General features: G+C 44.7%; 100 protein-coding genes, 2 pseudogenes and 1 riboswitch (1 of these 103 running past the window's edge). Of the genes and pseudogenes, 64 read left to right on the plus strand and 38 right to left on the minus strand.

Going from position 1 to position 115343, the window contains the following annotated elements; all coding sequences use genetic code 11:
- Positions 1–152: 152 nt before the first annotated feature.
- Positions 153–959: an exodeoxyribonuclease III gene (xthA, locus tag HC752_RS14830; RefSeq protein WP_190335955.1), complete on the minus strand. Its 807-nt coding sequence runs from the start codon at positions 957–959 to the stop codon at positions 153–155.
- A 421-nt stretch (positions 960–1380) separates the two neighbouring features.
- On the opposite strand from xthA, the gene HC752_RS14835 reads away from it, so the two are divergent.
- Positions 1381–1881: an SLATT domain-containing protein gene (locus HC752_RS14835; RefSeq protein ID WP_190335956.1), complete on the plus strand. Its 501-nt coding sequence runs from the start codon at positions 1381–1383 to the stop codon at positions 1879–1881.
- A 111-nt stretch (positions 1882–1992) separates the two neighbouring features.
- On the opposite strand, the gene HC752_RS14840 is transcribed toward HC752_RS14835, so the two are convergent.
- Positions 1993–2289, minus strand: coding sequence for a metalloregulator ArsR/SmtB family transcription factor (locus HC752_RS14840; RefSeq protein ID WP_190335957.1), 297 nt, complete (start codon positions 2287–2289; stop codon positions 1993–1995).
- Between the two features lie 106 nt (positions 2290–2395).
- On the opposite strand from HC752_RS14840, the gene HC752_RS14845 reads away from it, so the two are divergent.
- A complete protein-coding gene (locus HC752_RS14845) occupies positions 2396–3313 on the plus strand; it encodes a permease (RefSeq protein ID WP_190336104.1) in 918 nt (305 codons plus the stop codon).
- A gap of 63 nt (positions 3314–3376) precedes the next feature.
- Complete coding sequence (locus HC752_RS14850; protein ID WP_190335958.1) at positions 3377–3835, plus strand: GNAT family N-acetyltransferase; 459 nt, start codon at positions 3377–3379, stop codon at positions 3833–3835.
- A 24-nt stretch (positions 3836–3859) separates the two neighbouring features.
- Here the strand turns inward: HC752_RS14850 and HC752_RS14855 are convergent, their stop codons facing one another.
- Positions 3860–4615, minus strand: a complete 756-nt coding sequence (locus HC752_RS14855; RefSeq protein ID WP_190335959.1) for a 3-hydroxybutyrate dehydrogenase — start codon at positions 4613–4615, stop codon at positions 3860–3862.
- Between the two features lie 147 nt (positions 4616–4762).
- Between HC752_RS14855 and HC752_RS14860 the strand changes: the two genes are divergently transcribed.
- The 5 genes from HC752_RS14860 to HC752_RS14880 all read left to right on the plus strand — a co-directional run bounded on the left by HC752_RS14860 (position 4763) and on the right by HC752_RS14880 (position 7853).
- Complete coding sequence (locus HC752_RS14860; RefSeq protein WP_190335960.1) at positions 4763–4873, plus strand: Dabb family protein; 111 nt, start codon at positions 4763–4765, stop codon at positions 4871–4873.
- 269 nt (positions 4874–5142) lie between these two features.
- On the plus strand, positions 5143–5451 hold the full coding sequence (locus HC752_RS14865) for a hypothetical protein (protein ID WP_190335961.1): 309 nt from the start codon (positions 5143–5145) through the stop codon (positions 5449–5451).
- Between the two features lie 170 nt (positions 5452–5621).
- Entirely contained in the window at positions 5622–6083 is a 462-nt protein-coding gene (locus HC752_RS14870) for an OsmC family protein (RefSeq protein WP_190335962.1), read from the plus strand.
- 62 nt (positions 6084–6145) lie between these two features.
- Complete coding sequence (locus HC752_RS14875; protein ID WP_190335963.1) at positions 6146–6670, plus strand: lipocalin family protein; 525 nt, start codon at positions 6146–6148, stop codon at positions 6668–6670.
- A gap of 235 nt (positions 6671–6905) precedes the next feature.
- Positions 6906–7853, plus strand: a complete 948-nt coding sequence (locus tag HC752_RS14880) for a polysaccharide deacetylase family protein (RefSeq protein WP_190335964.1) — start codon at positions 6906–6908, stop codon at positions 7851–7853.
- 103 nt (positions 7854–7956) lie between these two features.
- On the opposite strand, the gene HC752_RS14885 is transcribed toward HC752_RS14880, so the two are convergent.
- The 3 genes from HC752_RS14885 to HC752_RS14895 all read right to left on the minus strand — a co-directional run bounded on the left by HC752_RS14885 (position 7957) and on the right by HC752_RS14895 (position 10753).
- Positions 7957–8421 carry a DUF302 domain-containing protein gene (locus HC752_RS14885; protein WP_190335965.1) on the minus strand — a complete coding sequence of 155 codons (465 nt, stop codon included), beginning with the start codon at positions 8419–8421 and terminating at the stop codon, positions 7957–7959.
- A 150-nt stretch (positions 8422–8571) separates the two neighbouring features.
- Positions 8572–9465 carry a DMT family transporter gene (locus HC752_RS14890; protein ID WP_190335966.1) on the minus strand — a complete coding sequence of 298 codons (894 nt, stop codon included), beginning with the start codon at positions 9463–9465 and terminating at the stop codon, positions 8572–8574.
- 115 nt (positions 9466–9580) lie between these two features.
- Positions 9581–10753, minus strand: coding sequence for a phytanoyl-CoA dioxygenase family protein (locus tag HC752_RS14895; protein ID WP_190335967.1), 1173 nt, complete (start codon positions 10751–10753; stop codon positions 9581–9583).
- 435 nt (positions 10754–11188) lie between these two features.
- On the opposite strand from HC752_RS14895, the gene iolB reads away from it, so the two are divergent.
- Together iolB and iolG are read left to right on the plus strand one after the other, a co-directional pair.
- Positions 11189–12013, plus strand: a complete 825-nt coding sequence (gene iolB / locus HC752_RS14900) for a 5-deoxy-glucuronate isomerase (RefSeq protein ID WP_190335968.1) — start codon at positions 11189–11191, stop codon at positions 12011–12013.
- Positions 12014–12016: 3 nt separating this feature from the next.
- Positions 12017–13003, plus strand: a complete 987-nt coding sequence (iolG, locus tag HC752_RS14905) for an inositol 2-dehydrogenase (RefSeq protein WP_190335969.1) — start codon at positions 12017–12019, stop codon at positions 13001–13003.
- A gap of 61 nt (positions 13004–13064) precedes the next feature.
- Here the strand turns inward: iolG and HC752_RS14910 are convergent, their stop codons facing one another.
- Positions 13065–13880 carry a MurR/RpiR family transcriptional regulator gene (locus HC752_RS14910; protein WP_190335970.1) on the minus strand — a complete coding sequence of 272 codons (816 nt, stop codon included), beginning with the start codon at positions 13878–13880 and terminating at the stop codon, positions 13065–13067.
- A 371-nt stretch (positions 13881–14251) separates the two neighbouring features.
- On the opposite strand from HC752_RS14910, the gene HC752_RS14915 reads away from it, so the two are divergent.
- A complete protein-coding gene (locus HC752_RS14915) occupies positions 14252–14866 on the plus strand; it encodes an HD-GYP domain-containing protein (protein ID WP_190335971.1) in 615 nt (204 codons plus the stop codon).
- A 28-nt stretch (positions 14867–14894) separates the two neighbouring features.
- Here the strand turns inward: HC752_RS14915 and HC752_RS14920 are convergent, their stop codons facing one another.
- Genes HC752_RS14920 through iolD form a run of 6 tightly spaced genes read right to left on the minus strand, consistent with a single transcriptional unit; the run spans position 14895 to position 21895 of the window.
- Positions 14895–16061: a Gfo/Idh/MocA family protein gene (locus HC752_RS14920; protein WP_238930529.1), complete on the minus strand. Its 1167-nt coding sequence runs from the start codon at positions 16059–16061 to the stop codon at positions 14895–14897.
- A 7-nt stretch (positions 16062–16068) separates the two neighbouring features.
- Positions 16069–16899, minus strand: a complete 831-nt coding sequence (locus HC752_RS14925) for a class II fructose-bisphosphate aldolase (protein ID WP_190335972.1) — start codon at positions 16897–16899, stop codon at positions 16069–16071.
- Positions 16900–16915: 16 nt separating this feature from the next.
- Complete coding sequence (locus HC752_RS14930) at positions 16916–17773, minus strand: 5-deoxy-glucuronate isomerase (RefSeq protein WP_190335973.1); 858 nt, start codon at positions 17771–17773, stop codon at positions 16916–16918.
- Positions 17766–18857, minus strand: a complete 1092-nt coding sequence (iolC, locus tag HC752_RS14935; RefSeq protein WP_190335974.1) for a 5-dehydro-2-deoxygluconokinase — start codon at positions 18855–18857, stop codon at positions 17766–17768. Before iolC ends, HC752_RS14930 begins: the two co-directional genes overlap by 8 nt.
- Positions 18847–20028 carry a Gfo/Idh/MocA family protein gene (locus HC752_RS14940; protein WP_190335975.1) on the minus strand — a complete coding sequence of 394 codons (1182 nt, stop codon included), beginning with the start codon at positions 20026–20028 and terminating at the stop codon, positions 18847–18849. Before HC752_RS14940 ends, iolC begins: the two co-directional genes overlap by 11 nt.
- A gap of 10 nt (positions 20029–20038) precedes the next feature.
- Positions 20039–21895, minus strand: a complete 1857-nt coding sequence (iolD, locus tag HC752_RS14945; protein WP_190335976.1) for a 3D-(3,5/4)-trihydroxycyclohexane-1,2-dione acylhydrolase (decyclizing) — start codon at positions 21893–21895, stop codon at positions 20039–20041.
- A 237-nt stretch (positions 21896–22132) separates the two neighbouring features.
- Here iolD and HC752_RS14950 point away from each other — a divergent pair, with 237 nt between their 5' ends.
- The 5 genes from HC752_RS14950 (at position 22133) to HC752_RS14970 (ending at position 27622) form a co-directional block, all read left to right on the plus strand.
- Positions 22133–23023, plus strand: a complete 891-nt coding sequence (locus HC752_RS14950) for a TIM barrel protein (RefSeq protein ID WP_190335977.1) — start codon at positions 22133–22135, stop codon at positions 23021–23023.
- A gap of 61 nt (positions 23024–23084) precedes the next feature.
- Positions 23085–24215 carry an ABC transporter permease gene (locus HC752_RS14955; RefSeq protein ID WP_190335978.1) on the plus strand — a complete coding sequence of 377 codons (1131 nt, stop codon included), beginning with the start codon at positions 23085–23087 and terminating at the stop codon, positions 24213–24215.
- A 21-nt stretch (positions 24216–24236) separates the two neighbouring features.
- Positions 24237–25043: an ATP-binding cassette domain-containing protein gene (locus tag HC752_RS14960; RefSeq protein ID WP_190335979.1), complete on the plus strand. Its 807-nt coding sequence runs from the start codon at positions 24237–24239 to the stop codon at positions 25041–25043.
- Positions 25044–25127: 84 nt separating this feature from the next.
- Positions 25128–26108, plus strand: coding sequence for a sugar ABC transporter substrate-binding protein (locus HC752_RS14965; RefSeq protein WP_238930530.1), 981 nt, complete (start codon positions 25128–25130; stop codon positions 26106–26108).
- Positions 26109–26587: 479 nt separating this feature from the next.
- Positions 26588–27622 carry a LacI family DNA-binding transcriptional regulator gene (locus HC752_RS14970; protein ID WP_190335980.1) on the plus strand — a complete coding sequence of 345 codons (1035 nt, stop codon included), beginning with the start codon at positions 26588–26590 and terminating at the stop codon, positions 27620–27622.
- 190 nt (positions 27623–27812) lie between these two features.
- Here HC752_RS14970 and HC752_RS14975 read toward each other — a convergent pair whose 3' ends face one another.
- Both HC752_RS14975 and HC752_RS14980 read right to left on the minus strand, forming a co-directional pair.
- Positions 27813–29324, minus strand: a complete 1512-nt coding sequence (locus HC752_RS14975; RefSeq protein WP_190335981.1) for a CoA-acylating methylmalonate-semialdehyde dehydrogenase — start codon at positions 29322–29324, stop codon at positions 27813–27815.
- A 29-nt stretch (positions 29325–29353) separates the two neighbouring features.
- A complete protein-coding gene (locus tag HC752_RS14980; RefSeq protein ID WP_190335982.1) occupies positions 29354–31297 on the minus strand; it encodes a bifunctional 5-dehydro-2-deoxygluconokinase/5-dehydro-2-deoxyphosphogluconate aldolase in 1944 nt (647 codons plus the stop codon).
- A gap of 626 nt (positions 31298–31923) precedes the next feature.
- Between HC752_RS14980 and HC752_RS14985 the strand changes: the two genes are divergently transcribed.
- Complete coding sequence (locus HC752_RS14985; RefSeq protein WP_190335983.1) at positions 31924–34044, plus strand: methyl-accepting chemotaxis protein; 2121 nt, start codon at positions 31924–31926, stop codon at positions 34042–34044.
- Between the two features lie 186 nt (positions 34045–34230).
- On the opposite strand, the gene HC752_RS14990 is transcribed toward HC752_RS14985, so the two are convergent.
- From HC752_RS14990 to HC752_RS15025, 8 genes are all read right to left on the minus strand, one after another.
- Complete coding sequence (locus HC752_RS14990) at positions 34231–35376, minus strand: cupin domain-containing protein (RefSeq protein WP_190335984.1); 1146 nt, start codon at positions 35374–35376, stop codon at positions 34231–34233.
- A gap of 164 nt (positions 35377–35540) precedes the next feature.
- Positions 35541–36509: a glycosyltransferase family 2 protein gene (locus HC752_RS14995; protein WP_194717385.1), complete on the minus strand. Its 969-nt coding sequence runs from the start codon at positions 36507–36509 to the stop codon at positions 35541–35543.
- A gap of 372 nt (positions 36510–36881) precedes the next feature.
- Positions 36882–38108: an alanine racemase gene (gene alr / locus HC752_RS15000; protein WP_190335985.1), complete on the minus strand. Its 1227-nt coding sequence runs from the start codon at positions 38106–38108 to the stop codon at positions 36882–36884.
- 134 nt (positions 38109–38242) lie between these two features.
- Positions 38243–39877 (minus strand): methyl-accepting chemotaxis protein, encoded by a 1635-nt coding sequence (locus tag HC752_RS15005; RefSeq protein ID WP_190335986.1) that lies wholly within the window; start codon positions 39875–39877, stop codon positions 38243–38245.
- Between the two features lie 405 nt (positions 39878–40282).
- The gene (purB, locus tag HC752_RS15010) at positions 40283–41653 is read right to left on the minus strand and encodes an adenylosuccinate lyase (RefSeq protein ID WP_190335987.1); all 1371 of its coding nucleotides are present in this window, start codon (positions 41651–41653) and stop codon (positions 40283–40285) included.
- 34 nt (positions 41654–41687) lie between these two features.
- Positions 41688–42305, minus strand: coding sequence for a high frequency lysogenization protein HflD (gene hflD / locus HC752_RS15015; protein WP_190335988.1), 618 nt, complete (start codon positions 42303–42305; stop codon positions 41688–41690).
- Between the two features lie 18 nt (positions 42306–42323).
- A complete protein-coding gene (gene mnmA, locus HC752_RS15020; protein ID WP_190335989.1) occupies positions 42324–43436 on the minus strand; it encodes a tRNA 2-thiouridine(34) synthase MnmA in 1113 nt (370 codons plus the stop codon).
- A 171-nt stretch (positions 43437–43607) separates the two neighbouring features.
- Positions 43608–44273 (minus strand): pseudouridine synthase, encoded by a 666-nt coding sequence (locus HC752_RS15025; RefSeq protein ID WP_190335990.1) that lies wholly within the window; start codon positions 44271–44273, stop codon positions 43608–43610.
- A gap of 431 nt (positions 44274–44704) precedes the next feature.
- Between HC752_RS15025 and HC752_RS15030 the strand changes: the two genes are divergently transcribed.
- The gene (locus tag HC752_RS15030) at positions 44705–46933 is read left to right on the plus strand and encodes an NADP-dependent isocitrate dehydrogenase (protein ID WP_190335991.1); all 2229 of its coding nucleotides are present in this window, start codon (positions 44705–44707) and stop codon (positions 46931–46933) included.
- Between the two features lie 162 nt (positions 46934–47095).
- Here the strand turns inward: HC752_RS15030 and cspD are convergent, their stop codons facing one another.
- Positions 47096–47317: a cold shock domain-containing protein CspD gene (gene cspD, locus HC752_RS15035; protein WP_190335992.1), complete on the minus strand. Its 222-nt coding sequence runs from the start codon at positions 47315–47317 to the stop codon at positions 47096–47098.
- 426 nt (positions 47318–47743) lie between these two features.
- Between cspD and clpS the strand changes: the two genes are divergently transcribed.
- The 3 genes from clpS to HC752_RS15050 all read left to right on the plus strand — a co-directional run bounded on the left by clpS (position 47744) and on the right by HC752_RS15050 (position 51632).
- The gene (gene clpS / locus HC752_RS15040; RefSeq protein WP_190335993.1) at positions 47744–48064 is read left to right on the plus strand and encodes an ATP-dependent Clp protease adapter ClpS; all 321 of its coding nucleotides are present in this window, start codon (positions 47744–47746) and stop codon (positions 48062–48064) included.
- A 42-nt stretch (positions 48065–48106) separates the two neighbouring features.
- Positions 48107–50383: an ATP-dependent Clp protease ATP-binding subunit ClpA gene (clpA, locus tag HC752_RS15045; RefSeq protein WP_190335994.1), complete on the plus strand. Its 2277-nt coding sequence runs from the start codon at positions 48107–48109 to the stop codon at positions 50381–50383.
- Between the two features lie 211 nt (positions 50384–50594).
- Positions 50595–51632, plus strand: a complete 1038-nt coding sequence (locus HC752_RS15050) for a serine hydrolase domain-containing protein (protein WP_190335995.1) — start codon at positions 50595–50597, stop codon at positions 51630–51632.
- 67 nt (positions 51633–51699) lie between these two features.
- On the opposite strand, the gene infA is transcribed toward HC752_RS15050, so the two are convergent.
- The 3 genes from infA to aat all read right to left on the minus strand — a co-directional run bounded on the left by infA (position 51700) and on the right by aat (position 53426).
- Positions 51700–51918, minus strand: coding sequence for a translation initiation factor IF-1 (gene infA / locus HC752_RS15055; RefSeq protein WP_001040192.1), 219 nt, complete (start codon positions 51916–51918; stop codon positions 51700–51702).
- Positions 51919–52002: 84 nt separating this feature from the next.
- On the minus strand, positions 52003–52704 hold the full coding sequence (locus HC752_RS15060) for an arginyltransferase (protein WP_190335996.1): 702 nt from the start codon (positions 52702–52704) through the stop codon (positions 52003–52005).
- Positions 52701–53426, minus strand: a complete 726-nt coding sequence (aat, locus tag HC752_RS15065; protein ID WP_190335997.1) for a leucyl/phenylalanyl-tRNA--protein transferase — start codon at positions 53424–53426, stop codon at positions 52701–52703. Before aat ends, HC752_RS15060 begins: the two co-directional genes overlap by 4 nt.
- A gap of 34 nt (positions 53427–53460) precedes the next feature.
- Between aat and HC752_RS15070 the strand changes: the two genes are divergently transcribed.
- Together HC752_RS15070 and aroA are read left to right on the plus strand one after the other, a co-directional pair.
- A complete protein-coding gene (locus HC752_RS15070) occupies positions 53461–53916 on the plus strand; it encodes a glycine zipper 2TM domain-containing protein (protein ID WP_190335998.1) in 456 nt (151 codons plus the stop codon).
- A 151-nt stretch (positions 53917–54067) separates the two neighbouring features.
- Positions 54068–55348 (plus strand): 3-phosphoshikimate 1-carboxyvinyltransferase, encoded by a 1281-nt coding sequence (gene aroA, locus HC752_RS15075; protein WP_190335999.1) that lies wholly within the window; start codon positions 54068–54070, stop codon positions 55346–55348.
- A gap of 50 nt (positions 55349–55398) precedes the next feature.
- Here the strand turns inward: aroA and HC752_RS15080 are convergent, their stop codons facing one another.
- A complete protein-coding gene (locus HC752_RS15080) occupies positions 55399–55644 on the minus strand; it encodes a YciN family protein (protein ID WP_190336000.1) in 246 nt (81 codons plus the stop codon).
- 393 nt (positions 55645–56037) lie between these two features.
- Here HC752_RS15080 and topA point away from each other — a divergent pair, with 393 nt between their 5' ends.
- From topA to HC752_RS15100, 4 genes are all read left to right on the plus strand, one after another.
- Positions 56038–58668 carry a type I DNA topoisomerase gene (topA, locus tag HC752_RS15085; protein WP_190336001.1) on the plus strand — a complete coding sequence of 877 codons (2631 nt, stop codon included), beginning with the start codon at positions 56038–56040 and terminating at the stop codon, positions 58666–58668.
- 988 nt (positions 58669–59656) lie between these two features.
- Positions 59657–60877, plus strand: a complete 1221-nt coding sequence (gene glgC, locus HC752_RS15090; protein ID WP_190336002.1) for a glucose-1-phosphate adenylyltransferase — start codon at positions 59657–59659, stop codon at positions 60875–60877.
- A 1-nt stretch (position 60878) separates the two neighbouring features.
- Entirely contained in the window at positions 60879–62330 is a 1452-nt protein-coding gene (glgA, locus tag HC752_RS15095; protein ID WP_190336108.1) for a glycogen synthase GlgA, read from the plus strand.
- A 180-nt stretch (positions 62331–62510) separates the two neighbouring features.
- Positions 62511–63311, plus strand: coding sequence for an alpha/beta fold hydrolase (locus HC752_RS15100; RefSeq protein ID WP_190336003.1), 801 nt, complete (start codon positions 62511–62513; stop codon positions 63309–63311).
- Here HC752_RS15100 and HC752_RS15105 read toward each other — a convergent pair.
- From HC752_RS15105 to purR, 3 genes are all read right to left on the minus strand, one after another.
- Positions 63289–63618, minus strand: a complete 330-nt coding sequence (locus HC752_RS15105; RefSeq protein ID WP_190336004.1) for a putative signal transducing protein — start codon at positions 63616–63618, stop codon at positions 63289–63291. The genes HC752_RS15100 and HC752_RS15105 overlap by 23 nt on opposite strands.
- Positions 63619–63752: 134 nt before the next feature.
- The gene (locus HC752_RS15110; protein WP_190336005.1) at positions 63753–64343 is read right to left on the minus strand and encodes a TfoX/Sxy family DNA transformation protein; all 591 of its coding nucleotides are present in this window, start codon (positions 64341–64343) and stop codon (positions 63753–63755) included.
- Between the two features lie 124 nt (positions 64344–64467).
- Positions 64468–64561, minus strand: a riboswitch (cyclic di-GMP riboswitch).
- Positions 64562–64723: 162 nt separating this feature from the next.
- Positions 64724–65728: an HTH-type transcriptional repressor PurR gene (gene purR, locus HC752_RS15115; RefSeq protein WP_190336006.1), complete on the minus strand. Its 1005-nt coding sequence runs from the start codon at positions 65726–65728 to the stop codon at positions 64724–64726.
- A 744-nt stretch (positions 65729–66472) separates the two neighbouring features.
- Here purR and torR point away from each other — a divergent pair.
- Positions 66473–67186: a two-component system response regulator TorR gene (gene torR / locus HC752_RS15120; protein WP_190336007.1), complete on the plus strand. Its 714-nt coding sequence runs from the start codon at positions 66473–66475 to the stop codon at positions 67184–67186.
- A gap of 121 nt (positions 67187–67307) precedes the next feature.
- Here torR and elyC read toward each other — a convergent pair.
- Positions 67308–68198, minus strand: a pseudogene (elyC, locus tag HC752_RS15125) (envelope biogenesis factor ElyC).
- Between the two features lie 16 nt (positions 68199–68214).
- On the opposite strand from elyC, the gene cmoM reads away from it, so the two are divergent.
- The 12 genes from cmoM to HC752_RS15185 all read left to right on the plus strand — a co-directional run bounded on the left by cmoM (position 68215) and on the right by HC752_RS15185 (position 85244).
- Positions 68215–69000 (plus strand): tRNA uridine 5-oxyacetic acid(34) methyltransferase CmoM, encoded by a 786-nt coding sequence (gene cmoM / locus HC752_RS15130; RefSeq protein ID WP_190336009.1) that lies wholly within the window; start codon positions 68215–68217, stop codon positions 68998–69000.
- Positions 69001–69012: 12 nt separating this feature from the next.
- On the plus strand, positions 69013–70350 hold the full coding sequence (mukF, locus tag HC752_RS15135) for a chromosome partition protein MukF (protein WP_190336010.1): 1338 nt from the start codon (positions 69013–69015) through the stop codon (positions 70348–70350).
- Entirely contained in the window at positions 70331–71041 is a 711-nt protein-coding gene (gene mukE / locus HC752_RS15140) for a chromosome partition protein MukE (protein WP_190336011.1), read from the plus strand. Before mukF ends, mukE begins: the two co-directional genes overlap by 20 nt.
- Complete coding sequence (mukB, locus tag HC752_RS15145) at positions 71038–75507, plus strand: chromosome partition protein MukB (RefSeq protein WP_190336012.1); 4470 nt, start codon at positions 71038–71040, stop codon at positions 75505–75507. The genes mukE and mukB overlap by 4 nt, the downstream gene beginning before the upstream one ends.
- A 186-nt stretch (positions 75508–75693) precedes the next feature.
- Positions 75694–76593, plus strand: coding sequence for a LysR family transcriptional regulator (locus HC752_RS15150; protein WP_190336013.1), 900 nt, complete (start codon positions 75694–75696; stop codon positions 76591–76593).
- A 95-nt stretch (positions 76594–76688) separates the two neighbouring features.
- Complete coding sequence (locus HC752_RS15155; protein ID WP_190336014.1) at positions 76689–77702, plus strand: helix-turn-helix domain-containing protein; 1014 nt, start codon at positions 76689–76691, stop codon at positions 77700–77702.
- Positions 77703–77841: 139 nt separating this feature from the next.
- A complete protein-coding gene (locus HC752_RS15160) occupies positions 77842–79005 on the plus strand; it encodes a DmpA family aminopeptidase (protein WP_190336015.1) in 1164 nt (387 codons plus the stop codon).
- A gap of 43 nt (positions 79006–79048) precedes the next feature.
- Positions 79049–80233 (plus strand): hypothetical protein, encoded by a 1185-nt coding sequence (locus HC752_RS15165; protein ID WP_190336016.1) that lies wholly within the window; start codon positions 79049–79051, stop codon positions 80231–80233.
- A gap of 234 nt (positions 80234–80467) precedes the next feature.
- A complete protein-coding gene (locus HC752_RS15170; protein WP_190336017.1) occupies positions 80468–81811 on the plus strand; it encodes an aspartate aminotransferase family protein in 1344 nt (447 codons plus the stop codon).
- Positions 81812–82020: 209 nt separating this feature from the next.
- A complete protein-coding gene (locus HC752_RS15175) occupies positions 82021–83118 on the plus strand; it encodes a YcjF family protein (RefSeq protein ID WP_190336018.1) in 1098 nt (365 codons plus the stop codon).
- Positions 83105–84643, plus strand: coding sequence for a GTPase family protein (locus tag HC752_RS15180; protein WP_190336019.1), 1539 nt, complete (start codon positions 83105–83107; stop codon positions 84641–84643). The genes HC752_RS15175 and HC752_RS15180 overlap by 14 nt, the downstream gene beginning before the upstream one ends.
- Before the next feature lie 232 nt (positions 84644–84875).
- The gene (locus HC752_RS15185) at positions 84876–85244 is read left to right on the plus strand and encodes a VOC family protein (protein ID WP_190336020.1); all 369 of its coding nucleotides are present in this window, start codon (positions 84876–84878) and stop codon (positions 85242–85244) included.
- 62 nt (positions 85245–85306) lie between these two features.
- Here HC752_RS15185 and arfB read toward each other — a convergent pair whose 3' ends face one another.
- The 3 genes from arfB to HC752_RS15200 form a co-directional block, all read right to left on the minus strand.
- Entirely contained in the window at positions 85307–85720 is a 414-nt protein-coding gene (gene arfB / locus HC752_RS15190) for an alternative ribosome rescue aminoacyl-tRNA hydrolase ArfB (protein WP_190336021.1), read from the minus strand.
- A gap of 66 nt (positions 85721–85786) precedes the next feature.
- The gene (locus tag HC752_RS15195) at positions 85787–88600 is read right to left on the minus strand and encodes an ATP-binding protein (RefSeq protein ID WP_190336022.1); all 2814 of its coding nucleotides are present in this window, start codon (positions 88598–88600) and stop codon (positions 85787–85789) included.
- Positions 88587–89510: a cytochrome-c peroxidase gene (locus HC752_RS15200; RefSeq protein ID WP_238930531.1), complete on the minus strand. Its 924-nt coding sequence runs from the start codon at positions 89508–89510 to the stop codon at positions 88587–88589. Before HC752_RS15200 ends, HC752_RS15195 begins: the two co-directional genes overlap by 14 nt.
- Before the next feature lie 294 nt (positions 89511–89804).
- On the opposite strand from HC752_RS15200, the gene HC752_RS15205 reads away from it, so the two are divergent.
- From HC752_RS15205 to rplT, 5 genes are all read left to right on the plus strand, one after another.
- Entirely contained in the window at positions 89805–90434 is a 630-nt protein-coding gene (locus HC752_RS15205; protein WP_190336024.1) for a beta-phosphoglucomutase family hydrolase, read from the plus strand.
- Between the two features lie 598 nt (positions 90435–91032).
- Positions 91033–92961, plus strand: coding sequence for a threonine--tRNA ligase (gene thrS / locus HC752_RS15210; RefSeq protein WP_190336025.1), 1929 nt, complete (start codon positions 91033–91035; stop codon positions 92959–92961).
- 3 nt (positions 92962–92964) lie between these two features.
- Positions 92965–93516, plus strand: coding sequence for a translation initiation factor IF-3 (infC, locus tag HC752_RS15215; protein ID WP_190336109.1), 552 nt, complete (start codon positions 92965–92967; stop codon positions 93514–93516).
- Between the two features lie 120 nt (positions 93517–93636).
- The gene (gene rpmI / locus HC752_RS15220) at positions 93637–93831 is read left to right on the plus strand and encodes a 50S ribosomal protein L35 (protein ID WP_190336026.1); all 195 of its coding nucleotides are present in this window, start codon (positions 93637–93639) and stop codon (positions 93829–93831) included.
- A 40-nt stretch (positions 93832–93871) separates the two neighbouring features.
- A complete protein-coding gene (gene rplT, locus HC752_RS15225) occupies positions 93872–94225 on the plus strand; it encodes a 50S ribosomal protein L20 (RefSeq protein WP_004401084.1) in 354 nt (117 codons plus the stop codon).
- A 114-nt stretch (positions 94226–94339) separates the two neighbouring features.
- Here the strand turns inward: rplT and HC752_RS15230 are convergent, their stop codons facing one another.
- Positions 94340–95302 (minus strand): integron integrase, encoded by a 963-nt coding sequence (locus HC752_RS15230; protein ID WP_190336027.1) that lies wholly within the window; start codon positions 95300–95302, stop codon positions 94340–94342.
- Between the two features lie 128 nt (positions 95303–95430).
- Here HC752_RS15230 and HC752_RS15235 point away from each other — a divergent pair.
- Positions 95431–95603, plus strand: a pseudogene (locus HC752_RS15235) (PhnA domain-containing protein); the annotation flags it as partial.
- Positions 95604–95756: 153 nt separating this feature from the next.
- A complete protein-coding gene (locus tag HC752_RS15240; RefSeq protein WP_190336028.1) occupies positions 95757–96182 on the plus strand; it encodes a hypothetical protein in 426 nt (141 codons plus the stop codon).
- 86 nt (positions 96183–96268) lie between these two features.
- On the opposite strand, the gene HC752_RS15245 is transcribed toward HC752_RS15240, so the two are convergent.
- Positions 96269–96457, minus strand: a complete 189-nt coding sequence (locus HC752_RS15245) for a hypothetical protein (RefSeq protein ID WP_145997889.1) — start codon at positions 96455–96457, stop codon at positions 96269–96271.
- Positions 96458–96683: 226 nt separating this feature from the next.
- Here HC752_RS15245 and HC752_RS15250 point away from each other — a divergent pair, with 226 nt between their 5' ends.
- The 17 genes from HC752_RS15250 to HC752_RS15330 all read left to right on the plus strand — a co-directional run bounded on the left by HC752_RS15250 (position 96684) and on the right by HC752_RS15330 (position 115037).
- Complete coding sequence (locus tag HC752_RS15250; protein WP_190336029.1) at positions 96684–96968, plus strand: hypothetical protein; 285 nt, start codon at positions 96684–96686, stop codon at positions 96966–96968.
- 101 nt (positions 96969–97069) lie between these two features.
- Positions 97070–98236, plus strand: coding sequence for an HD domain-containing phosphohydrolase (locus tag HC752_RS15255; RefSeq protein WP_190336030.1), 1167 nt, complete (start codon positions 97070–97072; stop codon positions 98234–98236).
- Between the two features lie 777 nt (positions 98237–99013).
- Positions 99014–101902, plus strand: coding sequence for a pyridoxal phosphate-dependent class III aminotransferase (locus tag HC752_RS15260; protein WP_190336031.1), 2889 nt, complete (start codon positions 99014–99016; stop codon positions 101900–101902).
- A gap of 13 nt (positions 101903–101915) precedes the next feature.
- On the plus strand, positions 101916–103169 hold the full coding sequence (locus tag HC752_RS15265; protein ID WP_190336032.1) for a carboxynorspermidine synthase: 1254 nt from the start codon (positions 101916–101918) through the stop codon (positions 103167–103169).
- Between the two features lie 104 nt (positions 103170–103273).
- On the plus strand, positions 103274–104407 hold the full coding sequence (nspC, locus tag HC752_RS15270; RefSeq protein ID WP_190336033.1) for a carboxynorspermidine decarboxylase: 1134 nt from the start codon (positions 103274–103276) through the stop codon (positions 104405–104407).
- 156 nt (positions 104408–104563) lie between these two features.
- Positions 104564–105583 carry a LacI family DNA-binding transcriptional regulator gene (locus HC752_RS15275; protein ID WP_190336034.1) on the plus strand — a complete coding sequence of 340 codons (1020 nt, stop codon included), beginning with the start codon at positions 104564–104566 and terminating at the stop codon, positions 105581–105583.
- 320 nt (positions 105584–105903) lie between these two features.
- Positions 105904–106881, plus strand: a complete 978-nt coding sequence (locus HC752_RS15280; protein ID WP_190336035.1) for an ABC transporter substrate-binding protein — start codon at positions 105904–105906, stop codon at positions 106879–106881.
- A gap of 318 nt (positions 106882–107199) precedes the next feature.
- Entirely contained in the window at positions 107200–108237 is a 1038-nt protein-coding gene (locus tag HC752_RS15285; protein ID WP_190336036.1) for an ABC transporter permease subunit, read from the plus strand.
- The gene (locus HC752_RS15290; RefSeq protein WP_194717386.1) at positions 108227–108991 is read left to right on the plus strand and encodes an ATP-binding cassette domain-containing protein; all 765 of its coding nucleotides are present in this window, start codon (positions 108227–108229) and stop codon (positions 108989–108991) included. The genes HC752_RS15285 and HC752_RS15290 overlap by 11 nt, the downstream gene beginning before the upstream one ends.
- 10 nt (positions 108992–109001) lie before the next feature.
- A complete protein-coding gene (locus tag HC752_RS15295; protein ID WP_190336037.1) occupies positions 109002–109838 on the plus strand; it encodes a class I fructose-bisphosphate aldolase in 837 nt (278 codons plus the stop codon).
- Positions 109835–110971, plus strand: coding sequence for a Gfo/Idh/MocA family protein (locus HC752_RS15300; RefSeq protein ID WP_194717387.1), 1137 nt, complete (start codon positions 109835–109837; stop codon positions 110969–110971). The genes HC752_RS15295 and HC752_RS15300 overlap by 4 nt, the downstream gene beginning before the upstream one ends.
- The gene (locus HC752_RS15305; RefSeq protein WP_190336038.1) at positions 110968–111636 is read left to right on the plus strand and encodes a D-lyxose/D-mannose family sugar isomerase; all 669 of its coding nucleotides are present in this window, start codon (positions 110968–110970) and stop codon (positions 111634–111636) included. Before HC752_RS15300 ends, HC752_RS15305 begins: the two co-directional genes overlap by 4 nt.
- A gap of 6 nt (positions 111637–111642) precedes the next feature.
- Positions 111643–112647, plus strand: coding sequence for a carbohydrate kinase family protein (locus HC752_RS15310; protein ID WP_190336039.1), 1005 nt, complete (start codon positions 111643–111645; stop codon positions 112645–112647).
- Positions 112648–112825: 178 nt separating this feature from the next.
- The gene (locus HC752_RS15315) at positions 112826–113089 is read left to right on the plus strand and encodes a PAAR domain-containing protein (RefSeq protein WP_190336040.1); all 264 of its coding nucleotides are present in this window, start codon (positions 112826–112828) and stop codon (positions 113087–113089) included.
- 5 nt (positions 113090–113094) lie between these two features.
- The gene (locus tag HC752_RS15320; protein ID WP_190336041.1) at positions 113095–113460 is read left to right on the plus strand and encodes a hypothetical protein; all 366 of its coding nucleotides are present in this window, start codon (positions 113095–113097) and stop codon (positions 113458–113460) included.
- 92 nt (positions 113461–113552) lie between these two features.
- Complete coding sequence (locus HC752_RS15325) at positions 113553–114056, plus strand: hypothetical protein (protein ID WP_190336042.1); 504 nt, start codon at positions 113553–113555, stop codon at positions 114054–114056.
- 9 nt (positions 114057–114065) lie between these two features.
- Entirely contained in the window at positions 114066–115037 is a 972-nt protein-coding gene (locus HC752_RS15330; RefSeq protein ID WP_190336043.1) for a hypothetical protein, read from the plus strand.
- Positions 115038–115112: 75 nt separating this feature from the next.
- On the opposite strand, the gene HC752_RS15335 is transcribed toward HC752_RS15330, so the two are convergent.
- A protein-coding gene (locus tag HC752_RS15335) for a glycine cleavage system protein R (RefSeq protein WP_190336044.1) crosses the window boundary here: on the minus strand, positions 115113–115343 show its 3' portion. It continues 282 nt past the right edge of the window; the window shows 231 of its 513 coding nt (coding positions 283–513); the start codon falls outside the window, past its right edge; it ends in the stop codon at positions 115113–115115.

Below are 115343 nucleotides of genomic sequence, written 5' to 3' on the forward strand. Positions count from 1 at the left end.
AAAGTGGTAAGCGACTCATTTTACCCAAGAAAAGAAAGAGGAAGCCTTTTCCTCGGGTTGTTCTGTATAAGGCTCCCCGGTATCCACATAAGAAAAGAGCCGCACGCTGTTAAGCGAGCGGCATTAGCAAGTGGCTGCGGGGTTTTTCGTTCTTATTTGAAAACAGACCAAATAGGCGCATGATCAGATGGTTTGTCTATTCCGCGCAATTCGTAATCAATATCCGCTTCAATACATTTTTTCGCTAGGTTAGGTGTGGCTAACACCACGTCAATTCTCAGACCTCGGTTGTCATCGAACCCACGAGAGCGATAGTCAAACCAAGAGTATTTACCCTCGACATCAGGGTGTAAGTTGCGGAATGTGTCTTCAAACCCCCAATCTAGCAACGTTTGCAGCCATTCACGTTCGATAGGTTGGAAAGAACACTTCCCTGTTTTTAGCCAGCGCTTACGATTCGGCTCGCCGATGCCGATATCCAAATCGATAGGGCTAATGTTGATGTCGCCCATCACAATGATTTGTTCTTCATTGGTATGGTGCTCGTTAAGGTAGGTCATCAAATCTTTATAAAACTGTTCTTTATAAGGAAACTTTGTTTCGTGTTCGATGTTATCACCTTGTGGGAAGTAGCCATTGAGTACCGTGACTTTCTCGCCATTTTCATCTTCAAACGTCGCCATGATCATGCGTTTCTGATGATCGTCATTATCGGTTGGAAAGCCTTTTCTGACGTCGAGCGGCTCTTGTTTACACAGCATCGCGACACCGTAATGCGCCTTTTGGCCATGGTAGTAAACTTTGTAGCCCATGGCTTCCACATCTTCCAAAGGAAACGCATCATCATGAACTTTAATTTCCTGAAGACCGATGACGTCCGGTTGGTGCTTGTCGATTAATGCTTGCAGTTGGTGAAGGCGAGCACGCAGACCATTTATGTTGAAGCTGATGACTTTCATTATTCTTGTATCCTCTGGTGAGACCTTGTGTGACATAAGGTATCTATTTTTTATAGGCTTCGCGATAACGAACCCTCATTTTGCACCAATTTAAACATGTTTGATTCGCCATCTCTACCTTAGCTCTCTCACCTCGATTCAAATGTCCTCTGTTTAGGCGTTAGGTGGCGTGAAATTGTGCTGCTTTCTGTACCTTGAAAATATTCACACGGAAGACAAGCAGTCAAAATCATTGGTGGAATACTGTTTTTATATACAGTATATTTCTTGTTAATAATATGGGATTGGATGAGTGATACTGGTGATCTATTTTCATAATTTGATGAAAAAACAAGAGCCTGGCTTTTAATCCCGCAACTCATCTCAATAGAGTTGCTGTTGGCAAGGAAGCTGAATGCTCAGAATGGTTCAGGTGGCGTTTATGGTTAAGAATTTAAATGATGGTCAAATGGCAACATTGATCAAATGGCGAGCGAGGTGCAAGAGGGCACAACTGGCCCATAGCTACACAGCCATTTCTTATGGGCGTTATCATTTGCTGCTTGGTGTTGTATTGATTGTATTAACGACGGCGTCGTCTGTTTTGATTTTCGCCAGCAATGTAAAGCCTATTTGGTTATCACCAGTCGTCGGAACATCCGCTGCTTTATTTGCTTACTTGCAAACGTTTTTACGTCTTTCGGAAAAAGCCGATACTCATCGGCAAGTGGCGCGGCGATACGGTGCACTAAAAAAACGGATTGAATACGTGGTCGATTTTCGTGCACCGATGAAAGATCTAAGTACACATATTGATGCCATTCGACAAAAAGAAGATGAGATTGCATCCGATGCCCCCCATGCTCTCAGCCATCGCTGGAGTAAAGCCAAAAAAGAAACACATACCGAGAACGAAGCAGCTAGACTCATGACGCGCTTGTAAAAAGCAGTGATGTGGAAGGAAGTGGTGATCTGGAAGAAAGCGGTGCAGCGATTTGGGTAGCTTACTTCTTAGATGCCTCGCGTTCTTCCTGTCCCCCGTTCTTGCCTAAAATCACTCCTCCTTTTCATCGGCACAGCATTCGTCGAGCAAGAAGCTGATCACGCCGCGAAGCTTTTCGTATTCAGCAACACAATAAAGCGTTCTGCCTTCTCGGCGTTGTGTGAGTAAACCGGCTGAAACCAAACCCGATATATGATGCGAAAGCGTAGAGCCGGGGATCGCGAGGCTTTCTTGCAGCCCTCCAACCGCAATGCCTTTATATCCTGCTTTTACAACACTTTTGTAAATGGTTAGCCTTGTTGGGTGTCCCAATTCTTTCAGAGACTTTGCGACGATTTCGATGTCCACTGAGTTTCCTCTCAAATTTTATATTTCGATATTACTAGAAATATCTTGATCATTCTATTGGCAAAGCATATATTTCGAATATTCTAGAAATATGGAGATTTAAATGATGTTTGGTATAAATTCGCTCGCTCTGCAAGACACGTTATCCATGTTTGTCTTTTTGATGGTTGAACTCACCATACTGTTTCTTGCTATTAGCTATTTGGTTGGGGTGATTCAAATGCACATCTCCCCAGAAAAGATCCGGAGTATATTGAGCAGCAAAAATGGTAAAGGTTATGTGGTAGCAGGGTTTTTAGGGGCCGTCACCCCTTTTTGTTCATGCTCCACGATCCCATTCTTAAAGGGGCTGCTAAGAGCCAAAGCTGGCTTTGGCACCATGATGGTATTTCTATTTGCTAGCCCGCTATTGAACCCCATTATTATTGGATTGTTTGCGATCACATTGGGTTATCAAGTGACAATATTGTATTTCTCAGTGGCCATGGGGGTGTCTGTGTTAGCGGGGTATTCCCTCGAAAAATTCGGATTTGAAAAGTACATCAAGCCGGAAGTCTATGATGCGCCAATTTCGAAAGGGTGTGGAACAACGTGTAGTGAGAGCAAGAAACCAGAAAGCAGATGGGTGCAAGTTTGGCATAGTACGTGGAACGATTTTAAAAAGGTATTTCCCTTCTTGATTGGTGGCATTGCCATTGGTTCAGTCCTATATGGTTTTATGCCGACAGAATTCATCGTGGGGGTGGCAAGTAAAGATAACCCGTTAGCCATTCCCGTTGCGGCTGTCATTGGCATTCCGCTCTACATTCGTGCTGAAGCGGTTATTCCCCTCAGTGCGGCATTGGCTGCCAAAGGCATGGGGCTTGGCGCGGTAATGGCATTGATCATCGGCAGTGCCGGAGCCAGCCTAACGGAAATCATTTTGCTAAAATCGATGTTTAAAAATACCCTAGTTGTCTCTTTTATCGCTGTGATTTTGGCTATGGCTATCGGTGCAGGACTGCTCCACAATGTTCTGTTTTAGTTTCAGTAAATCCTAAGAAAGACGAACTGTATACAATCGAGTATTTAAACGAATGGAAGCATAATGAATACTGGAACAACAAGACTTCGCTTCAAACATGTCGCGCCGGACGATCGTGATTTCCTATCATTAGTGAAGGAACTAAATAAGAGCCTAACTTCTATTACGAGTGACAGCGGCGAGAGTTCATTTCAGGCAGAAGCGTTTAACTCTGAAAAAGATGGGTATCTTGTGGGGTATTTAAATGGTGAACCCACTGTGTGCGGCGGATTTCGTTATCATTCAGAATCCGCCTGCGAAATAAAACGTATGTACTCCGCGAAACCGGGGCTAGGGTCACTACTGTTGAGTGAACTGGAGTCATGCGCACTCAGCAAAGGGTATCGTTCGACTTTGCTGTCTACGAGGCGAGTAAATACAAAAGCGGTTTCTTTCTACAAAAAACACGGATACCACAATATTCCAGCGTATGGGAAATATGTTGGGAGAGAGGTTTCCGTGTGCTTAGGAAAAACACTGTAGTCGTTATCCATTCACTCATTGCATTTATTGCGCTGTCCACCCTAAATCGATGGATAAACTGGAGCCTGTTATTGATCTGCCTGCATCGCTGACTAAGTATTTCACCATCGCTCCTATCTCTTCGGGGTCTATCATTCTTTTTATCGCGGCATTTTTCAGCATGATCTCTTGTACAACAGAATCGTAATCCAAATTATGATGAGCAGCTTGGTCGGCAATTTGTTTTTCGACCAGAGGCGTTTTGACATAGGCAGGGCAGATAGCGTTCGCGGTAATGCCACATTCACCGCCCTCTAGTGCGGAAGATTTGGTTAGTCCAACCAATCCATGTTTTGCGGTCACATAGGCGGCTTTATACGGCGAAGCAACGTGACCATGAATCGAAGCAATGTTGATGATTCTGCCCCAACCATTGGCCTTCATTGGTGCCCAACAGTACTTAGTGAGCAGAAAAGGGGAGGTGAGCATCACAGAGATCATCTTAGACAACACATTTTCAGGGAACGTTTCTATTGGGCTGACATGCTGAAACCCTGCATTGTTCACTAAAATGTCGATTCTGCCGAATGTGGACAGAACGTGATCGACAAGCGCTTTGTTGTTCGCTTCCCGAGAGAGGTCAACGCCGAAAAACTCGCCCCCAAGTTCAGAAGCCGCTTGTTTGCCTTCGCTCTCATTCCAATCCGCGATAGCCACTCGGATTCCCTCGGACGCTAAAGACTGTGCAATGGCGTATCCTATGCCGCTTGCTCCACCCGTCACGATGGCTACTTTGTCCATTCAAGTTCTCCTTTCTTGTGTAATAACCCAACTCTCTGTTGCCTAGAGCAAACATTAACCATAAATGACGTACAATTGGAATTCGCATGTCCGAGTTTGCTAGCGACACACGTTCCGCACGATAGGATTTGTTCGAAATAGTTTGGAATGACGTTTTCAGGTGAAGAAGGGCGTCAGAACTATTGGAAAAACCCAGAACACGACTCTCTAAAGGCACAATTCCACCCTATCTTAGAAGACATTATCGTGCTCGATTAAGTCCCGCAGTGTTCACCCATTCGCACTTGTGATAAACAAAGAGAGGAGCTTGATATCGTTACGTTGTTGGGGCAACCCTCAAATGTTCCTATACATGGGTACAAATATTGGTACAAAACCCTCATTCTACTTTCATTTTTGAACCACAAAGACAGTAACGTTAAAAAACATTGACCCAAGCGTTGTTATTTATAGAATGCAGTCTCTACGTTGTATTGATACTTTTAATTAAACAAATGAACCGAAATCTTTTTGCTGCTTTAATACTAATGATCAGCAGTCAAACGCCTTCACTCGCTCACGCTAATTCCATCCTTTATGATTCTTGTGCTCGAAACTCATATGCTTCTACCAGCGCCAATTGTTATAGAGAAAGGGAAGCAGGGGATAACCATGAAGGGGCAATATGGGAAAGTGAGGAATCGGAAGAGTCACGATTCACGTTTGTCGAGAAGGGGCACTCTTCAACTGACAATGAATGGAAAGCGATGGATAGTGAAGATAAAGTGCTGAGCGAAAAAGGAAACGATTGTGTATATCGTGGCACGAATGATTGCAACATTTACATGACAGATTAATCTATTTTGTGCCGCATTTAGGTCGCGATGCCCAGTTGCCCAAACTCCCAGTTGCCCAAACTACCGTTGTTGAGCGCACCGAAGACGACCATCAAAATTTTTAAGGTCAAACGAGAAACCGTCCATCAGTTTGAGTACACTTTGTTTTTTCTCAACGTGTACTCGACAGAATGACCATTCATCACGCAATAATTCGTTGGCAAAAACCGAACAATCAAACGTTTACAGATAGCCAATTCTGCCGTGTGCATACTTGGGAGTTTGATGGTGGAATATGCGTGCAAGCGTCTTCTTCTCCCTTGGTTATTCCACCCCCGTTATCCGAAGAATCGGCTGTTGACCCCGAAGAGGCGTATGTCGCCACGTTATCGAGTTGCCATATGATGGCTTTTTTAGCGATTGCCGCCAAACGGAGCTATGTGGTGGAGCATTACGAAGACAAAGCGTTTGGAACATTGTCGGAAGGTGTTAACGGGAAGCAGTGGATCAGTAATGTCTCATTAAACCCCGACGTGACTTTTTCCGGCGACAAAATCCCGAGCGCAGAGCAAATTCAAAAGCTGCACGCGGTAGCCCACAAAAACTGCTTCATTGCGAATTCAGTGAAATCCAAAATTGAAATTCATTCGTAGAAAGGTAAGTCTATTTTTATTCAGTCTATTTTTTTATTGGCTAGAGCAGTCTTAGGGGATCTATGAGAATCATCGGCACGGTGTTATCCATTTTGTTTTTGAGCGGTTGTTTAGGCATGCCAGATAAAGTTCAGCCTGTGCAAGAGTTTGCAGGGGAACGGTATTTAGGGAAATGGTATGAAATTGCGAGGTTGGATCACGCCTTTGAGCGTGGCTTGGAGCAGGTAACGGCGGAGTATTCTTGGCGCGAAGACGGCGGTATTCGTGTGATAAATCGAGGGTATTCCATTGAAGATAAAGAGTGGAGCCAAGCCGAGGGCAAAGCCTACTTTGTAGAGGGCGCAGACCAAGGCTATTTAAAGGTGTCATTCTTTGGTCCGTTTTACGGTTCTTACGTGGTATTTGAACTGGAAAAAAAAGGTTACGACTACGCTTTCGTTTCTGGGCCAGACAACTCCTACCTTTGGCTCTTGTCTCGTTCACCTGACGTTAGCCAAGAAGTTAAAGATAAATTTATCGAGATGTCCAAATCAAGAGGGTTTAACACAAACGAGCTGATATTCGTGAATCAACAGCCTAACCAATAGCCTGTTCTAATTAATAGCCCGTTCTAATCAATAACCCGTTGATCCCAAGATCAATTTTTTCTGCACAAGTATTTTTTGCCCAAGTATTTTGGGATTCCTTGGGTTCAAATGCGATGTGGCTCGGATGTTCTAATCAAGCTGCTCAATAAGTCCTTAGAATCAAAACTTAGGTCAAACCCCACATATTGAATTTGTGGCATATTTTGGTTTAAACCGGAATAGATATAGGTGGAAAATGGCTAAGTTATGGGGCAGTGTGATAGGAGCGGCGCTATTGCTGGGTGGGTGCTCCGATACCAGCAAAGTAAGCCAGTGCATAGGCTTCGATGCGCAAGACACGGTTTTTGTGATTAACGCTGACGATATTGGGATGCACCCAGATATGGATAAGGCCGTGTTTGACATGTATGAAAAGGACATTGTTCAGACCTTTTCTTTGATGGTGCCAACGCCAAATTTCAATTTCTCTGCACGTTATGCCATCAACAATAAAGCGCCAGTAGGGCTGCACCTCACGTTAACCAACGAGTGGCAAGAAGCCAATAGTTGGAGCCCCTTGCTCAGTAAAGAAGAAGTCCCCTCGTTATACAACAAAAAAGGCTTCATGTGGCCGACGGGAGAGGAGCTCGCCGAACACGCGAACATCAAAGAAGTCCGCAAGGAGTTGGAAGCGCAAATTGATCTTGCATTGGAGATGGGGCTCGACGTGACCCATCTCGATTTCCACATGCTGTATTGGGCGTATCGAGACGATTTTTGGGATGTCACCCTAAGCATTGCCAAGCACTACAAACTGCCCATTATTGTTCAGCATCACTGGATGAGTCAGCGTGAACAGCGGAGCCGAACGGCTACTTTACAATGGAAAGGGTATTTCTCTCCAGACGTCTTCTGGATGTACTACAACCCCACAGATAGGTTATTGGATGAGGGATTAAGCCAAGTTCAATACCAAGACATGTTTGACAAGGCCAAACCGGCTCTTCATCACGTTGCGATTCATCCTGCACGTCGTACCGATAGCGCAAAACAGCAATTCCGAGATGCAGAGCTTCGGTTTGATGAATATCGAGTCTGGACGGAGGGTTCGCTGGATAACGCGATTAAAGAGAACAACATTAAGTTTACGGACTATCGAGAACTAAAGCGGTTGATGACGAAAGGGAGTGACTGTTTAAAGTAGGTTCCTCACAGCTAGGTCAACATATCCTAATACATACACGCCCATTGAATAGAATCAATGGGCGTAGTGTTTTGTACCGATGACTGGGGTTTGTTTCTCGCGTCTATTGAGTGGCTGCCTTAGCAAAATTGGCTAATGCTTGCTTTACTTTGCCCATCACTTCTGCGCACTGTTCATCTGAATTCCGGTCTAATCCATGACGAGTGTTGAAGTAGTCGGGGTTGTTGTACGACAGCCAGTTGTCTCCCGCTTCGTCTTGCCAAATCAGCATTTTCTGCGGCAAGTCAATGGCAGCCGTTTGGCTACATTTCATCAGTGGGGTCCCGACTTTTGGATTACCAAAAATAACGAGGCGAGTGGGTCTGAGTGTCATGCCCACTTTTTCTGCCCCTTCATCATGCTTGATTTGGGTGAAGAGGGTCATGCCTTTTTTCTCAAGAACGGTAATGAGGTTCTGAGTTGTTTGATCGACATTGTAATTGCTTTTCATGGTAACAAGACCATTATCTGCAATGGCTGAGTAGGACAACAGGCATGACAACATGCCCATAGAGAGGGTTTTTTTCATGCGAAAACCTCGCGGGTCGTTATAAAAGTCATCACGACTATACGCTCAGTCTTTGGGTGATTAACTCACAGAAAACTCACAAATTTATCACAAATGATGCTCGTCCTGTCATTCTCAAGCACGAGCATAGTCACTTAATCGCGAGTACATTCAACGCATTGGCTCGTTCGATCTTTTGGTTTCCCAGTGAGTAATAAAGGCGACCGAACCAATGATAATGGCCGCGCCAAGCCATAACCGACCGGGAGGAACCCAGCCAAATACCATCCAACCAGCCAGCACATTTAAAGGCAGCTTAGCATGGTCAAACGGCTGTACAAACGACGCATCGGCAACCGCATAGGCTTTAACAATGCCCCATTGCGCCAGTGCTGTCATTGCGCCTGCGGCAATCAATACTGCCCATACATTTAATGTATTAGGCATGGCAAAGTCAGGAATAGCCAGTACGAGATTAAACGGGGTGATCAGTAAGAGAAGGTATACAACCATGGTGGAGGGGGGATCGTTCACCGACAGCTTTTTTACCATGATGGAATAGCATGCCCAAAAGAAGGCCGCTCCCACGGGTAATAACGTCGCCCAGCTAAAATCGTCTGCCCAGGGCTCAAGAATGATCATCGCCCCAACGAAGCCCGTTAACGTGGCAAACCAGCGAGCAGCGCCGACTTTTTCTTTGAGGAACAAGCCCGATCCCACCGTGGCGAAAAGTGGCGACGTCATAAGCAGTGCGATACCTTGCCAAATAGGGACGGGGTAAGCCAGTGCCCACAGCCAAAGTTGTATCCCAATAACGGAGAGGAAAACACGCATTGCATGCCAACCCAAATGTTGGGTTCTAAGCGATTGGCGAATGCCGAGTGTTCGTAAATAGGGAAGAATAACCAGTAGCGCAATGCCGTACTGGATCAGTGCAACGGTTGTGGAAGGCAAGCCAAAGTTGATGCTTGCCACTTGCGCGAGGCTATTCACGATAGCGAAAGCCATTCCGGCAATAAGCATCCAAGCCGCGCCATGTAAAGGATTATGGTGTTGAGTATTCATAAAAGTGGTGAATAAAAAAGTGTTGGCGGATCATACGTTTTATTCATCTTCAAGCCAACGTTTGTGACACGACAAATTGAGTCAAAAAACAAAATCGCAGTGACGCCATCTAACGTCATTTCTCAGGTTCGGCTTTGCGCCTTTTGGCGTGAGCAATCAATGCATCTTGGTAGTGTTGTTTTGACCCGTGATTATCTAATATCGATTTGAGCAACTGTTTCATGGTTTGTGGAGCCAATTCGCCAACTGGCGCGTCTGTATCTAAATTGGTTGGGAAGGCGTACCCATCCGCAGACGCCGTAAGAATGGCGTCTTTCTCCAATTCGGTCAGACTCCCTGATTGCCAAAGCGCATTAAGATTATCGAAGAGGGTAGACGATAGGGTGGCTAAATCTACCGTTTCCATCGGTTTTGCAAACGCCGAGGATATTTGCAGTAAGTTAGCGCAGCGCTGAATAGTTTGTGTCTCGTTTTGTCCTGCCGCATGCACGATAGCAGGGTTAAAAAAGAGGGCATCCCCCTTAGAGAGCGGCAGTTGCACACAGTGATCTTCAAAATACTGCTGAAATACGGGTTCTCTGCACGCGATATACCCTAAAGAATAATGTTGAGAGTAAGGTAATAACTTCGTTGGTCCACTTTCAAGCGGCATGTCACTGTGTGCGATCGCACCTTGCAGTGTGAGCAATGCGGACATTTGTTGGGCGTGCACTGGGTATTGGCTCAGCGCTTCTGCGTGTTGAAAACCTAGGTGGTAATCGCGGTGTGATTGCTGAGCGCGACCACCTGGGTGAACAATATTCACCTGAGCGGTGAGTTGGTAGTTTGCCCCAAGCCAAGACTCGGAAACCAACTTAAGTAATGGGTTTTTGTAGTAATGAATGAACACGTCTGGGTTAGCTAATGCACTTTTTTGAAACACATTCCAGATGCGTCCGTTCGCTGTGGCACCAGCTTGGGCGAAATGATCGCCTTCGCCAAACCCCAGCTCGGACGCCAAAATGTCATTAAAAACACAGCTCATTTTATCGACGATTTGAGTGTCTGAGAAAAAGTTCTTAATAACAGCGATGCCCCCACCCATAAGAAAGATACTTGCCAGCTCATTTCTAATCGACACCCAGTTTTCGGTATCAATGTGATGAGCATCGTAAATAACGATGCCTTGACGTAACTCAGAGGGCCATTTGAGTTCGAACTCTAAAGCGGGCATTCGACTGGCAATAAAATCATCTAGGCTGAGATTGTCTTTGCTCGCAAACATGGGAAGTTTAGAGTACGAGTACATTGGCTTTCTCCCTTTTCTCTAAGTTCTTAGTGTTGTGTCTTTATGTTAAAACGTTAGTGTGATTTTTAAGGTGAGAAGCCCATCAAAATTCGAGAAGGTTATTCGCGTGCGTCTTCCGATGGAGATCGATCATCCTTTGATTTTCCCTGTCGTGCACGGTGTGATTGTTCGTTCTTACGTACACATGCGGCTAAATTCTAGCCAATCATCACATTTTTATACACCACTTTTTGAATTGACTGTTTCATTTTGTGTTTATGTGAAATATTTATTTCTAGTGAGGGTGGTCCAGCACAGCATCATGGCTTAGGCTGTTATGGTTGAACTGAGCGGTAAGCCCTTGGTGACTGTCGACGCCTTTTGTACATGACAACGACGTAATCAATAACAAAAAGCTTACCCAAGAAGCTGTGCAGTTTTGTGGAGACGAAATGGATGCCTGATTTACTTTCTAAGCGGAGAAGTCGAGACGAACAGAACCGTATTCAGCACATTACGCCTAAATCGGCAGGTTGGACATACATTGGTTTTGACGTGGTCCAACTCAACGCGGGTCAAGCTCAATGTTTTGAAGCCGAGGAAGGACAAGAGCTTTGTGTTGTATTGGTTTCAGGCAAAGCCACCGCGATGTTAGCAGGAAAAAGCGTAGGAGAAATCGGCGAGAGAATGTCGCCTTTCGACAAGCTCAAACCTTATGCTGTCTACATTTCTAGCGGAGATAGGTGTGTGTTTGAAGCGCAAACCGATTTGGAGTTGGCAATATGCCGTGCACCCAGTAAGGGGACGTATCCATCTCGATTGATCTCGCCCGAGGATATCGGTTCAGAACATCGTGGTAATGGGCGTAATCAAAGGTTTGTGCACAACATTTTGCCCGATACCGAACCGGCTGACAGCCTGCTGGTTGTTGAAGTGTATACCGACGAGGGATGCACCAGCTCTTACCCCAGCCATAAGCACGATCAAGACAACCCACCAAATGAAACCTTGCTAGAAGAAACGTATTACCACCGGTTGAATCCGGAGCAAGGATTTTGCTTTCAGCGAGTGTACACCGATGATCGTTCTTTGGATGAATCCATGGCGGTTTATGATCGCGATGTTGTTCAGGTTCCTAAGGGGTATCACCCTGTCGCGACGGTGGCCGGCTACGACAGCTACTATTTAAATGTGATGGCGGGTCCTGTAAGACAATGGTTGTTTTCATGGGAAAAAGACCATCAGTGGGTTAATACAGACGAATATAAAAAGACGGATTAAAACATGTTTAACATTGCTCTATTTGGTGCCGGCCGCATTGGTCAGGTGCATGCCGCCAACATTTCATTGCACCCAAAGACGAACCTTACTGCGATCATCGATCCTTATGAAAAGGGCGCTCGCATGTTGGCAGAGAAATACGACGCGCAAGTGATGTCGATAAAAGAAGCGATGGAAAACCCCAGCATTCACGCGGTTTGCATTGGTTCTGCAACGGACACCCATGCGGACTTAATCGAGCTTGCAGCGAAATCGAATAAGGCGATTTTTTGTGAAAAACCCATAGATTTAAGCATCGAGCGAGTGCGTCAATGCCTTGCGATCGTATCGGCTCATCAAGTCCCTATGCTGGTGGGGTTTAATCGCCGCTATGACCCTCATTTTTCGGCACTGCAACAACAGTATTCTAAAGGTGTAATCGGTAAGGCTGAGTCGTTAGTGATCACCTCTCGCGATCCTGTGCCACCCCCCATTGAATATGTCAAAGTCTCTGGTGGTTTGTTCCGAGACATGGCGATACACGATTTTGATATGGCACGATTTATTCTCGGTGAAGATCCCATTTCGGTTATGGCTCACGGCAGTTGTATGGTGGATGAGGCGATAGGAAAAGCCGGCGATATCGATACGGCAGTAACGGTTTTGACATTTCCTTCTGGGGCAACCGCTACGATCATCAACAGTCGTCGGTCGGGATACAGCTACGATCAACGTGTCGAATTGCATGGAAGTGAAGGCGTATTAAACGTTGTAAACTTGCCCGAAAATCTCGTTCAGCAGTGGGATGAGTGTGGTGTGCAATCCGCGAAACCTCAGCCCTTTTTTCTAGAAAGGTACGAAAAAGCCTATCAAGTTGAATGGCAGCACTTTGTGGATGTGCTCGAAAGAAAGACAGCGCCTTTATGCAGTGGGTACGATGGCGAGATCGCATTGGTGATTGCGGAAGCTGCCAATGCGTCTAGGATATCTGGGCAGCCCGTTTCGCTGTGATAAGCGAGCGAGCTAAAAGGAAGCTACGAAGTTAATGAGAAGCTACGAAGTCAATGAGAAGCTACGAAGCCAATGAAACGGCAATGGTTTGTGCCAAACATAGCGTTGCAGATTGTGCTCTAAATCCGTCGACATTGGCTTCATTCACAACGAAACTCACATCAGAGAGCTCTGCAACGGGGCTGACTTGGCTGTCTGTGATCGTGATTTGTTTTGCCCCTTTATGCTTGGCCGATTTTACCCAATCATGCGTTTCCTGAGCATAAGGGGTGAAGCTTATCGAAATAACGGTATCCTTTTCCGTAACCATGGCAAGTTGCTCGTTATACATGCCGCCTAATCCATCAATCAGTATGACACGCTTACCCAAATGACGAAGGGCATACACAAAGTACGAAGCCACACTAAACGAGCGGCGCATTCCGACAACATAAATGCATTCCGCTTTATCCAACAGTTTGACCGCTGTATTCAAATCATTTTCTTCTATCTTGTTTGCCAGTTGCTCTAGTGCGTGGGCATTCGCGTGCGCGAAGGCATGCAAACGGGAAAGGGGTGTGCTTGGTTTGGTGTCATCGGGTGACATGGCTTTTACAAGCTTAACTCGATCCGAATAATTGCTGGTCTCTTCAACCATATTTTGGCGATACAGCTGCTTTATTTCATTAAACCCACTGAAGCCTAATGCACTTGCAAAGCGAATGAGCGTTGAAGGGGGAACATCGGCATTACGGGCGATGACCGCAACCGTATCAAATGCCACATTATCTGGGTTATCCAACAGATATTGCCCCACCTGCTGAAGGCGTTTGCTTAAATGATGGTATTCCTTTCTGATGCGCTCTTGTAACTCATTTAGTGTGGTGGCGGGTTTCATGTCGGTTCCAAATAGGTGAAATGAGAAGGAAAAGTTCCTCCTTATTTCGAGATTACTTCATTTGGAACAAACATTTCAACTCTGTAGATGAAAATCTTGAGAGTCGGCTCTCTGTTCGTACGGACACCCCATTAAAACCCCAGCGTATTACGAGAGCCTGTATTAATTTTGCGATTTTGAGCCAACAATACAACATCTATTCGATCATTTTTCGATAGAAAGATAAGCTAATTGATGAACAAGTCAAAAAGCAGCGACGGCTTAATGACCATCTTATGACGTTATTGAAGAGCTTGCTGCTTACGCTTCTTTTTATTAGCTGTTAACAATAGAAGCCCCACAAATGTTTAACATTCTTAGGGGGTCATTTTATGGGCTTAGAGAATGAAATTCTCGCTTCTTTGCAAGAGTGCACGAAGGCCTTATTGGTTTCTCTCAAATACCGTGATTTTTCAACCTACCAGCATTCAAATTGTGTTCAAAAATTGTCTTTAGAGCTTGGGCGTCAATGTGGTCTCAGTGGGAAAGAGCTCAATGTTTTGTGCATCGCCGCGACATGCCATGATATTGGGAAGATAGGCATTCCTGATGATGTGCTAATGAAAGCGGGAAAGTTTGAGAAAGAAGAGTGGGAGGTCATGAAAACTCACGCTGAGATTGGCGAGAGCATACTGGCTTCCACAGAGTTGGAAGGAGCCGAGTATGTCGCCAAACTTGTCCGTCACCATCACGAGCATGTTAATGGAAATGGTTACCCTGATGGGCTGGTAGGAGACGCTATCCCCATTCTCTCTCGAATTATCAGCATTGCGGATAGCTATGAAGCAATGTCGAATACAAGAGTCTACCATCATGCCCGAACGCATCGTGAAATTATGGGCATTTTACGTCAGGAAACGGGCTTAAAGTATGATCCTGATATCATGAAAATATTCACTGTCATGATCGAGAATAGTGAATGTAAGGCAGATAAACAGCGAACGTAATATGGCATTTTCTTAATTCTGTAGGCTGTCAGAGCAACCCTAACGTGACCCATTGGCTGTTTGCGTCTCTTGATTGCAATGCCGAAAACACAAACGCCATGCCTTCCGCGCCTTCTTCCACCGTAGGATACTCAAGGCTCATTGGGTTGGGATCTTCTCCTGACTCAATAGCCACAATGTGATGTGCCAAATCAAAATACAAATTCGCAAATGCTTCTCGGTAGCCTTCAGGATGACCGATGGCAACATGAGAAACCCTCTGTGCTTCAGGCAATAGCCCTGTTCCACCTTTGGTTAACACATACGCAGGTGCATCTAACGGTCTAACCAGTAATTCATTGGGCTGTTCTTGGTTCCACTCTATGCCTCCTTTTGTGCCATAAATTTTGAAACTCAAACCATGCACACCGCCTGCTGCGGCTTGGGTGACAAATAACTGCCCCCGAGCTTGATTTGAATATCGTAATTGAACTCCGCAATAATCGTCGGCTTGACGCCCATCGACCAAAGCGGTGACGTCGGCACTGACTTGCTCAGGGAGCATTCCGGAGACGTAACTCAGCAAGTGGTAACTGTGGGTAGCGATGTCACCGAGTATCAACGAAGGACCCGCTAGCTCAGGTTTCATGTGCCAGTTGGAGCCATCGAGTTCACTGGGTGTCAGCTCCGCCAAATGCCCTTGGATATAGTGACTTTGCAGCATTTTTATGTCGCCGAGCATGCCATTTTTTATCATGGCTCGGGCTTGACGAACCATCGGATAGCCAGTGTAGCCATAGGCAACGCAATAGCATTTCTTGCTTTGTTTGGCTTTGAGGATAAGGGCTTTCGCTTCTTCTTCAGTCATTGTGAGCGGCTTTTCACACATGACGTGAAAACCCATTTCTAACGCTCTTAAAGACAAGGTGTAATGGGTGTTATTGGGTGTCATGATTGCAACAACGTCTGCACCATCTTTTCGGTCTTTTTCCTGAGAAAACAACGCATCAGCCGATTCATACCCTCGAATACCTAAAGATTTCGCGGCTTGCAATGAACGTTCAGGGCTGGAAGAGAGTACCCCTGCCACCACGTCAAATTCTTCGTGCATTGTGGCAGCGCTTCGGTGAATAGACCCGATGAACGAATCGGGACCTCCGCCGATCACCGCGAGTCTTAATTTTCGACCTAGTTTCTGAATAGATAAGCTCATCATTTGTCCTTTAATCTGGTGCAAGTAGTGACAGTACACGCATCACTTCTTCTTGAAGTGTTGGCATGGAGGACAGGGCAAATCGACTTCTATCGAAATGCGGATCCTCTTCCATCAAAGTGCGGATTTGATTCCCCATCGCCATTCTAAGCGTGGTCCCTACGTTAAATTTTGCCACTTGTGTTCTTTTGAGTCGTTGGAGGTCAATGGGCTGAATGCCAGATGTACCATGAATAACCAAAGGTATTGGCATATCTTCTTCAATGACGCGCAAACGCTCAAAATCAATTGGGCTGTCTGCTTGCGTTTTTCGGTGTACGTTGCCTACCGATACCGCTAAGGCGTCGACACCGCTCTCTTTCGCATACTGCCAAGCTTCTTGCGGAGAGGTGAGAATGGATTGAATGTGCTCTCTCCCTTCTTCATAGGGGACAGAGCCTAATTCCCCTTCCAAAGAGACACCGAGTGAACGAGCCACTTGTGCCACTTGGTGAGTACGGGCCAAATTCTCTGAAAAAGGCAATTGCGACCCATCAAACATAACGGAGCTGAATCCCGCCTGCATCGCTTGATACACGATGGATTCTTCGTAGCAATGATCAAGATGAACAACAACAGGGACACAGCTCTTCTTCGCGATGGGAACCAACAAGCCCGCCATCACTTCTACACCAGCCAAATCCACCATGTCCTTATTAACGGCGAGGATCACTGGTCGATTGACGGCTTCTGCTCCCTGAACAATCGCTATTGCCTCTTCGATTCCGAAAACATTACAGCAAGCGATAGCACCTGAACTGTCGGCCGCTTGAGGCAGAATTTCATTGAGTGATACGAGCATTTTGTTTCCCCTACCTTTATTTGAATTTAGCGACCATGTCTTTAATGCCCGGAATGGTGTCTATTTGATATTCATGGTTGGGATCAAAAAACTGCACCAGCGATTTGTGGGTTTCGCCTACGATGATGGTGAAGTAGTACATTTCATACCCCGGCGCGGCAACACTAGGGTGATAGCCCTTATCTATCGCGATAACGCTACCCGTTTTAACGTGATAAACCGGTCCTTGATCGTCGTGATGTTCGTACAGAAATTGTGCGCCAAAGCCATGATCTGGGTTGAAGCGGAATTGGTAAACTTCTTCATACCGGCTTTCGGATGGCAGCCTATCTTCATCGTGTTTATGTGGCGGAAACCCTGACCAGCCTCCAGCACCAACGGTGAAGAGCTCACTCACTAATAATCGACCACGATGTTTGGCGTTCTTTTGCCCCAAAATGTGCTTAATTTTTCGGTGCGTTTTCGTGTCGTCACTTCCATACTGCACTTTGTCGACGTCATCGGGCGTGACAGCGAAAGGCGCGAGATCAGGGCGATCTTCATCCCCGTAATACCCACCGGCAATCAACACATCGGCAGATTCCGTAATGCAAGTGATGGTGGCTTTTGCACCAACGGGCACATAAACGGCGGAAGGGTCGCCTTCCCACACCGAATGTCGCTTTCCTATGCTTAGAAACGATGCCTCGTTTACTGAGATATCGCAGGTTCCTCCTGCTAACACCACCGCACTTTCGTAGTTCTCTAGGCTGTATTGGTAAGACTCACCCTGCTTCAACGAGACAGGATTGAAATAACATAAGGGTGTTGTGTCATCATCAATATCAATAATGGGTGCGTTTTTGTTATCAAACGGTGGAATATGTTTACCCACAATACGACTCCTTGTTGGTTTGCAGTGAAAACTGAGGGGAAAAAAGATGGTTTTGTGATTGCATGAATGTAAGCAAATCGGGTAGCGTCGACATGGCATCGGAGCAGGTATTTCCGCTCACATTAATGGCGGCGTTTGCACTGCCCATCGCGACGCAGTCTATTAGGGGTTGCCCTTTCAATAAGCCAAAGATCAGTGCCCCCGCAAACGCATCCCCAGCGCCATACGGTTTCTTTGCAACGACGTTAAATATGCCTTGGGTCGAACTGACCAAATTCTGGTTGCCATCTGTACCAAAGAGTTTGCATCCATGTTCGCCTGCTTTCGCCACCACCAATTCCGTTTGCTTGCATAAAAGCTGGGTAGCAATGCGTGCCATCTCTTCGCTGTCTTTGTGATGAAGACCATGACCTTGCATGACTTGAAATTCTTCTTCATTCCCGATGACGATGTCACTTATTGCGGCGGCTTTTTGGTAACAATCGGCTGCTTCCTCTGCGTTTTGCCACGAATAGGCTCGATAATCCAAATCAAGCACGACTTTGCAACCCTGTGTTTTCGCCGTTTCCATCGCTAGGTAGGTTGCTTCACGAGAAGGAGATTGGGACAACGCCGTGCCTGATACGATCAACGTTCGAATGATGGCAAAATCAATGGTATTGATGTGGTCTGAATTCAGTGCAAGGTCCGCAGCCAAGTTCCGATAGATAACCACTTCAGGTTGAGGAGCAAACTCCGCTAACGCAAGGCTGGTTCGATATTCGCCCTGAACAGTGAACAAATACGTTGTGCCGACGCTGTGTGCATCCAGTGTGTTTTTAACGTATCGCCCGACGCCATCTTCTGAAACACAACTTAACACCGACGCGTGTGCACCGAGTTTCGACAGTGCACAGGCAATGTTAGCAGGGGAGCCGCCTACGGCTTTATGGAATGTGGAGGTTGTAGCAATCGTTGCCCCAAAGTCATTGGAATAGAGATCCATTCCAGCTCGGCCAAGGCATAGCGCGTCGATGGGGCGATCACAATGATCACCCCAACCACGTAACCGTATGTCAGTTTGGGTGTGGGCATTATTTGTCATGACACGTTACCCATACCGCGCCTTTATTGGCAGACTCCACACAGGACTCGACAAACTTGACACCACTGATCCCAGCATCAATATCTGGGTACCAATGAGTAGAAAGAAAGTCGGTGTCCTCTCGTTCGAAAGCGTCTATGGCTAAGGCGTAGCGATGGTACAGATTCGCCCAAGATTCAAAGAAGCCTTCACCATGGCCGCCCCCAATGCGTGAACTGTTAACGCCAGCGGCGTCGTTGTAAAGGTAGGGCATTCCGCGCTCCATGACTTGCGCAGGTTGCCCTTGAATCTCATACCGTAGCTGGTTTGGGTATTCATCCCACCATTCTATGCTGGCCTTTTCACCGACAATTCGTATTTTTTGCTGATGCATGGAGCCTGCGTTGATCGCACTTGCCCACATAGTGCCTGTCGCGCCATTATCGAAATGCATGATGACATGCGCGTTATCCTCAAGTGGCGCCCGTGATTCAATGAACGACTGACGGCTGCACAAAAGAGACGTTACCTTCAACCCCGTTATCAGCTCCGCCAAGTAAAAAACATGTGTGCCGCAGTCTCCAATAATGAAACTGGGCCCAGACACTTCGGGGTTCATACGCCATTTTGCCCCAGGGGCGTGTTTTTCCACTTCGACGTTGTGATAGCCATGGGCAAACTGCATTTGGATAACGCGAACGGCACCGATATCTCCTCTTTGCACCATTTCCCTTGCTTGCTGAACCATGACATGACCTGTGTAGCCGTACATAACAGCCAACATACGGTTCTTTTGGTGAGCGATAGATTTGAGTTCTTGCGCTTCACTGGCATGAAAAGTCACGGGTTTTTCACATATCACGTGCAACCCAGCTTCCAATGCCGCTTTTGCGATTTCATAGTGTGTCGCATTGGGTGTTGCGATGGAGACGGCTTGAATGCCATCTTTTCTTTGGGCTTCTTGCTCAAACATCACTCTGTAGTTGGCGTAGCATCGGTCTTTCTCTAAGCCAAGATTGCGACCAAAGTCAATGCAACGCTGGTGGTCGATATCCAAAGCCCCAGCGACAAATTGAAACAGACGATCTCTCGCTGCGGCTGCGCGATGTGAGTAGCCAATTTCACTGCCTTTCCCACCTCCGATGAGCCCCCAACGAATAGGTGCATCAAAGTGTTTTTCCTCATTAAACATCTGGCGACTCCTAAATGCCGCGACGTTGATGACGTCGACCTTTATCCCAAGTTGCTTTCGCTTTTATCACGTCTTCCCGATCCGTGACTTCAGGCAGCCCAACTTCCCACCACGCATCGACCGATGACCAAAGTGTTGGGTCAATATCAACCACAAGAACATAGGTTTGATTGGCTTCTTTTGCGCGGCTAAAAGCGGCTTCAAATCCGCCAAGGCTGTCGACTTTTTCTGCTATTGCCCCTAACCCTTGGGCATGTTTTACAAAATCCACTCTAGGAAGCGCGGCTTCTTCTCGGATCGACGTGCAGTCTTTCAGAAGATTGTTGAAGCTTTCGTTCCCTGTGTTGTTTTGAAGTTTGTTGATGACCGCAAATCCACCGTTATCACAGACAATCACGATCATTTTGTGACCCGTTAATACGGAGCTGTAAATGTCCGAATTGAGCATTAGGTAAGATCCATCCCCCACCAGAACAATGGCGTCACTGTTATCCAACGCCATTTTTGCCCCCCAGCCAGCAGCCACTTCATACCCCATACAGGAGAAGCCAAATTCGATATCCAGCTGACCCGGTTGGCTCGCTTGCCAATTCATATTGAGTTCGGCAGGCAACCCCCCCGCTGCGGTAATGATTCTGTCGTTAGGAGAAGCCAAACGATTCACCTTGCCGATAATCTGGGCATACGACGGCGTGTTCGTTTCAGTAGGCTGGGTGCGCTCAACAACAATATCCAACCATTTCTGTCTTTCTTGGTGAGCGAAAGCCGACCATGATTGATCGACTTTCCAGTGAGTTAGCATTGGGCTGAGTTGTTCAAGTGCCGCTTTAGCGTCAGACTGAATGGGGCACGAGAGGTGCTTAATGACGTCGAAACGGCACGTGTTAATACTGACCAGTTTCATGTCATCCCCACGAAAAACCGTCCACGATCCTGTCGTGAAATCTTGCAAACGGGTGCCAATGGCTAACACTAAATCGGCTTGTTCGGCAATGTTGTTCGCACTGTCAGAACCGGTGGAACCAATTGGCCCGCAATTTAGAGGGTGTGACGCGGGTAAAAGCGTTCGACCCGCGATGGTTTCAACCACAGGGATACCGTATTTTTCTGCAAACTCTTGAAGTTGAGGTTGGGCATCGCTGTAAAAAACGCCCCCTCCAGCCACAATGACGGGACGTTTGCTTTGTTGAATAAGTGTTGCGGCGGCTTCCAAATCCTCGAATTCCGGTTGAGGGCGTCGGATGCGGTGTACTTTCTTTTCAAAAAAGACCGATGGGAAATCCCACGCATCTCCTTGCGTGTCTTGTGGCAGAGCCAAAAAGACAGGGCCACAGTCACCAGGATCCAGCAACGTCGCCACGGCTTGTGGTAAAGACGCCACCAATTGTGCGGGGCTGGTAATGCGATCCCAGTAACGGGTCACGGGTTTGAAGGCATCGTTTGCCGTGAGTGTTGGATTGTTGAAGTGCTCTGTTTGCTGCAACACCGGATCAGGCAAGCGTGAGTTAAAGGTGTCACCAGATAAAAGCAGTAGTGGAAGCCGATTGGTATGAGCCACACCGGCTGCGGTGATCATATTGGTTGCTCCGGGACCAACGGAAGATGTTGCAATACCGATGCGTCGCCTCTTATTCGCTCGCGCATACGCAATCGCAGCGAGCGCCATCGATTGTTCGTTTTGTCCGCGCCAAGTCGGGAAGACACTTTGATTTTCTAATAACTGCTGCCCTAAACACGTTACGTTTCCGTGTCCAAAAATGGCAAATGCGCATCCAAATAGGGTTTCTTCCTTGCCGTCAATGTCTATGTATTGAGCCGCTAAATAGCGCACCAGCGCTTGAGCTGTTGTGAGCTTTACCGTTGTCATTTGTACACTCCTTGTCTACTCACGATTTGAATGGATTAAATAATAACCCTCCTCTGAAAATGTTTTCAATGTGTTTGTTGATAATTTAATCATAATGAGATTGAATTGGTCAAAAATGAGATCTAATCGCCAATTTATGATCATTTATTACTCATTGCGTGTTGACACAATGAAAACATTTCCATTACCGTAGGTTGGATGTTAATTAATTGTGAACTTTTCGTGGAGAGTGAAACCGTGGAATTGAAACTTGCAAATGCCCCGTGCTCATGGGGGATAGAATTTCCAGATAACCCTGATAATCCGTCATGGCAAACGGTTTTGAATGAGATCAGTTCATCGGGCTACAAAGCGACGGAACTTGGTCCTTTAGGCTACTTACCACAAGACAGGGATAGGCTAGGGAAAGAATTATCGAGTAGAGGGCTCGAATTGATTGCCGGTACGTTATTCGTCCATCTCCATAGAGTGGAAGATCGCCCAATAATTCTGGAAAAAACCAAAACGGTTTGCCAAATATTGCAGGATCAAAACGCGAAATATTTGGTCATTATTGATCACGTTTCTTCCCCTCGGACTGACCAAGCAGGTCAAGTAGAAACCGCGACCCGCCTTTCCGACGAAAGCTGGCATCACATGATGAATACGTTGACAGAAGTTGGGCGAATTTGCACAGAGTTTGGCATTGTGCCTACCTTGCATGCTCATGCTGGCACCTTTATTGAGTATCGGGATGAGCTCGATCGGGCAATGAAAGACTTGCCACCAGAAATCATGTCGCTTTGCGTTGATACGGGTCACTGTGTCTACGCTGGAATGGACCCATGCGATGTGCTTGTTACCTATAAAGATCGGGTGAAATATCTGCATTTTAAAGACATAAATCCCGACGTTCACGAAATGTCTGTCGCTAATGGCGTCGATTTTTACAAAGCCATTGGCAACAATATTTTCTGCCCGTTAGGTGAAGGTTGTGTCGATTTTGACAAAGTGAAACAGACGCTCATTGACATTGATTTCAAGGGATGGGTCACCGTTGAGCAAGATACGGATCCGAGTGTAAAGAGTGATGCCAGAACCGACGCGGAAAGAAGCCGAGTGTTCATTGAACAAACCATTTTATCCTGAACGCTCCTACGCTAGGTAAGCCGCACAACGGGTAAATGCGCGAAACAAAAAGTGGAGAATTATGATGACAGGGAAAGTGTCTGTGGAAGCAACGTTAGCTGCTTCGAGCAATGATGAACGAGTTCGTAAGGTTTCGGTGCTAAAGCGACTGCTCTCGAGACCAGAATTAGGCTCGGTGTCTGGGACAATATTGGTGTTTTTGTTTTTTGCCATCGTGGCATGGGACTCAGGCATGTTTAATGCCGATGGCATTATGAACTGGACAACCGTATCGGCGCAGCTAGGGATTATCGCGGTTGGTGCTTGCTTGCTGATGATTGCGGGCGAGTTTGACTTATCCATTGGCTCAATGATTGGCTTTGCCGGAATGATGATAGCCATCCCCTCGGTTTATTGGGGATGGCCGGTATGGTTAGCCATTCTCTTTGCCTTCGTAGGTGCCATGGCGATTGGTTTTATCAATGGGTACATCGTTGTCAAAACCGGATTGCCTTCTTTTATTGTTTCGTTGGCTTTCCTCTTTATTTTGCGTGGCTTAACCATTGCACTGTCCATCATGCTGACCAATAAAACCATTCTTTCGGGCGTTTCTGAAGTGGCGGAAGGCGATATTCTCGCCGCCGCCTTCGGGGGAGAGATCGGCATGGGGTTTTTCCAATGGCTCGCGAATGTTGGTTGGCTTGAAACTTATAGCGATGGATCACCTATTGTGAGTGGCATACCAATGGTTGTGATCTGGTGGTTCATCATTACCGCGGTGTGTTCGTTCGTGTTGTTGAGAACCAAGTTTGGCAACTGGATCTTTGCCGCGGGTGGTGATGCCAATGCGGCAAAAAATGTGGGTGTCCCGACCGAGAAAGTGAAGATTTCGCTGTTTATGTTTACTGCGTTCTGCGCAACGGTTTTTGCAGCGTGTCAGGTGTTGGAGTTCGGCTCAGCCGCGGCCGACCGTGGGCTGTTAAAAGAATTCGAAGCCATTATAGCGGCCGTAATCGGTGGTGCCTTGCTCACTGGGGGATATGGTTCGGTGATTGGCGCGTTCTTTGGTGCACTGATATTTGGTGTGGTGCAAATGGGGATCTTTTTCACTGGTGTGGATTCTGATTGGTTTCGAGTATTCCTAGGTGTGATGCTATTGATTGCCGTTCTTTTCAATAACTTTATTCGCAAGAAAGTCACCAGCGCGCGTTAATACGTTTTCAAGGAGCAATTTATGAATAGGTACATTCTCGAACTTAAAAACGTCAGTCGCTACTTTGGATCGGTGATTGCATTAAAAGATATTGATATGAAAGTGAAAATGGGCGAAGTCCACTGTCTTTTAGGCGATAACGGAGCAGGCAAATCGACCCTAATCAAAACGTTGGCAGGTGTGCACAAACCGTCAGAAGGTGAGTTCTTGATGAACGGTTCGCCAGTGCTATTTGACTCACCGCGTGATGCGCTGGATGCGGGCATCGCCACCGTATACCAAGATTTGGCGTTGGTGCCTTTGATGAGTGTGACTCGAAACTTTTTTATGGGCCGAGAACTGACTAAGAAATGGGGTCCGTTTGACATATTTGACATCAAGCGAGCAAATGAAATCGCCCGCGAAGGTTTGGCTGATATGGGGATAGACGTACGAGATCCCGAGCACCCGATTGGTACGATGTCGGGCGGTGAAAGACAATGTTTGGCCATTGCTCGCGCGATTCACTTCGGTGCAAAAGTATTGATTCTGGATGAACCAACGGCGGCATTGGGCGTTAAACAATCTGCAAATGTGCTTAAAGTCGTCGCAAGAGCGCGAGGGAAGGGGTTAGCCGTGATACTAATCACACATAACGTTCACCATGCTTACCCCGTGGCGGATCGATTTACCCTGCTGAATCGAGGAAAAAGTTTAGGTTCATGGAAAAAAGATGACGTTTCTCGTGAGGAGATTCTGGAAATGATGTCAGGTGGCGAAGAGTTAGAAACGTTGGAGGCGGAATTGGCCGAATTTGCACGAGCAGATGCCGTGTCGAGTGTGGGCTAGGCAGCACATTCTGCCGCCAAGAAAACAGTAGAAGTGAAAAACTGGATGACTTTCACTTCATTCACAACATAGGGAGATATCCGGATGAACAACCTATTGAGCAATAGCCTATTGAGCAATATCGCGAAAAAGGCATCTGTATTGGCGTTAGCCATTTGCGGAAGTGCGCTAGCATTTATGCCTTCAACTGCTTCAGCGGAAGAGCGTTTTGTTTTAGTTAGCCACGCCCCTGATTCTGATTCGTGGTGGAACACGATTAAGACCGCCATCAAAGATGCGGGGGAAAACATGGGGGTGTCGGTTGAATATCGCAACCCGCCAACTGGCGATTTGGCCGACATGGCCCGAATCATTGAGCAAGCAGTAGCGTCAAACCCACAAGGGATCATTACCACACTTGCCGACTACGATGTACTAAAAGGTCCATTAGAGAAAGCAAAGAAAAAGGGCATCCCAGTGGTCACGATTAACTCTGGTACAAAAGAGCAAAGTGAAAGTGTGGGAGCCCTTTTGCATGTTGGTCAACCAGAATACGATGCAGGGTTTGGAGCGGGTAAGCGTGCGAAAGCCGATGGCATTACATCGTTCCTATGTGTTAACCACTACATCACTAACCCAGCTTCTGTTGAGCGTTGCCAAGGTTTTGCCGATGCGCTGGGTGTCGATTTGAATGGGAAAATGATTGATTCTGGGCAGGATCCAACGGGTATTGAGAAGAAAGTACTAGCGTATATGCGCAAAAGCCCAAATACAGAAGCTATCCTGACTTTGGGACCCACATCGGCACACCCAACGCTTCGTGCGTTAGAGAAAAACCGCCAGTTGGGCAAAGTCTACTTCGGGACTTTCGATTTAAGCAACGAAATTGCCCAAGGGATTAAAGAGGGCAATATTAAATGGGCAATCGATCAGCAACCCTATCTTCAAGGTTATTTACCTGTGATGGTATTGACCCTATTTAATCGCTATGGTGTTTTACCTTCAAATCACATCAACTCAGGACCAGGTTTCGTCACCAAAGATAACTTGGCGCTTGTTGAAAAATTGGCGGGTGAATACCGATAAGGCAATCGCCACTTCTTTTGGCAACAGCAAACATGCGGCTAAGGGGAGTGGCGGGTTTTCAATAACCTGAACTTAAGAGATTACTCAATCCTTTACAGTACATACATAATGTTAAAGCGGAGGGGTTGAATAAGGCATGTCCTCGGTTCCGATTGAATGCAGAAAAGGTGACATACTCAAGGTTTAGGCTCACAGGGTGTCTGTTCGGTAGGAAACAGGATGCGCTAGATGTGGCTGTTTTAGGGAGCAGTTGCATGGGTCGGAATGAATAGCGGATCATTACATCCGCTTTGTGAGCCATTTTAAATAAAGTCGCAAAGAAAAAGTCGAGCAAAAGATTTTGAAAACATTTTCAGTTAGACTCCCATGTCAAGATGTCACAAGGTAACAGTTCATCTAAATATCATACTGTTTCTGTGATTTCGTAATAAAACAGAACCGCAACTCCAATGCATGCATCAGAAAATATGGACGTTTAAATGGACGAGAGCGAGAACCACAAAAAGGTAGAGTCAAAAGTACGTAAAGTCACGGTTGTGCATGTCGCTGAGCGTGCTGGCGTTTCTTTGTCGGCCGTTTCAAGAGCCTTTAACCCTGAAGCCAGTATTTCTTCAAAACTGAGAAATAAAGTCATGGCCGCAGCAGCAGAATTGAATTACAAGCCGAATCGGCTTGCCAGAGGCATTAAATCTCGCTCCAGTTTGATTGGTATTCTCGTGACCGATTTCAACAACCCATTTTATTTACCCGTCCTTTCTCAATTTGCGGAAGAAATTCAGAAAAGAAATTGCCATAGCTTGCTGATCAAAGTGACCGATGAAATGGACATTAAAGAAGCGGTGGAATTGGTGATGGAATACAACGTAGACGGGTTGATCATCACATCCGCGTCATTACCCGAAGCATTGTCGGATGCGTGTAAGGCACAAAAAACACCCGTTGTTATTTTCGGGCGAAACTCTGATGAGAACAGCGTTACTGTTGTCAGCTGTGACAACTTAGAAGCGGGCGGTATGGCTGCAGATATGATTTTGGACGCGGGATACCGCCGACCTGCGTTTGTTACCGGCCCTGTCGGGACATCGGCGACGGTCGAGCGTCAACGTGGGTTTCTAAGTAAGCTGATCTTACGTGGGTGCGATAAATGGCAGATCGTTGAAGGTGGTGAATTCAGTTACGATTCGGGCTACGACGCGACTGTTCGTATTTTTAATTCGAGTGAAAAACCGGATGCGCTGTTTTACGCTGACGACATTATGGCGTGCGGCGGCATGGATGCCATTCGTTACGAATTTGGATTAAGAGTGCCAGAGGATGTGGGCATTGTTGGTGTGGATGACATTAGGCTGGCGAAAAGCCGCGCCTACAATCTCGCGACCATAAGACAACCCTTCGAAGAAATGATCGATAGAACGATAAGTACGTTATTCGAGCATATCGCAGATTCAGAGTTACCCCCTCAATCGATTACCTTGCCTTGTGAACCGGTTATTCGAGGTTCGATTAAGAAATAAGACCGCTCGGTTTCTTACCTTCTTCACGCTGCCACTCCTTCTTGATTCTTCATTAACACAATATTGAGTTAAAGGAATTAAAGGAATTAAAGGAAGCAAAACCTGCCATTTCCTATGGTGATGCAAAGGAGGGAAAGTGAGGTGCTCTACGCCACAATCATGGGGGAGAAAGCAGCGCAGAGCGAAATGGCTAATCCATTGTTGGCATAACGAAGTCGCTTTTGTGTTTTTCGAGTCGTACGCTTGTCGGCCAGCGAGTGGTGACGGTTTTCATTCTGGTGTAGAAACGCACGCCATCATTACCGTGCACGTTCAACGGTCCAAAAATGGAGCGCTTCCATCCACCAAAGCTGTGAAAAGCCATAGGGACAGGAATGGGGACGTTTATGCCAACCATACCGGCCAAGACATCTTCACTGAATTGCCTAGCGGTTTCACCATCGCGGGTAAAGATAGCTGTGCCATTCCCATATTCATGAGCATTGATGAGCTCAAGTGCCGTTTGGTAATCCGGTACTCGGACGACAGACAGTACGGGGCCAAAAATTTCTTCCTGATAAATCGTCATGTCTGGCTTAACATGGTCGAACAGCGTTGGACCGACAAAAAAGCCGTTTTCATGCCCTTCAATTTTGCAGCTTCTTCCATCCACTTTGAGTTCCGCTCCCTGCGCTTCACCGGAATCGATGTAATCTAGAATTTTTTGTCGATGTTCGGCAGAGATGACTGGCCCCATGTCGTTCTCCGGACCGTCGGTCAATCCTGGTCCTACTTTCATTGCGCCTATTTTTTCTGAGAGCCCTTCAACAAGCGTATCTGCCGTATTGTCACCAACCGCGACAACGACGGAAAGCGCCATGCAACGTTCACCTGCTGCCCCAAATCCAGCGCCAAGAATGGCACCCGTCGCCATCTCCATATCGGCATCGGGCATCAGGATACAGTGATTTTTTGCCCCACCAAGTGCTTGGCATCGCTTACCATGCGCCGATGCCGTCGAGTAAATGTATTCTGCGATAGGGGTCGAACCCACAAAGCTCACGGCTTGAACCGTTGGATGGGTAAGCAAAACATCAACGGCTTCTTTATCGCCATGGACCACATTGAATACGCCATCTGGGAGCCCAGCTTGTTTCAGCAATTCTGCCAGCAGTAATGAGAGAGAAGGATCTTTTTCTGAAGGTTTCAATACAAATGTATTGCCTGTCGCGATGGCGATGGGGAACATCCACATCGGCACCATGGCAGGGAAGTTAAACGGGGTGATGCCCGCACAAACGCCCAATGGTTGCATGATAGAGTGGCTATCCACACCACTGCCGACATTGGCAGAGCTTTCACCTTTTTGGAGGTGCGGGATACCACAGGCAAATTCCACCACTTCCAAACCTCGTGTTAGTTCCCCCATGGCATCGGAAAATACTTTTCCATGCTCATTGGATATCCATTCCGCGAGTATTGTGCTGTTCTCTTCAAGTAAGGCTTTAAAGTTAAACATGATACGAGCCCGACGAAGCGACGGCGTTTTCGACCACGCAGGAAAGGCTTGGGCGGCAGCATGAATCGCGTCTTCGACTTCCGAGGCGAGGCTAAGGGCGACCTGCTTAGTTTGTTGCCCAGTTGCAGGGTTAAACACTTTGCCAAAGCGAGCCGATTGACTTTCTATACGCTGCCCGTTGATAAAATTGGTAATGGTTTCCATTGTTTTCTCCTGATAGGTTAGGGCATCAGTTAGGCATGTCGCTGTTGCCAAACGGATATCAGCTGGTGGTAATTGCTTTTCACCTTCGAAATAAACGTTTCATCGTCTATTTCGTGTTTCAGCCACTGTTTCGCTGGTGTGCTAAAAATGGATCGACCGACGGCAAACCCTTGTACATTTTTGCTCTGAGTTGCGTCTTTGAACCCTTTTTTTAGCTGATCAAATGGCGCATCCAAACCGAGTAAGACGATGCCGCGACAATGAGGGTCATGCTGCTCGATCAGTTCATCAATCTGAATCCAGCCTTGTTTCTCCATGGATGGCAGTTTCCACCAATCGGGTTTGATTCCTAACTTATACAGTTGTGAAAGTGCGGATGCGTAAAGCAACGATGCTTCTTTCGGTGAGCAAGGGGCTGAGTCCTTGGGTAAGATGATCTCCAATAGCAGTTCATGCCCGCTTTGGCAGCACGCTTTGTAAACTTCTTGTAGATCTTTCTGCTGCTGAAGTTTGAGAGACTCTTCGTCGTTTGGATGATAGAAGACCAAGCATTTGACAATGTGCTCTTGTGGCCAAGTCACCAGTTGGCTACCAATATTGCCATGCTCTAGCTGCAGAGGTCGTGAGGAAGGCAGCTCGATTGGACGGCCAATCCAAACCATCGGATCATTCTTTTCTTTTATCCCTGTCGCCTGATTCAGAATATGTTGGCCAAATGTGCTGTCACAGAGAATACCGGATTTGCCTTGCAACCCAGCTTCGACGGAAGCTTGGCGGTAAGCCTCCCAAATCAACGACTTAATGTAAGGAATGACATCAAGCTCTCGGTTTGCATCCCGAGCCATATCGGCAAATTGGGTGCGGTGATCAAACGCGAGAATGCAGATATCCTGCCATTCCTTGGTGCGTTTGGTTACGCGGTGAAGGTGATTGAGCTCCTCGCTCACATCAGGGCGAGGAATGTCAGCAGAGTGCGCAATGTAATAGTCAAGTTCGGCTTTGGTTGGCATCGCTGGTGCACAGCCGTGGCGAGACACGACCAAAGCGCCACAGGCGTTCGCATAGGTACAGCTTTGCTCCCACGATTCGCCATTCAAGTAGCCACGGAGCAACCCCGACATAAAAGCATCCCCAGCTCCGAGTACGTTGAGTACGTTCACTCTTACGCCTTTGATGGTTATGCCTTCATCTAAGGTATCCGGGATGTCTGTGGTAAAGACACTGCAACCGATAGGACCGCGCTTACAAACCAATTCCGCTTTAGAGAAATGTCGAATGCGTTTTAATGCTTTTACGGTATCAATTGAACCACCTGCGATATGGAATTCTTCTTCTGTTCCAACAATCAAATCAAAGTAGTGCAATACATCCTGAAGTGACTGGGTTACGCTATCCGATTCGATGAATCGAGTTTCACCATCACCTAAAGACGTCAGCCCCCAAAGGACAGGGCGATAGTCGATATCCAATGCGGTTTTCACGCCGTGCTTTCGAGCGTAAGCTAAGGCAGTCAGGATGGCTGCACGGGATTTAGGGTTTGAAAGGTGGGTACCGGTAATGGCCAAGCAGCGTGATGAGGCGATATAACTTTCCGACACATCTTCGGGTGTAATGGCCATGTCTGCACAGTTATCACGGTAAAAAATGAGAGGGAAGGTGTCTTGGTCTTTTATGCCAAGTAAAACCAGTGCGGTTAATCTGTCTTTGTCTGTCATTAAGTGGGACACATCCACACCAGCGCGAATCAATTCTTCTCGAATAAACCGACCCATGTGCTCATCGCCAACTCGCGCCAACATACCAGATCTTAACCCCTGAATTGCCGTGCCATAGGCGACATTTCCCGAAGAACCGCCTAAATATTTAGCGAACGTGGTCATGTCCTCCAAACGAGAGCCTATTTGATCACCGTATAAATCGACTGCCACTCTGCCCATACAGATAACATCGAGCCTCTTCTCCACTTCTTTCATTCCCTGCTCCTGATACTGAGAACCCGCTTTTTAACTCAAGATACTGATTTAACTCAAGATACTGATTTAACTCAAGATACTGATCAGTCTGTGACATTACTTAGGTACGGGCATTAAGCAATTCTTTGACTCAATCCGTTCATGCAATGTTGTATCAATAATCATAATGTTGCATCAACAATCATAATGAAACAAATATTTCGTTAAATCTACAGTTGAAATTTTTAAATCGCAAGCGGTTTATTCCTTTAAAACGCTTAAGAAGTGGGTTTTAAAGAGGCTCGCGACGGAATGGAATCCAAGAGAGATGGATGTCGCTTGAGAGAAACGGAAACTGGTGTAGTAGCGGAACTTGGCAGGGTGACTAAAGATGTACCCCAAGTGTCCGATAATTGATAATTTAGTAAATAAATAAAAAGAGTCAAAATAATGACACTGGTGTGTATGCCATACCTGTTGGTGTGTTGGGCAAAATTTGTCATTAGATTGACGAATCAGCATAAAAAACGCAGCCCGTAGTCGCTAGCAATTTCCATATCCTGTTGATAGATTGTAATTGTAAATAAATTGTTAACATTGATCTTATGTTGTTACAAATGTGGATTTGCAAAAGGAGGATGGGGAAAATGCGAACACTATCTGTTCATTTGAAAATCACTTTGCTGGCTGGGTTCTGCCTGCTCTTTACATCGGTGAGCTTGATAGGTTTTTCAATCTACAATGCTATGGGTAATCAGAAGATCGTTTTAGACCAAAGTTCCCAATCTGTTATTGATAAATCTCAACAAATTTTGGTTAATATGGCCAAACTGAACGCAGCAGAAGTTCAAACTTACCTTGATGAAGCCATTTACCGCGCTGAGATGCTAGGTGAGAGCGCGTTGTTTTTGCGGCGTAATGCGTTAGAAAACTTTACTCCTAGTGAAGAGTTGCGCGCCGCACTCAATGAAATGGTGAATAATACCGTTGAGCGTTTCCCTACCGTACGTGGTGCCTACCTTGTTTTTAACGAAGATGCGCTTGATGGCGAAGACAGCAATTATCACGGTGCGGATTATGTGGGGTCGAACGAAAAGGGGCGATTTGCCAGTTATTGGTCGATTTCTCCTGAGGATGCAACGCTTGTGTTTGGTCAGGTGCTTAAAGAAAGCACATTAATGGATCCCTCTCAAGCTGAGCGCTTTCTGTGCCCAATCAATTCCGGCCAGACCTGTGTTACCTCGCCACGCATGACCAAAAGCCAAGATGGGGATGTGCTGCAAACCTCACTGAACGTGCCACTCGTATTTGAAGAAGAAGTGATTGGCTTGCTTGGGGTTGAATTGTCTCTGAATGCGTTGATTGACACAGTGTTGGAGTCGGATCACGCGCTACTTTCTGGTAAGGGGCACATAACAATTTTGAGCCTAGATGGCAGTTTGATCGGGACTGATGACGCTGGTTCAAGATTGGGTGAGAAATATCAGAGTGATAGAATCAGTGCTTCTCAGCTAGAGGGTTTTCTGTTTTCAAATAAGGTACAGACTCAATGGAGTGCAGACAAACAATGGTTAACGGTGTTCTCTCCCGTGTCTGTGGCAAACCAAACTTGGGGCGTCATGATGGAGCTGCCCCGCGAGAGTGTGCTCGCCGATGCGACGAAGTTGGATTCCGTTATAACCGAACTGGTCAATGGCTCTATATCGACGGAATGGATGGTCGGTGTTGTGCTCGTGTTGTTAGGGCTAGCGTTGATCGCAGGTCTCTCTACTCGCTTAGTGAAGCCAATTCAGGAAGTGGTGGCAAGGTTGGACGACATTGCTTCAGGAGAAGGGGATTTAACACAAAGACTGGATGTTCAAACCCAAGATGAAATTGGTCAATTAGCTACTGGCTTCAACAAGTTCTTAGACAAGTTGCAAGTGATCATTAAAGAGGTGGTGGCAACGACACACGATATTTCTTCTACTTCCGAGCAATCGGGGCAAGCCGCATCGGTGACTCGCCAAAGCAGTGACGCGCAATTTAAAGAGGTCGATTTGGTGGCTACGGCATCGGAAGAAATGACGCAATCGGCAGATTTGGTGGTGAAAAATGCAGAGATAGCGGTACGAGTAGCTAACGAAGCCAATGTGTTTGTTGCACAAGGAAAGGAAGTGATTAGCGACTCTTCGAATGAAATGACTAGGTTGGTTGAGAAAATGACCAGTGCAGTGCCTGTGGTAGAAGATTTAGCGAAGAACAATGCGGCCATCACAGACATTCTTTCCGTGATTGAAGGTATTTCTGAACAGACTAATTTGTTGGCTTTAAATGCGGCAATAGAAGCGGCGCGTGCGGGAGAACAAGGGCGTGGTTTTGCGGTGGTGGCGGATGAAGTACGAAACTTGGCCTGTCGAACCCAAGATTCAGTAGGCGAAATTCGAGAAGTGATTGAAAAAGTGCAGGCGGGAACCAAGAATGTCGTGAGTGCGATTCAGGAAGGAAATGAATTGGCTGTACACACACACGGTCAGGTCGATAAAGCCGTACATGAGCTTAATGCAATTGATGAGTCCATTGTCGCAATCGTAGACATGAATTCTCAGATTGTGAAAGCGGCAGAGCAGCAGCAGTCGGTGTCTGGGGAAGTAAACCTAAACGTTTCTAATATTCGTGAGTTGAGTGCACAGATTCTCGAACAGGCGGAATCATCAGAAAGGATCAGCAAAGAAATCTCCTCAATCTCCTCTCGACAAAAAGATTTAGTTAATCAGTTTAAAGTATAAGTGCGCTAAACCGTTGTTAAGTAAAATGGGGCACCGCGCCAATGCCGTTCATTTAGGTGAGCGGCATTGTTTTTGTTGGATATCGGTTTGGATACCGATATCTGGATGTCACACGTTGTACTGCGATTGAAATGCATACACCTCGAACAAAATAGAGCCTCGAAAGATCAACCAACCCTAGCGGTGTTACTCTTGAATAAACCAATATCCTCGGTTGACAAAATCGCAAAGAATGCCGAGTGCGGTTCCCGCGTCTCCCGAGTTTTCGATATCATCCCAAATAATAACGCTCTGATCACACATCAAAACAATCAGCGCTTGCTGCGATTCTTCAACAGATAAGACGTCACCGTTGATATACGCGGTGAGTGGGGCATATTCGTGGTAGTACGCACGCAGACCAGAAACGCGCTCTATGATCCCCCCTTCTTGTAAGTGGTGTTGCAGTTGTTCTGATGTCCATTCTTCTTCAGCAGCAACGATGTCCAATTGATGGCGAGATTGGCTAACAAGACAACCAATGAACTTGTCGAGTGTCGCTTCATCGCTCAATGAATTCTTCAGCATTGCTTTTAATTGGTTGAGATCTTTATGTTGAATGACCCCTGTTGTTTCTTGTGTTTCTTGAGCGGGATTATGCAGATGGTGATCGCCCATATCATGAGCCAATACGTAATCCGCGAAATTGGAGAGAAGTTCCTGTTGCTTGGGCGAACGATAACCGACGGAGTAACTCATCGAAGGTTCTAGTGCGTAGCCATCGTGAGGAAAACCTGGCGGGATGTAAAGAATGTCGCCGGGCTCAAGAACGTCGTCGATGATGGGGTCAAACCCTTCAATTTGCCTCAAAGCGGAATGGCGGCAGGTTTCTTGGTATTGGCCTTTGTCAAGTGCACCGACGCGCCAATGACGCTTACCTAATCCCTGAATAATGAATACATCGTATTGGTCTATGTGTGGTCCGACACCACCACCTTGGACGGAGTAACTGATCATCAAGTCGTCAAATAGCCAATTAGGCATCGCATCGAAGGCTTTGACAAGCTCGGCGGCTTCGGGGTGCCAATGATTTGCGGCTTGAACAATAAAGGACCAGTTGGTTTCGGCTAAATTCGCGAATTTCTCTTCAGGAAATGGACCGTGCTCAGCTACCCAGTTATCTTCTAAATTGGACACAAAACGTGAGTCAATGTCCTCTTCCATGGTCAAACCGGCTAATTCTTCTGGAGAAAGGGGATCGGAAAAATGAGAGAAGCCACCTTTGATGATGGTTGGTTTTTTCTGCCAGTAGTGGTTAAGAAATGCTTCTAACGAAAAGGAGAGTTGGTACATGTGGGGTCGCATCTATAAAATTTGCCGACATTTTATACCTAAGTGACCCCTGGATACTAGGATCCGTCCACATGACTTGATCCAAAGCAATAAGAAACGCCTCCATACACCCAACAAGGGTTGCATTACGAGGCGACGTATTCGATAGCTTTGAAGTAATGGAATCAGACGCTTTTCAGATTCTTCTTTGCTTGTTCTTGAGGGGATTCTCGTTTTTTCAGGAGATACCTTGGTCGTTGTTTGGTCTCAATATACAACCGCCCCACATATTCGCCGATGATCCCTATTCCAATCAATTGGATACCGCCAAGGAATACAATGGCGACAATCAAAGTAGGGAAGCCTGGAACGGGGTTTTCATTTATGAATTTATCTATAATAATCCAACTGCCGTAACACAGGGACATGAAAGAAATAACGAAACCGATGTAACTCCATACCCTAAGCGGTAGCGTCGAGAAACTGGTGATTCCTTCTATTGCAAAATTCCACAGTTTCCAGCCGTTAAACTTGGATATGCCTGCTGCTCGCTCATTTCGCGTGTATTCGACGATGTCGACTTGCCCACCAACCCAAGAAAAAATGCCTTTCATAAATAGGTTTCTTTCAGGAAGTTGTTTTATATATTCAACGCTATCGCGAGAAAGTAAGCGGAAGTCCCCAACGTTTTCCTGAATTTTTAAATCGCTTATTTGGTTGTGAATCTTATAAAACATTTCAGCGGAGCTTCTTTTTAAGACGCTGTCGCTGGTTCTATTGACTCGCTTAGCGAGCACGACATCTGCTCCAGCTTGCCATTTGTCCACCATTTCAGGGATCACGTCGATAGGGTCTTGAAGATCAACATCGATCGGAATGATAGCATCACCAGTCGCGTGCTCTAATCCAGCCATTAAAGCGGGTTCTTTGCCAAAATTTCGAGTGAAGCTCAGGGAGACGACATTTTTGTCACAAACTGATAATGCATCAATAATGCTTTCGGTGAGATCCGTACTCCCATCATTAATAAATAAAATTTCAATATCGTAACAGCTAAGATCGCTATTTTCTTTTACCGTTTTATAAAAAATAGGAATAGCTTCTTCTTCATTAAAAACGGGCACTATCAGGGATATTTTAATGGTATCTCTCATCGACGAACCAAAAATGTTAACAATCAGATTGAAAAGTAAGACTTAATATAATGAGGCTAGATAAAACCTAAGTACATATAAATTACGTAAGTAAAATTATTAAGTTGAACGATGTCTCATTTAAATGTTTAGTAGTTGATTTTTTCTCTTTTTCTTATAAAAGAAATTCATGCTACTCAATTAAATGATATTTATTTGATAGATATTGGGTTTCATATCATTAGCAATCATGTTGGGTGAACTATTTATTTAATTAATTATGAGACTTTTTGTTATTTTATAAATACTTATAATTATTATAAAATAGGAGGCTGCCTTACCGGCAGCTTCCTATATATCTAAATTAGCTCAATGTGTCCGCGGGAGCTGCCACTACCAAACGTAGCGGCGAGGGTTAGAGTTACCCCAAATGGTGTAGATTTCAGGGAAAATCATATCCGTGTGTGTTTCTATTTCTCCGATGGTGATGCTTTTTTTACCTTGAGTACCAAACAATACGACTTCCGTATCCTGACGGATCCCATCAATATCGGTTACATCAACCATTGTGGTGTTCATCGAAATTTTACCGACGACAGGAACGCGCTGCCCATTAATGATGACATCCGCTTTGTTACCAAGGCTGCGATTGTAACCATCTGAATACCCAAGCGGAAGATTCGCTAGAACGGTCTCGCGTTCTGTGACAAATGAACTGTCATACCCAACAGTGCTGCCTGCTGGCAGCTTGTGCAAAGACGCTACTTTTGTTTTGTAAGAAACAATGGATGGGTATTCAGCATGACCTGGAAGGTCTCCGTACAAGACTCCGCCAGGACGCACCATATCAAACTGCGCTTCTGGAACGTTGAGTGAAGTGAAAGAATTCGCTGCGTGCAGAGTGACGTCTTCACGATCCAAGTCTGAGTTTTCGATGATCCAAAGTGCACTTTGCTCAAACTCTGCGGCTTTTTCTTTGATGTACTCCACTTCATAGTTAGGGAAGTGAGTCATGATGCCTACGATTTCAACATGATCAAAATCGGTCATTTTCAACGCGTCATGCCGCCCTCGTTGCGTAGACATATCTAGACCGTTACGTCCCATTCCACCAGAGTTAAGAGCAAGGTGCACGTTGATCTCTGTATCAAAGCGCTCAGCGATGCGTGCAATCTGGCGGGCTTTCGATAAAGAGCCAACCAGTTCTTCTACATTGTATTGGATGGCATCGGCAATTTCTTTATTGCTTGCAGAACGTACACGAATGAGCTGCCCGCTAAAGCCAGACTCACGAACGATGCGTGCTTCCTCGTTACTAGCAATGGCAACGCATGGGATGCCTTGAGCAAGGACGGTTGACATCAACCCTTGAATACCATTTCCGTACGCGTCGGCTTTCATGACGGCGCAAATGCGTGTGTCCGCGCCAACAAAAGTTCGGAATTGATTAATGTTATCGTTGAATTGAGACAAGTTCACCTCAAGCCACGCATTGCTGGTTTGGTATTGATGATTGTATTCACTCTCAATACCAGAAAGCAGTGGTGCACTGAGTGCTGGTGTTGAAATAGTGGATGCGGCAGCAAATGACAACGCTAATAGGGTTAATTTGGTTTTCATGTTTTTCTCCAAAGCAACCCCCTCCCGAATAAACGAGTGAATAGAGGAGGGGGGATTAGTTTGTATGCTGGGCGAAGGGTTCGCCCAGATGAATAAGGTTACGCTAGGGTTAATATAGCTTAGTAATGAAAGACTTACACCAGTCTGAACTTTGCCATTGACTGCTGTAAAGATAGGGACAGTTGCTCCAACTCAGAACAGGACTGCGCGGTTTGAAGAGAGCCCTGCGTTACTTGTTCAGCCGAGCTCTGCATGTTTTCGACACGAACCGAAAGGTCACCAACAACAGCGGATTGCTGGCTGCAAGCGCTGGCTATTTGAGCACCCATGTCCGAAATTTGAGTCACCGAATTCTGGATATCGCTCATAATATCTCGTACTTGATCGCCAAGCCCTAGACACCTTGTTGTGCTTTCTTGGCTTTCATCAGAAACGGTTTTCACTTTCTGAGTGCTGGCTTTAAATTCTTCAATGAGGGTGCTGATTTCACCTGTCGAATCTTGAGTACGTCCGGCGAGCGAGCGCACTTCTGAAGCAACAACGGCAAATCCCCGACCACTCTCACCAGCACGCGCCGCTTCAATGGCTGCGTTAAGTGCAAGGAGATTCGTTTGCTCTGCGATGCCTTGAATGACATCGACAAAAATATGAATTTGTTGTGAGCGTTTTTCCAGTTCAGCCACGGTTTCACTTGAAAGGCGAATGGATTCCGCGACTTCCATCATGGCATCGATCATCAATTTCACTTGATCATTACCATTTCTGGTTAGATTCATAGCATCTTGTGTTTCTTGAGCGGATGTTTCTGTATTTTTTGAAATATCGTGTATGACAGATTCCATCTCGGTCATCGAAGAAGACACTTGACTGGTTTCTTGTTGTTGGTGTTGCATGCCTTCAGCGGATTGTTTTGAAATCATGTTGACTTCACCAGCGGAATGATTCACCTGAGAAACCGCGGAAGCCACTTGCTCAATAAGCGATTTAAGGTTGTGTTGCATCGATTTAACGGATTCGGCAAGTTGGCCTAATTCGTCTTTTCCAAATGCATTGTGGTCGAGCTTTTTCGATAAGTCACCCTCTGCAATGTCGTTTGCCAAGGTCGCGACAGCTTTTAGCGGGCCACATATAGCTTTAGTCAGAACAATGGTCACGATCAGCATGACAATAAGAGCCAAAGCGTTGCTTACAAGATTCTTTATTTCTAAGCCATGTATCTCAGAGAGAATTGTGGCTCTGTTCGTGAGCATGGCGTCGTTTAGTATGCGTTTCAACGTAGTAAAGGCACGAGACATGGATTCGGCAGTGGCTTGATTATTCAGAACTAATTCTTGAGCTTTGAGGTTATGAGAATCCGTCAGCAATTGGTGGAATTGATTGCTCTGTGTAATGTATTGATTCCAATCACTCATCAGTTGATCGAAGGTGATCTGCTCTTCACCCGGCCACACCGACTTTCCGTAGGTTTCTAGGTTTTTAGTGAGCTCTTTTTTTAATTGTTCATTACTTTGAATGGCGCTGACAAGTTCAGATTTATTGCTATGAACCTTTAGCAGTTTGTATTGAGAAAGACGCAATTCTAAGAAATCTTGTTGCAGTGACTCAACTGTCATGACAGCGGGTAAGGTGTCATCAGCGTAGTTGAGCAGTTCATTTTGAATGTATTTCAAACCATTCAGGAAAAAGACAGCAAAAATAATATTAATAATCGCAATCAAAGAGAACGACAAAGCAAGTTTTCTGCTGATAGCAAGATTTTTAAGAAACATAGATTCCTCTTTATTATATAGCTCATTTTGGTGTTGTTGTATTTTCTGTATTTCTGAGGTCGTCCTTGATGAGGGGTGATTTATATCACACTATTTAATGATTTGTATTGTATTTATATGTTTAGTTACATTACAGAATATTATAATTCTTATATAACAATTGGTTATATTTATACATTACGTGTTATGAATGAAAAAAGAGCGGAAAGAGCAGAATTTGAGCAGGCAAAGAAATGTTCGAAATATGTTTCACTTGTGGCTCAAATATGAGATTTGGGATGATAAGGTGTTAGTTCTGGGCTTTTGCCAATCATCGTATAGAGATAAACATTCTGCTCAGGAACTAAATGAAAAAAAGCCAGCGGAGTTCAACTCAGCTGGCTTCATCGTTTTGTGACTGTAGGGTTATAACTTATCTGTCAACTCTATCGCTTGACCGATGTAGTTCGCGGGTGTCATTTCTTTCAAGCGAGCTTTTTCGCTTTCAGGAAGCGCCAAGCCATCAATAAAGTGACGCATGGCTACGCCATCGATACGCTTGCCACGAGTGAGCTCTTTTAACTTCTCGTACGGCTTTTCGATGCCATAGCGGCGCATGACGGTTTGTACTGGTTCAGCCAATACTTCCCAGTTTTGATCAAGCTCTGCTAGCAATGCCTCACGGTTTACTTCCAGTTTGCTAATACCCTTGAGAGTAGAGGTATACGCAATAATTGCGTAGCCTACACCAACACCTAAGTTACGAAGTACTGTCGAATCTGTTAGGTCACGCTGCCAGCGAGAAATAGGCAGTTTCTGTGCAAGATGATTGAACACGGCATTTGCCAAGCCCAAGTTACCTTCAGAGTTTTCGAAGTCGATTGGGTTCACTTTGTGAGGCATCGTTGAAGAGCCAATTTCACCAGCAATGGTCTTTTGCTTGAAGTGACCTAGTGCGATGTAACCCCATACGTCACGATCGAAGTCGATCAGAATCGTATTGAAACGAGCAATGGCATCGAACAATTCTGCGATGTAATCGTGCGGTTCGATCTGCGTTGTGTATGGGTTCCAAGTGACTCCAAGAGACTCGGTGATGAATTCTTCACTGAACTTGTGCCAGTCTAATTCTGGGTAAGCAGAAAGGTGCGCGTTGTAGTTACCGACAGCGCCATTGATTTTCGCTAAGATTTCTACATCGGCGATTTGCTTGTATTGACGCTCCATACGGTACGCAACGTTCGCCATTTCTTTACCCATCGTTGATGGAGAGGCTGGCTGACCATGAGTACGAGAAAGAAGAGGGATGTCGCGGTACTCTTCAGCAAGGGCTTTAATAGCATCAATGATGTTTTTAATTTCAGGAAGTATGACGGTTTCACGTGCTTCTTTCAGCATCAGTGCATGAGACGTGTTGTTAATGTCTTCTGAAGTACAAGCGAAATGAATGAATTCATTGACTGCGTGAAGCTCTGGTACACCTGCAACTTTTTCTTTCAGGAAGTATTCTACGGCTTTTACGTCGTGGTTAGTTGTGCGCTCAATTTCTTTGATGCGTGCTGCGTCTTCTTCGCTGAAGTTTTTTGCTAGCTCGTCCAAGAATGTATTTGCTTCAGTGCTGAATGCAGGGACTTCTGCAATGGCATCTGTAGCTGCAAGCTTCTGTAACCAACGGATTTCAACGATTGAACGATACTTTAGGAGGCCATACTCACTAAAGATGTTGCGTAACGCAATCGTTTTACTTCCGTAGCGGCCGTCTACCGGTGAAACAGCAGTCAATGCTGACAGTTCCATGTTATTCTCCTGAATATCTGAGTGATTTGTTAAGTTAGATTCGTGCCAGCAAAATCTGAGCTTGCTCGAGCATGCTCTTGCGACCAAAAATTAAGTGGCGACGCTTGCCGCCAGTTTGACGCCAAAGAACGGCACATCGAATGCCCGAAAGCAATAGAGCGCGGACTTTGTGTTGGTTGGCGGTTTGCTGTAAGACTGAAGGGGTGCCAGTGACTTGAATACGAGGCCCTATCGGGCTAACAACATCCAAGTAAATGCTGGCGAGATTGCTGATCATGTTGTCATCGAACAGATCAAAATGTTCGGTTTGGCGTTGAGCCATTTGAATGCGATCACCTAATTGAGACAAAGCATCACGGCGACCACTTAGTTTACGCTCAAGTGCCATCAATGAGATCAAGTAGCGTGTGATTTCTCCGCCTGCGGGTGTGCTATCGATGCCTTTTTCTAGACACTCTAATCCGATCTTGAGGTTTGATTCGTTCCCAAACACTTCAAGCGTGTTGCTAGGTGTGGTGTTCAAAATGGCTTTAATAGAAGTTTCAAACGCGTCTTTATCACAGTGACCTTCTTTCGCGATATCTTGCATCAGCGCGACTGCTTGACACATGCCAGCAAAAGCGATGGTACGGTCATAAAGTGTATTAGCCACGTAAGTGCTCCTTAATTATCAAATACGTTTTTCTATGATGCCACCACCTAAACAGACGTCGTCTAAATAAAAGACGGCAGATTGTCCAGGTGTTACAGCAACTTGCGGTTCATCAAAAATGACTTTTATCGTTTCGTCATTAACAGGGATGATAGTACAAGGAATATCTTGTTGGCGATAGCGTGTTTTCACTGTGCAGGACATGGGGTGTTTAATCACTTCGCGATCGACCCAATGAAGCTGTGATGCTATTAAACCCGTGGATTTAAGAAGCGGGTGATCTGCGCCTTGAACCGCAATGAGTACGTTACGTTTTAGATCTTTTTCTGCGACGTACCAAGGGTCTTCGTTTCCGCCACCGCCTTTTTGCCCACCAATGTGCAGACCTTTGCGCTGGCCAAGCGTGTGGTACATCAAACCTTGGTGCTCGCCAATCACTTTGCCTTCTGGGGTTTCGATCTTACCTGGCTGGGCAGGCAAGTATCGTGAAAGGAAGTCAGTAAACTTGCGCTCGCCAATGAAACAGATACCGGTAGAGTCTTTTTTCTTCGCGGTAATCAGATCTTGTTCTTCTGCAATGCGGCGCACTTCAGGTTTCTCTAACTCACCAACAGGGAACAAGCTGCGTGCGATTTGATCGGAGCTTAATGTGTAAAGGAAGTAGCTTTGATCTTTGTTGCCGTCTAAACCACGGAGCATCTGAGGCTTCTGACCTTCCGCTGTAGGAAAAGTACGACGCACATAGTGACCCATGGCGATGTAGTCAGCATCGAGCACTTCATCGGCGAATTCCAGAAATGCTTTGAATTTGATCTCTTTGTTACAAAGAATATCAGGGTTTGGTGTGCGGCCAGCTTTGTATTCCGCTAGGAAGTATTCAAATACGTTGTCCCAGTATTCGGCCGCAAAGTTAATGGTGTGTAGAGGGATACCCAGTTTGTCACATACAGCTTGTGCGTCGGCTAAGTCTTCCGCTGCGGTGCAGTACTCCTCATTGTCGTCTTCTTCCCAATTCTTCATAAACAAGCCTTCAACTTGATAGCCTTGTTGTTTTAGAAGATAGGCGGAAACAGAGGAGTCAACACCGCCGGACATACCGACGATCACTTTCTTTTGGCTGTTATCTGACATTGGTTTTACCACTTAAATTACTTGGGGGCAGATTCTAACAGAAAGAATTTGCTGGATACAGATCCGAGAGTTAAATCACAAAAAGCATTCACTTTGCTTGCTGAAAACTTCGTCAATATATCCAAAAGCGACTGACTATATCCCAAAGTGACTGACTATAGCCAAAAGCGGTTATACCGTGATGTACTTCCATTCACCTGGCTGCAAATCGCCTACATTCCAATCTCCCATGGAATAGCGGATCAAGCGAAGAGTTGGGAAGCCTATGTTAGCGGTCATACGGCGTACTTGTCGATTTCGACCTTCTACGATAGTGATAGCAAGCCAAGTGGTCGGAATCGCGGCTCGAAAACGAACGGGTGGGTGGCGTTTCCATACATTCGGTTCAGGCATGATTTCCACTTGTGCAGGCAAGGTCATGCCATCTTTCAGCTCGACACCAGCTCTTAGCTTTTCGAGTTCTTGTTCTGTTGGCGTGCCTTCGACTTGAACCCAGTAGGTTTTAGGCGATTTAGATTTAGGTTGAGTCAACCTCGCTTGCAAGATACCGTCGTTAGTGAGCACCATCAGACCTTCACTGTCTCTGTCCAAGCGACCTGCCGCATACACGTTCTTTACAGATATGTAGTCGGCCAGCGTTTTTCTTCCTTCACCGTCTGTAAATTGACTGAGAGTGTCGAACGGTTTGTTAAATAGAAGTACCTTACGATCTTCTGGTGATACTGATTGAGTTTTTTGTGGCGTTTTTTTTGATCGAATTTCGGTCTTTGTTTTAAATGATGGAGTGCGAGAAGTACCAGAACTCTTTGATTTTACGCTGCGAGAGCGAAAAGACATGTTAACTACCTTGCAAAAATGTAAATGAACTGTGGGTGGAAGTTTAACTTCATTTGTGATTAGGCTATAGTTTGCGCGCCAAAAACAGGAATCACAAACTGATGATAGACTAAACAATGAGAGTTGTTTAGTTTTACGTGAGTACAGTATCCGCTAGAGGATACAGACGCTACACCCTTTCCATTATTACGATAAATGAGGATGTGTACGCGATACCAAACCAAAGTAGTGCTTTCTGTTTAGTCAGAATTACCGGTACAGGTAATCAGTTGAACTAGAATAAATACACTACAGAGTCGAAGACTCTTAAAGAGGTTTGGGAAAACAATCGCGGTCAGCCATAGGAGGATGTAGTACGGACTGACTGGCGATACATTCATGCAGACCTATTTCTCATCCAATAGAGACTGTCAGATATATAGGGAAATTTCATGCCAACAACTAAGCCTACTATAATTTATACAATCACTGATGAAGCGCCCGCTTTGGCAACTTATTCACTATTGCCTATTATCCGTGCGTTTACTTCATCATCTGATATCAACGTCGAAACAAGAGATATCTCACTAGCAGGGCGTATTATTGCTAACTTCCCTGATTACTTAACGGAAGAGCAACGTATTGGCGATGCTCTCACTGAGCTAGGTGAACTGGCAAAAACGCCTGAAGCAAACATCATCAAACTACCCAACATTTCTGCCTCTGTACCGCAATTACAAGCCGCGATTAAAGAGCTTCAGAGCAAAGGCTATGCGCTTCCAAATTATCCGGAAGAGCCAAAAACGGACGAAGAAACCGCCGTTAAAGCGGTATACGACAAAATTAAAGGCAGTGCGGTAAACCCAGTTCTACGTGAAGGAAACTCCGACCGCCGTGCGCCTGCTTCTGTTAAAAATTACGCCAAGAAAAACCCGCATTCAATGGGGGCTTGGAGTGCAGACTCTCAATCTCACGTTGCTAGCATGAGCGACAGCGATTTCTTTGGTAGCGAAAAGTCCGTCACGATTGATGGTGCAACGAGTGTACGTATCGAGTTTGTTAGTGCTAACGGCGACGTCGATGTACTGAAAAACGAGTTTCCTCTACAAGATAAGGAAATCATCGATGCTTCGGTTATGAACAAAGTAGCATTGATTTCATTCTTTGAGAAAGAAATTGAAGAAGCAAAAGAGCAAGACATTTTGCTTTCTCTTCACATGAAAGCAACCATGATGAAGGTTTCAGATCCTATCATCTTTGGTCATGCTGTTCGCGTTTACTACAAAGACGTTTTTGAAAAGTACCAAGATGTGTTTGAACAAATTGGTGTGGATGTCAATAACGGCATCGGCGATGTATATGCAAAAATAACGTCACTACCAGAAGCTCAGCAAGAAGAAATTAAAGCGGCATTGCAAGCGGTGTATGCGACTCGTCCAGCTCTTGCTATGGTTGATTCTGACCGTGGCATTACCAACCTTCATGTACCAAGTGATGTGATTGTTGATGCATCTATGCCTGCTATGCTTCGTTCTTCTGGCCAAATGTGGGGACCAGATGGCAAGCTAAAAGATACAAAAGCCATGATCCCAGATCGCAGCTACGCAAGTGTTTACCAAGCCGTTATCGATTTCTGCAAAGAAAACGGTGCATTTGATCCAACTACCATGGGCAGCGTGCCAAACGTGGGTTTGATGGCACAAAAAGCGGAAGAATATGGTTCTCACGATAAAACATTCGTTCTGAAAGCATCCGGTCAAGTTCGTGTTGTTGATACAGCAGGTAACGTACTTATTGAACAACGTGTTGAAGAAGGCGACATCTTCCGCATGTGTCAGGTGAAAGACGCCCCGATTCAAGATTGGGTTAAACTTGCGGTTAACCGTGCTCGCGCGACAGGTGTACCAGCGGTGTTCTGGCTTGATGAAAACCGTGCTCATGATGCGCAGCTTATCAAGAAAGTGAATACTTACTTGCCTGAACACGATACCTCTGGTTTAGAAATTAAGATCTTAGCCCCACTTGAAGCCACTCAATTCTCTTTGGCGCGTATTAAAGATGGTCTAGATACTATTTCTGTTACAGGGAACGTACTTCGTGACTACCTAACTGACTTATTCCCAATTCTAGAGCTGGGTACTTCTGCAAAAATGCTGTCTATTGTTCCGCTAATGAACGGCGGTGGTCTGTTTGAAACGGGTGCAGGTGGTTCAGCGCCTAAGCACGTTCAACAAGTAGAAAAAGAAAACCACCTACGCTGGGACTCACTAGGTGAATTCCTTGCATTAGCGGCATCGCTTGAGCATTTGAGCACGGTAACAGGTAACAAGAAAGCACAAGTGCTTGCTGATGCTCTGGATAAAGCCACAGGTGAATTCCTAGATAAGAACAAATCCCCTTCACGTAAGGTGGGTGAGCTTGATAATCGTGGTAGCCACTTCTATCTAGCCTTATACTGGGCGAAAGCATTGGCAGAGCAATCTGATGATGTGTCGTTGTCTGCACAATTTGGTCCTATCACCAAGCAAATGGCGGAAGGTGAAGAAGTGATTGTTAAGCAACTTAATGATGCTCAAGGCGTTGCGGGTGAGCTTGGTGGATACTTTGCACCTGTCGATGCGAAAGCATCAGCATTAATGCGTCCGAGTGACTTGTTGAACAGTATCGTTGATGCCATATAACGCGCGACTAGATAAAAAGTAACGCGAATAGCTAAAAAGGCTGCGATCTTATGACTCGCAGCCTTTTACCTTAAAGCTTATGCCCAAATTCAACTTTAAAATTGTCTGGGTATAGAAACAAAGAAACCCGCGGAAGCGGGTTTCTTAAACCTTGAATTTCAATTATTTGGCTTGTTCGCCTTCAATTGGAATTACAGAGCTCGCATGGAAGCCTTTTGGACCTTGTTCAACTTCGTAGTTGACAGGCTGTCCGGCTTTAAGAGTACGGTATCCGTCCATTTTTATTGTTGAGTAGTGTGCGAATATATCGCCGTCTTCTCCTTCCGGACAGATAAACCCAAATCCTTTGGCGTTATTAAACCACTTCACTGTACCTGTAGCCATGCTATACATCCCTCATGCATTTTTTAGTAACTGATGTTGTTTACGTAGACGCAGCTGTATCTATCAATATTGTTGCATCATATTTCTATGGCTACAAATTCAGCAGTTGCTAAATTTTTAACCATCAAGAACACAATTTAGCCAATGAATGAGCTCAGTCAATAGTTTGCAGTAATAAAATCTAACAATTTGACAAAGATTTCATTTTTGAGATTAACAAAATTATAACTAAGGTGCATATTGACAAGAATGTTGTTGTGGGTATCAAAAATGATATTTTCCTCAGTAAAAAATCTCATTAAAGTTTGAATAACTCCAATAGCAATGTTTTATTTGCAGGGATACAATTGGTGCATTAGTCTTAAGTAGAGGGTGAAATTTGGGTGACATCCTTGAGTCTCAATCCTCCTAAAAACCGACAAAAAAATGAGCAAGCAATATCAATGGGTCACTCCAGACTCGGATTTACTGGAGAAAGAAAAAACACAAGTAAAACCGCCGGCTATGTATAACGTTATCCTCAACAATGACGATTACACGCCAATGGATTTTGTGATTGAAATACTCGAACGTTTCTTTTCAATGGATATAGAAAAAGCAACACAAGTGATGCTCAAAGTGCATTACGATGGGAAAGCAATTTGTGGTACTTACACTGCCGAAGTTGCGGAGACAAAGGTGGCGCAAGTCACTGTGTACTCGAAAGAGAATGAGCATCCGCTGTTATGTACAATGGAGCAGGCATAAAGCTTGCTTGAGCAACATAGGTTGTTCTTTGGGGAGGTACTTATGCTAAATAAAGAACTAGAGTCGAGCCTTAATAGTGCTTTTGCTCGTGCGAGAGACAAACGCCATGAATTCATGACCGTTGAACATCTGCTCCTCGCATTACTCGACAACGACGCTGCAAAGGAAGCACTAAAAGCATGCCAAGCTGACCTGGAGGTTCTTCGCCAGGAGCTGGATACATTTATCGATCAAACGACACCTCTCATTCCAGAAAACGATGAGACAAGAGAAACTCAACCAACTCTAAGCTTTCAACGCGTATTACAACGGGCCGTTTTCCACGTCCAATCTTCAGGGCGCAGTGAAGTAACGGGTGCGAATGTATTGGTTGCTATCTTTAGTGAGCAAGAATCTCACGCGGCTTACCTACTCAAGAAAAACGACATTAGTCGCTTAGATATCGTTAACTATATTTCACATGGAATCAGTAAATCGCCGCAAAATAACAGTGAAGAAGATTCGTCTTCTAATGTGTTTGGTGAAGAGTCCACTTCAGAAGACGGTAACTCTGAAGAGCGATTAGAAAATTTTGCAACGAACCTAAATCAGATTGCAAAACAAGGTCATATTGACCCGCTTATTGGTCGAGATAAAGAACTTGAGCGAACCATTCAAGTGCTTTGTCGTCGTCGCAAAAACAACCCATTATTGGTTGGTGAGGCAGGCGTCGGAAAAACAGCCATTGCTGAAGGGCTAGCTTGGCGAATTGTAGAAGGTCAAGTGCCTGAAGTGATCAAAGACAGTGTCATTTATTCTCTGGATATTGGCTCTTTACTTGCTGGTACTAAGTATCGTGGGGACTTTGAAAAACGATTCAAAGGAATACTTAAGCAGTTAGAAAAAGAAGAAGATGCAATTCTGTTTATTGATGAGATCCATACTATCATCGGAGCAGGTGCCGCATCAGGTGGGCAAGTCGATGCCGCTAATTTGATTAAACCACTCCTTAGCAGTGGCAAGCTGCGTTGCATCGGTTCTACAACCTATCAAGAATACAGCAATATATTTGAAAAGGAGCGTGCACTTTCACGTCGTTTCCAAAAAATCGATATCGTAGAGCCTTCGTTGGACGATACGACTAAGATTTTGATTGGTCTCAAACCTAAATATGAAGCTCATCATGAGGTTCGCTACACCAAGCAGGCTTTACGTGCTGCGGTAGAACTTTCAGCGAAGTACATCAATGAACGCCATTTGCCCGATAAAGCGATAGATGTGATTGATGAGGCGGGTGCACGCAGCCGATTGGCTCCTGCAAGCCGTCGAAAGAAAACGGTTGGTGTTTCCGATATTGAGAACATGGTTGCCAAAATGGCTCGTATTCCGGAAAAATCCGTATCTTCGTCGGATAAAGATATCCTGCTGAATCTTGATGAAAAAATGAAGATGTTGGTATTTGGTCAAGACCCAGCAATCGAAGTATTGAGCGAGGCAATCAAACTTACTCGAGCAGGATTAGGGGCGGATAACAAACCTGTTGGTTCGTTCTTATTTGCCGGTCCTACTGGTGTCGGTAAAACAGAAGTAACAGTTCAACTTTCTAAGTTACTTGGTGTTGAGTTGTTGCGTTTCGATATGTCTGAATATGGTGAGCGCCACTCTGTCAGCCGTTTGATTGGTGCGCCTCCAGGTTACGTTGGTTATGACCAAGGCGGTTTGTTGACTGATGCTGTGATTAAACATCCACATTCCGTTGTGCTCTTAGATGAGATTGAAAAAGCGCACCCAGATATCTTTAACCTGCTGCTGCAAGTTATGGATAACGGTACGTTAACGGACAACAATGGACGCAAAGCGGATTTCCGTAATGTGATTCTGGTTATGACAACCAACGCTGGCGTTGCAGAGACGGTTAAGAAGTCTATTGGTCTGATTCAGCAAGATCATAGCCATGATGCCATGGGTGAGATTAAGAAAGTATTCACTCCTGAGTTTCGTAACCGTTTGGATAACATCATTTGGTTTAATAGCTTAGATGAAAGTGTGATTCACCAAGTCGTTGATAAGTTTATTGTTGAGCTTCAGGCGCAGCTTGATTCTCGTGGTGTATCCATGGAAGTATCTGAGGACGCTCGCCACTGGTTAGCGCACAAAGGCTACGATAAGACCATGGGGGCGAGACCAATGGCTAGGGTGATACAGGAAAACCTTAAGAAACCTCTTGCCAATGAGTTGCTCTTCGGCTCTCTTGTGGATGGTGGAACAGTTAAGGTCACTCTAAAAGACGATGAATTGGTGTTCCATTATGAGAACAAGAAAGAAGCGGTCCCTCATTAATTGAACCTAAAAAGTACACGAAGTACACGATATAAATGCGCCTCTCGAGGCGCATTTTTTATTCCCCGCTCTCAGCTATGTCATTGAGCCTCATTGTTTTTCAATATTTCTTCCATTATTGAAAAGCTTCATTCGTTTTTAATCTAATCTTTATGTTTGCTATGCAACGCTCAATGCTCCATGCAACGATAAGAAAAGTAAGGGGTTCCTTATGCGTTGGCTTTACGTATGTTTGATGGCTTTTGTTCTTTCCGCTTGCGGAGGAAATAAAACGCATGTGGTTTTAGCACCAGAACATTTCTCAGGCATCATTGAAAGAATAGAAAATAACCAAGCAAACAACATACATGCATTAGTGGTATGGCAAGACAATAAAAAGATCGTTGAGGTCTTTCGAGAAGGGGGAGGGCGATATGGACATATTCAGACTTCCAAAATGCCGATCGGTCGTGATGCGCTTCATAATGTTCATTCGGTGACAAAATCTTTTGTCGCAACACTCATTTTTATCGCCATTGATGAAGGTCGATTAGCCAATCTCGATGTCCCAGTTTTCAGTTTATTCCCCGAATACCAAAAAAAAGACTCTCAAGACAAGATGGCGATAACGGTAAGGCATGTACTGAATATGTCTACTGGTTACGCACTTAATGAACACGTGATGCCTTACGGTATTGGAAACCCATTTCAGCGACACTATGCAGCAAAAGATTTGGAAGAGATGTTTCTGAATACGACGTTACGGTTTGAGCCGGGAAGCCAGTTTTGCTATAGCGGCCTGTCTACTATTGGACTCTCAAAAGTGATAGAGCGTATTTACGGTAAGCCATTTGCGACGGTTATGCGTGAGAAGCTATTTGAGCCACTTGGCATTAGCAATTATCGATGGATCAATCAACTGGGGTCTGGTGAGCCAGGAGCTGACTGGGGGCTAATGACCGATAGCGAATCCATGGGTAAATTTGGTCTGATGTTGCTGAACAACGGCAAATGGGAAGGTAAGCAAATTATCGCTTCTGAATGGGTTCAGTTGATCAAATATAGTGAGTTCAATCAAGGTGTTTTAGGGTATGGAATGCACTTTTGGCAATTGCCGCAACTTTCATCGGCTTATGCCGCGATGGGCTATGGAGAGCAATACATTATTGTTATTCCCAGCAAACACGCCGTTATCGTTACTACCGGAGGCAATTACAACCAAGGTCATCAAATTCTCAATTTAGCGCAACAGGTGTCCCAATTGCTGTGAATCAGGTTTCGTGGAGGCTAACGCAAAAAACGGAGCATAGAGCTCCGTTTTTTGTGTGTCTCGAAAATTAACGAGCGCGGAAGACGATACGACCTTTAGACAAGTCGTATGGAGTCATCTCAACAGTTACTTTGTCACCTGTAAGAATACGGATGTAGTTCTTACGCATTTTACCGGAGATGTGTGCAGTTACTACGTGACCGTTTTCAAGCTCAACACGGAACATAGTGTTAGGAAGAGTGTCAAGAACCGTGCCTTGCATCTCAATTACGTCTTCTTTGGCCATTTAATCCTCTTTAGAAATTTGGCTGAAATTTTTAACGATCGAATTCTGCCGTTAAAACAATAAAAAGTAAAGATGCGGCGTATTCTACCCCCGCCACCGATGATTTACTAGCCTTTGATGAGGATGAAAGCGCACTTTGTAGTTCATGGCCTGACATTCGTCGATTTGATAACCCAAGTACAGCCACTGCTTACCGCTTTTTTTGCAGTAATCCAGTTGAAGAAGTACGCACAATGTGCCGAGAGAAAGTTCAGAGTTGGGGGTATAGAAGGTGTAAAAAGCCGATGCACAGTTAGACATGACGTCAGTCACAGCGACACCAATTAATTTATCTTCTTCATAAACGTGCAAAAACTGAGTGTTGAGCCACTCATTTTGAGCGAAATCGGCAAAGTCCTGTTTCTGTGGAGGGTACATGCTACCCTCACGATGACGTTCATTGATGTATTGTTCGTATACATCAAACCATTCATCATCGAGCGAGCTTTTCATTTTCCATTCAACATTTTTAGCCTTGTTCAGCAATCGTTTCTGACTTTTAGACGGTTTGAAATCAGAGACGGCGACTCTGAGAGACTGGCAGGCATTGCATTGTTCACATTGAGGTTTATAGATAGCATTCCCACTTCGGCGGAAGCCATTCGCCATGAGCAACTCATAACCTGAGCAGGTATGCAATACATCATCTAAGACCACAGCAACGCGCTCTTGGTGCTCGTCTAAATAGCTGCAATCATGGGATTCAGTCATCCCAATACGGATTAGAGTTTGATCTTTCTGATTCACGACAACTCCCCTGAAATCGGACTTTCAAGTATTTGGGGTTGGTAGCATTGCTTAGATACGTGTTTTGTTTTTAGAATTTCCAGCATATCAATAAAATCAGCTCGGCTACATTCAGCAGCCCCCAAAGATTGCAAATGCGCATTCATTAGCTGGCAGTCAATTAATGCGCCTCCATTACGCTGAAAATGTTGGCAAAAATGCCAGAGAGCCACTTTTGATGCATTTCTCTGTATGCTAAACATAGACTCTCCACAAAAGACTTGTCCAATTTCCACCCCATATAATCCACCAACAATCTGGTCTTTGAGCCAAACTTCCACCGAATGCACATGCCCAAGTGATGCAAGACGTTGATACGCCTCTCTCATTTCTTCGACCAGCCAAGTTTCATCGGGCGATCTTGTTTCCGCGCACAAGGTGATAACTTCTTTGGTTGCTTTATTAATGGAAACTTCATAGCCCGATTTGCGAAAATATTTTTTGAGACTTTTTGCCGGTTTGAATGTCTTAGGATCGAACGTTGCACGAACGCTAGGGCTCCACCATAAAATAGGTTCATTGTGGCTATACCAAGGGAAAATACCTTGCTGGTATGCTGAAAGTAGTCGGTCGGGATGAAGGTCTCCACCCATGGCAATTAACCCATCAGGGTTATCCAGTGCTTCCTTGGTTGAGGGAAAGCTTTGTCGATCAGTGCTAAGCTCAGGTAGAAAAATCTTCATATCAACTATTTTGGCAGAATTTTGGGAAATTATAATGAGAAAAATATTGCTAATGTTATTAATTATTCCTGTTTTTGTGCAGGCTGAATACCAAAGAAATCAGGCGAGAACCGTAAATGAAGTGGTTTATGGCAAGGTAGACAGTATTCGTTATATTACCGATCAGCAGGTAGTAGAGTCGAAATCCAGTGGTTGGCAAACCTTGGCCGGTGCGACAATAGGGGGTTTGATTGGGCATCAATTTGGTGGTGGAACAGGTAAGCAAGTTGCCACAGTTGTAGGTGCCGTTGCAGGTGCTGGTATCGCCCATGATAGGTCTAATCAAGTTTATCGAATAGAGCATAAATTAGTGGAAATTCTGATAGATACGGATAAAGGGGAGCTTGTTAATGTGATACAAGATGTGGATGCTAATATGTTATTTCAACGTGGGGACTCAGTTAGAATTTTGTACTTTGATAACGGCGTGCGAGTAGACATTGCTTACTGATGCATTTTTCCTTGTAGTCAGCTCAAATTAAAAGCATGTTTGCAAGGCAAACAGGTGCTAGCAAAGCACTCTGTTTTTGGTTAGTCTGCAAGTACGAAAAATAAAAACTCGCATTCGGATGTGTGAGACTATGCAGGAATAATCAACATAGATGGAAAGCCTTACGTTACAACCCATTTCTCTCGTTTCTGGTGAGGTAAACTTACCTGGTTCAAAAAGTGTTTCAAACCGTGCCCTTCTTTTAGCCGCTTTGGCTTCTGGTAAAACTCGACTCACCAATCTATTGGACAGTGATGACATTCGCCATATGCTGAATGCGCTGACCAAACTAGGCGTGAGTTATCAGCTTTCAGACGATAACACTGTCTGTGAAGTGGAAGGTCTAGGCAGCAGTTTTAATGTTGAAAATGCTCAGGAGCTGTTTTTAGGAAATGCAGGAACCGCAATGCGCCCACTGGCGGCTGCGTTGTGTTTGGGGAGCGGCGAGTATGTACTTACTGGCGAACCAAGAATGAAAGAGCGACCAATAGGGCATTTAGTCGATGCGCTTAAGGCTGCTGGTGCTGATATCGAATACTTGGAGAATGAACATTACCCGCCTTTGAAAATCAAAGGAACGGGGCTACAAGGTGGCACAGTAGACATTGATGGTTCAATTTCAAGCCAATTTTTAACAGCGTTTCTTATGTCGGCACCGCTAGCGGAAGGCGATATTAAGATCAATATTATTGGCGAGCTTGTTTCCAAACCGTACATCGATATTACCCTGCACATTATGAAGCAGTTCGGTGTGGACGTGATCAATCATGATTACCAATCCTTTGTGGTTCCTTCAGGGCAGTTTTATAAGGCGCCTGGTGACTTCTTAGTGGAAGGCGACGCTTCTTCTGCTTCTTATTTTCTTGCCGCTGCAGCAATAAAGGGTGGGGAAATCAAAGTGACTGGTATCGGTAAAAACAGCATCCAAGGTGACATTCAGTTTGCCGATGCACTTGAAAAAATGGGTGCTGGAATTGAGTGGGGCGACGATTATGTGGTGTCACGTCGAGGTGAATTGAAAGCCATTGATTTAGATTTTAACCACATACCTGATGCCGCAATGACGATAGCGACAGCAGCGCTGTTTGCGGAAGGCACAACGGTTATTCGTAACGTGTATAACTGGCGCGTAAAGGAAACGGATCGTTTGTCTGCAATGGCAACAGAGTTGCGTAAAGTGGGGGCGGAAGTCGAAGAGGGTGAAGATTACATCGCGATTACACCAACGCCTAATCTCAAGCATGCCGCCATTGATACATACGATGATCATCGTATGGCAATGTGTTTCTCTTTGGTTGCGTTAAGCGATACGCCAGTGACAATTAACGATCCTAAGTGTACATCAAAAACTTTTCCAGATTACTTTGAGAAATTGGCCAGCCTAAGTCAATAATTAGAGCGTAACCTAAAGAGCCCCAGCAACGATGTTTCTGGGGCTTTTGTCTACTCTAAGGTAAATTCTTTAGACAACTGATGAGCAAGATATTTGAACATATTGAAAACAGCGGGTGTTCGTTCACTAGGCAGTCCTTGTTCATTTAAAAAGTATTCACCTTTAAAGATCAATACCCCATCTTTTTCTATAACGGAATCTGCTCGCATACCTTCTAAATATTCGTCATGTTCTTGAATAATGTTGTTGGCGATGAGCAGTAAATCAAACTCAGAAATGCTTTTTTTTGAACTCATGAAAACCTCTAATTATCGATGAGGGAAGGGTACTGATGTGGCATAAATTATCAAGGATTCTCTATGCATTTCGCTATTGTTGCATAGATACGGCAAGGTGAAATCAGCTCTTTTTTGTGAGCCATTACAGAAATCCACTATTTTCTCTAGTCTACGACTCATCTCATGATTACTATGTGCGCAATTTTGACAAGGTACATAGACGTTCAAAGCGCTTACTACCCTATATGATCCCAGTTTTCTGATTGACCAGATGTCGACCACTCAGAGTTGAAATGTAAAAAACTGGTTGACCTTCTTATAAACTCGCACAATAGTAAAAAAAGAAGCAATGAGCCAGTATGGCGTGCGCTATTTAATGCGCAATCGAATTTGAGGACGTTTGAGTCAGTTATGGGTAAATCTCTCGTTATAGTGGAATCACCTGCCAAGGCAAAGACTATTAATAAGTACCTTGGTAAAGACTATATAGTTAAGTCGAGCGTGGGGCACATACGTGATCTCCCGACGGCTGGGCAAAGTACTGGCACAAAGAAAGCGGCAGCTGTGTCGACAAAAGGTATGAGTGCTGAAGAAAAAGCGCGCATCAAAAAAGAAAAAGATCGCAAAGCTCTGATCAAAAAGATGGGTATCAACCCATATAAAGAGTGGGAAGCGAATTACCAAATTCTGCCAGGCAAAGAGAAAGTTGTATCAGAATTGCAGAAACTGGCCAAAGACGCTGAATACGTTTATCTCGCAACCGATTTGGATCGTGAAGGAGAGGCGATTGCGTGGCACCTTCGCGAGATAATCGGTGGTGATGAAGCACGCTACAAGCGAGTTGTATTTAATGAAATCACTAAGAATGCTATTCAGCAAGCATTTGAAACCCCTGGTGAACTTAACCAAGATGGCGTAAATGCACAGCAAGCACGTCGTTTCATGGACAGAGTTGTGGGCTTTATGGTCTCGCCACTGCTTTGGAAAAAAGTGGCACGTGGATTGTCTGCTGGTCGAGTTCAGTCTGTTGCGGTTAAATTGCTAGTTGAGCGTGAACGTGAAATCAACGCCTTCATCCCTGAAGAATTTTGGGATATTCATGCCAACACTAAGACCGCGGATAAAACGGATTTTCGTTTGCAAGTGGCGCAGAAAAATGGTGAGGCGTTCAAGCCAGTCAATGAATCACAAGCGAGCGCGGCAGTTTCTGATTTAGAAAAAGCACAATATGAAGTATGCAAGCGCGAAGATCGCCCTACGAAAAGTAAACCCTCTGCTCCATACATCACCTCGACACTGCAACAAGCTGCGAGCACTCGTTTAGGTTACGGTGTGAAGAAAACCATGATGTTGGCTCAGCGTTTGTATGAAGCGGGCTACATCACTTACATGCGTACTGATTCCACCAATTTAAGTTCTGAAGCCGTGGAAGCCGTGCGTGGTTTCATCGGATCTGAGTTTGGAGATAAGTATCTTCCAGCTAAACCCATAGTTTATGGTAGCAAAGAAGGCGCACAGGAAGCTCACGAAGCGATTCGTCCTTCTAGTGTGGAAGTTAAAGAGCGGGACCTCCAAAGCATGGACAAAGACGCTCACAAGCTTTATCAGCTAATTTGGAATCAATTTGTAGCGTGTCAAATGACACCGGCTCAATATGACTCAACGACATTGAGTGTAAAAGCGGCAGAATATACGTTGAAAGCGAAAGGACGAATTCTGAAGTTTGACGGCTGGACTCGTGTTCAACGTCCTATGGGTAAGAACGAAGACCAGATACTACCCGCAGTTCAAATTGGTGATGTGCTTGAGCTTGTTGCGTTAGATCCAAAGCAACATTTTACCAAGCCACCTGCACGCTTCACTGAAGCCGCATTGGTTAAAGAGCTCGAAAAACGTGGCATCGGTCGTCCTTCAACTTACGCTTCTATCATTTCTACGATTCAAGATCGTGGTTATGTAAAAGTGGATCAGCGACGTTTCTATGCGGAAAAAATGGGTGAAATCGTTACTGACCGTTTGGATGATAGCTTTAATGACCTAATGAACTACGACTTCACTGCTCGCATGGAAGAAAAACTGGACCAAATTGCGGTAGGTGATGCTAACTGGAAAGCCGTTCTAGATAACTTCTTTACTGACTTTACTGGTGATCTTGAGAAGGCGGAGTTGGAAGAAGATCTTGGAGGCATGCGCCCTAACAATATCGTTTTAACGGATATAGAATGCCCAACGTGTTCACGTCCTATGGGTATTCGCACAGCCTCTACTGGTGTTTTCTTAGGTTGTTCTGGGTATGCCTTACCACCAAAAGAGCGTTGCAAAACCACCATAAACTTAGGTGATGAAGAGGGGATTATCAATGTTCTTGAAGAGGATGTTGAAACCGCTGCGCTTCGTGCCAAAAAACGTTGTCCAAAGTGCGAAAATGCAATGGATGCATACCTTATCGACGAAAAGCGAAAAATGCATGTTTGTGGGAACAACCCAAACTGTGATGGTTACTTAGTCGAACACGGTGAGTTTAAAGTTAAAGGTTACGATGGTCCGCTTGTTGAATGTGACAAGTGTGGTTCTGACATGGTTCTAAAGAACGGTCGTTTCGGCAAATATATGGATTGCACGAGTGAAGATTGTAAGAACACTCGTAAGATTTTGAGAAATGGTGAAGTCGCTCCACCGAAAGAGGATCCTGTGCATTTCCCTGAATTGCCATGTGAAAACTCAGATGCGTATTTTGTGTTACGTGATGGAGCTTCTGGTTTATTTATGGCCGCGAGCAACTTCCCTAAATCGCGTGAAACACGGGCGCCTTTAGTTGAAGAGCTGGTTCGGTTCAAGGAGCGTTTGCCGCCAAAATTCGAATACTTGACGACTGCACCCACTCACGATCCAGACGGGCGTCCAACCGTTGTGCGCTTCAGCCGAAAGTCGAAAGAAAACTATGTGCGTTCTGAAGAAGATGGCAAGCCATCTGGTTGGACTGGCTTATACATTGATGGTCAATGGGAAGTGACGGATAAGCGTAAAAAAACAAAATCCTAAAGAGTGAAAAATAGAATATTAAGGCAGCCAGTAGGCTGCCTTTTTTCGTTTCTTAGTCGACCATATGCAGCGCATATCCCAGATAGAGTACTCACTATAGGAAAGCTGCGTTCGTTTTACAGCAAATCCGCTGGCTGGCATTTGCCTATTTCTTTCAGCCGAAAAGTCGAACATTAAAGTGGTTCGGCTTGAGAGTGCGTCTATGCCGATCTGAGCTAAAAAAGAGAAAAACAAAACGCTCAGTGTCTATTAACTTCTCACACAGGAAGTCACTGAAACGTCATTATTGGCGAGATTCGATGGACATAAAGAGGAGGTTGCAGAGCTCGATGCGATTATTTCTGTCGCTCATAACTTGAGCTTAAGTATTACGTCGTAGGAAATTGAAGCACTATCTCAATACGGGGATTTGGGTGATAAACAGTGTGAAGTCAGCCTAGTAATGACTTCAGTCCACCCACGGATACCAATTCGCTTCGAGTATTGATTGCACCAAAGTTGTGCGCTAATGCCTCGGTAAAAAACAATTAGTTAACGGATCCCTCACAGAAAGATTCACATAAGGCAAACGTTTGCTTGTGGTCGCGCACTTGTTGGCATGGATCGCAAAATAATGATTGTAATTGCATATGCATTAAGTTAAAAATAAGCTCATAAATCGCACTTCGTAAAGTATAAATATAAAAGTGCAAAATAATAAATATTAACAATATCAGTATTTTCGCTTGGTTTGCTTGATGGAATGAGAACGTTATTCATACTTTCCATTTCTTTAGACTTATAAATCAGGCTCACTATGTGAGTGGCAGTAATCTCTCTAAGGGTTGTTGATAGAGTTGCACATTCGTGACACGTCGTGCGACGCATGCAATGTTGTGGCTTACCTCGGAGCCGAACGCTGTCTCTCCACATGGACGTATGACTCGATAATAGAAACACATGCGTTTCGTTAGTACGGTCATAAAACGATAAGATATGGAGATATATAATGGCTGGTGTATTAGGAATGATTCTTGCGGGTGGGGAAGGTTCTAGGCTAAGACCCCTCACAGGATCACGCAGTAAACCCTCGGTGCCTTTTGGAGGAAGCTATCGTCTGATTGACTTCGCTCTGAATAACTTTGTAAACGCTGATTTAATGAGAATTTATGTTCTCACGCAGTTTAAATCGCAATCCCTTTATTTGCATATGAAAAAAGGTTGGAATTTGTCCGGTATTACTGACAGATTCATTGACCCTATTCCAGCGCAAATGCGCGATGGTAAACGTTGGTATGAAGGTACGGCAGATGCTATCTACCAAAACATTCGCTTTATCGAGCTTGCGCAACCTGATCAAGTTTGTATTTTTGGTTCTGACCACATCTACAAAATGGATATCAGGCAAATGCTTGATTTTCATAAGAGAATGGAAGCTAAGCTCACGGTGTCAGCGCTTCGAATGCCACTTAAAGAGGCTTCGCAATTCGGTGTGATTGAAGTCGATAAAAATGGAAAAATGATTGGTTTTGAAGAAAAACCCGAAAACCCGAAATCGATTCCAGGCAATCCTGATGAAGCATTGGTGTCAATGGGGAATTACATTTTTGAAGCAGACGCATTGTGTAAAGAGTTACGTGACGATGCAGACAGCGAAACCTCGAGCCATGACTTTGGTAAAGACATTATTCCAAAGATGTTTCCGTCCGGTGAGGTGTATGTATATGACTTCTCCACCAACAAAATCAATGGTGAGAAGGGGTCTACTTACTGGAGAGATGTCGGCACAATAGATTCTTACTGGTCAGCACACATGGATTTACTTGATAAAGATCCTGAGTTTTCTCTTTATAACCGAAGCTGGCCACTGCATACCTATTATCCACCTTTACCGCCAGCGACATTTGTTGATACCAATGATGATTGCCGTGTGCGCGTCAATGACAGCCTAGTGTCTGGTGGCAGTTATATTCAAGGTTCATCCATTCACAAATCAGTTCTAGGGTATCGCAGCAACATTGCGAGTGGTTCGATTATCAGTGAATCGATTCTTTTAGGTGATGTGAAAATTGGTGCAGGTTGTAAAATACGTCGAACCATTATTGATAAAGATGTTGAAATCGCTCCGGGGACCGTTATTGGTGAAGATCTAGAGCTCGATGCTCAACGCTTTCACGTTTCCCCTGAGGGTATAGTTGTCATCAAGAAAGGAATGAAAGTTGGGTTCTAATATGGATCGCATGAATATCTGGTTTACGGTTTCTGAAGCCGAAGGCTTGGTTAAAAGTGGTGGCTTGGCCGATGTTGCAAAAGCGCTACCTAAAGCACTTCAAGTTTTAGGGCATGACGTGTCAATCGTTATTCCAGGTTATCGAACCATGCCTGGATTAGAAGGAGCCGAAATCATACTTAACACAGAGTTAGATTTTTGGCCCCATATTCGCTATCAAGTAAAGAAATTGTCGCTAGACGGTGTGCCTGTCTATGCCGTTGAATGCCACAAGTATTTTGATCGTAGTGAATTGTATGCCGAGTCTAATCAAGCGTATCCAGATAATGGAGAGCGTTTCGGTTTTTTTGCGTCTGCTTGTCTCGATATTCTTCCCAAACTTGGGATTAAGCCTGACATAATTCATGCCAATGACTGGCACACAGGCTTGATTCCGTTTTTGTTAAAAACGCGGTATGAACATGATGAACGTTATCGTTCGATTAGAAGCGTTCTAACCGTGCACAATGCGATGTTTAAAGGAATCTACACCTACCATGACTTGGAGATTATTCCAGAATTGAACTTGTCTGGTTTAGAGCAGCTGCAATACGGTCAAGATTGCATCAGTATGCTTCGTGCAGGAGTGGCTTATGCAGACAAAGTCAATGCGGTAAGCCCTAACTATGCCGCTGAGTTAATGACCGCATTGGGCTCTCATGGAATGGTGGATGACTTTGTCCACCGTAGCACAGATCTTTATGGCATTCTCAATGGGTGTGATTACAGCGAATGGGATCCGAAGTCGGACAAGTATCTTGATCATCATTATGAGGCGGAAGCCGCTAGCATGGTGAAAGGTAAACAACTTAATAAATGTCAGTTACAGGGAGAGGTTGGGTTACCTTGCAAAGAGTTACCTGTCTTTGGGATGGTGTGTCGGCTAACGCACCAAAAGGGATTCCACTACCTTCTGCCAATCATAGAGAAGTTTTTGCGAAATGATGTTCAACTGGTCATCGTTGGTACCGGTGAACCTCAAGTGGCTGCGAAACTCCATGAAGTCGCTAACCGATACTCAAATAAATTTGTGTTTATTGAAGCGTATAACAACCGCTTGGCACATTTGGTTGAAGCTGGGTCGGACTTTTTCCTTATGCCTTCGGAGTTTGAGGCGTGTGGCTTAAATCAAATTTATAGTATGGCTTACGGTACGCTACCGATTGTTCGAGAAGTCGGCGGGCTAAAAGATACCGTTGTTGATTACGATACGGATGGAAAATTGGCGACAGGCTTAAGTTTTTTAGAACCTACACCAGAAGCATTGTTGATTGCTATGCAGCGAGCTTTGATTCTCTATCTGCAACAACCAGATGAGGTGCAGCGAATTCGTTTGAACGCAATGCACACGGAATTCAGCTGGGAAGCATCGGCTAACGAGTACATCAATATGTATCACGCAGCACTTCTGTAAAGCGAGATGGCATTAAAGGCTACCTGTTAAAGTCGTAGGTTGAATCCTTGAAGACGATAGCCTCTCAATGAAAATTGGGGGGCTTTTCTATGGTAGGAGGAGCTCGGTCACCCAATTTACTCATATTGTGGTAAGCTTTTAGCTAATAGAACTAGAAAGATTCCTAATATTTATTAAGCGATGTCGAACCCTTTGTTATTTCACAAGATTTATAGTCATCCCACCAGTAGTGAGTGGGTGGTCTTTGTTCATGGTGCTGGTGGAAGCTCTTCGATTTGGTTTAAGCAAATCAAAGCCTACAAACAGCATTTTAACTTATTGCTCATTGATCTAAGAGGTCATGGGCGATCGAACAATGTTATTCAAGAGCTCCTTAAGAAGAAGGGCTATACATTTAAAGATATCTGCCAAGATATCTTGCAAGTATTGGATCACTTGAAAATTCAGTCTGCACACTTTGTTGGCATGTCTTTAGGAACCATCATTGTACGAAATCTTGCAGAGATAGCGTCAGATAGGGTAACGACAATGGTGTTAGGTGGGGCGGTAACGCGATTTGATATTCGTTCACAAGTGTTGGTTAAAGTTGGGGATTGGAGCAAACACGTCATTCCTTACATGTGGTTATACAGCTTGTTTGCCTACATAGTGATGCCACAGAAGAACCAAAAAGAATCCCGACATTTATTCGTTAGGGAAGCTAAAAAACTGTGTCAAAAAGAATTCAAACGTTGGTACACGTTGGCAGCGGATGTTAACCCTTTGATGAAATATTTTCGTGAAAAAGAAATTCCGATCCCAACGCTATATTTGATGGGTGACAGAGATTACATGTTTCTCCGGCCAGTTAAAGAAATGGTGAGAATACATAAGCGAAGTGCATTGATTGAAATCCCAGATTGTGGTCATGTGTGTAACGTAGAAAAGCCGGACATTTTTAACGAGAAATCCATAGGGTTTATTCGTCAACATGCTCGTTGAGGTGATATCCACAATTCCAACATGCCCCAAATTGAGCTTCTATCCATTCGTCGCATTCCGGACAACACCAGTTCGGTTTGGTCGGGTTAGCGGCTTGATTTGTATATGAGTCTACAATCTTCTTGGCTCTGTCGAACTGAAATTCGTTGTTTAACCAAATATAAGGTTCGGTATCTGAACCAAATGGAAGCTCACCTTGTAAGCCAAACAGCCCTTCCCCCCGAACTTCAACATCGATTCCCTGTGCTTTTAGCAATTCACATACTATATGAGCTTCTGTAGGGAGCGCAGTAGAGTACAACTTCATAGCTCGTCCAATAGATGATGGATTTTTAATTATGACAGTAAGTAATCCATAATGATCCATGTGGAATAGATAACTGTGAATTTCAGCAATAAAAAAGCCTCCAAAGGAGGCTTTTTTTTAGCATGTAGGTTTAACTAACTTAAGTGTTTCATTAACTCATCACGTCTATCCTGAGGGATAACGGACCAGTGAGTGCCATTAATTGCACCCTCTAGAGCCCATAATAGCTCTAAGCCAACATCGCTGGAATGAGTCTGCTTGATGGCTTTAAAGGCTTCTACAGAACCGAAGTTTTGCAACTCCTGAACGGAAGAAATCCCCGCTTTTTTGAGCATTCTTTCTGTACCCAAACGTAAATTCGGCAAATCTTTCAAACGCGTTGGTTTGGTTTCGGCTTGCTTTTGTTTCTCTGTTCTTGCAACTTTAAGCGCTATAGAAGCCTTCTCTATGATGTCACTGGTATTATCCCAACTGGTTTCTGGGAGAGCAAAATACTTGGTAACAACTGGAAACCCACGCTTCTTATACACATAAGGCTTTAAACCTTGTTGTTCGAACTTTTGAGCACTTTTTGAGTCAGCTCTGATGTGTAAAGTATTTTGAACGACTAGGGCGAACATGGTGTCATCAGCGAAAACGCCAAAACCACCAAACATTGAACGAGATTTTATCGTTCCTAATGGTTCAAATAGCTTTAATGAGTTTTTAAGTATTGGTTTATCCATGCTGTACTGTCTCGGCTAAAGAAGTTATGCCACTACTAAGTTCAGGTCCGAGAAAAAATAGCAAAGTGATGCAGTCAGATGTCAGAGTTTGGTTAACTCTGGAAAAGAAGTATGCATATTTGCCATCGGCAACCCCGCTACCATGTTGATTTCCAATAAATCCATTTAGGCCGGAAGCTTTGCGTCCCACTTTTTCAAATGGTTTGCCCTGTGCGTGACAATAAGATCATAGAGAAAAATCGGAACAAGTATCACATCAAAATACCCTATACGTGATATTTATTCAAAAAATAAATGTGAATATATAAATACTGTCTCTTATTTGCAATTTATAGCAAAAAGCCTGACATATAGTCAGGCTTTATTAAGGTGTAACTAATTTAATTCAATTTTTTAACAGAACTGCGTTCAACGATCTCAGGATGCATCTCGAAGATTCGTTTGTCGTGTTCTTTATCTTTGATTCTTTGAAGAAGAATTTCAAACGCTGTTTTGCCAACACGACGCTTAGGTTGGTGAACGGTCGTGAGTGGGGGAGAGAAGTATCCCGATAACTCAATATTGTCATAACCAATGATTGAAATATCATCTGGAACGCGAACCCCATTCTCTTGAAGACGACTAATGACACCTAGCGCCATGAGATCATTAAAGCAGAATATTGCTGTCGGTCTATTTTCCATGGCGAGGATTTTATCTGCAGCTAGGACAGCAGTGTCACACTCGAAATTACCGACGAGTATACGTTCAGGTCTAAATTCAATGCCGAACTCGTTAAGTGCTCGCTTGTAGCCAATAACGCGTTCAATACAAGCAACTTTGTCTTCGTGGCCGGTAAGGCATGCAATATCCGTATGACCATTGTCTATAAGGTATTTTGTTGCGAGATACCCGCCCTCCTCAGAGTTATCAATGATCTTATCTGCTTGGGAACTTTCTGGTCCCCAATCCATTATCACTTTTGGGATGGATGCGTGGGCATCAAGCATTCCACGAAGATCTTCCGTTAAATCTGAGCACATCACTAGGATGCCATCCACGCGCTTTTCAGCCAGCATACGAATATAATCCCGTTGCTTTTCGTAAATTCCACCCGTGTTACATAAAATCAGTGTGTAACCTTGACGATAACAGTAGCTTTCTACGCCATCGACGACTTCAGCAAAGAATGGATTGGAAGACTGAGTCACTAACATACCAATGGTGCGAGTCGTGTTACATTTCAAACTGCGTGCAACAGCACTTGGTGCATAATTCAGCTCTTCAACTGCTTTTTTTACTTTTTCTTGTGTAGTTTCAGCAACAAAGCGTGTTTTATTTATAACATGAGAAACCGTTGTAGTTGATACTCCGGCAAGTCGTGCGACATCTTTAATAGTGGCCATAAAACAAATATCCTATAGAGCCAAGCTGAGTGGCAAGAAGCTAAACTTTCAGCATAGCGGATTTTCATTGTGTTATTAAAATCGACTGAAAATAAAAAAACCGCTATTAATACAGCGGCTTAGCTAATAAAATTCAGCGTTTTATATTCTATCGTTTGCGATCACGATCTTAGTCTTAAATGTCGCAAGTGACAATGGAATGAATCGTAAAAATTTATACCAAGTGTCACATTTATGATGAATCCTTATATTTACTAAGGTTTAAGTTTCATACTTGATTCTAATCTACAAAATATTTAGGACAAGTTTGAAGACTTAATAAGGTCAGGTCCTCTCACGAGATTGCGCTACTCGTTAGAAAATTGCGCTACTCGTTAGAAATATATTGGCGATATACAGTTATAACGCTCATGAACAATTGTGACCAAGCAGCATAGAGCCGGAAGTTGTCTTTTATTCGATGAAGGAAGCCAAGCCATAAATGTGTGTCTTTAGACAGCAACGGCTCTTGCAGGGCTTATCGCAAGCAATGAAACGACGAGTGAATAAGGCACGAATAGGTTGCTTTGAATCAATAAAATTCAGGAAATCACCTTCCTTTTAGCAAATTTGCTAGAAATGTAACTTTTTGTAAATAGAATATGAAGAGTCGCCAATAAACCGTGGCAAGTTTGTCTTTTTATTCAGATAGAAGTCGAACAAATACTCAATATATCCTTATAAATACAAAAGAAAGTGGTTTAGATGAGCTATCACATATTAGTCGTAGAAGATGATGTGGTTACCCGAAGCGAATTGGTAGAATATTTCCAGAGCGAAGGTTATCAGGTTAGCGAAGCTAAAAGCAGTGGGCAAATGCGCGCAATTTTAGAAAATAAATCTGTCGATTTAGTCTTGCTGGATATTAACTTACCAGGCGAAGACGGGCTGATGTTGACTCGAGAGCTGCGGAGTCAATCTGATATAGGGATTATCCTCGTCACAGGACATACGGACAGAATTGATAAAATTGTCGGTCTTGAAATGGGGGCTGATGATTACGTGATAAAGCCTTTTGAGCTTAGAGAGCTGCTGGTCAGAGTAAAAAATTTGTTGTGGAGAATGTCTACAGTCCTTGATGCTTCAGCGAAAGAGGACAGAAAAGAAAAATCAGGGCAACGGCTTTGTTTTGGGGAATGGATGTTTGATATCCAACGTCGTGCACTCAGCCGAAACGGTGAGCCAGTTAAACTGACCAAAGCTGAATATGAATTGCTTGTGGCTTTATCTTCGCATCCAAACAAAGTGCTTAGCCGGGAACGGATATTAAACATGATTAGTCACCGTGTTGACGCACCTAGTGATAGAACCATTGATGTTTTGATTCGTAGAATGAGAGCCAAAATGGAGTTTGATCCGAAAAATCCACAAATTTTTGTCACGGTTTACGGTGAGGGCTACATGTTTGCTGGTGACTGATGGTTGGTGATTGATGTTGAGGTTCAACAATAAGCGATTATAAGGATAGAACACAAAAAAACCGAGGAGAGTATCCTCGGTTTTTCGTTTATAACTCGATATTTCAGGCTAATTTAACAATTTAAGAAGCGTCATTCAGTTGTGCGTTAGAGTTTGTTGCGAAGTCACGGAGTGTTTGCCACCAAAGCCCTAAGCGTTCATGCCAGTAGGTTTCCGTCCACTCTAAGTATTTAGCTTGAGGTCGGTATTTATTCCATGGTTGCATAATGGCATTGGAAGCCAAAAAGTTCGTCGGGGCTGGAACGGGTTCGATTCCTGCATCATGAAACTCACGTAATGCGCGTGTCATATGGCTTGCGGATGTGACAAGCACTAATTTTTTATTATTAACAAAAACAGATGCTTGTCTCGCTTCTTCCCACGTGTCTTTTGCTGTTTCCAAAAGAATGATGTCGGGTTTTGCAACGCCCAATGCAAGTGCTACTTTTGCCATCATTCGTGCGTTACTTATCTCAGAGCCACCCGCGTAGCCAGACAAAATCAATTTTGCTCCGGGATACATTCTTAGAATACGAATACCTTCGGATAATCGCATTAATGCGGTTCTACTTAATTCTGATGTCGGTGGGATGTCATCATCAACCACATGACTGCTTCCCAAAACCATCACATAGTCAATGGTGCCTTCTACAGGAAGAAAACCTTTGTGTTGACGCTCCATAGGCATTAATAATCCGCTGGCAACCGGTTGGAAAGAAGAAAGGAAAATGCCAGTGAAGGACATGAAAATCAAAAAGCAGCCAGTTCCTCTTTTTAAGGTAAACATGACCAACATTAACCCCACCACTCCAATGATTAAAAAGCCTGGGAGCGGCATTAGCAGCGCAGAAAACACTTTTTTCAGCTCAAACATACTTAAATAGTCCGAAAAATCATCACTTGATTATGAAAAAGGCTAACAAGCCTTTATTACTTCTTATCCTGTGACAGAATAAGCGGCACGAATAGATATAATAACCTAAGCCACAGTGACAGAAGATCGTAATTTCGACGATATTGCCCACAAATTCGCAAAAAATATTTACGGATCCGAGAAAGGTGATATACGTCAAACCATTGTTTGGGAAGATTTAATTGTAGCATTAAGTGAGCTAAAGGATGAATGTTGCCAGTTAAAAATCTTGGATGCAGGCGGAGGGCTTGGGCAAATGTCGCAAAAAATTGCTCAACGCGGACACAATGTCACACTCTGTGATCTATCTTCTGAAATGCTTAAACTGGCAAAAGCAGACATTGAAAAACACGGTTTGCTTTCCCAATATCAGCTAGTTCACTCTCCAGTTCAAGAAATTGGACAGCACCTCAATGAGAAAGTTGATATGGTGCTTTTCCACGCAGTGATGGAGTGGTTAGCTCATCCCAAATCTGCGCTGGAAACGGTACTAGAGCAAATAAAACCGGGCGGCATCGGCTCTATCATGTTCTACAACCACCACGGCTTAGTACTGAAAAACGTGATATGCGGCAATATTCCACACATTTTAGAAGGAATGCCGCATAGGAAACGCTTTAAACTTCAGCCTCAAAAAGGCTTGAAGCCGGAAGACGTCTATCAATGGATAGAGGAAGCTGGATTCGAAATTTGTGGAAAATCGGGTATTCGCTCCTTCCACGACTACATAGGTAATATGGAGTACATGGGCGATTATCAATTTGAAGATGTATTGGCACTTGAAAGACAACTGTGTCGTCAGGAGCCTTACCTTTCTTTAGGGCGCTACATTCATGTATGGGCGAAAAGAAAGGAACAATAAACAGGATGAACAATGAGTAATGTAACTCAAGATGTTGTAGAGCAACCAATCGATGAATTGGTTAGCTGGGTAAAACAACACGATTTCTCATTGAACTTGTCTACTGAACGTCTGGCTTTTCTGATTGCGTTAGCCGTTTTAAGTAACGAGAGATTTGATGAAGAGTTGGGTGAGGGAGAGTTGCACGATGCGTTCTCTATTGTCACCCGCTTGTTTGAAGAAACGGGGGAGGCTTCTGCATTTCGGGCGAATAACGCCATCAATGAAATGGTGAAACAGAAGCTATTAAGCCGATTTACCAGTGAAATTACAGACGGTGCAAGTATTTATCGTTTGTCTCCTTTAGCAATCGGTATTACCGATTACTATGTGCGCCACCGACAGTTTTCAAAGTTACGACTGTCCATTCAGCTGTCCATGGTGGCAGGTGAAATGGAAAAAGCGATCGCAGCGGCGAACGAAGGCGGCACACCAGGACACTGGCAAAAAAATGTCTATGGTGTTTTAAAATACTCAGTCGGTGAGATTTTTGATCAAATCGATCTCAATCAACGCGTTATGGACGAGCAGCAGCAATTGGTAAAAGACCAAATAGCAGAGTTATTGAACCAAGATTGGCGTGACGCCATCAACAGCTGTGAAGCGCTGCTCAGTGAAACATCCGATACCCTGAAAGAGCTGCAAGACACGCTGCAAGCCGCTGGCGATGAAATGCAAACTCAGATCCTAGATATCCAAGGGTTAGTCTACGGGCAAAGCGAATTGCAATTCGTCGAAGAAGCACTCTATGGGTTGCAAATGAAGCTCGACCGCATAGTGAGCTGGGGTCAACAGACCATCGATCTATGGATTGGTTATGATCGCCATGTCCATAAGTTCATTCGTACTGCTATTGATATGGACAAAAACCGCGCCTTCAGTCAGCGATTGAGACAGTCTGTTAAAGACTACTTCGACGCACCATGGTTGCTGACGTATGCCGATGCCGCAAGGTTACGTGACATGCGTGATGAAGCTTTGGTTCTGCGTGATGATGAAGTCATGGGGCAGGTACCAATGGATGTCGAATACGAAGAGTTTGAGCAAGTAAACGACGAATTGTCAGAGCGAATAAGTGAGATGCTCAGTGCTCATAAAGAACGAGGTGCTTCCATCGATTTGGGGGTGGTTCTCCGTGACTATCTTTCGGCACATCCACAAGCACATCATTTTGATTTAGCTAGAATTGTTGTCGACCAAGCGGTGCGCTTAGGTTACTCCGAATCTGACTATCAGGCGATTCAACCTGATTGGCAGGCGATCAACGATTTTGGCGCGAAGGTACAAGCAAATGTCATTGACAAATACTGAAGAATATATGCCAGAGAAACTGGCAAAAGCGATTTCCAATCCGCTGTTTCCCGCACTGGATAGTGCACTTCGATCCGGGCGCCATATCTCCTCTGAAGACATGGACAACCACGCATTGCTGAGTGATTTCGAGACTGAACTTGCCCAATTTTACCAACGTTATAACACCGAATTAGTGAAAGCGCCGGAAGGCTTTTTCTACCTTCGTCCGCGCTCTACCTCCTTGATTGGTAGAAGTGTTCTTTCCGAGCTGGATATGCTGGTGGGTAAAGTGTTGTGCTTCCTGTATCTCAGCCCTGAACGGCTGGCTCACGAAGGCATTTTTACTAACCAAGAGCTGTACGACGAGATGATCTCGCTAGCGGATGAGAAAAAACTCATGAAGCTGGTCACCAACCGTGCGACGGGCTCTGATCTCGATCGCGAAAAGCTGTTTGATAAGGTACGCACATCATTAAGACGTTTGCGTCGGCTCGGAATGATTATTCACATTGGTGAAAGCGGTAAGTTTCGTATCAGTGAAGCGGTATTTCGCTTTGGTGCGGACGTACGTATTGGCGATGATATGCGCGAAGCGCAACTGCGCTTAATCCGAGATGGTGAAGCGGTTGTGCACCAACAAGAACCTAGCCAAGCCAGCTTGCTAGAAGAAGAGTCGGAAGAAGAACAAGAAATAGAGGGTGAAGCATGATTGAAAGAGGTAAATATCAATCACTAACCATGATCAACTGGAACGGCTTTTTCGCACGTACTTTTGATATCGATGGTTTGGTTACGACACTTTCTGGTGGTAACGGTGCGGGTAAATCGACCACAATGGCCGCGTTCATAACGGCATTAATTCCTGACCAAAGCTTGCTGCATTTCCGTAATACGACAGAAGCAGGCAGCTCTCAAGCCTCACGTGATAAGGGGCTATATGGTAAATTGCAACCTGGTGCCTGCTACGCCGTTCTTGACGTGGTGAATTCACGTAATCAGCGTTTATTGTTTGCGGTAAAACTGCAGCAAGTGGCTGGGCGAGACAAAAAAGTAGACATCAAGCCGTTTATTATTCAAGGTTTACCCAGTCACGTCAAACCAACCGATGTGCTGATTGAAAGTGTATCGGAGAAACACGCTCGTGTTCGCCAAATCAACGAAGTGAAAGAAAACGCACTTCAACACGAAGGTGTTCACTTCAAAGCGTTTTCTTCTGTTGCCGAATACCATTCTCAGATGTTTGAATTCGGGGTGTTGCCGAAGAAACTTCGCAACAGCAGCGACCGTTCCAAGTTTTACCGATTGATTGAAGCCTCGTTGTACGGCGGAATATCCAGTGCTATCACACGATCATTACGCGATTACCTATTGCCACAAAATGGTGGCGTAAAAAAAGCGTTCCAAGATATGGAATCGGCCCTGCGTGAAAACCGCATGACGCTAGAAGCGATCAAAACGACGCAAGCCGATCGCGATTTATTCAAACACCTAATCACTGAGTCGACCAATTACGTGGCGGCGGATTACATGCGTCACGCCAATGAACGTCGTAACAAGCTAGAGGCGACGATGTCTTTGCGTTCAGAGTTGTTTGGGTCACGTTCTCAGCTAATCGAACAAAACCATTTGCTAAACCGCGTACAAGAAGAGCTTGAACTGCTGGTTGAGCAAGAAGGGGGATTGGAGCAAGACCATCAAGCGGCGTCTGATCACTTGCAGTTGGTCCAAAATGCCCTCCGACAACAAGAAAAAATCGAACGCTACCAAGAAGATCTCGAAGAGCTGAGCGAGCGCCTTGAAGAACAAAGCATGGTGGTTGAAGACGCTCAAGAACGTTTAGTGGAAGCAGAAGAGCAGGCACACATTTCTGAAGAGGAAGTGGACAGCCTGAAAACACAGCTTGCGGATTATCAGCAAGCGTTAGATGTTCAGCAAACCCGAGCATTGCAGTATCAACAAGCCGTCAAGGCATTGGAGAAAGCAAAAGAACTTGCGGGCTTCGATGGCCTCACCTCTGATAATGCGGCGACATTACTGAGTGAGTTGAAACAATCGGAGCAAGATAAAACAACCGCGTTGCTGTCGATAAAACACAAATTGGACATGTCTTCGGCAGCGGCTGAACAGTTTGAACAGGCGTATGCGCTAATTAAGAGCATTGCGGGCGAAGTAGAGCGCACCCAAGCCTCCGCTGTCGCAAAAGCCAGCCTGCAAAAAGCACGCGAAAATCAACAACTGCTGCAAAATGAATCACAGTGGCAAGCACAATACCGCGACCTAGAAAGAAGCCTAACTCAGCAGCGTATTGCACAGCAAAGTGTGACGGAATACCAGAAGCAACACAGTGTTGACTTGATCGATGAATTAACGCTTGAGCAAGAACGCGAGCGTCACAGTGCAACGATTGAATCGGTAGAGCATGACAAAGAAGTGCTGCGTGAGCAGCGCAGTGAACTTCGTCGTCACCAGCAAGATACCGACGCTGAAATCAAAAGATATGAGGGCATTGCGCCGACTTGGATTGCTGCCCACGATGCACTAGAAAAGCTAAAAGAACAATCGGAAGGCGATTTGTACGATAGCCAGGCAGTAATGTCTGAAATGCAGCAAGTTCTAGAGCGTGAGAAAGCTCAATCGATAGCCAAAGATAAGCTGGGTGAGCGACGTACTCAATTGGATAATGAAATCGAACGCCTAGCATCGCCGGGTGGTTCGAACGATCCTCGTCTAAAAGGGCTGGCTGATACGTTAGGCGGTGTGCTGCTTTCTGAAATTTACGACGATATTACGATAGATGATGCGCCGTATTTTAGTGCGATGTACGGACCTGCACGTCATGCTATTGTTGTTTCTGATTTGTCTGGCATTAAAGAAAAGCTCATCGAGCTAGACGATTGCCCAGAAGATTTGTACATCATCGAAGGGGACGTGGATGCCTTTGACGACAGTTCATTCAACGCAGATGAACTCGAAGGCGCGGTTTGCGTTCAGCTTAACGATCGTCAAATGCGTTACTCTCGTTTCCCAGACATTCCGTTGTTTGGACGTGCAGCGCGTGAACAGCGTTTAGCGTTGTTGCGGGCAGAGCGTGATGAAGTAGTAGAACATCATGCGAAAGCGTCATTTGATTCGCAAAAGCTTCAACGTCTGTACCAAGCGTTCAATGAGTTTGTCGCGAAACATATCGGTGTGGCTTTTGAAGCGGATCCAGAACAAGCGCTTCAGGTTGCGCGTGAGAAACGCAATCAATTGGCTCGTCAGCTTTCTGAATTGGAAAACCGCGAACAGCAGCAGCATAGCCAGCTTGCAGCGTCTAAAAAGGCATTGTCACTTCTTGATAAGCTTGCGCCAATGATGGGTGTGGTCGAAGATGAAACCTTATTGGAGCGCCACCAAGATCTGGAAGAGAAACTCGCTAACCTAAGCGAAGCAAAACACTTCCAGAGTCTTCATGGGAAAGCCATTGCGCAATTAGAAAAAGTCTCGTCTGCTCTAGAAGCTGACCCAGAGCAATTTGATGCTTTGCAAGCAGAATATGAAGCGGCTGATAGCGAACTTCAGGTTCTTAAGGTCACCCTGTTTGCCTTGGCGGATTTGGTCGAACGTCGTCATCACTTTAGCTACTCCGACTCGGTTGAATTACTGAATAAGAGCAGTGAACTGAGTGAACAGTTGAAGTCCAAGTTAGTGGCAGCGGAACGAGCGCGTACGCGTCATCGTGAAGTATCGAAACAATCTCAGCAACAACTTAGCCAATACAATCAAGTGCTTGCTTCTCTCAAGAGTTCACACCAAGCGAAAGCGGAAACCATGCAAGAGTTCCGAATTGAATTGCAGGAGTTTGGTGTTAACGCGGATGCGGGTGCGGAAGAGCGTGCACGTAATCGTCGCGATGAGTTGCAAGAACGGTTACACGCATCACGTAATCGCAAGAGTGAATTTGAGCGAATTATTACATCATCTGAGCTGGAAATGAAATCTTTAGCGAAGCACCTAAAGAAAGTTCAGAAAGAATACATTGAACTTCGTACCTTTGTGGTTGCGGCAAAAGCAGGATGGTGTTCGGTTCTTCGCCTTGCGAGAGAAAATGACGTTGAACGTCGTTTGCACCGCCGTGAATTGGCTTACATGTCGGCAGACGAATTGCGTTCCATGTCGGATAAATCACTGGGTGCTTTACGTCTGGCTGTTGCCGACAACGAAGACCTACGTGATGCGTTGCGTTCATCCGAAGATAATGCTCGTCCTGAGAAAAAGGTGCTCTTCTACATCTCGGTGTACCAGCACCTTCGTGAGCGTATTCGTCAGGATATTATTCACACAGATGATCCGGTTGAAGCCATTGAAGAGATGGAAGTCGAATTGGCTCGCCTTACCGAAGAACTGACTCAGCGTGAAAATCGCTTAGCGATCAGTTCCGAATCGGTCGCGGCAATCATCAAGAAAACGATTCAGCGAGAGCAAAACCGAATTCGCATGCTTAACCAAGGATTGTCGAACATATACTTTGGTCAGGTAAAAGGCGTTCGCTTGAATGTGAACATTCGTGAAAGCCACGAAGTTTTGCTCAATGGTTTGAGCACGCAGCAAGAGCAGCATAAAGATCTGTTTGAAAGTACACGCTTTACGTTTTCGGAAGCGATGGCTAAATTGTTCCAGCGTGTGAACCCGCATATTGATATGGGGCAGCGTTCACCACAAGTGCTGGGAGAAGAACTGTTAGATTACCGAAACTACTTAGAGTTGAGTGTTGAAGTCAATCGTGGTTCGGATGGTTGGCTGCAAGCCGAATCGGGGGCGCTTTCTACGGGTGAAGCCATTGGTACGGGTCAGTCCATACTGCTAATGGTGGTGCAAAGCTGGGAAGAAGAATCTCGACGCTTACGCAGCAAAGATATTGTGCCTTGCCGTCTTCTATTCTTAGATGAAGCCGCCCGTCTTGACGCGAAATCGATCTCAACACTGTTTGAGCTTTGTGATCGTCTGGGTATGCAATTGCTTATTGCAGCACCAGAAAACATCAGCCCAGAAAAAGGCACAACTTACAAATTGGTTCGTAAGGTATTTAAAGATCACGAGCACGTGCACGTTGTAGGGCTGAGAGGGTTTGGCGACACGTCTAAAGTGAGTGATGCTGCTCAAGAAGCAATGGAAGAAGCGGATTTAGTCGGTTAACTTTCATCGCAGCTAGGGTAAACAATTACACTAGGGTCAACAAATCTAATTACGCCTCCTTTCTGGGGGCGTTTTTATTTTCTTTTTGGGGACATACTGTACTCAAACAACCTCTAGATGTAGGATTTAACACTCTATCTTCGGCTCCTTATGGCAATCAACGCATCGAAATAACGGACAGTCTTCATGAAAAGGAAATCGCTAACGGGTCAACTCAGTGACATCGATTTGCGCTTATTGCGTGTTTTTCGTTGTGTGGTGGAATCGGGTGGATTTTCAGCCGCGGAAGTCGCGCTCAATATCAGCCGTGCCGCCATCAGTACGGCCATGGCCGATCTAGAAGTCCGATTAGGGTTTAAGCTGTGCCATCGTGGACGGTCGGGTTTTTCTATGACAGATGAAGGGCAGCAGGTTTACCAATACGCGCTTCAATTGCTGGCGTCATTGGAAGAATTTAAGACTCAGATTAATACTTTGCATTCGAATCTGGTCGGTGAGTTAAACATTGGCATTACGGACAACATGGTTTCGATGACCGAAATGCGCATCACCAATGCTCTTGCCGAGCTCAAAAAAGCCGGACCCGATGTGATGATTAATATCCGGATGATCCCACCGAATGACGTCGAAAAAGGGGTTCTGGATGGGACTTTGCACGTAGGAATGATTCCGCATATTCGTACGTTATCTGGGCTTGAGTATGAACCTTTGTATAATGAGACATCATTGCTTTTTTGTGGCTTAGGGCACCCAATGTTCTCAGAACACGTTGAATCAGTGGATTTTGCCGAATGGGATGCCGTCATTCCTGCCTATGCTCAAACCCCAAAAATTCAGGCGTTGTATAACTCTATGAAAAATTCAGCCACAGCGACTGACAGGGAAGGCATCGCGTTTCTTTTACTCACAGGACAGTACTTAGGATACCTGCCCGATCATTTTGCCCAAAGGTGGGTCGATGACGGTGTAATGAAAGCCATATTACCTATGCAATACGGTTATTCTCAGCCCTTTGCCTCCATTACTCGAAAAGAGCGTCGGGCAAATTTAGTGTTAGAAACGTTTTTGCTCGCGCTTAACAAGTGAGTGTTGCTAAGTGGGCATTCTGATTCACGCTTTTCGTTTAAATGCAAGGGTGCTTGTGTTAGAAATAAAGGCTGTTTAAGCAATAATAGAATTTCATGGTTTCAGGTACGATTTCGAGAATCTTTTCTGATCAGGTTTTGGCCTATCTTCGCACGTTAGACGAAGAGGTTTCTGATGATCTCTTGCCTGAACCAGGGGAAGCCGTCCAATATTTGGGAGACGGAAATTATCTCTATCTAAGCGACTTTTATCAGTTCCTTAATCGGGTAGAAACCTTGACGAGAAACCCTGACTTTGGCTGGGATATCTATCAAGATTTTGATTTTCGTAACATGGGAATCATGGGGTATGCGATTGTCAATTCGACGTACCTCAAAGAGGCCATATCGGTCACCTGCGACTACGTTCAATTGGTTCAAAGCCACACCGAAGTTTTCCTAAGACCAAGTCTTCATCATCCCGATTGCATGGATTTATGTTACCGCGTGAATTCTGATGGCTTGGCATCGGTGCATGATACCCATATGTCGCTAGGCTTTTTTATCCGTCTCATACAGTATTTATGCAACCCAGACTGGAGCCCTGTGCGGATTGGCTTAACGCACAGCCAGCGTAAGCGAAACATCAGTGAGAAGACTCAGTCCTTGTTTCTGGCAGAACAGCCATTCAATTTTATTACCATCGAAAACCGCGTATTAGACGCACAGATTGCCGCATCAGATCGACGCTTGTATGACATTATGTGCAGTAATCTGACTGAAAAAATCGAGCAGCAATCCGAAACGTTGTCTTTCTTTCAAGAGCTTGAAGACGTTATCTTTCAACTGTTGTCTGATGAGGAGTGCGAAATTGATAAAGCAGCTGAACACATGTGCATGAGCCGCCGTACACTTCAGCGCAGACTAGCGGATCATGATGTAAGTTTTTCTTATCTGGTGGACAACGTGCGGCGTCATTTTGCATGTCAGTTGCTACATGAAGTTAAGCTATCGATGATTGATATTGCTTTAACCTTAGGCTACTCAGAGCTTGCTGCCTTTGATCGAGCTTTCAAACGCTGGCACGGGATCACCCCTACCCAGTATCGAGCGTTGTTTTCCCCAAAATAACCGCATACCACTCACATGCCATTAAGTTGTCACTTCAAGTCAATACAGCGACTACCGACCCCTTTATCTTAACTTTAGTTGTTAATAAGTTGTAAATTTCGCAGCTTATTCTTAAGTACGTAAACTAAGAGAAGGTTTCATGGCTGTAATTCGTTCTAACTCCAAAACATCTCGACACGCTCCGACTCCTCGCGCCCGTGACTTGGGTATTCCATTAGAAGGCAAAACTTCAACTTTTAATGCCATTACTGATGTAAAAGGCGTTGAAGTTGGGTACACCACCTTGATTGATCCGTTGCAAAAAATGTGTACGGGCGTAACCGCTATTCTGCCGAGAGGGAAAAGCACGTCTCCGAGCCCTGTCTGGGCTGGGCAGTACGATCTTAACGGAAACGGAGAAATGACGGGCACACACTGGATCAATGAAGCAGGGTATTTCCTTGGTCCTATTTGCATGACGAATACGCACTCTGTCGGTATGGTGCACCACGCAGCGACCCGCTGGATGATGAATACTTATAGCACGCACTTCAAAGAGGGGCACGCATGGGCAATGCCCGTAGTGGCGGAGACCTATGATGGCTTTATGAATGACATTACGGCTCAATTTGTCACTGAGGCTGATGTGTTGGATGCGATCAACCGAGCACAGTCCGGTTCGATAGAAGAAGGCAATGTCGGCGGGGGAACGGGCATGCAAACGTACGAATTCAAAGGAGGGTCGGGAACCTCATCGCGTTTGGTGCGGATCCCCGGACATGAATTTGTCGTGGGTGTGTTTGTTCAGTCCAATTTTGGTTTGCGGCATGAATTTACTGTGGCTGGGGTCCCGATAGGACGATATCTGAATGACAACTGCCCAATCCTGCAAGCAATGGACAGCGATGCTAGAGACACGGGTTCCATCGTGGTGACCATTGCAACGGACGCCCCATTACTGCCGTTGCAACTTCAAAGTCTGGCGAAGAGGGCGGCGATTGGTTTGGGTCGCACAGGAACCTCAGGCGGTCATTATTCTGGTGATATCTTCCTTGCCTTTTCGACGGCTAATGACAATGGCATGCCGTTCAGTTGTGGAACGGTTGCCGATGCGATTCTCCCATTACAGCATGTGAATGAGCACTACTTAGACGAATTTTATATGGCAACAGTGCAGGCGGTTGAAGAGGCCATTTTGAATGCCATGATGGCAGCGAAAACAACATTAAGCGTGAAGCCCAAAGGATTGGTGTTTGAAGAAATTGATCATCAAACATTGCGCTCACTTCTTAAGAAGCACGATCGTTTAGTTGACGGTCTCTAAACCTAACACACCTATTTATCAAAGGAATGAAGAGAGAAGTGTAATGAATAACTCAATACAACCCCCGAACTTACCATCAATAATCATGCTTGCGTGCGCAGGTGTCTTACCGGCTTTCGTTTTTCTGGTTGCCCCCGTCTTCGTCGGCGGGTTGGTTGAAACCGGCATGGCGGTTGATCAAGCGGGTTTTTTACTGTCAGCAGAATTAGGCGGCTTTGCCGTCGGAGGGCTATTGGCAACGCTGAGTTTAAAGAATATCCAATGGACTAAAATCGTATTCGTCGCGCTCTGGGCTATGATCGTCGGAAACCTAGTAAGCGCGTACGTATCTAGCGGTCATGCCCACAGTTATGAGATGTTGATGTGGGTACGAGTGATCGGTGGGTTAGGAAGCGGAAGTTTGGCGGCCATTATCAATATTGCACTGAGCAAGGCGCAAAACAGTGATCGAGCGTTTGCGTATTTGCTGTTTGCGCAGCTTTCATTCAGTGCGTTGGGCATTTATTTGTTCCCAGATATCATCGCATCGGTTGGCAGCGTGAATGTCATTTTTTACGTACTCGTTGGGGCGTGTGCAGTGGTGTTAATTACCGCACCTATTTGGACACAAAAGTGGGCTATTTCTATTGCTTCAGATTCATCGTTACCGAATCCCCCTTCATTGTGTAACCTCGTTATTTTACTCTCCATTTTAACCATGTTCTTTTTTTACGCAGGTGAGAATGCTGTGTGGGCCTTTTTGGAGGTCATCGCCGAAGAAGGCGGGATCGAAGGTCATGAAATGGGGGAGTTGCTTGGGACAATAGGCTTGGCCGGTCTAGCCGGTGCTGCGTGCGCTATCGTTCAAGCTGAAAAATTTGGGCGATTGTTTCCCATTCTACTCACCATTAGCGTCCAGATAGGTGTAGCCATCCTTCTGCAAGGCGAGCTCAGTGCTATGCCGTTTTTATATTTGGCTTCTGTCTTTAATTTTCTTTGGAATTACTGCGCTCCGTATCTGTTTGCCGTCGTGGCGGATGTGGATCCATCAGGTCGTGCCGTTGCTCTAAGCATTCCTGCATTAGGCGCTGGGCTCACGGCGGGGCCGCTTATTGTAGGGGCAATGTTGCCGACCTTTGGCTTATCGATAGTGAATATTGTTGCGATTTCAGCACTCACATTAAGTGCACTTATTGTAATGCCGTTACTGCGTAAGTCTTTGGTTTTCAAAGAAGATACAGTGAGTTAAAACAGGCGAGCACCATTTAGAACACTATCAACGGAAGTAAAGACTTAAAGGTGGCTGATTCAACGAAAAGTTTTACACCCTATCGCCCTATTCAAGAGGCGTTAGGGTGTGCTTCAGAGGGGAGAAAGAGTTACGTAACTTTCAAGTTAACTTGGCGTAACTAACTCTGTATTTAAGTTGCGTAATCGGAGTAATACATTGCGATAAGAGTGTAATCAATAAGGCGATAAGAATATGGACATTCAATCTTCTCACGACAGTAAAATACCCCAGCACCAATTGGATGCGCATTGGATGGCATTTACAGGGAATCGAGAGTTCAAACGAGCACCCAGAATCATCCAATCTGCCAGTGGTCGATTTTATACGGATGACAAAAAACGCAAGGTGTTCGATGGCTTATCGGGGTTATGGACTTGTGGGTTGGGTCATTGCCATCCACAGATTACAGAAGCGATATCAAAGCAAGCGGCGCATCTAGATTATTCACCCGCTTTTCAGTTTGGTCACCCAAAAGCATTTGAACTGGCAGAGCGAATTGCTTCGATGATGCCACACAATTTGAACCGAGTGTTCTTTACCGGATCTGGCTCTGAATCGGTTGATACGGCTCTTAAGATAGCACGAGCGTATTGGAAGAAACGAGGTAAAGCGAGTAAGACAAAATTGATTGGACGTGCCAAAGGTTACCATGGTGTGAACTTTGGTGGAATCAGTGTTGGTGGCATTGGTGCTAACCGAAGCCTTTATGGTGAAGGGCTGGCGAGTGATCACCTTTCTCACACGCTATTGGAAGAGAACCGTTTTTCGAAAGGGCTTCCAGAAACTGGGGCTTCATTGGCGAATGAATTGGAAGAAAAAGTGCTGCTGCATGGCGCAGATAACATTGCTGCTGTGATTGTCGAACCCATTGCTGGGAGCGCTGGTGTGCTACCTCCCCCGAAAGGGTATTTGGCGCGCTTAAGAGAGTTGTGTACCCAGCACGACATCTTACTGATTTTTGATGAGGTGATTACCGGATTTGGGCGAATGGGTGCAAACAGCGCCGCTGAATTATTTGACGTTACCCCCGATTTAATGACGATTGCCAAGCAACTCACTAACGGCGCCATTCCTATGGGAGCGGTAGTGGCATCTCAGCCTATTTACGACACATTTATGGAGTCGGGGGGAGCGGAGTACCTGCTGGAATTGCCCCATGGCTACACCTATTCCGCACACCCTATCGCGTGTGCTGCTGCTTTGGCTACATTGGATGTGATTGAACAAGAAGGTGTGCTCTCTCATGTGCGTGACCTATCACCTAGCTTTGAACAGAAAGTTCATAGCCTCCAAGCCCATTCTTCTGTGTTAGACATTCGAAATTTTGGGTTGGCGGCTGGGCTTACGTTTGCTGCCAAAGAAGGGCAACCGTTACTACGACCTTACCAAATCGCCATGTCTTGTTGGAAAAAGGGCTTTTACGTTCGTTACGGTGGTGACACCATTCAGCTTGGCGTGCCATTCCAAACAACCGACAGAGAACTCGACGCATTAATTAATGCATTGGGTGAAGCGATAGAAGAAACAAAAGATTAAAAATGACAACGATAGGGCGTTGATTCTCGGAGTGAGTTTCAACCGCTAAGTGTGGTTGTCGGAATCATGCCACGGTCAAAAAGCCCTTAATTGGGCTTCTTGTGGTGTGTGCATTTTAGAGCAGTCAAGTTAACGGTTTGCCATTTTGTTAATTTGAATGTTCTCTATGGTAATCTATTCAGCATGTTTTTCTTTAGTCTGGGCTTACCATGTTTGATTCAATCAAAGACTTTATTAATCCGGGGAAAAACCCCGATCTCTCCTCTGCCTTCGACTATCAAGAATCTCACCTTCCTACGTTGTGGATGCTCGGAAAAACCGGAGCAGGTAAGTCCTCGTTGATCCAAGCATTGACAGGGTTGACCTCTGTGGAAGTCGGTAATGGTTTTGCGCCGTGCACTATGACGTCTTCTTCTTATGACTTTCCGCAAGATAAGCCTGTACTGCGATTTTTGGATACTCGTGGATTAGGAGAAGCGGAATACGATCCAAAAGATGACATCAGTATTTGTGCCAAGAAAGGTCATGCTTTGTTGGTTGTCGCAAAGATTGATGAACCTGAACAACGTTCAGTTTTGGATGCATTAAAGCAAATCCGCAAACAGTCAAATATCAAACACGTCCTTGTTGTCCATACCGCTGTAAATCTAGTTGGAAAAGAGGATGGGGCGAGAATGATGTCGCATAATCAAACGCAGTTTGAAAAGGCTTGGGGTAAAAAGCTGCCATCCATCGATGTGGATTTTGAATGCGACTCTGAGCATGACTTCCATCTCGATGAGATGATCAATACATTATCTGAAATGCTACCGATTGTGGGATTAACGGTGAGGGACAAAGTGTTCTCGTCTTTGGAAGAAGAGAATTTTGATAAGTTAGAAAATGAAGTGCTTTGGTATGCAGGCAGCGCGAGCGCTTCAGACTTAGTGCCCGCGGTTGGGTTAGTTTCTGTACCAGCAATTCAAGCCAAAATGCTCCATAGTTTGGCCAATCAATATGGCGTGGAATGGAGCAAAAGGACGTTTAGTGAATTGATTGGCACATTGGGCACAAGTTTTGGTGTTCAATATGGCGTGAAGCTTGGAGCCAGGCAGTTGGTTAAGTTGATCCCAGGGTTTGGGCAAACTGTTGGTGCTGTCGCGGCGGCAGCCATTAGCTTTGCCACCACCTATGGGCTAGGACGTGCAGCATGTTATTACTTTTACCACAAAAGCAAAGGTGAAGCAGTGAGCAGCGAAATCATGCAGCAATTGTACAAAGACGCGTTCAAAAAAGGCAAAAGGGTCGCAAGCGATGACGAGAGTTAAAAAAGGGTTAAAGAGTTTAAATCGGTATGCTGGTGGACTGGTTGCCGTCTCGCTGATGGGCATCATTTTCCCTCTTTTGGTTTTGAGTGGATTGGGTCTATATGTTGTGATAGAGAATGGGTACATGGTGCCATTAGCCATGGTACTGCTGATATCCGCTTTGATGGTTTTCATCCCTCGTGTCATTTGGAAGAAATCCAATGAGAACACGTCAAAAGAAAGTTCAGAAGACTTTGTTGAACCGTCGGATGATTGGTCTGATTCAGAACAAGAAATATGGTCTAGCTGCAATCAAGCTATCGAGCGCTTACTCAGTCAAAACGAGGATTGGGGGGCGTTAAAGGCGCATGGTTTTGACATCGCAGAAATGGTCGCTCAGTCTTTTGGAAAAAAAGAGCTGGATTTTACTGTGCCTGAAGGTTTGCAGTTAATGGAAGAGATCAGTAGGCGTTATCGCAAGGTCTTAAATGAACATGTTCCTGCGGTAGATTTGGTGAAAGTGTCACAGATCAAATGGCTTTACGATGCAAGTGATAAGTACGGCGAAACGGCTCTTAAGCTTGGTAAGCGAGGAATGTTAGCTTGGCGAATATTACGTGCCACCAATCCCGCCGCTGCGGTTGCGAATGAAGTGCGGAGCAAGATGCTGAGTTCGATTACAGACCAGATATCCGATAACCTCCAGCGAAACGCCAAACGAGCACTACTTCAGGAAGTCACGAAAGTGTGTATTGACTTATACAGCGGTCGCTACACAATCGACGATCATCAAATATCGACCAGCAAAATTGATAAAGCCGATGAAAAACGTAGAACACCTTCAATGGAACCTGTGCGCATTACCTTGGTTGGGCAACTCAGTGCGGGCAAGTCTTCTTTGGTGAATGCACTGACGAATGAAATGAATGCAGAGGTTGATCTTCTACCAACTACGGATGGTATTGCGGTGTATCAGTGCAATTTAGAGGGTGATGACGTTCTGAAATTAGTGGATATGCCAGGTTTGGATGGGAGCGAGAAAAGCACTGAAAAAATGCTGAAACAAATGACCCAATCCGATCTTGTTCTATGGGTACTTAAGGCGAATCAGTCTTCCCGCCAATTGGATGTGACGTTAGCAAAGGCGTTTGAAGCCTTCTATCAGAGACCTGAAAATATCTCGCTCAAAAAGCCAAAACTGATTGGTGTCATGAACCAAGTTGATAAGCTTAAGCCGACATCGGATTGGTCTCCACCTTATGATCTCAATGATACCGGCAACTCAAAATCAATGACCATACGAGCGGCGATGGCGTTTAATCAAAACCTATTACCATTCGATCAAATCCTTCCTTTAGCCATCCCAGAAGACAACCTCATGTTTGGATTGCTAGAGTTGGAAGAGACCATTCAGCTCAAGTGTGATGAAGCCAAAAATGTTCAGTTAAATCGCCAAAGACATGAGGCGAAAGGATCGGCAGGCTTACTTAAACAAGGGAAACGCTTGTTCAAAGCAGGTGGCAAAGTGGTGAGCAATATTTTTTAACCACGTAAAACAATATGAGCAAGAAGGGAATAGAGCTCAAATAAAGAACGGTCAAGCGCTCCATTTTTAGGAAGAGCAGTTTTTATGAAGAGCAGTAAAGTTTTCATGAAGAAGAGAGAAAAGCGCACATGCCCAATTTGAAACGAGCTGTAGAGTTCGCCATCTTTGCTTGTTTTCCCAGCAGAGCTGAGCAATAGTAGCCGTTTTGTTTTTCTTCTATTTAGGTAAGTGAATGATCATTAATCATGTTTCTGTGGGGGTGAGTAACGTCGAAAAGTCGGCTGCGTTTTACGACAAGGTACTCGCCACATTGGGGATATCTCGTTCTCACACTGTTGAGGGTGAAGCGATAAGTTACGGCGACAACTTCGAATTCTGGGTTGGGTGCATTTGCGGAAAGCACTCAATATCGGGAACGGGAACCCACATTGCGTTTAATGCCCCCACGGAAGAATCGGTGCAGGCTTTTCATGCGGTTGCGATTGAAAATGGTGGTCTGTGTGCCGGAGAGCCAGGTCCAAGACCAGAATACGGCGATGCCTACTATGCCGCTTACATTCATGATTTGGATGGCAACAAGATTGAAGCGGTGTGTACCTAAACCAGACAAGTAAGCCCATTGTCGGACAGCGTGCTGGGCTATTTGCAGGGGTGTGGTGCCTTTTAATACGAAATTTTGCCACGTAATTTCTTGGTTTGTCCGCGTTGTGTTTTTTTATCCATACGTTTCATTTTGGAAGAGAATGTCGGCTTAGTATCCCGCCTTTTCTTATCAATGACCGTCGCCGAGCGAATTAATTCAGCTAGCCGATTATAGGCATCCTCTCTATTTTGCTCTTGAGTGCGAAATTGCTGCGCTTTGATAACAATAATGCCGTCTTTGGTGATTCGACGGTCTGTTAATTGCAAAAGACGTTCTTTATAGAAGTCGGGCAGAGCAGATTTGTGGATGTCGAATCGCAAATGAATGGCACTGGAGACCTTATTAACATTTTGCCCCCCAGCACCTTGAGCCCTGATGGCTTCTATGTGTATTTCCCATGATGAAATCACCACGGAATTTGATATTTTGATCAAACCCTGACTCTCAAGTGTTGCCGATAGAATTGACTGAATTAGATGGAGATGAGGGTAGCATGTTTTTCACCTAACATCTTGGTGTTGCGTAGAACTCGAGCCTTGACAAGACTGTTCCGCCAAATGTTGTTTCAATAGACGTGACGTTTGATCGGCGTTAATTTTGAGCAAGTTAATCAACTCTTTTAGTACCGAAAGATCGGGGAGCTGCCCTTGGCTTGTCATCAGAAAGATTTGCTCTGATTTATTGAACATTTTGTTGGCATTTAGGCTGTTGGCTATGCCTTTCACTGTGTGGGTGTGAAGTTTTATAGAATCGATGTCTTTTGTTTCTGCGGCTTCGACTAAAGCATCTACGCTCTCATTCATCGATTCTTTAAGCGTTGTAATTATCTCGATAAGTTGAGTCACATCCCCAGCGCACACATCGTTAATATAAAAACTCAGATCGATCTCAGATTCGGAAGTCGAATTTGTCTCCATGGAAACCGTAAACGGTTCCAAGTCCACCACATTGTCCTTAACTGCTCTTCTTTGCTCGATCATGGATTTATGTTCAGCTAGAGCATCGTTAAAACTGTTTTTTTGCAAAGGTTTAGTGAGAACATAATTTGCCCCTGCATCAATAAAGCGGTCATGGGCTTTCTGGAATACATCCGCCGTACATCCAAATATAATGGTATCGAGTTTTAATTCATTTCTAATGTACTGTGTTGCCTCGATACCATCCAATCTGGGCATGTGGTTATCCATAATGATGATGTCGTACGTGCTTTCTTGAAGTCGTTCTACTGCCTCTAAGCCATCTTTTGCTGTGGACACTTTGTGACCCAGTGAATAGCAGAATTTCTTTGTCACCATGGTATTTACAGGATTATCTTCAACGATAAGGATATCTAGCCCAACAGGAAGTGGCTTGAATGGCTTCGTTTCAGGCTCATGTTGAATTGGGCGATCTTGTGTTTGTTCCACACTAATATGGAAAGTAAAACGGGTCCCGACACCTAGACTACTTGATACACGAATCGTCCCCCCCATTAGCTCGACTAACTGTTTCACAATAGCGAGCCCAAGCCCTGTTCCTCCGAAATTTCTCGTTGTCGAGGATTCCGCTTGAATGAATGGATCAAAAATGTGTTCCAATCGGTCTTGCGCAATGCCAATACCTGAATCTTCTATTTCGACGGTTAAACCATACGTGTTGTGCGCTTCTGATTCACAGATACAGCGAAGCTGAACACGGCCGTTAGCGGTGAACTTTACAGCGTTGCTCATTAGATTAAATATTATCTGCCGGATCCGTGAAATATCGGCCAGAAACACTAAGTGATCTGGAATCTGGTCGTCTACTTGTAGCTCTATTCCCTTGTTATCACAGAGTAATTGATACGTTGAGGTGATAGGCGTCAGTATTTGCTTAAAGTGGAATGGTACGGCATCCAGCTCTAATTTATTTTGTTCTATTTTTGAAAAGTCGAGAATATCATCAAGCAGTGAAGTGAGGTGATCGCCAGACTCCAGCAAAACCTCTAATTGCTCTTTATGCTCACGGTTGGTGGTTTCACTAAGCATGATTTGCGCCATACCTAAGATGCCATTGAGTGGTGTTCTTAATTCGTGGCTCATGGTCGCCAAAAAGGTAGATTTTGCGTCATTTGCAACGTTCGCTTGCTCTACGGACTGTTCCAGTTTTCTTTCAAGCTGTATTTTTTTCGTGATGTCTCGTTCTACTGCGATATAACAATTTAAATGACCGTCTTCATCCTTAATGGGGGTAATGATCATATCTATCCAATACGGGGTTCCATTTTTATGGTAGTTGAGTAATGTCGACTCAATGTTTTTTTGGTTCTTAATGGCATCGGAAATGCGTTGAACGGAATAAGGGCAGGTATCTTTGCCTTGTAAGACACTGCCTGGAGATTTTCCTATCATTTCTTGTAAGCTATAACCCGAGAGCATTTCAAACCCTTTGTTTACCCAAGTAACGGACCCATTTGGATCCGTCACTATGATGGCATCTTTGGCGTGCTCAGCGATGAGTGCGTGGCTGGCTCGTTGCTTTTCTGCCTCAATGACAGTCTGCTTCATTTTGAGCAATTCAATAAAAGACAGTTTTTGGCGATAAAGAGCATACGTGCAGACTATGATGATCATGGCAAAAATAAGAAACGCAATATTTCCAATAGAGGTGCTAACTTCGCCCGCCCAATAGGCATTGATTTTTTTGAGGTGCTCAGATATCCCTAAACTTGTTAACGTGGCCTGTTTTCTTTCGATTTGATGTTTCACTCTGTCTTGAAGCTGAACGTAGCTAAGCAATGATTGATAGGCAGTGTCCTGTGATAAAGAAGAACCCTCGGGATAAGGGCTATCGGAAAAGCCGCGTTGTGTCGCCATTGATATAACCAATTTTTCTGCAGCAGAGGAGTAACGATTAAATAGGGTCTCTTGTAACAAAGTAATGGTTTTTCTTGCGTAGTTTAGTGAGACGTTTGCGCTGAGAAGAGATTCTTTTTCCCTTACAAAGGCTTTAACTTTCAGCTCTGTTGCTTTCGTGTTTTCCAAAGCACTGGCATCAAAAGGTTGGAAAATAAGAGGTACTTCCGAAAAGTGTTCAAGAATAGAATGATTCAATTCTTCAGCAAAAAGTTCGGTCTGCACCAACATGTCAGATAACTCATCGTAATGATTGATACTGCGAAACTGAAAACTAAATAGGCTTTCTTGAAGTGCGATAACGTTTCGGTGTAATGAGCTGTAGTGACTTTGAAGTTGAGTGTAAACATAATGTTTATAGAGATTGAAACTCAGAGACACCATCACCACAGTCAGTAAGCTGACTAACATCAGTTCCTTAAACTTACTACCGATTTTCATTAAGTAACTCCAAAAGAACAGGGGGTTTTGGTGCCGTAAGGCTGTTTAGAAAGGCACTGAGTTCTAATGTGGTTACCGCATCAAGCTCCATTCCTAGCTGAACTTTTGCCATCGTTAAAATCGCTTCTTCTAACGTTTTGGCTCTACCATCATGAAAATAGGGGGGGGTGGTTGCGACATTACGAAGCCCGGGAACCCTGAAAACGTATTTATCCTCGTTATTACCTGTTAAGTTATACCGCCCAAGATCCGACACAGTGTGGTCTGGTGTGATGTTTTGAATGTTTCCAAACCGTTGGAAAAGGTTCCCTCCTAAGTTTTGACCTTGATGACACGCGATACAGCCCAATTTTTGAAAATTAAGCCAACCTCTTTTTTCTACGGTTGATAAAGCACTCTCGTTGCCTTCGAGAAATTGGTCAAAAGGAGAATGGGGTGTGTTTAGAGATTTCATAAAGAGGACAATCGCATTCGTCACGGTCTCTTTTGATATTTCACCTTCATAAGCAGAGGAAAACAGCGACTGATAACTTTCGTCGGCTTGGATACGTTTAACGATGGACGGCCAGTTTGAATTCATTTCTGAAGGGTTATGGATGGGGCTATCTATTTGGTGCTCTAGGCTGGATGCTCGACCATCCCAAAAAAAACGAGTGTTTAAGCTCGCATTGAATACGGTTGGCGAATTGCGCTCTCCAAACCCCTTTACGCCATGAGATACCCGCGTTTTTTCGGCACCATTCGATTCTAATTGATGGCAACTGGCACAGCTGATTTGGTTACTTGATGATAGGTTTGTATCGTTAAACAGCCGAAAACCAAGTTCGACTTTGCTTCGATTAAACGGAGTAGAGGGTGGCACGGGTTTGACAAAGTCTGTGTTGTACGCCTTCTTTTCAGAAAGGCGCATAGACTTCCCAGACCATTGACTTGCTTGGTGAAAAAAATAAGCCGTAAATACAAATGTTACAGTTAAGCAAGCCCACCATATTCTAGATATATTTATCATTATCTAACTTATCCTGACATTATGCTTAGAGTATGGTTGTTGTTTGAACATTTTCAACTTAGCTCAACGGTCTCGGTGATTGTTCTATTCCTCGAACTAAAACAGAAGATAAAGCATTGAATCCTGCATCTTGAGATTGATTGAGTATATAGTGGAGGTTGATTTTAAGTAGCGGAAACATCGTGGGAGTAGGAGATGACATTGGATTTAGAGCGATACCATGGTTTGATATTTGATATGGATGGCACGCTGATTGACTCTATGCCAACTCACTTAGACGCTTGGGAGAGAGCAGCGAAAGACTTTTCCATTCCATTTGACCGTGAGTGGATTGCCTCTATGGGTGGAATGCCAAGTACAAATATTACGATAGAAGTGAATAAGCGATATGGACTCGATTTGGATCCGGTAAAAGTAGCAAAAGCTAAGATGGATCATTTTGAATCCATGGCAGAGTTTGGCGATCTTATTGATGACACATGCGATATCGTGAAACATTATTTAGGCCGCAAGAAAATGGCCGTAGGAACAGGAAGTGTAAGGCAAAATGCCTCTCGCATGCTGGATGACAAGGCTTTGACTCCCTATTTCGATGCGATTGTTACAGCATCTGATGTTGCAAATCATAAACCCAATCCAGATACGTTTTTACTCGCGGCAAAGGAGATAGGTGTGGCGCCCGAGCATTGCGTTGTGTTCGAAGATACCATGCTTGGCAAACAAGCTGCCCATGCTGCCGGAATGGATTGTGTGATGGTGGTAGAAGGTGGTTTGGAATTTTGTCCGAAGCCAACGTGTTCTGAGCCATTGTGTTCTAAGCAATAGGCGAATTGTCTCAGGGTATAGAAATGCAAAAGCCACCAGAGTGATTGTCAGGTGGCTTTCTCAGTTCCGTTGATTTTGCAGTGCGGCTTACAGCGCGCCAGCCCAGAATAGGGCATTAGATAATGTGATTCCAAACATTACTGCCATCATTAGCAGGAAACCTGCGGCAAAGCGTAGTTTTGATAACATTTCTGTAACTCATTTTCAGTTTAAATTTAAATCGATGCAATAATGCCTAAAAAGTGTGCGATAGGCAACGTTTTTGTGTTTTTAAATTACATAATGTTGTGGTGCTAATGAGTAGGGTGAAAAACAGAAATGGTTAGATGACTTGCGATACTTTTCTGTGACTAAAAAACGTTGCTAATCGCTGAGTGATGAGGAAAATATCATTGTCTTCTTCAAGCAATATTCGTTAGAATTGCGCGTTCATTTAGCAAAGTGCATCGGTATTTGCACTTTGTCAGATAACGATTTTTATTTGTATAGATCAACGTACATACATACTTATATTTCTCTCACCTGATGTTTTAATCATCTCAACGAGTGAACTAAACATGTGTTGCTTGGTATGCAACACCACTGTAAAGGAATAAACATGCCTATTATTACTCTTCCTGACGGCAGTCAGCGCGAATTCGACAATCCTGTTTCTACTCTAGATGTGGCTCAATCCATTGGTCCTGGTCTTGCGAAAGCGACCATTGCTGGTCGTGTAAACGGTTACCGTGTAGATGCATGCGATCTTATCGAAGAGGATGCGAGCCTTGAAATCATCACAGCGAAAGACGAAAAAGACGGTCTTGAAATTGTTCGTCACTCATGTGCTCACCTTCTTGGTCATGCTCTGAAGCAACTTTACCCTCAAGCTAAAATGGCGATCGGTCCAACCATCGATAATGGTTTCTACTACGACATTGATCTTGAAGAATCGTTAACGCAAGACGATCTTGAAAAAATCGAAAAGCGCATGAAAGAGCTGGCGAAAACCAAATATCAGGTTATCAAGAAAAAAGTAAGCTGGCAGGAAGCTCGCGATGCGTTTGAATCGCGTGGCGAACCGTACAAAGTAGAAATTTTGGATGAGAACGTTGCTCGTGACGATCGTCCAGGTCTATATCATCACGAAGAATACATTGATATGTGTCGTGGTCCTCACGTACCAAACATGGGCTTTTGTCAGCACTTTACGTTGCTGAATATCGCCGGTGCCTACTGGCGTGGTAACAGTGACAACAAAATGCTTCAACGTATCTACGGCACAGCATTCCACGACAAAAAAGCATTAAAAGCTCACCTTACTCGCTTGGAAGAAGCGGCGAAGCGCGACCACCGTAAAATTGGTAAGCATTTGGACTTGTTCCACATGCAGCAAGAAGCGCCGGGTATGGTGTTCTGGCATCACAATGGCTGGTCTATTTTCCGTGATCTAGAAGTGTTTGTTCGTGAAAAATTGACGGAATACGGCTATCAAGAAGTCAAAGGTCCCCTTATCATGGATCGCGTACTGTGGGAACGTTCTGGTCACTGGGATAAATACGCAGAAGCGATGTTTACCACGGCTTCAGAGAACCGCGAGTACGCCCTTAAACCGATGAACTGCCCAGGTCACGTTCAAATCTTTAACCAAGGACTCAAGTCTTACCGCGATTTGCCGTTGCGTATGGCAGAGTTTGGCTCTTGCCACCGTAACGAACCGTCAGGCGCATTACACGGTATTATGCGTGTTCGAGGTTTTACTCAGGATGATGCCCATATTTTCTGTACAGAAAGTCAGATTCAAGAGGAAGTGACGAGCTGTATTAAGATGGTTTATGACACGTATCAAACATTTGGTTTTGATAACATCGTAGTGAAGTTGTCTACTCGCCCTGAAAAACGTGTGGGAAGTGACGAGATATGGGATCAATCAGAAGAAGCCCTGAAGCAGTCTCTTGAAAATATAGGTATTCCATATGAAATTCAAGAGGGCGAAGGCGCATTCTATGGACCAAAAATTGAATTTACTTTGCATGATTGTCTCGATCGAGCATGGCAGTGTGGTACAGTTCAGTTAGATTTCAATCTGCCAAGTCGTTTGGGCGCTACTTATGTAGGCGAAAATAACGAACGTCTTGTACCAGTAATGATTCACCGAGCCATTCTTGGTTCATTAGAGCGCTTTATTGGTATTCTCATCGAGGAATACGCTGGCTTCTTCCCAACTTGGTTAGCACCAGAACAAGCAGTTATCATGAATATCACGGACAAACAGTCCGATTATGTTCAAGGTGTTGCACAAAAACTGCAAAAAAGTGGAATTAGAGCTAAAGCGGACTTGAGAAATGAGAAGATAGGCTTTAAAATCCGCGAACATACATTGAAGCGTGTTCCTTATATGTTAGTTTGCGGCGACCAAGAAATGGAAGCCGGAGAAATCGCAGTACGAACACGTAAAGGTAAAGATCTCGGTAAATTTAAAGTGGATGATTTTATTTCGTACATCCAAGCCGAAGTATCTAGCCGTAAGCTCAATCTGGAGGAATAAACTATTAAAGGCGGAAGACGTGGCCAACAGCCGGCCAAACAAAACCAGCACCGTTTAAACGGTGAAATTCGCGGCGTTCGTGAAGTTCGTCTTACAGGCGCCGACGGTGAACCCGTTGGTATCGTTTCAATTAGTGAAGCGCTTGAAACAGCTGTTGAAGCTGGTATGGATCTTGTAGAGATCAGCCCTAACGCCGAGCCACCAGTTTGTCGTGTGATGGACTATGGCAAGTTCCTCTTCGAGAAGAGCAAAGCTGCGAAAGAGCAGAAGAAAAAGCAAAAACAGATTCAGATTAAGGAAGTAAAATTCCGCCCTGGAACTGATGTCGGAGACTATCAGGTAAAACTACGCAACCTGACTCGTTTCCTTGAAGACGGCAACAAAGTGAAGGTAACTATTCGCTTCCGTGGTCGTGAAATGGCTCACCAAGACATCGGTGTTGACGTTTTGAATCGATTGAAAGAGGACACAATAGAACTTGCTGTTGTGGAATCCTTCCCGACTCGAATCGAAGGACGCCAAATGATCATGGTGCTTGCCCCTAAGAAGAAGTAATTAACGGCTTACAAGTAATTAAACCCTGCCGCATTTCCTTTGAATTAAGGTGTTAACGGCAGGGTTTTATTCGCCCTGATTACTATTGTTTAATAACTCAACAATGCGGAGTTCTTCATCATGCCTAAGATGAAAACCAACAAAGGTGCTGCTAAGCGTTTCAAGAAAACTGCTGGTGGTATTAAGTATAAGCACGCTACAAAACGTCACATCCTGACTAAGCGTTCTATGAAGAACAAGCGTCAGCTTCGTCCAAATGCAATCCTTCCTAAGTGTGAAGTGGCTGCAGTTGTTCGTATGTTGCCATACGCTTAATTCTTTTTAGTTATCAATCGTTTAGTTTAGGAGAAGCATAATGCCTCGCGTAAAACGTGGTGTACAAGCTCGTGCACGTCATAAGAAAGTTCTAAAACAAGCTAAAGGTTACTACGGTGCTCGCTCTCGCGTATACCGCGTAGCTTTCCAAGCAGTTACTAAAGCTGGTCAATACGCTTACCGTGACCGTCGCAACAAGAAACGTCAATTCCGTCAACTTTGGATTGCACGTATCAACGCGGCATCTCGCCAGAATGGTCTATCTTACAGCCGTTTCATTAATGGTCTTAAGAAAGCATCTATCGAGATCGATCGTAAGATCCTTGCTGATATCGCGGTATTCGACAAAGCTGCATTTGCAGTTCTAGTTGAAAAAGCGAAAGCTGCTCTTTAAGTTGCAGTGTAAGGTTTAAGAAAAGGAGAGCATTTGCTCTCCTTTTTTCATTTTTAGCATCATTCATGGCAAATTGATCATCGCTAAAGCAACCAGCATTCAGCTGCCTATCGTTTAAAGCCTTGATAAAGGGCTAATGACGCCACTTGCGCCTCTTTCTAAAACATGCGTGTATATTTGTGTTGTTCTCACGTCGGTGTGTCCTAGCTGCTCCTGAACCGTTCTTATATCAGATCCACTTTCTAATAAATGTGTTGCAAAAGAATGCCGCAAAGTGTGGCAAGTGACATTCTTATCTATATTGGCACTTTTGGCTGCCTTTCTGACGGTTTTCTGAATAGTCGATTCACTCATGTGTTGCCTTCTCAGTACGCCGGACTCAGGGTCTACTGATAGCTTTCCAGACGGAAACAAGTAATGCCAGTTTAATTCAAATGGTGCATTGTTATATTTCTTATGCAGTGCTTGTGGAAGCCACACCCCACCATAGCCTGGTGTTTCCATATCCCTTCTAAAAAATTGCAGAACAGTTTGCTCTTGTAATTTTAGAAATGGCTCCAATTCCTTGGCTAAGGTTACTGTTCTATTTTTGCCTCCCTTCCCATTCCAAACTCTGACCGCCCCATAGTGGTAATCGATATCGTGTACTCTTAGCCGCATGCATTCCATTAACCTCAAACCAGAGCCGTATAAAAGTTGTGCTTGCAGCTGATAGGGTGGATCGATATGGAGAAAGAGCTTTCTTACTTCGTCTCTTGTCAGGACAACAGGCAGCTTCTTTTTAATCGCAGAACGCTTGAATTTTATGTCGATGGACAGTGGAACCTTTAGGATTTCCTTATATAAGAAGATCAACGCATTGAGAGCGATGGATTGGGAATTGGCCGCTAGCTTTTGATCGCATGCTAGGTAAGTTAAAAAGGCCGCTACGTCGTTATCCCCCAATTTCGCTGGGTGTGCCATGTTATGAAAGTGGATATATCGGGCAATCCATGTTGTATATGCCTCTATTGTTCTTATAGCGTAATGCCTGAGATGCATAAATTCCTTTACATAGCTTAGAAAGGCAGATTTCATTAGTAAATACTCTACTGTTTTTATATACAGTCATAATGAAAGCACATTATCTCCAAGTCAGCTTGATACGATTCATTTTCCCTGACAATGTGCACACAATTAGAAGTTATAACTCACTGAATTACATAGATAATGTAACGTTAGTAAAAGACTTAAAAGTAAAAGGCAGCTCTTTGGTACTTAAGATAGGTACTAAAGCGTTCATTAGGAAAATCGTCGAAGTAAAGATCATCAATTGGGCTGTAAAGTTCATGGGAACGGTGAAATGATGGTTAGCACTAAGTTTGCAAAGAAAGCTTGATGAGGAGCGTAAATTCTACAAGTGGACGAGTAGTGGGTAATGTTCTTAGGAAAATGGAATATATCAACACTTTGTTACGATACTTAGGTTATCTAGAAGGAGTGATTCACATTACTATGAGATGGAATCAGTTTCTGCTTTTTAAGAGGTAATATGAAAAAGTCCCTGACGGCATTGGTTTTGGTTTTTGCCTTAGTAGGGTGTGAAGATGCAACCAATGCCATCGACCAAGCGCAAAAGGCGGCAAACAGCGCTGTGGATAATTTCCAAGAACAGTGGAAGGTTGTGGATTTTGCCGATCTAAATCTCGAACAATTTGGTAATGCAGCAGAGTCGGCTCAAGCGCTCACATCTGCGGTTGAACAAATTATGAATATGGATTTCAATAACTCTGAGGCATTGGCTCAAGCCACCGAGCACATTTCCAATGCGTATAGCTGCCTAGTTGAAGCATCATCAGAGCTAACCGCCGACAAGTTGATTGAAAGAGTGATGGGCTCTATAGCAAACCAAGATGTGCTCATTCTTATTCAAGAAGGTGTAGAACAAGCTAAAGTGGCGCAAGAGTGTGTTATTTAACATGATTTGAAAATGCAGAAGGCTCAGTGCAATTTGAGCCTTTATCGAATAAAGTCCTGTTACTGTAATAACTCAGATTGAGCATATCAAATAATCACTTCATGGTATTTAGGGTCGTCTCTATCGAGCAATATCTTAGAGCCATCTTTAAACGTATACATTTTTTTTGTGGAACTGATGAACTCAGATTGATTTGGCTTAAGGGCGATTTTCAATACTAAGGTCAAACCGTCAGTAAAGTCATATACAAGCTCTTCGGCGATGGTTTTAGTCATAAAATTTTGTAACCCTTTGAATTAGCTAATATTGAAATGCTTTTTAATCCTACCCTTATTTCCCCCTAAAACCAAACCACACATAGGGTTTATTTGTCCCAAAAACCGTTCCATTAGTTTGGTTGTACCAAAAGTAAGAAGGATGACTAGATCGGTTGGCGAGTCGGTGTATTGTGTCTTAGAGTTATTTGAGGAGAAGTTTCTCTTAGATCTCTGGGGGGTGAGCATGGCTGTAACTCGTAAACAGAGTGATATTAGTAAGCATTATAATCCCGAACAGGATTTTAATAATGACCAAAGACATAGATTTACCGAAATAGCTAATCAAGCCGCCGAAAGGCGTGCTCAAAAAGCACTGCTACTTAGGCGTTTGGCAGGATCACAGAAAACGCATGTTCCAGCAGCAAAAAAGTGGAAAAAAAGTTTCTACGGTGGGTTAACTCGTGTGCTGATTTGGTCATTGGTACTCGGGCTGACGTGGTTGTGGATGATTTTCATGACAAGCGGATGAGTGAAAGCACGACAAAACTTAACCTTTCTAGTCACTTGTAACTTAATAAATCTATCCGTGTCCTATACTGCTATTAGATATGGATATAGCAGGTAAAAACAATGGCAAGCTCAACAGAAATATCTGAAGAAGAAATTCAATATGAATCGTTAGAAGACTTCTTCCAAGATTTTCGAGAAGCTCATGAAAAATGTGAAGTTATTTTAGTTGATCTTGAACAGCGTCCAGACGATGTTGATTTGTTAAACGGACTTTTTCGGGTCGTGCATACGATCAAAGGAAACTTAGTCTACATAGGCTTAGTGTCCATCACGCCGCTTCTGCAAAGTCTTGAAGATTTGCTGGATTACATTCGTAGAGGGCATCTGAAATACGACAGTATCTTGTGTGACGTTATTCTCCTTTCTTTAGACAAAACGAAACAAATGGTTGAGGCAAGGTTAGACGAGAAAGAAAGCCCTCTAGCCGAAGAAGTCCTTAATAAAATTTGTGAAGACATCAGTTTGGTCGCCGATGTTTCCTCCGAAAGGCAGGTGGCGCTCATTAACGATGTGTTACTTTTGCTCGACCCTTCAACGAAGTTAACTGAGCAGCATACCGATGCTCCAATACAGAAAGAAATGGAAAAAGGTTCGCACAGGGAAAGCTATCAAAATGAACTTTTAACGATGTTGTCTAACTATGGCATCGAGGTTGATGATGATATCCGTTTTTACTCAAGTTTGGTTCAACCCTTGGAAGAGCGAAGCAAGTATTGGCATGGACGAACCTTAAGACAGCTCTTCCTAAGTTTAGAAATGAATAAGTTAGCGGGCACCTCTGTGGATGCTTCTCAACTGGCCGTTGCTGTGATGTTGCATGATATTGGTATGTCGTTTATGCCGTTAAATATGTTGAACAAAAAAGGCACCATTACGACAGAAGAAAGAGAAATATTGCACCATCACCCGTATTCGGGGTATTTGCTATTGAATGAATCCATCAGATGGCATGACGCCGCAGTCATGATTTTTCAGCATCATGAGCAAATGGATGGAACGGGGTATCCGAATCACCTAAATCAAGATCAAATTTCTGACGGCGCGAAAATATTGAGTATTGTTGATACCTTTGATGCCCGTACTCACGAACGCTCACATCACACTCTACTTAAACGGCCACTGGTACGCTGTATTGTTGAAATCAACAATTACAAGGGAACTCAGTTTGATAAAAAGTGGGTTAACGTATTTAACCAAGTTGCCAAACAACAATTCAAATCGGAATAAACCATTCAAATCGGAATAAACCATTCGAGTCGAAATAAACCATTCAAGTTGAACTTAATGTGGCAGAAAAGTGATGGTTGTGCCGATGTCCCGCCACAACTTCATTGAGAATGGACTACGACAGGAATTAGGTTTGGCATATTGAGTGTTAATTACGATGCATATCAGCGTAAAAAAATTGGGTTTTCAGGACAATCACACCATACATAAGGTGTGAATGTAACCTTGTTAACAATGAGAAGTGGTTTCTGGTAACGTTTTGAAATATAAAAATTTATTCTTTCATGAGTAAGGTTCATAATTTGCAACATATATAATTGTTAATAGTCAAATGTAAAAAGCGTTGCGCTCCCTAATAATCTAAGATATTCTCCGCGCTAATCTCGAAGAGCGTTTTGGGAGATACGCACAGTGACCATTCAAGCTGATTGTGACATTGTGTAGGGTAGGTACTAATCGGTACTTCGATTGGTAGATGGGAAGAAGAATGCCATAGGACTGGTATTATTATAGGAAGCCCAACATGACTCATTTTACTTCATTTTTTAAAATCAGCTTCGTACTTCCAACTTGCAGTATCATTACTGAACCTTGATACGTCGCACATTTCTTTATTAGCACACTTTGCTAAACCCTTGCCTATGTTTGCCTGACAAACACAGGTGGCTACTAGTTGCTTTTCTTATTCGCTGTATAATTATTTTTGCGTATTAAGAAGCAAGTCTTTGCTACTCGAATAGATATATTTGATTGAGCACTTTTTGAAGGTTTATTGCGATGAGCACAGCTTTTGAAATGGACGCATCACGCTCCAACACAATTTTTTCGTCTGTTGTACCAAACGTAGACGGTGTTTACGATCTTACTCCAGATCAAGTATTAATTGACCAAGCAGAACATGAGTCGGAAGTACGTTCTTATCCACGCCGTTTACCTATTGCTATTAAAAGAGCATACGGAGCTTTAGTGGAAGACACTCGTGGTCAGATTTTTCTAGACTGCCTCGCTGGCGCCGGTACGCTAGCAATGGGATACAACCACCCAGAAATTAACCAAGCGTTAAAAGAGCAGTTAGATTCCGGTTTGCCATACCAAACTCTCGATATCACGACCAAAGCCAAAGACACGTTTATTAAGCGCGTGAAAGCGTTTCTTCCGGAAGAATTTGCGAAAAACTCTGCCATTCAGTTCTGTGGCCCTTCTGGTGCTGATGCCGTGGAAGCGGCGATCAAGCTAGCAAAACAAACCACGGGGCGCAACACCATGTTTGCCTTCCGCGGCGCTTACCACGGCATGACAAACGGCACCATGGGTATGATGGGGAACCTTGGTACCAAGGCGCGTCGTACCGGATTAATGTCCGACGTTCATTTTATGCCTTTCCCATACAACCTACGTTGTCCGTTTGGGTTGGGTGGCGATGAAGGCGCAAAAGCCAGTATTCGTTATATGGAACGCTTACTGAACGATGACGAAGCAGGCATTATGAAGCCCGCGGCGATCATTGTTGAGCCCGTACAAGGCGAAGGCGGGGTAATTCCTGCCCCTGCGTTTTGGTTGCGTGAACTTCGCCGCCTCTGTGATGAGCATGGCATTCTTTTAATATTCGATGAAATTCAATGTGGCGTGGGTAAGTCTGGCTATCGCTTTGCGTTTGAAGAGTCAGGTATCTCTCCCGATATTTTGTGCTTGTCTAAGGCGATTGGTGGTGGTCTGCCGATGTCTTTATTGGTGTTTAGCAAAGACATAGACACTTGGAAGGCAGGGGAACACACAGGCACATTCCGCGGTAACCAACTTGCGATGGTATCGGGTGCGAAGGCATTAGAGATCATCGAGAGAGATAACCTTGTTGAACATGCCAATATTGCGGGTCAATACTTAAGATTAGGTTTCGAGAAAATCCAAAAACGCGTGAATTGCATTGCTGAAGTTCGCGGAAAAGGCTTAATGCTTGGTTTGGAAATTCAAACACCGACTGGTGAGAAAAACAAATTTGGTGAACCTAAATCCGATGGTGCACTGACGCTTGCCATTCAAAGAGCCGCCCTAGAGCGTGGTTTGATGGTTGAAAAAGGTGGACGAGATGGATCGGTGATTCGATTTTTACCTCCTCTCATTATTTCGTTCGAGCAGATTGACTTTGCACTGAAAGTACTTGAAGAGGCGATCGTGGTCGCTGGTGGCGGTATTAAGGAACCAGCACCAGAATCTGATGCTTGGAAAAAGCACTTTATCCATACAGGTGCAGAGGGTGCCAATGAATTTGCTTCCGTCATGAACCATACAACCGCAGCGATGAAGCAGCTTTTTGAACAAGTCGACAAGCCTTATTCTGGGATGGATCCAAAACTGCTTGAATCTCAGATCCGTGCAGTCAACTTGAACTCTGCCAATGGAAGCCTTACCGACGTTATCAGCAGTGCGACAGATTTGGTGGCTAAAAACGCTATCTTCACGCAACATCCAAGCTGTATCGCTCATTTGCACACACCGCCATTGATGCCGGCTGTTGCGGCAGAAGCCATGATTGCAGCCTTGAACCAATCTATGGACTCTTGGGATCAAGCGTCTTCTGCAACGTATGTTGAGCAGAAAGTCGTGGACTGGTTGTGCGAACGTTACGGTTTAGGTGATAAAGCGGACGGTATTTTTACGAGCGGTGGCACACAAAGTAACCAGATGGGCTTGATGCTAGCTCGCGATTGGATTGCCGACAAACTCAGTGGTCATTCCATTCAAAAGTTGGGCTTACCGGAATATGCCGATAAGTTACGCATCGTGTGTTCGGAAAAAGCACACTTTACGGTGCAAAAATCCGCGTCTTGGATGGGGTTGGGCGAGAAAGCCATTCTCACCGTGGACGCATTGCCAAATGGCACGATGGACATCTCTAAGTTGGATGAAACCGTGACCAAAGCGAAAGCCGAAGGTTTGATTCCTTTTGCGATTGTTGGTACTGCTGGTACGACCGACCACGGCGCAATAGACGACTTGAACATCATTGCCGATGTAGCCGCAAAACACGAACTTTGGATGCACGTTGATGGTGCTTACGGCGGAGCTCTAATTTTAAGTAGCCACAAAGCGCGATTATCTGGTATTGAAAAAGCGGATTCGTTAAGCGTAGATTTTCATAAGTTGTTCTATCAAACAATCAGCTGTGGCTCATTACTGGTAAAAGACAAGGCGAACTTTAAGTATTTGCTTCATCATGCGGACTACCTCAACCGCGAGCACGATGAGTTGCCTAACCTAGTCGATAAATCCATCGCGACCACCAAGCGTTTTGATGCTCTGAAAGTGTTCATGACGATGCAAAATGTAGGACCAAAAGCGTTGGGTGACATGTATGACCATTTGCTCGAACAAACATTGCAGGTGGCGGACCTTGTTCATCAACGTAAAGGTTTTGAATTGTTGACCGAACCCGCGTTATCAACGGTATTGTTCCGAGTGACCAATTCGCAAGTAACGGACTTATGCAAACTAAACCAAAAAGTGCGTATAGAAGCTTTGGTTCGCGGTATTGCCGTTTTAGGTGAAACATCGGTTAATGGGCAGTCAGCACTCAAATTTACCATTTTAAATCCATGTCTGGCTTTGTCAGATTTTGAACAACTATTGAATGATATCGACCAGTTAGCGGTTGAACTAGCGAAATAAAGGAACAAGAATCATGGCAATTCTTCAAATTGGTGCAGGTGGCGTAGGTTGGGTAGTCGCGCATAAAGCGGCGCAAAACAACGACGTGCTGGGTGATATCACAATTGCTTCACGTACGGTCAGCAAGTGCGAAAAAATCATCGAGTCTATTCAGAAGAAAAATAACCTGAAAGATCCATCTAAAAAGTTGGAAGCTCGCGCTGTAGACGCCGATGATGTGGGTGCGTTAGTGGCACTGATCAAAGAAGTTCAACCAGACCTTGTGATTAATGCGGGTCCTCCATGGGTCAACATGACCATTATGGAAGCCTGTTATCAAGCAAAAGTATCGTACTTAGACACATCGGTAGCGGTTGATCTGTGCTCTGAAGGTCAGCAAGTACCGCAAGCTTACGATTGGCAGTGGGGTTACCGCGAGAAGTTTAAAGAAGCGGGTATCACTGGCATTCTAGGTGCTGGTTTTGATCCTGGTGTGGTTTCGGTATTTGCCGCTTACGCTGTGAAACATTTGTTCGACGAGATCGATACTATCGATGTGATGGACGTGAATGCGGGTGACCACGGTCAGAAGTTTGCGACGAACTTTGATCCAGAAACCAACATGTTGGAAATTCAAGGCGATTCTTTCTACTGGGAAAACGAAGAGTGGAAGCAAGTGCCATGTCATTCTCGTATGCTAGAGTTTGATTTCCCAAACTGCGGAACGCATAAAGTGTATTCCATGGCGCACGATGAAGTTCGCTCAATGAAAGAGTTCATCCCAGCCAAGCGTATCGAGTTCTGGATGGGTTTTGGAGATAAATACCTAAACTACTTCAACTGCATGCGTGATATCGGTCTTTTAAGCCCAGATCCGCTCACACTGCACGATGGAACCGTGGTACAGCCGTTACACGTTCTTAAAGCATTGTTGCCAGACCCGACTTCTCTTGCGCCAGGTTACACGGGGTTAACCTGTATTGGTACGTGGGTTCAAGGTAAGAAAGATGGCAAAGAGCGCAGCGTGTTCATTTACAACAATGCCGATCATGAAGTGGCGTACAAAGATGTTGAGCACCAAGCCATCTCTTACACGACGGGGGTTCCGGCCATTACCGCAGCGCTTCAGTTCTTCCGTGGTGAGTGGGCAGACAAAGGCGTGTTCAACATGGAACAGCTAGACCCAGATCCGTTCCTAGAAACCATGCCTTCAATAGGTCTTGACTGGCATGTGCAGGAACTGGAAGCGGGGCAAGGGCTCCCGAATATCCACGAACTGAAAAAATAAGAATTTAGCTCAGGCTATTCTTGAATTTACTAAAGCCGATGCCGTTGCGTCGGCTTTGTTCGATTTGGCAGTGCTTTCTCGCGAAGGCTCTCAAGGTACTAACAATGCAAAAAAGCGAACTGAAAACGCCTTACTTCATGATTAATGAAGATAAGCTGATAGCAAATTTAGAAAAAGCAAAACAACTGAAAGAGATTTCGGGTGTGAAGTTGGTGTTGGCGCTCAAGTGTTTCTCCACTTGGGGCGTGTTTAACATCATCAAACCCTACTTGGATGGCACTACAAGTTCCGGTCCATACGAAGTCAAACTCGGGCACGAAACCTTTGGCGGCGAAACTCACGCTTACAGCGTGGGGTACAGCGAAGACGACGTTCGTGAAGTGGCTGAAATTTGCGACAAGATGATCTTTAACTCACAAAATCAATTGGCAGCGTATCGCCATCTGGTTGAAGGCAAAGCCTCTCTGGGGTTACGTCTTAACCCAGGTGTAAGCTATGCAGGGCAAGACTTAGCGAACCCAGCGCGGAAATTTTCTCGTTTAGGTGTTCAAGCGGATCATATCAATCCTGAAATCTTCGATTCGATTGATGGCGTGATGTTCCACATGAATTGTGAGAATAAAGATGTAGACGCTTTTATTGGTCTACTTGATGCGATTTCAGACCAGTTTGGTGAGTATCTTAACAAACTGGATTGGGTCAGCATGGGCGGTGGCGTATTCTTCACATGGCCGGGCTACGATATCCAAAAACTGGGTATGGCATTGAAAGCTTTTTCTGAAAAGCATGGCGTACAAATGTATCTTGAGCCAGGTGAAGCCATCATCACTAAAACCACGGACTTAGTAGTAACGGTTGTTGATGTGGTTGAAAATGGAATGAAAACCGCCATCGTCGATTCCGCGACGGAAGCGCATCGGTTAGACACGCTGATCTACGATGAACCGGCATCCATCCTCGAAGCCAATGAACGTGGCGAGCATCAATACGTCATTGGTTCCTGTTCATGCTTAGCTGGCGACCAGTTTTGTGTGGCGAACTTTGATGCGCCTTTAGAAATCGGTCAGAAGCTTCATATCTTGGATAGCGCAGGTTACACCATGGTGAAATTAAATTGGTTTAATGGGCTAAAAATGCCGTCCATATACTGCGAGCGTTCAGGTGGAGAAATTCAAAAGCTGAATGAATTTGATTATTCCGATTTCAAACGTTCACTGTCTCAATGGTCGGTGTCATAGCGTTCGATAGCGGATAGCGTTATTTAATATCACAATATGCCGATTTAAGGGTGAATACGTGGCGTGTTCGCCCTTTTCTTCTCTTAGTGATTGACTCGTGTAAAGAATGCTGAAAAATTCATAGAGATCAGTGAAGCAATCAAAGAAAGGAAATTCATGTCTAGCAAGCCGTCAAATACCGTTACTATGTCTGATGTTGCCAAATTAGCGGGTGTTTCTCGGGCGTCGGCTTCCAAATATTTCAATGGCGATAGGTCACTTAAGCAAGCAACCATCCAGCGTATTCAAGCGGCGTGTGATGCTTTGCAGTACGTACCCAATCAGCACGCCGTGAATTTGGTAAAAGGGCAAAGTTCGTTAATTGCTGCGGTCGTGCCGTCTACAACGGACAGCTTTTACTCGGGCACACTCAAATACATCGAAGATTTTGCGAATGAAAAAGGGTTAAACCTTATCGTGCAGAGCACTCATGGTGACCCTAAACGCGAGCGAAAAATCATTCAGTCACTCCGAAGCTTAAAACCGAGATCACTGATTTTGGTGCCCACTGCCAGTGATGAGGCATCGGTTCGGTTTTTTGAAGCCCTACGACACGACATTCATATTGTTTGGTTGGATAACTGCTTACTAGAGAATGCGAGCTATGTGGTTAACGATAATCGCCATAGTCTCGAGATCATTTGCGATTACTTTCTAGAAAAAGGCATTCATCCTTACTATTTAGATGTGCCTAAAAATCTTGAAAAGCCTTCTGTTGCATCTCGTCGAAAAAGCTATTGCGATAGCATGAAGAAAGCTGGGTTAGCGCCTAAATTCATTGTAGATGAAGAGCTGGATATTGTATGGCCAGACGCTGCTTATGGACACACGATGATCTTTAAGTGGTTACAGGAAACCGATTGGGCAAGTGAGAAGTGTGGCATCATTTGTATGAACGATAACATTGCGGTTGGGGCGTTGAGTGCACTGAATAACGCGGGTGTAAAAGTGGGCAAACAAGTTTTACTCGCTGGGCACGATGATATTGAATTAGCACCATACTTGACTCCTCCATTGACCACAGTAAAGCAAAGCTGTAATCAGATGGCTAGGGCAGTGGTTGATGCTGTTTTAGAGCCAGAAATCATTCGTGAAGTGACGATTCATTCAAGATTGGTGAAAAGGCTTTCAGCATAGAACGCACTCAAAAAGCCTGACCTTGTTGGCTTACATTCTGCCTGATTTTCATACATGATCATGTTCGGTATTGAAATGTCTTTCTTATAACCTTCTGTATTTTAAAGAATCTACTTTTCCGCTCGCGTTCAAACTGTTTACTAAATCACCTTTCTCATTCTTGATTATATACACGTGTCTAAAAATAACATAGGGTTAACTTTAACGGTTCGGTTTGAAAATCGGGTAAGGGCAAATCGGACGAATTGCCTATTTCTTGTGAGGTTTTTGTATTGCTAGAAATGCCCATGTCATCCCATCTGAAACAAGGAAGGAAAACGATGAAACATACCGTAAAAGTTGCCACCATGGCGGCAATCATTGGTTTGTCTGCGATGTTTAGCCAAATGACGAATGCTGCTGAAAAGTTGAAGCTCGCCCTAATCCCGGGTGTGGTTGACCCGTTTTATTTCACCATGCATCGTGGTGCTCAGCATGCTGCCGATGCGATTGGCGCTGATTTGATTTTCCAAGTCCCAAGGGAGTGGAACACCACAGCTCAAGTACCCATACTGAATGCGATCATTGCTAAAAAGCCAGATGCAATTCTTATTTCTCCCGTCGATAAACAACAACTTATCGCACCACTGAAACAAGCAGCCGATGCAGGCATTCGCGTGATTACCGTTGATACCTTCATTGATGATGGAAATTATCAAGATGGTTCTGGCCCTGGTGATTTTGTTGATAGCTATATTGCCTCAGACAACGTATTGGGTGGGCGAATTGCGGCGAGAGCACTGGCGGATTCCATTGGCTTTAAAGGCAAGGTCTACGTTGCCAGTGTTAAGCCCGGTATTTCCACAACAGACCAACGTGCTGAAGGTTTCATAAATGAAATGAAACGTTGGCCGGATATCGAGGTACTGAAGATCCAATACAACGAAGATGATTCCAATAAGTCCGCTTCTCAACTGCAAGCGGTTTATGCGCGTAACCCCGATTTAGCCGGTGTATTTGGCGCGAATACGTTCTCGGCATTGGGTGCCGCAGAGGGGGTGAAAAAACTGGACAAAATCGGAAAAATCAAAGTTGTCGCCTTTGATGCACTGCCAAGAATTGTTCAAGACATCAAATCTGGCTTGGTAGACATCGCCGTAGCTCAACAACCCGCCACGATGGGTTATTACGGCGTGATGACGGCCTATGCGCTTCTGACTGGGCAAGCGGTTCCAAGTCAAATAGGCACCGGGTTTGTGGTGATGGATAAATCGAACATCGATTCACCAGATATTCTGAAGTACGTGTACTCAGATTAGGTTACACCGCTGTAGGTCACTAAGTTGTGGTTCATAAAGGCTGTTATTCACACAGATTGTTGTTTACCAAAGCTGTTGTTTACGAAAGCTGTTGTTTACCAAAGCCATAGTTCAGAAAAGCTATTGCTCACAAAAGCCATCGTTCACAAGAGCCATCGTTCACAAGAGCTATCGTTCACAAGAGCTATCGTTCACAAGAGCTATCGTTCACAAGAGCCATGAGCCATAGAACCCAGTAAGGCTTACAGACCCTAATCATTCGTACAAATAAAGGGGTAGATGGATTCTGCCCCAAAACTCCAAAAATAGGTGTTATTTATGTCTAGTGTTCCAACTACCACAAAGGCAGGGGATAGCTCATCTCAAGATACGGGATTTTCTTGGCTGGAATGGTTGAGTAAAGCTTGGCCTTGGATGTTCTTGAGTTTGCTGCTGATCTTTTTTGAGGTGTGGTCTCAAATTATGTTCAAAACGACCTTTTTGGGTAACAGTTTTACATTACAAAGTATCGCGTTGTTTGCCGCCGCGCCGCTTTTGCTTGGTATTGGCCAAACCTTTGTCATCATTGCGGCGGGTATCGATTTGTCGTTAGGCTTCATTATGGGCTTTGCCTCCGTGATCATGGCCACCACCATGAACCTCATGCCTGCGGATACCTTTATTGCCATTGTGGTTGGGTTTGCAGCGGCTCTATTTGCTTCCTTTATTCCAGGGGTTATCAATGGAACCCTGATTGCTCGGCTTGCCATTCCTCCTTTTATTGGAACGTTAGGGATGTATGGCGTTGCTCGGGGAATGGGCTTCATTTTTGCAGATGGCACCACCGTACCTGTCAATAATACGTATTTGTATGCGTTTGGTAATGGCAAGTTGCTTGGTGTTCCTTACCCTGTTCTTCTTGCTCTTGCGGTGTTGATTGTGGCGCACTATATCTTGTCTCAAACTCGGTTTGGTCAGTACACCTATGCGATTGGCGGAAACAGGCATGCCGCTATTCGTTCTGGAATAAAAGTAAAACGTCAGCTTACGTGGGTTTATATTCTGGCGGCATTGTGCGCAGGGTTAGCCGGCGCGACTTACACCGCCAGATTTTCCGCAGGAGCAGCACAGGCCGGTGAGCCGATGCTTTTGGATTCCATTGCGGCGGTTGTGATTGGTGGTGCAAGCTTATTTGGTGGCTATGGCACGGTAATCGGCACGCTCATCGGGGCGTTGATTATTGCGGTGATTCAATTTGGTCTGGTATTCATTGATGTAGAACCGTTCTGGCAGTTTGTCGCCGTTGGGGTCGTGATCATAGTTTCCGTGTTTATTGATCAGTCTAAGTCCAAGTTGACGGGAGGTCATGGTGATTAATTCAGCTGAAGTGAAACCGATTCTTTCCGCCTCGAATATTTGCAAAACATTTGGTGGCGTCGAAGCCCTAAAAGAGGTGTCGTTTGAAGTCAAGCCCGGCGAAGTGATGGCGCTGGTTGGTGATAATGGGGCCGGAAAGTCCACGCTGATCAAAACACTGTCTGGCGTATATACCCCCGACAGCGGCACGATGACTTACCAAGATCAACACATTGCGTTCGAAGACCCATCACAAGCTCGAAGCTCGGGCATCGAAACCATCTATCAAGATTTGGCACTCGCCGATAACTTAGACGTGGGCAGCAATATTTTCCTTGGTCGAGAGCCCAAAACCAAGCGTTTTGGCCTTTTCCCTGTTCTGGACAGAACGCACATGACCAAAGTGGCAGAAGAAGTGATCAAGCCGCTTGATATCATCATTCCCAAAGCGTCTTTGAAAAAGCCCGTATTGAGTTTGTCTGGTGGGCAAAGACAAGCGATCGCCATTGGGCGAGCGGTGTATTGGCAAGCGAAAGTGCTGATCATGGATGAACCCACAGCAGCGCTCGGGGTGCCAGAGCAGAGAAAGGTGATGGAGTTGATTTTAAAGCTAAAAGAGCAAGGCGTTGCCATCATTCTTATTTCTCACAACATGAATGATGTCTTTGCCGTATCCGACAGAATTACCGTCCTTCGTCGTGGTCAAGTGGTTGGGGTACGCGAAGCTTCTGAAACCAACAGTGAAGAACTTGTCCATCTAATGGTTGCAGGCTAAGGAAAATATCATGTTATCAGCAAGAATGAATCGATTGTTTGGGGAATCAGGTCACTGTTTTGATGTGGCGATAGATCACGGCATGTTTAATCAAGGTGTCTTTTTACAAGGCATTGAGAATATGGAACACGCCATCTCTACCATAGTGAAGGCTGATCCAGATGCCATTCAACTTCCGCCGGGGAGTGCACGTTTACTGCAAGGAATGAATAAGCCGAAGAAACCTGCCTTGGTGCTACGAACAGACATTGCCAACTGCTACGGCACGGAGTTAGTGCCCCCCATTTTCTCGGAAATGATCGAAAACCCAGTGGAAAGAGCACTCAGGTTAGATGCGGCTTGCGTGGTGGTGAACCTGTTGCAATTGCCGAACGAAACCGATTTGTATCGCCAGTGCTTAAAGCGAATCAACGTGCTACGTAAAGAGTGTGAGATTTACGCCATGCCTCTCATGGTTGAGCCTTTGGTGATGCAACCCAATAGCAGCGCTGGTGGCTATATGGTGGATGGCAACATCAGCAAGATCGTGCCATTGGTTCGTCAAGCGAGCGAGCTGGGGGCTGATATTATTAAAGCGGATCCTTGTGATGATGTGAGTGAATACCACAAAGTGATCGAAACCGCGCAGCAAGTGCCTGTTTTGGTTAGAGGGGGTGGTCGGGTGAGTGATGAAGAGATTCTGAAAAGAACGTCTGAGTTAATGGCACAGGGCGCTAAAGGCATTGTGTATGGTCGCAATGTGATTCAGCACCCCGATCCTGCTGGAATTACCCGTGCTTTAATGAACATTGTCCACAAAGGCATGGCACCAGAAGAGGCAAAAGTGTTGATTGGGGCAGCATCATGAAAACCATCCGATTTGGCATTATTGGAGGCGGGATGATGGGCAAAGAATTTGCCTCAGCGGCTGCGCGATGGTGTCATCTAACGAGCGTATCCGCCAAGCCTGAAATCGTAGCGCTGTGTGATACCAATGTGGCAATACATGGCTGGTATAGAGACAATTTCCCGTCCATCAGAACTTATACAGAAGACTATCAAGCGCTACTTAACGATGAATCCATCGACGCGATTTATTGCGCGGTGCCGCACCATCTGCATGAAACACTCTACATAGACATCATTAAATCCGGAAAGCACCTGCTTGCTGAGAAGCCTTTTGGTATCGACAGATCGGCATCGGAAAAGATCTTAGCGTGTATTGAAGCACACCCAGACGTGTTTGTGCGTTGTACGTCAGAGTTTCCATTTTATCCCGCGATGCAAGCCATGATTCGGGATATGAAAAACTGTGGTGAGAATACTTTTCTACATGCGGACATTGGCTTTTTGCACTCCAGCGACATCAACCCCGATAAGCCGATTAACTGGAAACGGCAAAAGCCATTTTGCGGGGAATACGGGTGTATGGGCGATTTGGGAATGCACATTCTGCATGTGCCTTTAAAGCTAGGTTGGACGTTTGAAAGTGTGTATGCCCAATTGAGTGATGTGGTGGCAAAAAGAAAGAACACGCAAGGGGAATGGGTGGACTGCGATACCTTTGAAAATGCGGATTTACATTGCATGACGACGTGGCAAGGTCAGACATTTCCGACGCGTTTAAAAACCTACCGGATAGCGCCGGGTCACAACAACTCTTGGTATTTCGAGCTGAATGGAATCTATGGCAGCTTTCGGTTCTCGACGGCTAATCCAAATCAGTACGAAAAAATGGCATATCAAGCGGGTGGTGCACAAATATGGCAAACCGTACCAGTAGGATATCTGCCTGCTTACCCAACTATTTCAGGCGGGATCATGGAATTTGGTTTTACTGATGCTGTGTTGCAAATGTGGGCATCTTTTATTGATGAACTAGTGACTGGCAGTGTCACCGGCTTCCAATGTGTTACGCCTCAAGAAGCCATGATTCAACATCAAATTTTCACGGCAGCCTTGCTGTCTCATCAAAATCAATCAGTGGAGAAAATACAATGAAACGATCTCAGGTTAATAAAGCCATACGCGACGCTGAAGAATTGATGGAAACCTTTCATTTTAAACTGCCGCGTTGGGGAAACTGGAACAAAGAGGATTGGCAGAGCAACGGTGAACTTGCGGCTTACAATCACAAATACCAGTTAGGGTGGGATGTGACGGACTTTAATGAAGACCGATTTGATCAGCGAGGGCTGGTTTTGTTTTGCATCCGCAATGGTGACCAATCGGATAAAACCAGTGTGCCCTATGCTGAAAAAATCATGATGGTCAAAGAAGAACAGGAAACGCCTCTCCATTATCACAAAAAAAAAGTCGAAGACATCATCAACCGCGGTGGCGGTAACTTAGTGGTGGAATGCGTAAAAGTGAATGGCAAAGGTGAACACTTAGATAAAGACATCGAAGTCACTGTCGATGGTGAAGTTGTGAGGGCAAAACCGTTCGAGAAAATCATTCTGGCTCCTGGTCAAAGTATTCGAATTCCCACCGGATTAATGCATCGCTTCTATGGTGAAAAAGGGAAAGGTCCCGTGCTGACTGGCGAAGTATCGATGGCCAATGATGACAATGGTGATAACTACTTTGATCAGCCACTTGGTCGCTTTTCAGACATCGTCGAAGACGAACCCGCGATCTACCCACTTTGGAATGAACTTAAGTAGGCGAGCATGACAGGTAGAAAAGGCATTCTCTGTATCGGAAACTGGATCATCGACTTGGTGCATTTTGTCTCCCCTTGGCCCGACAAATCGGGCTTAGGGCTTATAGAGCGGCAAGTGAAAGGTCCAGGAGGCTGTGCATTTAATGTCGCAATTGGTTTAAGTGTACTGGACGACTCTTTACCCGTTTACGGCTGTGGTGTGGTAGGAAACGATGACTACGGTCAGTTTGTTTTGGATATCTGTCATGAATATGGGTTTGATTATTCGTGGATTAAGTCGGTTCCCGGCATAACGGCGCACACTCATGTTATGACGGATGCCAGCACAGGTGAACGAACCTTCTTTTATCAGGATGGGGTATCGGCTGGCTTTTCTCCTGCCGATATTCCCTACGCCGCTATTGGTATACGAAACATAAAGATCGCGCATTTTGGGTATTTATTGTTGCTCAAAACCATGGATAGCTTAGACAGTAATGGTTTGCCTCATGCGGCCAACGTGCTGAAAAAACTGAAAACTTTGGGCTTAGAAACCAGTTTAGATATGGTGTCGACAGAAATTGAAAATGTTGAAAAACAGGTTACTCCCTGCTTGAAATACGTTGACCATCTGATTATCAACGAACTCGAAGCGGGCTATTGCTTGCAGAAGGCCCTTCGAAAAAACGGAACAATCGATTCAGAAGAGATTTTGGAAGCGGCGAAAGCGCTGCTTGAGAAAGGCGTGAATAAAAACGTCATCCTCCATATGCCAGAAGGCGCAGCATGGGTCTCCAAAGACGGAGATTCTATTTGGGTTGAAAGTTTACCACTCGGCTCCGACGATATTGTTTCCAGTGTGGGCGCGGGCGATGCATTTTGCAGCGCCTGCCTTTGGGGAATTTACAATGAAATTAGCCCTGTCAAAACACTTCATTTGGCCAATGCCAACGCAGCGGAGTGCTTGAAAGGGTTTACCACGGTCGATTCTTTGGTGTCTATTGATCTGATCAGGAATAAAACCCTACTCTGAAGCGCCATGATCATCAAACGCTCTACCGATAATCCCTTTTCCAAATCCAGTGCCTGAGCTCACTATGGTATACGTTTACTGTGAGATCTTTCGCATATTGCGCAATCTACATTTCTGTTATTGACAATAAATGCTTTTTAATTCAGCCACTTTTGTATGCTTAAGAAGCGTTGTTACGATGTCCAAACCTGCTGCCCGAGTGGGCGATGCACACTCTTGCCCCAGCAAAACGGGAAGAGTGCCTCATATAGGCTGCCCTGTTGCTGCGGGCTCATCCAACGTATTTATCAATTCTTTACCCGCTGCTCGCCAAGGTGATTTGGCTCCTTGCATTGGTCCTCCAGATTCCATCTCTGCGGGTTCATCTAGCGTCTTCATTAACGGAAAACCAGCGGCTCGAATGGGAGATGGAACGGCTCATGGTGGCGTTATCGGTAGGTAAATAACATGAGCAAAGACCCATCAGTGTTTGATAGTACTCAACCTCAACACCAAGATCGCCCAGAAACAAGAAAAAATAGATTTGGTCGATTAAATGAATCTGGGAAAAAGTTTGACTACACGCTAACTCAGGATGATGCTCCTAAAAACTTAATTGAAAAATTAAAACCCTCTGAAATAAAAAATAATAATGTGGAGTTTTGGGATGAGAAGGATCTTTTAACCTCAGATTTTATTAATATTTATCAGGTTGTATATTATTTATATTTATTCAGTAAAACCGCAGTATTGGTTTTTTTACCCATACTGGCGTTATTATCGTTTGGGGCTTTTTTTTCAACCCTTTTGATGAAGCTCTTTCTATTTTTATAGGAATTAATATAGACGGTGTAAAATATATTGCTATACCTTTCGGTGGCGCTTGGGGACTGACATTATTGTTATTTCATCAATTCGCTCACAAGATGGTTAGGAAGAAATACACACTAAGCCGCCAAACAGGTATGGTCACTCTCTATGACAACGATGAGGATGTGATTTACAGCCACCCCTTTGTTGAGTTTGATTGCCGTTTATTCAGTTCAACCAACCAATACGGTCACCTTTCTTTTGGCATCGCCCTTGTGCACCGGTATAACGACTACAGCAAGCATATCACCATAGGGGAGATGATCGGCTCAACGCATCCAGACGATCATAAACGCCTGTGGAACGTGATTCAGCAGTATATGGACGTTAGCCAGCCACTGCCCGATCTGCCAATTTTAGAAGCGTTCCGTAGCAAAGACCCAACAACCGCGGCATATGATAAAGAAATCGGGCGTGACCCCAAATACTGGCGCAGCATGTCGGACAAAGAGTTTGATCAAGTGGTCGCACAAATGGCAGAAAACCAAAAACACATTCCGCCACTCGGCAAGCCGATCAATATCTATGCGCAAACCCCAGAAGAAATCCATATTGTTTAGGGAAATAAAATGAACAAAGAAGAAACGTCAATATATGATAGCAGGGAACCTCAAGGTCAAGAGGATCCTGAGAAAATTAAGAGAAGATTTAAGCCGCTTAATACATTTGGAGATAAGATTGATCATACGTCTCCTCAAGATGATGCACCTGTTGATTTAGTTAGAAAACGAAATCTCGCAAAGTCTAAAAGCGATAATATGTATTCTGCAGATCACAATGAATTATCTAAAATTGAGCCAAAGCAGTTTTTCCTCTTAATGTTTCGCTTTCTAGAAAATTCACCACTATTTTTGGGTCCGATAGTTATTTTATATCATTTTATTATTCCTATATTTTCCAATCCAAATTATATCGATGCTGCTATGATGACGATTGCCACTATTAATGTTTTTGGCTTTTTTACTACTGTATTCATTGCTAGATGGCTTTTTTCTTGGCTTATATTTGAAACGCTTCCCAAGCATCTGGTTAGTAATTTGGTGACAAAAAAATACAGCCTAAATCGTAAGACAGGGATGGTAACTCTTTTCGGTAGCAAGGACTATGTGGTCTACAGTCACCCATTTGTAGAGTTTGATTGTCGAATGATCGAGGTGAATGACTCGAGTGGTAACACCAAGTTTAGCGTGTTTCTATGTCATCGTTATAGTGATTACAGCCAACCCATTAACATAGGGGATTTAATAGATTCTGCCCGTTCAGATGATCAAAAGCGGTTGTGGAATGTGATTCAGCAATACATGGATGTCAGCCAACCTTTGCCTGATCTACCTTTTCTAGAGCCTTTTCGAAGTGAAGACCAGACGACCGCTGCATACGACAAAGAGATCGGTCGCGATCCTAATTATTGGCGCAGTATGTCGTTTAGAGGGCTTGATAAAGCCATCATTAAAATGGCAAAAAACCAGAAACACATTCCGCCACTCGGTAAGCCGATCAATATCTATGCGCAAACTCCAGAAGACATTCACGCGGTTTAGCCAATGTAGGTAAACGGAAAGGAGTATTCCTATTGAATTATAGGTGAGAGTATCAAGCAATACTCTCACCATGTTTTAACTCTCCAACACCACACGCGTGTCTTCGCTCAGTGATTCAAGCTCGTTGATGATGTCGTTGATGTTGGATTCTTTCGGTATTTTTAATGCCATGGTTGAACTGAAGAGGCTGGAACTGATGCCTCCTCCATCAGCAATAAAGACGCGCTGGCAATCCATATCTAATATGCTGGCTCCCTGACCGTCCAGTACATGGCTGATTTCGTTCACGATGCCCGCTCTATCATT

Source organism: Vibrio sp. S9_S30, assembly GCF_014694455.1.
Classification (GTDB): Bacteria; Pseudomonadota; Gammaproteobacteria; order Enterobacterales; family Vibrionaceae; genus Vibrio.

Excerpts from the sequence above, each read along its gene's own strand:
- xthA (WP_190335955.1), bottom strand. The coding sequence starts at position 959 with ATGAAAGTCATCAGCTTCAACATAAATGGTCTGCGTGCTCGCCTTCAC.
- HC752_RS14835 (WP_190335956.1), top strand. The coding sequence starts at position 1,381 with ATGGTTAAGAATTTAAATGATGGTCAAATGGCAACATTGATCAAATGG.
- HC752_RS14845 (WP_190336104.1), top strand. The coding sequence starts at position 2,396 with ATGTTTGGTATAAATTCGCTCGCTCTGCAAGACACGTTATCCATGTTT.
- HC752_RS14850 (WP_190335958.1), top strand. The coding sequence starts at position 3,377 with ATGAATACTGGAACAACAAGACTTCGCTTCAAACATGTCGCGCCGGAC.
- HC752_RS14855 (WP_190335959.1), bottom strand. The coding sequence starts at position 4,615 with ATGGACAAAGTAGCCATCGTGACGGGTGGAGCAAGCGGCATAGGATAC.
- HC752_RS14860 (WP_190335960.1), top strand. The coding sequence starts at position 4,763 with ATGACGTTTTCAGGTGAAGAAGGGCGTCAGAACTATTGGAAAAACCCA.
- HC752_RS14865 (WP_190335961.1), top strand. The coding sequence starts at position 5,143 with ATGATCAGCAGTCAAACGCCTTCACTCGCTCACGCTAATTCCATCCTT.
- HC752_RS14870 (WP_190335962.1), top strand. The coding sequence starts at position 5,622 with ATGACCATTCATCACGCAATAATTCGTTGGCAAAAACCGAACAATCAA.
- HC752_RS14875 (WP_190335963.1), top strand. The coding sequence starts at position 6,146 with ATGAGAATCATCGGCACGGTGTTATCCATTTTGTTTTTGAGCGGTTGT.
- HC752_RS14880 (WP_190335964.1), top strand. The coding sequence starts at position 6,906 with ATGGCTAAGTTATGGGGCAGTGTGATAGGAGCGGCGCTATTGCTGGGT.
- HC752_RS14885 (WP_190335965.1), bottom strand. The coding sequence starts at position 8,421 with ATGAAAAAAACCCTCTCTATGGGCATGTTGTCATGCCTGTTGTCCTAC.
- HC752_RS14890 (WP_190335966.1), bottom strand. The coding sequence starts at position 9,465 with ATGAATACTCAACACCATAATCCTTTACATGGCGCGGCTTGGATGCTT.
- HC752_RS14895 (WP_190335967.1), bottom strand. The coding sequence starts at position 10,753 with ATGTACTCGTACTCTAAACTTCCCATGTTTGCGAGCAAAGACAATCTC.
- iolB (WP_190335968.1), top strand. The coding sequence starts at position 11,189 with ATGCCTGATTTACTTTCTAAGCGGAGAAGTCGAGACGAACAGAACCGT.
- iolG (WP_190335969.1), top strand. The coding sequence starts at position 12,017 with ATGTTTAACATTGCTCTATTTGGTGCCGGCCGCATTGGTCAGGTGCAT.
- HC752_RS14910 (WP_190335970.1), bottom strand. The coding sequence starts at position 13,880 with ATGAAACCCGCCACCACACTAAATGAGTTACAAGAGCGCATCAGAAAG.
- HC752_RS14915 (WP_190335971.1), top strand. The coding sequence starts at position 14,252 with ATGGGCTTAGAGAATGAAATTCTCGCTTCTTTGCAAGAGTGCACGAAG.
- HC752_RS14920 (WP_238930529.1), bottom strand. The coding sequence starts at position 16,061 with ATGATGAGCTTATCTATTCAGAAACTAGGTCGAAAATTAAGACTCGCG.
- HC752_RS14925 (WP_190335972.1), bottom strand. The coding sequence starts at position 16,899 with ATGCTCGTATCACTCAATGAAATTCTGCCTCAAGCGGCCGACAGTTCA.
- iolC (WP_190335974.1), bottom strand. The coding sequence starts at position 18,857 with ATGACAAATAATGCCCACACCCAAACTGACATACGGTTACGTGGTTGG.
- HC752_RS14940 (WP_190335975.1), bottom strand. The coding sequence starts at position 20,028 with ATGTTTAATGAGGAAAAACACTTTGATGCACCTATTCGTTGGGGGCTC.
- iolD (WP_190335976.1), bottom strand. The coding sequence starts at position 21,895 with ATGACAACGGTAAAGCTCACAACAGCTCAAGCGCTGGTGCGCTATTTA.
- HC752_RS14955 (WP_190335978.1), top strand. The coding sequence starts at position 23,085 with ATGATGACAGGGAAAGTGTCTGTGGAAGCAACGTTAGCTGCTTCGAGC.
- HC752_RS14960 (WP_190335979.1), top strand. The coding sequence starts at position 24,237 with ATGAATAGGTACATTCTCGAACTTAAAAACGTCAGTCGCTACTTTGGA.
- HC752_RS14965 (WP_238930530.1), top strand. The coding sequence starts at position 25,128 with ATGAACAACCTATTGAGCAATAGCCTATTGAGCAATATCGCGAAAAAG.
- HC752_RS14970 (WP_190335980.1), top strand. The coding sequence starts at position 26,588 with ATGGACGAGAGCGAGAACCACAAAAAGGTAGAGTCAAAAGTACGTAAA.
- HC752_RS14975 (WP_190335981.1), bottom strand. The coding sequence starts at position 29,324 with ATGGAAACCATTACCAATTTTATCAACGGGCAGCGTATAGAAAGTCAA.
- HC752_RS14980 (WP_190335982.1), bottom strand. The coding sequence starts at position 31,297 with ATGAAAGAAGTGGAGAAGAGGCTCGATGTTATCTGTATGGGCAGAGTG.
- HC752_RS14985 (WP_190335983.1), top strand. The coding sequence starts at position 31,924 with ATGCGAACACTATCTGTTCATTTGAAAATCACTTTGCTGGCTGGGTTC.
- HC752_RS14990 (WP_190335984.1), bottom strand. The coding sequence starts at position 35,376 with ATGTACCAACTCTCCTTTTCGTTAGAAGCATTTCTTAACCACTACTGG.
- HC752_RS14995 (WP_194717385.1), bottom strand. The coding sequence starts at position 36,509 with ATGAGAGATACCATTAAAATATCCCTGATAGTGCCCGTTTTTAATGAA.
- alr (WP_190335985.1), bottom strand. The coding sequence starts at position 38,108 with ATGAAAACCAAATTAACCCTATTAGCGTTGTCATTTGCTGCCGCATCC.
- HC752_RS15005 (WP_190335986.1), bottom strand. The coding sequence starts at position 39,877 with ATGTTTCTTAAAAATCTTGCTATCAGCAGAAAACTTGCTTTGTCGTTC.
- purB (WP_190335987.1), bottom strand. The coding sequence starts at position 41,653 with ATGGAACTGTCAGCATTGACTGCTGTTTCACCGGTAGACGGCCGCTAC.
- mnmA (WP_190335989.1), bottom strand. The coding sequence starts at position 43,436 with ATGTCAGATAACAGCCAAAAGAAAGTGATCGTCGGTATGTCCGGCGGT.
- HC752_RS15025 (WP_190335990.1), bottom strand. The coding sequence starts at position 44,273 with ATGTCTTTTCGCTCTCGCAGCGTAAAATCAAAGAGTTCTGGTACTTCT.
- HC752_RS15030 (WP_190335991.1), top strand. The coding sequence starts at position 44,705 with ATGCCAACAACTAAGCCTACTATAATTTATACAATCACTGATGAAGCG.
- cspD (WP_190335992.1), bottom strand. The coding sequence starts at position 47,317 with ATGGCTACAGGTACAGTGAAGTGGTTTAATAACGCCAAAGGATTTGGG.
- clpS (WP_190335993.1), top strand. The coding sequence starts at position 47,744 with ATGAGCAAGCAATATCAATGGGTCACTCCAGACTCGGATTTACTGGAG.
- clpA (WP_190335994.1), top strand. The coding sequence starts at position 48,107 with ATGCTAAATAAAGAACTAGAGTCGAGCCTTAATAGTGCTTTTGCTCGT.
- HC752_RS15050 (WP_190335995.1), top strand. The coding sequence starts at position 50,595 with ATGCGTTGGCTTTACGTATGTTTGATGGCTTTTGTTCTTTCCGCTTGC.
- infA (WP_001040192.1), bottom strand. The coding sequence starts at position 51,918 with ATGGCCAAAGAAGACGTAATTGAGATGCAAGGCACGGTTCTTGACACT.
- aat (WP_190335997.1), bottom strand. The coding sequence starts at position 53,426 with ATGAAGATTTTTCTACCTGAGCTTAGCACTGATCGACAAAGCTTTCCC.
- HC752_RS15070 (WP_190335998.1), top strand. The coding sequence starts at position 53,461 with ATGAGAAAAATATTGCTAATGTTATTAATTATTCCTGTTTTTGTGCAG.
- aroA (WP_190335999.1), top strand. The coding sequence starts at position 54,068 with ATGGAAAGCCTTACGTTACAACCCATTTCTCTCGTTTCTGGTGAGGTA.
- HC752_RS15080 (WP_190336000.1), bottom strand. The coding sequence starts at position 55,644 with ATGAGTTCAAAAAAAAGCATTTCTGAGTTTGATTTACTGCTCATCGCC.
- topA (WP_190336001.1), top strand. The coding sequence starts at position 56,038 with ATGGGTAAATCTCTCGTTATAGTGGAATCACCTGCCAAGGCAAAGACT.
- glgC (WP_190336002.1), top strand. The coding sequence starts at position 59,657 with ATGGCTGGTGTATTAGGAATGATTCTTGCGGGTGGGGAAGGTTCTAGG.
- glgA (WP_190336108.1), top strand. The coding sequence starts at position 60,879 with ATGGATCGCATGAATATCTGGTTTACGGTTTCTGAAGCCGAAGGCTTG.
- HC752_RS15100 (WP_190336003.1), top strand. The coding sequence starts at position 62,511 with ATGTCGAACCCTTTGTTATTTCACAAGATTTATAGTCATCCCACCAGT.
- HC752_RS15105 (WP_190336004.1), bottom strand. The coding sequence starts at position 63,618 with ATGAAGTTGTACTCTACTGCGCTCCCTACAGAAGCTCATATAGTATGT.
- HC752_RS15110 (WP_190336005.1), bottom strand. The coding sequence starts at position 64,343 with ATGGATAAACCAATACTTAAAAACTCATTAAAGCTATTTGAACCATTA.
- purR (WP_190336006.1), bottom strand. The coding sequence starts at position 65,728 with ATGGCCACTATTAAAGATGTCGCACGACTTGCCGGAGTATCAACTACA.
- torR (WP_190336007.1), top strand. The coding sequence starts at position 66,473 with ATGAGCTATCACATATTAGTCGTAGAAGATGATGTGGTTACCCGAAGC.
- mukF (WP_190336010.1), top strand. The coding sequence starts at position 69,013 with ATGAGTAATGTAACTCAAGATGTTGTAGAGCAACCAATCGATGAATTG.
- mukE (WP_190336011.1), top strand. The coding sequence starts at position 70,331 with ATGTCATTGACAAATACTGAAGAATATATGCCAGAGAAACTGGCAAAA.
- mukB (WP_190336012.1), top strand. The coding sequence starts at position 71,038 with ATGATTGAAAGAGGTAAATATCAATCACTAACCATGATCAACTGGAAC.
- HC752_RS15150 (WP_190336013.1), top strand. The coding sequence starts at position 75,694 with ATGAAAAGGAAATCGCTAACGGGTCAACTCAGTGACATCGATTTGCGC.
- HC752_RS15155 (WP_190336014.1), top strand. The coding sequence starts at position 76,689 with ATGGTTTCAGGTACGATTTCGAGAATCTTTTCTGATCAGGTTTTGGCC.
- HC752_RS15160 (WP_190336015.1), top strand. The coding sequence starts at position 77,842 with ATGGCTGTAATTCGTTCTAACTCCAAAACATCTCGACACGCTCCGACT.
- HC752_RS15165 (WP_190336016.1), top strand. The coding sequence starts at position 79,049 with ATGAATAACTCAATACAACCCCCGAACTTACCATCAATAATCATGCTT.
- HC752_RS15170 (WP_190336017.1), top strand. The coding sequence starts at position 80,468 with ATGGACATTCAATCTTCTCACGACAGTAAAATACCCCAGCACCAATTG.
- HC752_RS15175 (WP_190336018.1), top strand. The coding sequence starts at position 82,021 with ATGTTTGATTCAATCAAAGACTTTATTAATCCGGGGAAAAACCCCGAT.
- HC752_RS15180 (WP_190336019.1), top strand. The coding sequence starts at position 83,105 with ATGACGAGAGTTAAAAAAGGGTTAAAGAGTTTAAATCGGTATGCTGGT.
- HC752_RS15185 (WP_190336020.1), top strand. The coding sequence starts at position 84,876 with ATGATCATTAATCATGTTTCTGTGGGGGTGAGTAACGTCGAAAAGTCG.
- HC752_RS15195 (WP_190336022.1), bottom strand. The coding sequence starts at position 88,600 with ATGAAAATCGGTAGTAAGTTTAAGGAACTGATGTTAGTCAGCTTACTG.
- HC752_RS15200 (WP_238930531.1), bottom strand. The coding sequence starts at position 89,510 with ATGCGCCTTTCTGAAAAGAAGGCGTACAACACAGACTTTGTCAAACCC.
- HC752_RS15205 (WP_190336024.1), top strand. The coding sequence starts at position 89,805 with ATGACATTGGATTTAGAGCGATACCATGGTTTGATATTTGATATGGAT.
- thrS (WP_190336025.1), top strand. The coding sequence starts at position 91,033 with ATGCCTATTATTACTCTTCCTGACGGCAGTCAGCGCGAATTCGACAAT.
- rpmI (WP_190336026.1), top strand. The coding sequence starts at position 93,637 with ATGCCTAAGATGAAAACCAACAAAGGTGCTGCTAAGCGTTTCAAGAAA.
- rplT (WP_004401084.1), top strand. The coding sequence starts at position 93,872 with ATGCCTCGCGTAAAACGTGGTGTACAAGCTCGTGCACGTCATAAGAAA.
- HC752_RS15230 (WP_190336027.1), bottom strand. The coding sequence starts at position 95,302 with ATGAAATCTGCCTTTCTAAGCTATGTAAAGGAATTTATGCATCTCAGG.
- HC752_RS15240 (WP_190336028.1), top strand. The coding sequence starts at position 95,757 with ATGAAAAAGTCCCTGACGGCATTGGTTTTGGTTTTTGCCTTAGTAGGG.
- HC752_RS15245 (WP_145997889.1), bottom strand. The coding sequence starts at position 96,457 with ATGACTAAAACCATCGCCGAAGAGCTTGTATATGACTTTACTGACGGT.
- HC752_RS15250 (WP_190336029.1), top strand. The coding sequence starts at position 96,684 with ATGGCTGTAACTCGTAAACAGAGTGATATTAGTAAGCATTATAATCCC.
- HC752_RS15255 (WP_190336030.1), top strand. The coding sequence starts at position 97,070 with ATGGCAAGCTCAACAGAAATATCTGAAGAAGAAATTCAATATGAATCG.
- HC752_RS15260 (WP_190336031.1), top strand. The coding sequence starts at position 99,014 with ATGAGCACAGCTTTTGAAATGGACGCATCACGCTCCAACACAATTTTT.
- HC752_RS15265 (WP_190336032.1), top strand. The coding sequence starts at position 101,916 with ATGGCAATTCTTCAAATTGGTGCAGGTGGCGTAGGTTGGGTAGTCGCG.
- nspC (WP_190336033.1), top strand. The coding sequence starts at position 103,274 with ATGCAAAAAAGCGAACTGAAAACGCCTTACTTCATGATTAATGAAGAT.
- HC752_RS15275 (WP_190336034.1), top strand. The coding sequence starts at position 104,564 with ATGTCTAGCAAGCCGTCAAATACCGTTACTATGTCTGATGTTGCCAAA.
- HC752_RS15280 (WP_190336035.1), top strand. The coding sequence starts at position 105,904 with ATGAAACATACCGTAAAAGTTGCCACCATGGCGGCAATCATTGGTTTG.
- HC752_RS15285 (WP_190336036.1), top strand. The coding sequence starts at position 107,200 with ATGTCTAGTGTTCCAACTACCACAAAGGCAGGGGATAGCTCATCTCAA.
- HC752_RS15290 (WP_194717386.1), top strand. The coding sequence starts at position 108,227 with ATGGTGATTAATTCAGCTGAAGTGAAACCGATTCTTTCCGCCTCGAAT.
- HC752_RS15295 (WP_190336037.1), top strand. The coding sequence starts at position 109,002 with ATGTTATCAGCAAGAATGAATCGATTGTTTGGGGAATCAGGTCACTGT.
- HC752_RS15300 (WP_194717387.1), top strand. The coding sequence starts at position 109,835 with ATGAAAACCATCCGATTTGGCATTATTGGAGGCGGGATGATGGGCAAA.
- HC752_RS15305 (WP_190336038.1), top strand. The coding sequence starts at position 110,968 with ATGAAACGATCTCAGGTTAATAAAGCCATACGCGACGCTGAAGAATTG.
- HC752_RS15310 (WP_190336039.1), top strand. The coding sequence starts at position 111,643 with ATGACAGGTAGAAAAGGCATTCTCTGTATCGGAAACTGGATCATCGAC.
- HC752_RS15315 (WP_190336040.1), top strand. The coding sequence starts at position 112,826 with ATGTCCAAACCTGCTGCCCGAGTGGGCGATGCACACTCTTGCCCCAGC.
- HC752_RS15320 (WP_190336041.1), top strand. The coding sequence starts at position 113,095 with ATGAGCAAAGACCCATCAGTGTTTGATAGTACTCAACCTCAACACCAA.
- HC752_RS15325 (WP_190336042.1), top strand. The coding sequence starts at position 113,553 with ATGGTTAGGAAGAAATACACACTAAGCCGCCAAACAGGTATGGTCACT.
- HC752_RS15330 (WP_190336043.1), top strand. The coding sequence starts at position 114,066 with ATGAACAAAGAAGAAACGTCAATATATGATAGCAGGGAACCTCAAGGT.